We start from the raw sequence: 113,939 nt of genomic DNA, 5'->3' as shown, positions 1-113,939 counted from the left end.
GCGCAGCACTCACGGCGTGAACTGCACCGGCAGCTGCGGGTGGAACATCTATGTGAAGGAGGGGATCGTCACCTGGGAGATGCAGGTCGTCGACTATCCGCTTCTGGATGAGAAGGTGCCGCCTTACGAGCCGCGCGGCTGCCAGCGCGGTATCAGCTTCAGCTGGTACCTCTACAGCCCCCTGCGGGTGAAGTTCCCCTACATGAGGGGCGCGCTCATGGACCTCTGGGAGGAGGCCAAGGGCAAGCACCAGGATCCCGTGGCCGCCTGGGCCAGCATCCAGAACGATCCCGACAAGCGCTCGCGCTACCAGCGCGCCCGAGGCAAGGGCGGCTTCCGCCGCGCCTCCTGGGACCAGGTGGGCGAGCTCATCGCCGCCGCCAACATCCACACCATCAAGACCCATGGGCCCGACCGCATCGCGGGCTTCAGCCCCATCCCGGCCATGTCCATGCTGAGCTACGCCGCAGGCTCGCGGTTCATCCAGCTCATGGGCGGCACCAACCTCAGCTTCTACGACTGGTACTGCGACCTGCCGCCCAGCAGCCCCGAGATGTGGGGCGAGCAGACGGACGTGCAGGAGAGCGCGGACTGGTACAACGCCAAGTTCCTGGCGGTCATGGGTTCCAACCTGAACATGACCCGCACGCCCGACTGCCACTTCGCCGCCGAGAGCCGCCACAACGGCACGAAGATGGTGGTCTTCAGCCCCGACTTCAACCAGGTGGCCAAGTACGCGGACGAATGGATGCCCGTCCACCAGGGCCAGGACGGTGCCTTCTGGATGGCTGTGAACCACGTGATCCTCACGGAGTTCCACCACCAGAAACAGGTGCCCTTCTTCCTGGACTACCAGAAGACCTACACGGATGGGCCGTTCCTGGTCGAACTGACGGAAATCGATGGCGGCTATCGCCCCGGCCAGCTGCTGCGCGCTGGGCGCCTCGCCAAGTACGCCGACGAGGAACACGGCGAATGGAAGTTCCTCATGTGGGACGAGGGCAGCGGCGCGCCCAAGATGCCCAAGGGCTCCGTGGGCCACCGCTGGGGCACCAAGCAGGGCCAGTGGAACCTGCTGCTCCAGGACGGCAAGGATGACAGCCCCATCGCCCCGGCGTTGACGTTCCTCGGCGAAGGTGCGGAGCAGGTGCAGTTCGACGACTTCGCCGATGGCAGCACCAGCTTCCGCGGCGTGCCCGTGCGGCGCATTCCCCTGGCGGGCGGCGGCACGGCCCTCGTCACCACGGTCTATGACCTGCTCATGGCCCAGTTCGGCGTGGAGCGTGGCCTGGGCGGCGCCTATCCCAAGGGCTACGACGACGCCGCCGCGGTCTACACGCCCGCCTGGCAGGAGCGCATCACTGGGCTGTCACGGGAGAACGTGCTGCGCTTCGCCCGCGAATGGGCTCGCACGGCGGAGCTCACCAGGGGCAAGTGCACGGTCATCATCGGCGCGGGCATCAACCACTGGTACCACAACAACCTCATCTACCGCGCCGCGCAGCATGCTCTGGTCTTCTGCGGCTGCATCGGAACCAATGGCGGGGGCCTCGCCCACTATGTCGGTCAGGAAAAGCTGGCCCCGGTGGCCTCCTGGTCCGCCATCGCCATGGCGCGGGATTGGATCCCTGTAAATCGCCTGCAGAATGGCCCCAGTTGGCACTACGTCAACTCGGACCAGTGGCGCTACGAGCGCGAGTTCAAGGCCTACAACACCGTGCCCGATGGCAGTGCGCTGGTGGAAGGCCACTGCATGAACATGCAGACCCGGGCCGTGCGTAGCGGCTGGCTGCCCTTTTACCCGCAGTACAACGAGAACCCCATGACCGTGGTGGCAGACGCGCGCAAGGCCGGCGCCAAGGACGAGGCCGCCATCATCGCCAGCACCGTGGAGCGGCTCAAGAAGAAGGATCTCCGGTTCTCCGTGGAGGATCCGGATGCCCAGGAGAACTGGCCCCGCGTCTGGTTCATCTGGCGCGGCAACGCCATCGGCACCAGCGCCAAGGGTCACGAGTTCTTCCTCAAGCACTACCTCGGCACCCACAGCAATGCCATCGCCGAAGAGGTGGCCGAAGGCACCCTCAAGGATGTGACCTGGCGCCCCACGGTCACCGGGAAGATGGATCTGGTCGTCGACATCAATTTCCGCATGGACACCTCGGCCCTCTACAGCGACATCGTGCTCCCCACGGCCACCTGGTACGAGAAGACCGACCTCAACTCCACGGACATGCACAGCTTCATCAACCCGCTGTCCGCGGCCGTGCCGCCCTGCTGGGAATCGAAGAGCGACTGGGACATCTTCCGGGACATGGCCAAGCGGGTGAGCGAGCTGGCGGCCAAGCACCTGCCCGAGCCCATCGAGGACATCGTCTCCTCGCCCCTGGCCCATGACACCCCCGCCGAGATCGCCCAGCCTCACATTCGCGACTGGATGGCTGGCGAGTGCGAGGCCATCCCCGGCAAGACCATGCCCGGGCTGAAGGTGGTCACGCGGGACTACAAGACGGTCTACGAGAAGTTCATTTCCCTCGGCCCCATGGTGCGGGAGCAGGGCTTGGGCGCCCACGGCGTCAAATACCCCATCTCGGATGTCTACGACGACATGCTGAACACGCATCCCACGGTGATGGTGGAAGGCCAGAAGCGGCCCAGCCTGGAGGAGGACACCCACGCCGCCAACGCGCTGCTGCACCTGGCGCCGGAGACCAATGGCGAGCTGGCCTATCGGGCCTACCAATACATGGAAGGGCGCACGGGGCTGCCTTTGAAAGATCTGGCTGAGCCCTACCGGGGCGTGCGGCGCACGTTCAAGGATCTGCTGTCCCAGCCCCGCCGTGTCATCAACAGCCCCTGCTGGTCTGGCCTGGTGGATGACAAGCGCCCCTACTCGGCCTTCACCTACAACGTGGAGCGGATGGTGCCCTGGCGCACACTCACGGGTCGCCAGCACTGCTACCTGGATCATGAGGGCTACCTGGCCTTCGGCGAGCACCTGCCCACCTACAAGCCCACGCCACCCGCCCAAATCCTAGGCGATCTGAGTTGCTCCAAGCGCGAGGGGAAGACGCTCCTCCTCAACTTCCTCACGCCCCACGGGAAGTGGCACATCCACTCCACCTACGGCGACACCGAGCGCATGACCACCCTGTCGCGGGGCCAGGATCCCCTCTGGCTCAGCGAAGAGGACGCCGCCTCCATCGGCCTCAAGGACAACGACTGGGTGGAGATCCACAACGACAACGGCGTGGTGGTGGTCCGCTGCTGTGTCAGCGCCCGCATTCCGAAGGGCGCCTGCATCCAGTACCACGCCACGGAACGCACCTACAGCGTGCCCAAGTCCCCCCTGCGGGGCATGAAGCGGGCCGGCATGAACAACAGCCTCACCCGGGCGCGGCTCAAGCCGAACCTCATGGTGGGTGGCTACGGGCAGTTCAGCTACCACTTCAACTACTGGGGCCCCACCGGCGGGAACCGCGAAACGGTGGTCTACGTCCGCAAGCTCGGCCAGCTGGTCTGGTGAGGGGCGGCCATGACGCATTCACTGGAACAAAAAAGCAACCGCGAAAGGACGCGAAAGCAAATCGCCGTTTTCCCTTTTCGCATTTTTTCGCGTGATTTGGCGGTTTCAGATTTTTCGCTGAGAGGTCTCTGATGGATATCCGCTCTCAAGTAGCGATGGTGTTCCACCTGGACAAGTGCATCGGGTGCCACACCTGCTCCATCGCCTGCAAGAACGTATGGACCGACCGCAAGGGCGCCGACTACATGTGGTGGAACAACGTGGAGACCAAGCCCGGCACCGGCTATCCCACCCAGTGGGAGAACCAGGAGGAGTACAAGGGCGGCTGGGTGGTGAAGGACGGCAAGCTCCAGCTGCGCCTCACCTCCAAGGGGAAGTTCCTCCAGAAGATCTTCCACCAGCCGTCCCTGCCCACCATGGACGAGTACTACGAGCCCTGGACCTACCGCTACGAGGACCTCTTCAACGGCCCCGAGCAGGACGACCAGCCCACGGCCATCCCCGTCAGCAAGGTCACGGGCCAGTACATCGACATCGAGGCCGGGCCCAACTGGGACGATGACCTGGGCGGCTCGCCCCTCTACGCCCGCAACGACGTGAACCTCTCGGCCCTCAGCGAGGAGCAGCGGCTCCAGCTGCTCTCCATCGAGACGCTGGTGATGTTCTACCTGCCGCGCATCTGCAACCACTGCGCGAATCCCGCCTGCGTGGCGGCCTGCCCCAGCGGGGCCATCTACAAGCGCGGCGAGGATGGCATCGTCCTGATCAACCAGAATGTCTGCCGCGGCTGGCGCTACTGCGTCTCGGCCTGCCCCTACAAGAAGGTCTTCTACAACTGGAGCACGGGCAAGTCCGAGAAGTGCCTGCTCTGCTACCCCCGCGTGGAGACGGGCCAGGCCCCCGCCTGCTTCCACTCCTGCGTGGGCCGCATCCGCTACATGGGCGTGCTGCTCTATGACGCCGACAAGATCGAGGCCGCGGGCCTGAAGCCGGATTCCGAGCTGGTGACCGCCCACCGGGACCTGCTGGCGGATCCCAACGATCCCGCCGTCATCGAGTCCGCTCGGAAGAACGGCGTCACCGAACAGGTGCTCCAATCCGCGCGGAAGAGCCCCGTCTACCGCTTCGTGAAGGACTGGGGCCTGGCCCTGGCGCCCCATCCCGAGTACCGCACCTTTCCCAGCCTCTTCTACGTGCCGGCCCTGGGCCCCGTCACCTACTCCATGGAAAACGGCGTGGCCCTCAATCCCACCTCGACCGAGGAGATCTTCGCGCCCCTGGACCAGGCCCGGCTGCCCATGTCGTACCTGGCCAGCCTCTTCGGGGCGGGGCAGGAGGCCCCCGTGCGCTACGCCATGAAGAAGATGCTGGCCATCCGCACCTGGAAGCGCGCCACGGAGGTGGGCGACGTGGACCTCAAGGTGGCCCTGGCGGGCCTCCGCGAGGCGGATTGTGATCCCGAGCAGGCGGAGGCCATCTACCGCCTCACCAGCCTGTGCAGCTTCGAGGACCGCTTCGTCATTCCGGCCTCCCACCGCGAGCAGGCGGTGGAGGTGCTCACCAATCCGCTGGAACGGAAGGGGGCCGCAGGCTTCGGCTTCCGCGAGGCGCCCCAGAGGGGGTTCTGATCATGCGCATTCCGACTCACCTCATCCCCGGCATCAGTGCGCTGCTGCGCTATCCCGACGAGCGCACCCAGGCCCTGGCGGCCTCCTTGGCGGACGCGGCCATGGCTACGGGACATCCCTGCCAGGAGCATCTGGAGGCCTTCGCCCTGGTGGCGCGGGGCCTGGATCTGCGCGAGGTCCAGGAGCTCTACACTCGGGCCTTCGACCTCACCCCCGAGTGCACGCTGGACATCGGCTGGCACCTCTTTGGCGAGACCTACCAGCGCGGGCAGTTCATGGCCATGATGCGCCATCACTTGCAGGAGCATGGCATCGCGGAGGGCAAGAACCTGCCGGACCACCTGCCGAACGTGCTGGACCTGGGCATGCGGCTGGAACGCCAGGATGCCATGGACCTGGTGGACGACTGCCTCCTGCCGGCCCTGGAGAAGGTGATCCCGGCCCTCAAGGAGAGCCCCTACCACCACGTGCTCCAGGCCCTCTTCCTCATCTTCACGGTCAATCGCAAACCGGCGGAGGCGGCCTGTGCTGACTAACTTCCTCTTCGTGGGCTTCCCCTACGTGGCCCTGGTGCTGGCCATCGTGGTGAGCATCCTGCGCTTCACCTGGCGGCCCTTCAGCTATTCCAGCCTCTCCAGCCAGTTCCTGGAGACCGAGTCCCTCTTCTGGGGCTCCAGCCTCTGGCACTGGGGCATCCTCTGGGTGCTGTCGGGGCACCTGTTCGCCTTCTTCCTGCCCGAGGCCATCCTGGCCTGGAACGCCCGCCCCCTGCGACTCTACCTGCTGGAGATCACCGGGCTCTCCATGGCGCTGCTGGCCCTGGTGGGCGTGGTGGCCCTCATCGTCCGCCGCTTCACGGACCGGCGCGTGAAGGTGGTGACCAGCCCCCTGGATGTCGTGCTGCTGGCCGTGCTGCTCTACCAGGTGGCCAGCGGCATCGATGTGGCCATCCGCTACCGCTGGGGCAGCGCCTGGTTCTCCACCAACGCCGCGCCCTACCTCTGGAGCCTTCTCAAGCTGGCGCCCCGGCCCGAGCTCATCGCGCCCCTGCCCTGGATGGTGAAGCTCCACTTCCTGAGCGGCTTCCTGGTCATCCTCCTGCTGCCCTTCACGCGGCTCGTCCACTTCCTGGTGGTGCCCATCTTCTATTACTGGCGCAGGCCCCAGGTGGTGATCTGGAATCGACGGGGGCTGCGGTGAGGCCGAAGCAGGAGCGGAGGCCCACCTTGCCGAAGGCGAGGCCCGAAGGGGCTGGCACCGGAGGTGCCAGGTGAAGATGCGGACCGTCGCCATCACGGGCGCGGTGGCCTTCGGCGCCTCGCTCATGATCTTCGCCCTGAGCCTGGACACGCGCCTGCTCGGGGACCAGAGCGGCTACAAGCCCGCCCAGCCCATCCCCTATTCACATGCCCTCCACGCCGGTGAGCTGAAGATGGACTGCCTCTTCTGCCACACCTCGGCGGAGAACAGCCGCCACGCGGGCATCCCGCCCCTCAGCACCTGCATGAAGTGCCACGAGACCGTGCTGAACCGGGCCGGCACGCCCATGGGCAAGTCGGACCCCAGCCCCGAAATCCAGAAGCTGCGGGATGCCTACGCGAGCGGCCGGGGCTTCGAATGGGTCCGAATCCACCGCCTGCCCGCCCACGTCACTTTCCCCCATAGCCGCCATGTCCGCGTTGGCGTGGCCTGCCAGTCCTGCCACGGCGAGGTGCAGGGCATGGAGCGCGTGGAGCAGGCCATGGCCCTGACCATGGGTGAGTGCCTCGCCTGCCACCGCACCGAGAACCAGAAGCAGCTTTTGGCCGGTCGCCCACCCCAGGCTCCGACCGACTGCTCGGCCTGCCATCACTGAGGAGAAGCCATGAAGACCTGGAGGAGCCTCGGGGAACGGCGCGGGATGGTGCGGGCGCGGAAGGCGGAGTTCGAGGACGAACTGCCCGCGGGCGAAAGCGTCCGGCAGATCAGCCGCCGGGACTTCTTCCGCTTCTCGGGGGTCGGCTTCGCGGCGGGCCTGGCCCTGGGCTGCAAGAGCAAGGTGGTCGAGAAGGCCATGCCCTACCTCAACGCCCGGGAGGGCCTGACGCCCGGCGTGGCCCAGTGGTACGCCACCACCTGCGGCGGCTGCACCGCGGGCTGCGGCGTGCTGGCCCGCAGCCGGGACGGGCGCCCCGTCAAGCTGGAGGGGAATCCCGAGCATCCCGTGAGCCGCGGCGGTCTCTGCGCCATCGGCCAGGCCCAGACCCGTGGCCTCTACGACGAGGACCGCCTGCGCGGGCCGAAGCTGGCCGGGAAGGCCGTGGACTGGGCCGCGCTGGACGCGGATCTCCAGCGCCGCTTTTCCGAACTGAGGGCCTCCGGTGGCGCCGTCCGCGTGCTGGCGGGGACGATCCTCAGCCCCACGCTCCGTGCGGCCGTGCACAGCTTCCTCGACACCTTCAAGGACGGTCGCTTGGTGGAGGCCGACGCCCTCAGCGCCGCGGCCCTGGCCGCCGCCTACCAGCGCACCCACGGCCAATGGCTGGTGCCGCACTACCGCCTGGAGGAGGCGGACCTCATCGTGGGCATCGAAGCGGACTTCCTCGGCACCTGGATCGATCCCGTGGGCTTCACCCGCGCCTACGCCGAGCGCCGCGGGCCCGACAAGCCGCGGCCCATGTCGAAGCACATCCAGGTGGAGGGCGGCCTCTCGCTCACGGGCAGCAACGCCGACGAGCGTGTGCGCCTTGCGCCGTCCGAGGCCGTGCCCTTCCTGGAGGCCCTGGCTCGCCAGTTGGGTCTCACCGTGGAGGGAGGAGCCCTCCCGACGGCCCTGGCGGCCAAGGCGCAGGCCATCGCCCACGAGCTGGAGACGCACCGGGGCCATGGCCTCCTGCTCTGCGGCCTCAACGATCCGCGGGCCCAGGAGCTCGTCGCCCGGATCAACCATGCCCTCGGCCACGAAGGCACCACCGTGGATCTGGCCCGCCCCAGCCTCCAGAAGCGGGGCGACGACCGGGCCCTGGAGGCCCTGGTCCGCGAGATGGCCGAAGGCAAGGTCGCCGCTCTGCTGCTGCTGGGCTGCAACCCCATCTACGAGCAGCCGGCGGCCTTCGCCGGCGCCTTCGCCAAGGTGCCCATTCGCCTATCCCTGGCCCTGACCGAGGACGAGAGCGCCGCCGCCTGCACCCACCTGGCTCCGGACCACCACTGGCTGGAGGCCTGGCGGGACGCAGAGCCCGTGGCGGGCACCGTCTCTCTCGCCCAGCCCCTCCTCCAGCCCCTCTTCGCCACGCGTGATGCCGTGGAAAGCTTCGGTGCCTGGGCCGGACGGCCGGTGTCGGCGCTCCAGGCCCTGCGCGAGCACTGGAAGGCGGCCGTGTTTCCAGGGCAGAAGGCCGTGGGTGACTTCGAGACGTTCTGGAACGCGGCGCTGCAGAAGGGCGCCGCACAGGTGGACACCGGGCCCGCGCCCCGGTACCGCGAGGGCCGCGTGGAAGGCGCGCCGCGCATCGGGCGCAAGGATGGCTACGAGTTGCTGCTCTACGCCAAGGTGGGCCTGGGGGACGGGCGCCACGCCCACCTCCCCTTCCTCCAGGAGTTGCCGGATCCCATTACCAAGGCCACCTGGGACAACTACGCCCAGGTGTCGCCCGCTGCGGCGGTAAAGCTTGGCCTGGAGCAGGGCGACCTGCTGCGCCTGCGGCCCGAGGGTCACGCCCTGGAGCTGGAGCTGCCCGTCGTCGTGCAGCCGGGCCAGGACGATCGCACCGTGGCCGTGGCCCTGGGCTATGGCCGCACGGCGGGTGGCAAGGCGGGGCTCGGCGTTGGGAAGAACGCCTATCCCTGGCGGGCCTTCACCTCGGGCTTCCTGGCCGCTGAGGTCGCGCCCCTCCAGGTGCGGCGTGGCCAGGGTCGCGTGGACCTGGCCTGCACCCAGGACCATCACAGCCTGGAGGGCCGCGAGCTGGTGCGGGAGATGGCCCTGGCGCCCTACCTGCGGGATCCCGCATCGGCCCGCCCCCACGAGCAGCCGGGGCCTTCCGTCTACGGCGAGCATCCCCACGGCGCCCACCGCTGGGCCATGGTCATCGACCTCAGCGCCTGCACGGGCTGCTCCGGCTGCGTGATCGGCTGCCAGGTGGAGAACAACATCCCCGTGGTGGGGCGCGACGAAGTGCGGCGCAAGCGCGAGATGCATTGGCTGCGCATCGATCGGTACTACACGGGCTCCGAGGCCGAGCCCGGCGTCGTGCACCAGCCCATGCTGTGCCAGCAGTGCGACCAGGCCCCCTGCGAGAATGTGTGCCCCGTACTGGCCACAGTGCACAGCGAGGAGGGCCTCAACCAGCAGGTCTACAACCGCTGCGTGGGCACCCGCTACTGCGCCAACAACTGCCCCTACAAGGTGCGCCGCTTCAACTGGTGGGAATATCCCCACGCCAGCGAGTTGGAGCGCCTGGGTTTCAATCCGGATGTCACCGTGCGCAGCCGCGGCGTGATGGAGAAGTGCTCCTTCTGTGTGCAGCGCCTCATGGAAGCCAAGCTCACGGCGAAGAACGAAGGCCGCGAGCTGAAGGACGGCGAGGCCCTGCCCGCCTGCATGCAGAGCTGCCCCGCCCAGGCCATCGTCTTCGGTGATATGCAGGATCCGGACAGCCGCATCAGCCAAGTGCTGCGCGATCCCAAGCGCTTCCTGGTGCTGGGCGAGCTGGGCATCGGGCCCGCCGTAAGCTACCTGACAAAAATCCGCAATGTCGCGCCTAGGCCGACGGAAGGGGGCCACCATGGCGCATGATGCCGACGTGCTGACCGCCAGCGGGATCTCCGCCGCCGAGGCCGAGCGCTACGGCCACAACCTGCCCCTCATCGACGGGAACAAGACCTACCGCCAAGTCACAGAGGAGGTCTTCGCGCCCACGGAGCGGCGCCCGCCCCTGCGCTGGTGGCTGGCCCTGGCCGTCACCCTCTCCATGCTCTCCCTGGGCGCCTGGGCCGTGGTGCAGACCCTCACCCGGGGCATCGGTACCTGGGGCCTCAACCGCACGGTGGGGTGGGCCTTCGACATCACGAACTTCGTGTTCTGGGTGGGCATCGGCCACGCGGGGACGCTGATCTCGGCCATCCTCTTCCTCTTCCGCCAGCGTTGGCGCACCTCCATCAACCGTGCCGCCGAGGCCATGACGCTCTTCGCTGTCATGTGCGCGGGCACCTTCCCCATCATCCACATGGGCCGGCCCTGGCTGGCCTTCTGGGCCACGCCCTATCCCAATTCCCGCGGCTCCCTCTGGGTCAACTTCAAGAGCCCGCTGCTCTGGGATGTCGTCGCCATCTCCACCTACTTCATCATCTCACTCGCCTTCTGGTACATCGGCCTCATCCCCGACCTGGCCACCCAGCGGGACCGCGCGAAGACGAAATTGAAACGCACGATCCTCAGCATCTTCTCGCTGGGGTGGAACGGCTCGAACCGCACCTGGAGCCGCTACGAGACGGTCTACATGCTGCTGGCGGGCCTCAGCACGCCCCTGGTGGTCTCCGTGCACACCATCGTGTCCATGGACTTCGCCACCTCGGTGATCCCCGGATGGCACGCGACGATCTTCCCGCCCTACTTCGTGGTGGGCGCCGTGTTCAGCGGCTTCGCCATGGTGCTCACCCTCATGATCATCGCCCGGTCGGTGATGGGCCTGGAGGAGTACATCACCACCCGTCATCTGGAGGCCATGACCAAGGTGGTGCTGGCCACGGGGATGATCGTGGGCATGGCCTACGCCACGGAGTTCTTCACGGCCTGGTACAGCGGGAACCCCTACGAGCGCTACGTCTTCCTCAACCGCGCCCTGGGGCCCTACCAGTGGGCCTACTGGACCATGGTGGGCTGCAACGTGCTCAGCCCCCAGTTCTTCTGGTTCAGGAAGGTGCGAACCACCCCCTGGATGATCTTCATCCTCACCATCTTCGTGAACATCGGCATGTGGTTCGAGCGTTTCGTCATCATCGTGACCAGCCTCCACCGAGACTACCTGCCATCCAGCTGGGCCATGTACCGGCCCACCTTCATCGAGGTGGCCATCCTCATCGGCAGCTTCGGCCTCTTCTTCACGCTGTTCCTGGTGTTCACCCGGGTGCTGCCCATGATCGCGGCGAGCGAAGTGAAAGGAGTGCTGAAGAATGTCGAGCACTGAGCACCTCCATCGCAGCCGCTTCCGGGCCTCCTTCGCGGACCCCGAGCAGCTCCTCCACGCGGTGAAGCATCTGCGAACCGCAGGCCACCGGGTACTGGACACCTACACACCCTTCCCGGTGCATGGCATGGACGAGGCCATGGGCCTGCGCCCCTCGCGGCTGCCCCGGGCCTGCCTAGCCTTCGCCGTCCTGGGCCTCGCCCTCGCCGCAGGGCTTCAGATCTGGACCTCGGCGGTGGACTATCCACTGATTACGGGCGGCAAGCCCCTCCTGGCCATCCCCGCCTTCATCCCCGTGGCCTTCGAGCTGACGGTACTGCTGGCGGGTCTGGGAGTCGTGGCCAGCTTCTTTCTCGTCGCGCGCATGCGCCCCCGCCTCCGCATCCCCGACCTCCATGCGGGCGCCAACGATGACCGCTTCATCCTGGCGGCGGAGCTGGCCGCCGATATCCAGTTCCCCGCTGTGGCCCAAGAGCTGGCGGGCCTGGGCGCCCTTGATTCCGGCCTGCTGGTGGAGGACCGCTTCCAGCGCCGCAGCGCCTTCTGGGACCGCCCCGCGGGCGTGGGGGCTCTTCTGCTGGCCTGCCTGCCCGCCTTCCTGCTTCTCGCCCTGGTGCCAGTGCTCAACCGCGACTTCCAGCGCCGGAACCTGGCCTGGGACGGCGGCATGGGCGCGCCCCTCTCGGCTCAGGCCTACGATGCCAGCGGCGTCCTGCCCAGTGGGAAGGTGCTGCAGGCGCCGCCTCCGGATACCCTGTCGCGCCACGGCGAGCCGCCCCTGGCCTTCGGGCCGGGCAAGGCCGAGGCGGAGCGGGCCGGCCGCGAGCTGCAGAACCCCTACCAGCCCACCCAGGCCCGCTTCAACCGCGGCAAGCTCGTCTTCGAGCGGGTCTGCGCCACCTGCCACGGGCGGGAGGGCGACAACAACGGCAGCGTGATCGTCGCGCGGGGCGCCTTCGCGCCCACGGTGCTCGTCTCTCCCTTGGTGCGGGACATGCCGGACGGACGCCTCTTCCACGTCGCCACCTTCGGCGGCCCCACGAAGATGAAGGGCTACGGCGATCTCCTCAGCCGCGAGGACCGCTGGCAGGTGGTGCTCTACATCCGGGAGCTGCAGAAGGCTGCGAAGCCTGCCGCTGCGCCCGCCCAAGCCACGGGAGCCCAGCCATGAGCGAGACCTTCACCGTTCCCGCCCGGGACCTCACCAAGTCCGGGATCCCCACCCTGGCCGACATCGGCGAGCGCCTGCGGGGTGGCGCCTGGGCCTTCGTGGTGCTCGGCGCCGGATTGCTGGGCCTGGGTCTCGTGCTTCAGGCGGAGCGGGGCTGGGGCAACCTGCTGCTCACGGCCTTCAACCTGGCCTGCGTGGGGCTGGGCGGGCTGTTCCTGCTGGCCATCCAGTCCATCACCGGGGCCCGCTGGAGCGATCCCATCCTCAAGGCCCACCGGGCCATGCCGGCGCTCCTGCCCGTGGCGGGCGCCCTCATGCTGCTGCTGGCCTTCGGGGCCACCACCCTCTACCCCTGGGCCCGACCGGATGCGGCCTCCCACGAGGCGCTGCACGGCCGCCTGGGCTGGCTGAACCCGCCCTTCTTCTTCGGCCGGGTGGCGCTCATCTTCATGGCCTGGATCTGGGTGGGGCGGCGACTCACGCAGCAGGGGAAGGGCGCGGCCCCCTTCATCCTGGTTTTCGGCCTCACCTTCTCCCTGGCCAACTTCGACTGGCTGATGTCCCTCGAGCCCGTGTGGTCCAGCACCATCCTGGCCATCTACGGGTTCTCGGGCATGTTCCTCCAGGGCATCGCCATCGTCACCATCAGCGCCATCGTGCTGCGCCGGGTGGGCCTGCTCCCGGCGGTGTCGAAGGCGCAGAACCATGACTTGGGCAAGCTGCTCTTCGCCTTCAGCTGCTTCTGGGCCTACATCTTCCTCAGCCAGTTCTTGCTCATCTGGTACGCCAACCTGCCCGAGGAGACGGGCCCCATGCGGCTGCTGCTCCAGGGCCGCTGGATGCCCCTCTTCTATCTGAACCTGGTCCTGAACTTCGGCCTGCCCTTCGTGCTGCTGCTCGGCCGGAAGGCCAAGACCAGCGAGACAGTACTGCTGGCCACCTGCGCGATCCTCCTGGCGGGCCGCTGGCTTGATCTCTACCTCCAGATCATGCCGCCCGTGCTCCATGGCCTGGTCCCGGTCTTCGGTGTCGCCGAGCTGGGTGGCATCCTCCTGCAACTGGGTCTCGGCCATCTGGCCTGCTGGCCCGTTTTCATGAAGGACGCCAACCCCGCCCAGGAGCTGCCCCAGGGAGGGTGAAGTTCCATTGGAAAGATATAAGCCTCCACGAAGGACACGAAGACGCCCTTCGGGCGCGGGAAGAACACGAAGGAGCAGGACCTTCCGGAAGACCCGAGGGTACCGACCGCACCGGGCTTCGTGCCCTTGCCTTTATTTCTTCGTGTCCTTCGTGGAGATCCTTTTTTCCCGAGCTGCCGACCCCTACTCCTTCGGCCCGTACTCCACGGTGCTCCTGAAGGCCAGGAAGAGCGCGATGGCGCTGAGGGCCAGGGAGACGAAGAAGGCGCCGGGGAGGACGCTGCGCTGGCCGTCGAGGACAGCGCCCAGCACGGTCTCAAAGAGGTAGAGCTGGATCACCAGCAGCACGAGGATGACGCCCAGGGCGGCGGGGGAGATGCGAACGCGGGGCGTGTTCATGCGGTCACCTCCGTCTTCTCGCGCGGGCAGGCGGCGCGGTGGTCGAGGGATTCCAGGGTGGGCTTGGGCAGCTCGCCCACGGCCCAGAGGGTTCCGTCGGGGCGGGTCTCCAGGGCGATGGCGGCGAGCGGCCGGCTGGGCGGGCCCTGCACGGGGAAGCCGCGGTCCGGCTCGAAGAAGCCCAGGTGGCAAGGGCACTCCAGGCGCTCACCGGCGTAGCGCACGGCGCAACCCAGGTGGGTGCAGGTCTGCCGGTAGGCCCTCAGCTCGCCCTTGGGGGTGCGGAGCAGGATGCAGGCATCATGCGCGTCCCGGAACTTGAAGAGGCGGCTCTGGCCGGGCTGTAGGTCCGTGGCCAGACCCAGGGCCACAGGCAGTTCCGCGTGCCTGGCCTCGGGATCGGAGGCGCCCTCCAGGGGCTTCTTCCGCAGCCACAGGTAGCCGATGCCGGCGGTGAACCCGGCGCTCACCACGGCCAGGAAGCGGGCGAACTCGCGGCGGGAGAAGTGGCCTTCTTCGGCCAGCTCAAGGGGGAAGGCGCGGCGCCACCAGATCATCAGAGGCCTCCATCTATGAGCAAAGCCGCATCCAGGTGCAGGGGCGTATCCGGATCGGGCACCATGATGGCGTTCTTCGTCTTCACCCGCACGCTGCCGATGAGGAAGTCGCGCAGCGGCTTGTTGTGGCGTAGGTTCGCCACCTCGTCCTTGCGGACGAAGAGCAGGGCCTGGCTGGGGCAGACCGTGGCGCACATGGGCTTGTGGCCCTCGGAGGTGCGGTCATAGCAGAGGTCGCACTTGAGCATCTGCTCCAGGCCCGAGAACACGATGGGCACGCCGAAGGGGCAGCTCAGCTCGCAGTTCTGGCAGCCGATGCAGCGCGGCTTCTGCGCCGCGTGCACCACGCCGTCCTCGCTGCGCTTGATGGCGTCCGAGGGGCAGACCTGGGCGCAGATGGGATCCTCGCAGTGCATGCAGACCGTGGGCACCGTCTGCGGGCTGTCGAAGCGGTCCATCTCGTCCAGGTGGATCATGGAGCGTCCGCGGTGGGTGCCGCACTCGGCGCAGGCGCCCACGCAGGAGCGGCAGCCGATGCAGCGCTGCGGATCGATAAAGAAGCCGTAGTCCTGGGGCACCATCAGAACACCTGCTCGGGCATCTGGGACTGGCCGCTGCGGGCCTCGTAGGCCATGCGCTGCAGCTCCGCCAGTTCCGGGGAGAACTGGTCCCTGGTGGTCTTCTTGAGCCGCACGGCACTCACCTTGAACTCGGGGATCTTCGAGACGGGATCCAGGTGCCGGGCCGTGAGGCGGTTGGCGGAGAGGGCTCCGGCCCAGTGGTAGGGGATGAACACGGTGTCGGGGCGGATGGTCTTCACCACCTTGGCGGGCAGCACCATGATGCCGCGCCGGGAGGTGATCTCCACGGCATCGCCCTCCTGAAGGCCGTACTTCTCTGCCAGGCGTGGGTGGATCTCCAGGTAGGGATGCGGGCACTGCTCCACCAGGAAGCCGATGCGGCGCGTCTGCGTGCCGCTCAGGTAGTGGAAGACCACGCGGCCCGAGGTGAGCCAGATGGGGTAATCGTCATCGACCACCTCCATGGGCGGCCGCCAGGGCGTGGGGATGAACTTCGCCTTGCCGTCGGGGTGGAAGAACTGGCCGCCTTCGAAGAGGCGCGGCGTGCCGGGGTGATCCTCCGTGGGGCAGGGCCAGAACACGCCCATGTTCTTGACGATCTTCTCGTAGGTGATGCCCGCATAGTCGGCGGTGCCGCCCTTGGAGGCCACCCGCAGCTCATTGAAGATGGCCTCGGGGCTGGTGAAGTGGTCGAAGTACTTCCCGCGGCCCAAGCGCTTGGCCAACTCCACCATGATCTGCCAGTCGGGGCGGGCATCGCCGGGGCAGTCCACGGCCTTGTTGATCTTGATGACGCGGCCCTCGGCGCTGGTGGTGGTGCCCTCGTCCTCCTCGTGCAGGGCCGAGGGCAGCACGAGGTCGGCGTGTTGGGCACTCTCGCTGAGGAAGAAATCCAGGCAGACGAAGAACTCCAGCTTGTTGAGGGCCTCCCGGGTGAACTGCGAGTCCGGCAGGGACACCAGCGGGTTGAAGCAGAGCAGCAGCAGGCCCTTGATCTCGCCAGAGTGGATGGCGTTCATGATCTCCTGGGCACTCTGGCCCACGCCCGGCAGCTCCTCGTCGGTGCAGCCCCAGACGGAACAGATGTACTTCCGGTGCTCGGGATTGCTGATGTCACGGTTGCCCGGCAGCTGGTCGCACTTGTGGCCGTGCTCGCGGCCGCCCTGGCCGTTGCCCTGGCCCGTGATGGTGGCGTAGCCGCAGCCGGGCCGACCGATGCGCCCCGTGGCGAGCACCATGTTGATACAGCCCAGGACGTTGTCCACGCCCTTGCTCTGATGTTCGATGCCGCGGGCGTGGAGGAGGAAGCTGGTCTCGGCCTCGCCCCAGATGCGGGCGGCCTTCTCGATGGCCTCCACGGGCAGGCCGGTCATCTGGCTGGTCCACTGAGGCGTGCAGTCCTTCACCGCTTCCAGGGCTTCCTCGAAGCCATGGGTGTGGGCCTTCACGAACTCCCAGTCGATGAGGTTCCACTTGTTCAGCAGGTGGAGGATGCCATTGGTCAGGGCCGAGTCCGTGCCGGGTTTCAGCGGCAGCACCAGATCGGCGGTGCGCGCCAGGGGTGTGATGCGGGGGTCCACCACGATGAGCAGGGCGCCCTTGTCGCGGGCCCGCCAGATGTAGTCGGTGGTGATGGGGGAGCACTCGGCCACGTTGGAGCCGGCCACCCAGATCACCTTGGCGTGCTCGATATCAGCCCAGGAGTTCGCGGCGCGGTCGACGCCAAACGCTTTTTTGTTCCCTGCGCCGGCGCTCACCATGCAGAGGCGGCCGTTGTAGTCGAGGTTCTTGGTCTGGAGGCCCAGCCGTGCGAACTTGCCCGCCAGGTAGCTCTTCTCGTTGGTCAGCGACACGCCGGACAGTACCGCGAAGGCATCCTTGCCGTGCTGCCCCTGGATGCGCTGGATCTCGGCCACGGTTCGGTCCATGGCCTCGTTCCAGTCCATGGGTTCGAAGCCGTTCTCCGTGCGCTTCATGGCCTTGGTGAGGCGATCCGGGTGGTTGCCCTGGAGGTAGCGCTTCACGCCCTTGGGGCAGAGCTTCCCCTGGTTGAAGGGGAACTCCTCCCAGGGATCGAAGCCGATGACCTTGTTGTCCTTCACCTTGAGCTTGATGCCGCACTGCTGGCCGCAGAAGCAGCAGTGGGTCTCCACCACCTTGTCCGGGGTGGGGTCCGCCAGCCAGCCCCCCGGCGGGGCCAGGTTGAGGTGGGGGCCGAACTGGGCACGAAGCTGGTCCTGGGAGAGGGGAAGCGTGCTCATGGGGACCTCTCAGGACTTCATGCTGATGGGATCGGAAATAGGCTCGGCATACACGGGGACGGTGGCGAAGGGGTCGAAGGCCCCGTGGAGCCGCTCGCCCTGGGCCTTGGCCACGAGCCGGCGCTTGCAGCGGGGACAGAGATCCAGGTGATGAACGGAGGCACTGTGCCGCGCGCCGTCCAGCTCGAGCACCGCCCAGAGGGCTTCCAGGTCGCGACGCTGGTTGGCCCGGATGAAGGGGGCGCCACAGCCCTTGCAGGGCAGGCGGCCTTCGCGCTCGCCCTCGGCCTTGTAGATCGTGACGCCCACCTGGGCGGGTCGCTGCACCACGTGGAAGAGCTTGCCGAAGGGCAGCCCCAGCAGCAGCAGGATCACCGTCAGCTCATGCAGGAAGGACAGGGTGGCGAAGTTGCGGCCCTGGAGCCACTTCTCCGAGGCGGTGAGCAGCAGGCCCGTCATGCTCACGGCGATGAGGAGCACCAGGGGCAGCAGGTCCAGGTCGAAGCGCTGAGTGGCCGAGTCCCCCTCATCCTGCTTGCGGCGGATGAGGCTCAGGACGCAGCCCGCGATCACCATGACGGCCGCCAGATCCAGCACGTGGAAGCTGCAGAAGGCGATGAAGCTGTCGAGGGGGAAGGACCCCGCCGGGAAGCCCAGCACCCAGGCTTGGTAGCGGGTGGCGTCCAGGCCTTCGCTGGTGAACCGAACCCAGCCGAAGACCAGGGGGATGGTCACCGCGAAGCCCAGAAGGCAGCCCCAGGCCAGAAGGGCGTGGGCGCCCCATCGCTTGATGGAGCGCTTCTCGATGAAGCGTTGGAGCACGATCTGGTCCAGGGTCAGCAGAGCCATCCGCGGCAGGGCTTTGATCGCCCTCGGGGAGAACAGGGTGCGGAGAGTGTGCCGGAAGTACATCCGCGTGGCGGGCCGTTCGATCCAGGAGAAGTAGCGGTAGGTGACGCCGAAGCAGGCGAAGAGGGTGGCCAGCAGGTAGCCAAGGAGCGCAGGATCCAGCCAACGTCCGCCCCGGCTGCCCAGGGCGACGGCGCCGCAGAGGGCCAGGGTGGCGAGGGCGGCCCCTAGGAGGGGACGGGCTTCGAGATCGAGTTCATCGAAGACGCGCATGACTGGGCTCCGGGAGGACCTGAGGTCCAGAATAAAAGGATCTGCAAGTCCTAATTTAAGACAAAAAAGGATGAATTCAAGCTTCTAGGCTGAGCCATCCATGTTCAGCGCGCTGCGGTCAGGGCTTTTCGCAGGGTGGACGGTCCTTCGCATCCTTCTGGTGCCGCAGGTCCATGAGCTGCAGATCCCGGATGGTGGCCTCGGTCATGGAGGTGGCCACCTGGGCCTTCACGGCCCCCCAGGCCTCGTGCAGCGGGCAGGGGTGGTCGCCGCCGCAGGTGGGGAAGCCCATGATGCAGCCATCCATGGAGTTCGGGCCCTCCAGGGCGATGACGACTTCGCCCACGGTGATCCGGTGGGAAGGCCGCAGCAGGCGGAACCCGCCCTTGGGGCCCCGCACGGATTCGAGGATCTCGGCCTGCACCAGCCCCTGGAGGATCTTCGCCAGGTAGGGCCCGGGCAGTTCCAGGCTGGCGGACAGATCCTTGGCCAGGCAGAAGCTCCCATCCTCGGGGAGGGCGGCGAGGGCTCGCAGGGCATAGCCGGTGGCGGTCGAGAAGAGCATTCCGGAATAATACTTCTGATTTGAGGAGCAGGCCCTAGGATTCTGGAGTCCAGCCCATTTGTGATCGAGGTCAGAGCAGGGCCCGCCACAGGAGCAGCAGTCCCAGCACGCTCAGGCCCCCCTCGCGCCAGCCGAGGGTGCGGGCCGGGATGGGCCGGTAGGCCGCCAGGGCCCGGAGGTAGAGCAGGCCCGTCCAGCCGGTCCAGAGGCACCCGGCCAGCCCCCGGGGCGCCAGCAAGAGTGCGGACATCCCGATCAGCAGCAGGTGGAGGACATGGACGGGGATCCGCCGATGCTGGAGTTCCTCCTCGGCAAGCTTGTGGGCATGGCCCAGGAGGCGCCGCACGTGGGCGAGGTTGGCGCCCCCCACCAGGGTGGTGAAGAGCCAGGCCCGACCGGCCTCGATCAGGGGCGCCCCACCGGCCGCAGGGATGGCGGCAGCCAGGCCTGCAAAGGCCCCCTGAGCCGCCAGCTCCACGGCCAGCGAGCGCACGGACCGCTGGAGGTCAGCCCGCAGGGCCAGAAGCACCAGGGGGGCCACACAGGCCAATGGAATCAGGAATCGTGGGCCTGAAAAGACAAGGGCCGTGGCTCCGAATCCGGCTGCGAGGGTTCCAAACAGAAGCAGAGCCCGGAGTTGGAGGGAGTCCCGTTGGCCTGTGAGCACGCGCCGAAGGGAGGGCCGTGCGAGGAAGAAGGTCAGGGCGGCCAAGCCGAGGCAGAACCCGCCCGGGCTGGGGCGGAGCAATAGGCCCAGCACCAGCGGGAATCCGAGCATGAACCAGCTGCCGTGCTCGGCGGGCAGGAGGGTGCGCCAGGGGGGGAGGATTCGGGACATTTCAGCCCTTTCAGGTCCGAAATAGAGTCTGACCGCAAGTCCCGAGTCTTGCCATGCGGGGGATCACACTTCGGAGGCGATGAGCCGCAGGCCCTCCAGGGCCTCCTCCATGGTGAGGAAGACGGGCAGGCCGGCCTCCCGGAGGCCCTGGCGGTAGGCATCGTAGAGGACGCCGCCCTCCACGGCCACGCCCAGCCACTTGCCGCTCCCGGAGGCGAGGGCGGCCAGGGCCCGCGCGAAGGGCCCGAAGGCCGCCGGATCCGCCGTGCCGAGGCGGCGGGTGAGGGGCACCAGGCCTACCACTACCACATCGGCCTCCGAGGCCAGCAGCAGGCGGGCGCCGGCCAGGTAGGCGGCCTCGTCGGCCATGGGGGTAAGGTCCAGGGGCAGGCGCGGACTCACGAGGCCCGTGAGACCGTGGGCTTCGATGGTGGCCGTCAGATCGGCGGTTTCGGCTTCCGTGAGCTTCGAACCCCGGAAGGGGCCCTCCAGCAGATCGGCCGAGGCCACGGACTCGAAGCCCGCGTTGGTCATGATGGCCACGCGGCGGGGCGTGCCCTTGGCGTAGGCCCCAAGCCAGGAGAGAGCCGAGTCGAAGGCCTCGATGCGCTCGGCGAGCAGCACGCCCGCCCGGCGCAGCACGCTGGCCTGGAGGGCGTGATCGCCGGCCAGGGCGCCCGTGTGGCTGCTGGCGGCGGCCATGCCCTCCTGGCTGCGCCCACCCTTGTAGAACAACACGCGGCGGCCGGTGGCGCGGAGCTTCGCCGCGGCCGCGGCGGTGGCCTTGAGGTCGCCGGGGGCAAAGCCCTCCAGGTAGGCGCCAACCACCTGCACGGCGGGGTCCGAGCCGAAGCCGGCCAGGAAGTCCGAGCAGCGCAGATCCATCTGGTTGCCGATGGCCACGGCGGCGCGGAGGCCCAGTTCGGGCCGACGGCTCAAGCGCGTGATGAGGAAGGCGCCACTCTGGCTCACCAGCGCCGCGTGGCCCGACTTGGGCCGCAGGGGCAGTTTTTCGTCGGGGATGAAGAGGGTGTTCAGGTCCTGGTCGGGGCTGTAGAGGCCCAGGCCGTTGGGACCCACCAGGGCCGGGGTCCACTTGCCGGCGCGGCGATGGTCCTCGAGGCAGGCCACAAGCCGCTGGCCGAGGCCTTCGGCATCGGCGCCGTCGCCGAGGCCGCCCGCCACCACATAGACGACCGTCGCGCCGCCTCCCTGGCGGCAGAGCTGTTCCACCACCTCCAGGGTCGAAGGCGCGGGCAGGGAGACGATGAGCTGGTCCGTGGGGGCGGTGGCGAGGTCGGCCACCGAGCTGAGGCAGGGCAGGCCCAGGAACTCGGCGGCGCCGGGCTTGATGAGGCGGATGGCGCCCGGGGGCAGAGTGGACCGCTGGACGTTCTCGAGGATGATGCGGCCCACGGTGCCGGCGCGGCTGGACACGCCGGCGATGACGAGGTCCCGCGGGGCCACCAGGGCGTGGTACCAGGCTGGATCCGGCACCGCTGGCGGTGCGGTCACGGCGGCGTCGAGGGTGCCCACACCATCCAGGGCGGTGGGCAGACCGTCGCCATCCAACACCACGGGATTGAGCTCCAGCAGGGTGACGCCTTCCCGCTCCAGGCCTTCCGCGGCGCGCCACAGGCCCTGGAGGAAGGCCAGCAGCTTCGCCTCGTCCGTGAGGGCCTCGGTGCCCCGCTGGCGGCCCAGCCAGGTGCGGCCCAGCCAGTGTTCCCGCAGGTCCGCGAGGGCCTGCTCCGGCGTGGCCAGGGCCAGGGGCCAGATCAAGGGCGGGGCGAGAGCGGCCCAGGCGTCGGCCTGGAGGCCACCGATGCCGCAGACGGCCAACCAACCCGCGTCGGGATCGCGCTTGAGCGAGACCAGGGCTTCCGTGGGGAGGCCCGCCAGGCGCTTGAAAGCCACCTTTTCGCAGACCAGACCGCCGATCCACGGATGTTCGGGCACCCGCATCTTCATGGCGGCGGCTTCGGCCTTCAGGGCCGTTTCATCGAAGGGTCCGAAGTGGACGGCGCCCTTGTCGGACTTGTGCCAGAGCTGGTCCGCGATGCCCTTGAGCACGATGGGTTCACCGGGGGCGAAGGGCAGGGGGCCTGTCTCCAGGAAACCGTGGCGGGGCACCCGCAGACCCGCGGCGGCGAGCAGGCCGTAGGCGCGCCCCTCGTGGAGGAATCCCGTGGTCGTGTGCATGTCAGGCTCCCACTGGGTCGTGGATCAGGCCGCGGCCGGCCTCGAAGGCCTCGAGGTTCTTCTCGGTGACGCGCGCACCCTTGGCTTCGAAGCGCTGGGCGATGACCTCGCGCCAGACACCGTCCTCGATGGGCAGGAAACGGGAGGCCATGCCCAGCAGGGCCATGCCACCGGCCTGGCGGTGGTTGAGGCGCCGGGCCAGGTCCTCGGTGTCGACCAGGTGGGCCCCGCGCACCGCTTTGAGGGCGGCGTAGACGTCATCCAGGGGCGGGTAGCCGGCCATGTCCATCTGAGGTTCCTCGGAGACGACCAGGTGGCCGTCCATGCGGAGCATGGACACGTAACGGAGGGCCTCCAGGGGTTCGAGCGCGATGAGCAGATCGGCTCCACCCTCATCAAGGATGGGCGACGTGAGGGCGGCCTCGGAGAAGCAGACCTGGGCGTGGACGCTGCCGCCCCGCTGGCTCATGCCGTGAATCTCGGACTGGAGGGCGTGAAGGCCGCTACGGCGCAGGGCCTCCAGCAGGATCTGGGCGAGGGAGAGCACCCCCTGGCCGCCGACGCCGGACAGGACGATGCCGTGGATGCGGGAAGCGTTCATGAGCAGACCTCGGTGGTGCAGCGCTCGCGTTCCTGGCGGTCGTGATCCTTCAGGACACCGCGGCGGATGGACTGGATGCACTCCCGGCGGAACACCACCACCGAGGGGCCGGCATGCCGGAGGGCGGCCGTGACGGCGGCCACGTTGGCATCGTGCTGCTTGGGCACCGGCAGGAGCACCTGGAGCTGATCGTCCGGGATGCCCATGCCCCGCACCATGCGCTCGACCTGATCGAGGGCCTGGCTGGGCTGCTGGCCCGTCATGCCCACCACGCGGTTGTCGAGGATGATCACGGTGACGTTCACGCCGGAATCGACAGCGGTCAGCAGGGCCGGCAGGCCGCTATGGCCGAAGGTGGAATCACCGATCACGGCCACGGAGGGGTTCTGGCCCGCCAGGGCCGCGCCCACGGCCATGCTGATGCTGGCGCCCATCTCCACGACCGCGTGGATGGCGGCCATGGGCTCCTGGGCGGCCAGGGTGTAGCAGCCGATGTCGCCGAACACGCGGGTCTCCGGGGCCCCGACCTGGACGAGAGCCTCCTTCAACGCCTCGTAGGCGTCCACATGGCCACAGCCGTCACAGAAGCGGGGCGCGCGAATCGGCAGCTCGAGGCTGGAGGCGGCCTTTCCAACCGGGGCTTCCACGCCGAGGGCGTCCTTCAGAAGACGCGGCGACAGCTCGCCCGTACGGGGCAGGGCGCCATCGAGGCGACCGCGGATCTGAGCGGTGCCGCGCAGACCCAGGCGCTCCTCCAGCACCGGGTAGTCCTCCTCGAAGACCACCACCTCGTCCACCTGGGCCAGAAAGGCCTGTTCCAGGGCCGGATCCACGGGGTAGGCGGCGATCTCAAGACGGGAGAGGGCGGACAGGGCGGGATTCTCGTGAAGCAGTTGTCCGAAGTAGGCGCGGCCCATGCCAGCCAGCGCGACGCCGCGACGAATCGTGCCGGGGATCAGGCGGTTGAGGGGCGTGGCCTCGGCCATCAGGCGGGGCTGCTTGTCCAGCAGATCCACGTACCGGCGGCGGGCATTGGCGGGGATCAGCACCCAGTCTTGGACGGCGGCTTCCGGCACGGGGCCCAGGCCGGTGGGGGCCTGCGTCTTCCGGCGGGCGAGGGCGGCGCGGCAGTGGGCCAGGCGGGTCACGATGCGCAGCATCACGGGCACCTGGAGCGCCTCGGATAGCTCGAAGGCCCGGAAGGTGAGGTCATAGCACTCCTGGACGGTGCTGGGCTCCAGGCAGGGCAGCCAGGCAAATTCCGCCAGGCGGCGGCTGTCCTGCTCATTCTGGCTGCTGTGCATGCCCGGATCGTCGGCCACCAGCAGCACCAGCCCGCCCCGGACCCCCGTGAGGGCGGAGTTCGCGTAGGCGTCCATGGCCACGTTCAGGCCCACATGCTTCATGGTCACCAGAGTCCGGTGGCCGCTGTAGCTCATGCCCAGGGCCAGGTCGTAGGCCACCTTCTCATTGGCGGCCCACTGGGCCACTCGGCCGTCCTGGGCCCCGTGGATGAGCAGCTCGACCGCCTCGAACCCCTCCGTGGATGGCGTGCCCGGATAACCGAACGCGCCTTTGATGCCGGCATCGAAGGCGGCACATCCCACCGCTTCGACCCCCAGCGCGAGGGTGCTCTGAACCATGAAAACCTCCAACCTTTTCCAAGCGGGAAGTATGCGGAGCCGCGTCAGTGCCCAGGGTCACAGGGGGGCTGGTCCGACCAGAGGACCGCCCCGCCCCGGGGGCAGGGAAGCCGTGATGACTAGGCCCCTGAAGGAGGCCCGGACACCTTCCGGCTGGCTCTGCGAATGGGAACCTTTACCCAGTGGCAAAGGTCACAACTTTGTCGACGAAGAGAAAATCTGTCACGACCACGAAATTTTAAGTGCCTGTTTTTTGCCATATATATTTTTTTAAACATTTTAATTTCAATATTTTACTATTAATTGATCAATTTTTTTCATCAAACCAAACAACCATACATTCATGTTCGAATCGAGCATTTACACCCTTGAGGTAGCCAGAGTGAGAGCTATAGTTTGGTTTCTGACGCCAGGATCAACTTTCATCCTCGTCCAGCCCGCACTGGCAAGCCTTTTCAAAGATCACAGCTCTGCTCCTTCCGCTATTCCACCCCGGTCCATTCACGCCACCCGCATGAGGCGAATCATGAAGCCACGAACCCAAGTGGTCCTGCTTGCCACTCTGATGTCCGCCACGGCCTGGGGCCAGGAGGTGAGCCTCTACGGCACCACCATGGCCCAGATGTGGAAGCAGGAGACGCCGGGCTTTGACAAGAGCACCTTCACTCCGGCCACCCAGTACCTGGGCATCGACGCCACCAAGCTGGGCACCGACAACCTGTCGCTGCACCTCTTCGGCTGGGGCCGGACGGACCTGGGCGACGCCAGCAACTTCGACGGCTCGAAGTCCGGCGGCTACCTGAACTACGGGTACCTGCAGTACCGCTTCGACCAGGCCAATGCCGAGATCAAGGCGGGTCGCTTCACGACCAACCAGGCCACCGGCTTCGAGCAGGTGGATGGTGTCAGCGTCCGAACGGACCTGCGTGGCGGGTTCTCCGTGTCGGCCTTCGGTGGGAAGCCGGTCTACTACAAGACGGTGGATCCCCGGAATCAGGCTGACTACGAGTTCCAGCGGGATTTCATCTTCGGCACCCGCTTCGCCTGGCGCATGCCCAAGGTCGGCGAGATCGGCGTCTCCTACCTCCAGGACGGCACCAAGGCCGCCAAGGACCTCGACATCCCCTCCCCCATCGACTACACGCGGAAGCAGCTGGGTGTGGACATCCGGATCACGCCCGCCACCGTCTTCGATCTCCGCGGTCGGACCGTCTTCGACGTAGCCAGCCACCCGGACCAGGCTCCCGGCACCCGGGATCGCTCCAATATCGCCGAGCATGACTACACCGCCACCGTGAAGTTCGGCGAGCAGGTCACCATGACCGGCAACTATGCGGAACGGAATTTCTACGCCTTCTTCGCCGGCACGAACCTCCCGTCCCTCTTCCACCAGGATGAGAACGACATGTTCCGCGGCTTCGGGGGCAGCATCACCTGGAACGCCCCCACCGGCGTCCAGCTGGTGGGTGATTACCGCCACATGCACCGCGAGTCCTTCGGCGACGTGAACCGGGCCGGTGGTGAGATCCGCTGGGCCTCCAGCGAAAAGACCTTCCTCACCGGCCTCGGCGCCCATTGGGTGAACGCCGGGAATACCAAGTTCGTGGATCCCGCGACTCCCTACCGCAGCCTGAGCCACAAGGAAGCCCGCATGTGGGCCATGGTCACCAGGGGCAAGCTGACCGCGAGCCTGGACGGCATTCTCCAGCGCTATGACAGCGAGAATCCCTACCTCGTCGGGATCAGGAACGTCTATGAAGTGGTGGGCTCACTCGGATACCAGGCCACCTCGAACGTGAAGGTGTCCGGAGACGTCAGCTACGGAAGCACCCCGGTCGCGAAGCACGAGACCCGGGGGCTCCTGCGGGCCGAGTATCGGTTCGGCTTTGCTAAGAAGGGAGGTCGCTAATGGCCCGGAAGTCCATTTTCCAGATCATCGGCATCGCGCTGGGTCTCGGCGTCCTGATGGCGTGCAGCCTCATTTCGCCTGAGGCGAGCTTCGCGGCGACCCACCCCCAGGAGCTGGGTGCGGGCCGTCCCATCTGCTCCGAGTGCCACAGCAACGACGTGGCCAAGGGCGCGCAGAAGCCCTTCGCCGCCTTCGACCACACGCCCACCTTCGTGAAGGACCACCGGTTCCAGGCCAACCAGGACTCCAATACCTGCGCCGCCTGCCACGCCCAGTCCTTCTGCGCGGACTGCCACGGGGGGAAGGTCCCCATGAAGCCCGCCACCCGCTTCAGCGACCGGCCCGATCGGGAGACGCCGCATCGGGGCGACTTCATGACCCAGCATCGCATCGAAGGGAAGATGGATCCGTCCAGCTGCTACGCCTGCCACGGCCGGGCCAACAACGAGAAGTGCGCAGCCTGCCACCGGTAGGGATCTGAATTCGTGTCCAAGGGGAACACAATGAGCCGAACTAAGCTGATGGTAGGAAGCTGTTTCGCGATGGTCCTCGCGCTTCTTGCCTGGGGATGCGCCGGAACCGCCGGGAAGGCGGCCCCGTTCAATGCCACCACCGGGCAGCACCCGACGAACTGGATCGAAGTCCACTACGTCGATTACGCCAAGGCGCCCGACCAGTGCCGGACCTGCCACGGCTCCACCTCGGATCCGGCCCAGGCGGGCGGCATCTCCAAGGTGAGCTGCTTCACCTGCCACACGAATGGCGTGAACCACCCCACGGGCTGGGCGGATCCCAGCCAGCACGGTCGCCTCGGCGCCCAGGCCGTACCGGCCACCACCCAGCTGATCGGCGGCACGGTGGTCGATGGCGCCGGCTTCGCCTACTGCACCAAGTGCCACGGGGCGAACTACACCGATGGCATCGCCGTCTCCTGCAAATCCTGCCACACCAAGGCGCCGCACCCCGACGCTCCCTGGCGCGGGGCCACGTTCACGTCGCCCAGCCATGTCAACACGAACGGTGGGAACGCTCCCGCTTGCGCCCAGTGCCATCTCAATGGGGCCAACTCCTCCCTCAAGCCCGTGACTCCGGCGCCCGCCGGCACCGCGCCCGGCTGCTTCAACAACACCCTGTGCCACGGCACGAGCTTCTGATAAGGAGGCGCCTATCTCGTCGATCAGCCTGAAGTCTTCCCACCCCGTCCACCCAACCGCAGTTTGACTCCCACTAAGGAGAATGAAGCATGCAACACCGACCTCTGAAACAGCTCTGCGGCCTCATCGCCACCGCAGCCGTCGCCCTGGTGCTGATCGGCTGTAACGGCAAGACAGGCCCCGCCGGCGCCAACGGCACCAACGGCACCAACGGCACCAATGGCACCAACGGTACCAATGGCACCAACGCGACCATCACGGTGAACGCCGCCCAACTCACCCCCGATCAGTGGGGCCAGCTCGCCCTCAACGGCACTGTCACCAGCGTGACCATGGGCAGCAAGCCCGTCGTCAACTTCACGGTCACCGATAGCAAGGGTACCCCCGTCAGCGGTCTCGGCTTCACCACCAAGACCTCTACTGCCCTGGTCCCCAGCTACGCCAACTTCGGCTTCAGCATCGCGAAGCTGGTGCCCGGCACCAACGGCAGCCCCAGCATGTGGGTGAACTACATCGTCACCACGATGCCCACCACCAGCACCGCCGCGGCTCCCTCCAAGCCCAGCACCGACAACACGGGCACCTTGGTCGACAACGGCGACGGTTCCTACAAGTACACCTTCTACCGCGACATCACCGCTGCCCAGGCCTTCCTGGATGGCTATGCCTACGATGCCACGAAGAACCAGTTCCGCGCTGATCTTGGCGACGTGACCTACCAGCCCACCCTGACCCATCGGGTCAGCATCCAGATCGGCGGCAATGCCCGCGGCACCAGCACCAACACCCCCGATGGTTCCAATACCGGCATCACCGGCGTGCCCATCCTGACCCCCGCGAACATCACCTACGATTTCGTGCCCGCCACCGGCGCCGCTCCTGCCGCCGATGCGCAGCGCAACATCGTGGACATGGCCTCCTGCAACTCCTGCCACACCCGTTTCGAAGTCCACGGCGGCAACCGTATCGACCCCCGCTACTGCGTGGTCTGCCACAACGACCAGCGCAAGTATGGCAACCCCGAAGCCACCACGACGGCCACGGGCTACACCGGCAACACCTACAAGATCAATGGTCTGGCCGCGGGCGATTTCCCGGCCTTCATCCACCGCCTCCATGCGGGTGAGTTCCTGCAGAAGACCGGCTACCTCTACGCCGGAATCCCCTTCAACGAGACCACCTACCCGCAGGATCTGCGCAACTGCTCCAAGTGCCACACGGCTTCCATCGCTGCCACCCCTCAGGGTGATGCCTGGAAGACCAACCCCAGCCGCATGGCCTGTGGCGCCTGCCACGATGGCATCGACTGGGTGGCCGGCACCAACCACGCTGGTGGCCCCCAGACCAGCGACCTGAACTGCACGGGCTGCCACGGCGCCTCGCAGATGCAGGTCATCCACACCCCGATGGTCGCGCCCAACCCGGGCTACGTCGCCGGCAGCCACACCAACGGCTCCTACATCGCCGACTACAAGAGCATCCTGCCCGCCGGCGCCCACCAGATCACCTACGATCTGAAGAGCATCACCCTCAACAGCAGCAATCAGCCCGTGGTCACCTTCCGCTTCATGAAGGACGGCACCGCAGTGGCCTTCAACGCGGCCCCCGCCGCCGCCGACGCCACGGTCGAGTTGATGCCCGGCTACATCGGCAGCCCCAACGCCTATATCGCCTTTGGCGTCGCCCAAGACGGCATCACCGCCCCGGCTGACTGGAACGCCACGCTCAGCGCCACCATCCGGAACGTCTGGAACAAGACCGTCACGACCGCGACCATGGCCGGCCCTGACGCAAACGGCTACTACGCTCTGACGTTCGTCGCGGCGGTCCCCGCCAGCGCTACCCAGATCACGGGCGGCATTGGCTACAACTACAGCTACGGCAACCCGCCGCTCACTCAGATTGACCTCCCGGCCTTCCCCTACTCCGGTGGCATCACCGGTACCGGCGGCCTGAGCGTGCCCGCTCCCAACGTCGCCAAGCTCGTGAGCGGAACCCTGCCCGCCGGCTTCGCGGCTCAGACGGCCCGTCGTTCCATCGTCGCCAACCAGAAGTGCAACGACTGCCACGCCGTCCTGGGTGTCTTCACCGACAAGACGTATCATGCCGGTGAGCGCAACGACGCCCCCACTTGCACCTTCTGCCACAACGTCAACCGTGTGAACAGCGGCTGGGGCGTGAACATCAAGGATGCGATCCACTCCATCCACGCCGCAGACAAGCGGGTGAACAAGTTCTCGTGGGAAGTCTCCGCGGGCGACACCTACTGGAATGTCACTTACCCGGCCATCCTGAACAACTGCGAAGCCTGCCACGTGCCCGGCTCGTACGACTTCAGCAACAGCACCAACGCGGCCGCCATTCCCAACCTGCTCTGGACCACCGTCGCCACTGGCACGACCCCGACTCCCGTCAATGCCATCGTGACCGGCAATGAGACGGTTCCCGGCGTCTACTGGTCGCCCTTCGCGGCTGCCTACGGTTCCGCCTATGTCTTCGGCAGTGGCTTCGGCTACAACGCCACGACCCAGGTGATCACCAACGCGGCGCCCACCACCCTGGTGAACAGCCCGATCACCTCCGCCTGCTCTAACTGCCACGACACCCCGGCTGCCATCGCCCACTTCAAGGGCAACGGCGGGGCGTTCTACGAGGCTCGCGCCACCGCGCTCCTCAAGGTCGAGCAGTGCATGGTCTGCCACGGCTCCGGCCGCACGGCTGACATCAAGGCCGTCCACATGAACTTCAAGTAATGTCCCCCGCCAGGGCGCGGTTCGCCGCGCCCTGGCGACCAGTCACCGCAACGAACGAGGACCCGGACGCCTGACCGCTCCGGGTCCTCTTTCTGATCGCCCCCTGCCGACCAGGCCGATTGACAATGCCGATGCGCAGGCCGGACAATCGGCCTCCGGCTCACGAGGTCCCCATGAAGAACCCCCTGCTGAAGTTCACCCTGGCCACCCTGGCCCTGCTTGCACCCGCCCCCATGGCCCGGGCCCAGGAGGAGACGGAACCGCCCCGGAAGACCCAGCCCAAGAGCACCAAGGCCGCGAAGGACGCGAAAGCGAAGGCCGTGGCCGCCAAGACCAAGGCCCGGGCCAAGGTGAAGGCAGAGACCGAAGCCAAGGCCATCGACATCAACAGCGCCACCAAGGATCAGCTGAAGACCCTGCCGGGCATCACGGATGCTTACGCCGACAAGATCATCGCGGGCCGTCCCTACCTCTCCAAGGCCTTTCTGGTGACGAAGAACGTCCTGCCGAACGATCTCTTCCAGACACTCCGGAAGCAGATCGTGGCCAGACAACCAAGCGTGAAGGCTAAGTCCAAATAAGAACCGCGGAAATTTAATAGAAGAGCCCCCGATATCCGGGGGCCTTTTCGCGTACCGGCCTCCCAACCTGTCGCTGTCGGGTGGAACTTGATTGTCACGCGTGCCGTGACACAAGTCACAAGGGCGATTGACTTCATAAATTACCGAAGGATCATCATTGCCGAAACTCTTCGCTCAGGTCCGCCTGTGGGTGCCAGTCCAATTGAATCAAGCGTGATTGCCCCATACCGCCTGAACCGCCTGCAAATCCCTACCCCAAGGAGGATGAACCATGCAGCATCGACCTCTGAAACAGATCTGCGGTCTCATCGCCGGGACCGCCGTCGTTCTCATGCTGGTGGCCTGTGACGGGAAGACGGGTGCGGCCGGGGCCAACGGCACCAATGGCACCAACGGGACGAACGGAACCAACGGCACGAATGGAACCAATGCCGTCCTCACCGTGAATGCCGCCCAGCTGACCAGCGACCAGTGGGCCAAGCTGGCGCTCAAGGGAACGGTCAACAGCGTCACCATGGGCGGTGCCCCCGTCGTGACCTTCACGGTCACGGACGGCGTGGGCACGCCGGTAAGTGGCCTGGCCAGCCAGGCGGCCAATGGGACCTACCCCAATTTCGCGTTCGCGATCGCCAAGCTCATCCCAGCCGATGCAGCTTCGGGGAGCCCCAGCCGCTGGGTGAACTACGTCGTCACAGAGACTCCCGCCGCCGGGCAGAGCGCCGTGCCCCATTTCGCCGAGCATGAGAACGACGGAATCCTGAAGGACAACCTTGACGGAACCTACACCTATACCTTCGCCCTGGACATCACCAAGGTCAAAGGCTACGTGGATGCGGCCACCGTCTATGACGCCACCCACCTCAAGGCCGACCTGGACGATCTGACCTACGATCCGACCCTCACCCATCGCCTGATCATCACGGTGGGCGGGAATCAACCCGGCACCACGATCCAGACGCTGGATTCCGCCAACCTGTCCTACGACTTCATCCCTTCCACGGGCAAGGCGGTCACCGCCTCGGATGCCCAGCGAGTGATCGCCGATCAGGCAGGCTGCAACAGCTGCCACACCAAGCTGGCCTTCCACGCCAACTACTTCCCGCCCATCCATGACGTCCTGCTGTGCGTGGTCTGCCATACCGAGCAGCACAAGTACGGCGCCACCGAATCCCTGCCGGCCACAGGCAATGCCCTCGTCCCCGGGGCCTACGGCATCTTCACCGCCAGGCTCCAGGATCGGGCGCTACCCAACTTCCCGAACATGATCCACAAGATCCACACAGGCGAGCTCCTCACCTACCAGGGCTACAACCAGTTCGGCACCCAGTACAACGAAGTGACCTATCCGCAGGATCTGCGGAACTGCACGAAGTGCCACACCCAGTCGGCCGCCGCCCCCCAGGGCGACAACTGGACCAGCGTTCCCAGCCGCTTGGCCTGTGGCGCCTGCCACGACAGCATCATCTGGATCAGCGGTGCCAATCATGCCGGTGGCGCCCAGACCAGCGACCAGAACTGCATCGGGTGCCATGGCGCCTCGCAGATGCAGGTCATCCACACTCCGGTGGTCGCGCCCAACCCGAACAATGCCTGGCTGGTCGCCTCCGGCGGCAACAACAACACCAACGCCTCCTATGTGGCTGGCTACACCGGCATCCTGCCCGCCGGCGCCCACCGCCTGACCTGGGACTTCCAGTCGGTCAGCCTGAATGCGAGCCGCCAGCCCGTGTTCGTCTTCCGCTTCCTGGAAGACGGGCTGCGGAAGGACTTCAAGACCTTCGTGAGCACCGCCAGCACGCCTGAGTTCTGGGACAACTATGCCGGCGGCCCCAGCGTCTACCTGACCTTCTCCGTGCCTCAGGACGGCATCGCCACCCCAGCCGATTGGAACGCGTCCGTCAGCACCTACGTCAAGAACATCTGGCGCGGGGACGGTCTGGATCAGTACGGCAACACCCTGGCAGCCACGGCGGCCGGAACCCTATCGGGCCCCGACGCCAACGGCTACTACACCCTGACCATGACGGGCGTGGTGATCCCCGCCACCGCCACAAACCTGACCGGCGGCATCGGCTACACCTACGGCCTGAGCTCCACCCAGCCCCTGACCCAGACCGACGTGGCAGGCTACGCCTACACGCCTCTGCAGGTGACCTTCAACACCACCACGAGCAAGTATGTCCAGGTGACCGGCACCGGTCAGGGCGGCGTAAGCGTACCGGCCCCCAATGTCACCAAGCTGGTCAGCGGCAGCACCGCCCGCCGCGCCATCGTCAGCAACCAGAAGTGCAATGACTGCCACGCCACGCTGGGCATCTTCACCGAGAAGGTCTACCACGCCGGCCAGCGCAACGATGCGCCGACCTGCACCTTCTGCCACAACGTGAACCGCGTGAACAACGGCTGGGGCGTGAACATCAAGGACGCGGTCCACGCGCTCCATTCCGCGGACAAGCGTGCGAACAAGTACTCCTGGGAAGCCGCTGCTGGCGACAAGTACTGGGAGATCACCTACCCGGCGATCCTGAACAACTGTGAAGCCTGCCACGTGCCCGGTTCCTACGATTTCCGGAACAGCGCCAGCGCGGCCGCGCTTCCCAACCTGCTCTGGACCACCGTCGCCACCGGTACGGTGCCGAACCCCGTGAATGTCGTCGTCACGGGCACGGAGACCATCCCGGGCACCTACTGGTCCCCCTTCGTGACCGCCGGCGCCGTCTATGGTTCGGGCTTCACGACGAACTTCTCTCCCTCCGCCACCACGGCCTACACCGACGCCGCCGCCACCACCCTGGTGAGCTCGCCGATCACGGCGGCCTGCTCCAACTGCCATGACTCCGCGGCTGAGATCGCCCATTTCCAGGGCAATGGCGGTGCCTTCTATGAACCCCGCGCCACGGCGCTCCTCAAGGTCGAGCAGTGCATGGTCTGCCATGGCGCCGGCCGCACGGCTGACATCAAGGCCGTCCACATGACCTTCAAGTGATGTCCCCCACCAGGGCGCGGTTCGCCGCGCCCTGGTGGCCAGCAACAGTGAAACAGCAAGGGCCCGGACACCTTCCAGTGCCGGGTCCTTGTTTTGTCATGCCCGCTCCGATCGCCAGGTGGACTGGCTGGGAAGCATCCCGGGGGAAGGGGGAATTTCGCGGCAATCCAGGTATGGGAAATGATTCGCAACATCAATAAGAGGTATTTTGTTTTTACAATTTATGACCAGCAGGTGACAAACGTCACAAGGGTGGTTGACTGGTTAAATTACCGGTAGATCATCATTGACGAATCCCCGATGGAACTCTCCTCCCGGGAGGTGCGTGTGTTGTTTGTGTCACAGGCTGCCAGCGCGAGCAGCCGAATTGCATCCACGCTCCTCCCCGGCCTGCGGGAGTGTCCCCTACCCCCCACAACAGCAGCTCGACTCCTCAAAGGAGAATGCAGCATGCAACACCGACCCTTGAAACAACTCTGCGGCGCCCTCGCCGCGGCCGCCGTGCTCCTCGCGCTGGTCGCCTGTGACGGCAAGACAGGCCCGGCCGGCGCCAACGGCACGAACGGCACGAACGGCACGAACGGCACGAACGGAACCAACGGCACCAATGCCGTTCCCCTGGTCGACGTCACCAAGGTGACTCCCGAGCAGTGGGCCGCCCTCAAGCCCGTGGGCCAGGTCACCGGTGTCACCATGGGCGCCGCCCCGGTGGTGTCCTTCAAGCTAACTGACGCGGCCGGGACGCCCATCGTGGGCCTCGGCGCTGCCACATCGAAGAGCTCCACCGCGCTCCTGCCGAGCTATCCCAACCTGGCCTTCGCCATCGCGAAGCTGGTTCCCGAGGATGCGACCACGAAGGCCCCCAGCAAGTGGGTCAGCTACATCGTGACCAGCACGCCCACCACCACCGCCGCTGCGGCCCCCACCCGGCCCACGACCGACAACACGGGCACCCTGGTGGACAACGGCGACGGCACTTACAAATACACCTTCTACCGCGACATCACCAAGGTCCAGGCGGCTCTGGATGCGGCGACCTACACCGCGCCCAGCGCCAAGGCCGACCTGGGTGACGTGACCTACGCGCCCAGCCTGGTCCACCGCATCACCCTGCAGTTCTCCGGCGCCGCGCGCGGAACCGGCAGCAACACCGCCAATGGCGTGACCGTGACACCCTCCGTCAACATGGAGAACCCCATCAACGTGATCTATGACTTCGTGCCAGCCACCGGTGCCCCTCTGGCCGCCGGGGCGGACAACCGCGACGTCGTAGCCATCGGCAACTGCAATCAGTGCCACGACAAGCTCGCCTTCCACGGTGGTGGCCGGGTCGAAGTGCGCTACTGCGCCGTCTGCCACACCGATCAGCGCAAGTTCGGTTATGCCGAAGCTGCCACCACGGCCACGGGCTATGACGCCGTCGCCGGTCAGCGCAAGATCAATGGCGGCGCCGTGGGCGATCTGACCGCCATGGCCCACCGGATCCACATGGGTGCCGAACTGACCAAGGACGGCTACAACTACGCCAACGTCAAGTTCGAGAAGCTCGGCTACTCGATGCTGGATGGTGGTCAGCGCATGTGCTCCAAGTGCCACGATGGCGTGGCCCAGGCCCAGAACTGGAACCTCAAGCCCAGCCGTCTGGCTTGCGGCACCTGCCACGACCAGGTGGACTTCGCCACGGGCGTGAACCACATGCCGGGCAGCACCGTGCCTCAGACCGATGACGCGGCTTGCAGCATCTGCCACGGTTCGGCTGACATCAAGACCTATCACATGACCCTCAATGTGACGCCCCACAATCCGACGGTCGCCGCCGGCCTGGTGAACTTCACCTATGAGATCAAGTCCGCCGCCGTCGCCGGTACCACTGCGACGGTCGTGTTCCGGATCAAGGCTGATGGCACCCCTGTCACCTTCAACGCCGCCGCCGCCGCGATGGCGAATCCCCTCACGGGCTTCACCGGCGCCCCCGGCTTCCTGTTCGCCTATGCCCAGGACCAGGACGGTATCACCGCGCCCGCCGACTACAACAACCTTGGCCTCAAGAACGGCCAGCCCCTGTCGGTTTCCATCGCCGCCCTGCTGGATACCAACAAGGCCCTGACTTCTGGCACGATGTCCGCCGCGGCGGATGCCGACGGCTACTACACAGCGACGGTCCTCAACGCGTTCCCCGCCACCGCCACATTGCGTTCCGTCGCGCTGCAGGGCTACTTCACCCAGGTCAGCCCGGCCGCCGCCCGTCACACTATTTCCGTGGTCAAGACCGTCACGGGTGACACGGCTCGCCGCACCGTCATCGATTCCGCCAAGTGCGCGAACTGCCACGAGTGGTTCGAAGGTCATGGCGGCAACCGCGTCTACGAAGTCCAGGTTTGCGTCACCTGCCACGTTCCCGGCCTCACCACCAGCGGCCGCGGCACCTCCGACGCCCAGATCACCGCCTACTTCACTGCCGGCAGCGGCAAAGTCCTCTCCCTCAAGGATCAGGTTTCCCTGAAGGCCTGGACGGGCATCGACTTCACCACCAACCCCGTTCCGACCAACCCGAATGTGGCCCTGAAGTTCCCCCAGACCACCAACAACTTCAAGGACATGATCCACGGCATCCACGCCGGCGCGGATCGCACCAATCCCATCGCCATCGCGCGTAATCGCGGCGGCTCGCTCACCATCGTGGACGGCGCCCGGATCGGCTTCCCCGGCATCCTGAGCAACTGCCAGAGCTGCCACACGCCCTCGGGCTACAACCTGCCCACCACGGGCAAGCTGTTCGCCAGCCGCGAATTGGCTGACAACGGCGCCATCTTGACCACCACGGACGCCCAGGCCTCTCTGGATACTGTCAGCGCCACGGACAAGATGATCACCCCGTTCACAGCTGCCTGCGTCACCTGCCACGACAGCGCTCCCGCCAAGGCCCACATGGTCACCAACGGTGGCCAGATCCTGGTGAACCGCAGCGCCTTGAACATCGCCGGTGAAGCTTGCGCCACCTGCCACGGCAAGGGTTCTCAGTTCGACCCCGTCGTCCTCCACAAGTAGGTACATGGCCCGGGAAGGGCGGTGCATGCCGCCCTTCTCACAATCAAGCTCGACCCGGGTACGTGACCGTATCCGGGTCGTGTTTGTGTTTTTCTTTTCCGGGGATTCAGGCACCCCTTCACGGAGACACCCATGACGATCCGCCTCATCCGGACCTCCCTGGCCGCCGGCATGCTCCTGTTGACCGCTGGGCTCCCGGTGACGGCCCAAGGCTCGCCGGCCATGAAGGGCAAGGCGCCGGCCACCAACGCCAGGGCGAAAGGGAAGCTGAAGCCCGTGGACATCAACAGCGCCACCAGGAACGAGCTGGGCTTCATGCTGGGCATCCCGGAGGAGCTGGCCGCCAAGATCGTGGCGGGGCGGCCCTACCGCTCCAAGGCGCACCTCCTCACGCGCAACATCGTCTCCGCCGAGGTCTACGCGAAGATCAAGGACCGGGTCGTCGCCAAGCAATCGGGCCCGGTTCGCTAGCAACCCCGCCGAACGCGGCTCGGCCGATCCTGGCCGGATCGGAGAAGCCGCGGTTCGCGGGTTCTGTCTCCTTAGATTCAGGCTGCCGGGCTTCCCACCCTGAGGCGGATCGGCCCAGGGATGGAAGCCATTGTCATGGCCTCGGCCCGCCGGGAATGTGAGACAGCCGGGCCTCCTTACCCGGGGTCCATTTGCAGATCTTTTCCAATCAGCACGCAGATGGTGACGCAAGTCACAAGGGTGGTTGACTCGTTAGATTACCGGATGATCCTCATTGAAGAGACTCCGAAAGCCCCCTTGCCTGGAGGTGTGTGTGCTACCCCTTTCCCAGACCACCGGTTACGCGTTGCGCGCCATGCGCTGCCTCCAGGAACCAGGGGGCCAACCCGTCCTGGTGGAGTCCGTGGCGGACTACACCGGCATTCCGAGATCCTATCTGTCGAAACTCGTCCACAAACTGGCCAAGAAGGGCCTGGTCAATGCGCGGCGAGGGCATCACGGCGGCGTGGTCCTGGCCAAGCCCGCCGCAGAGATCACGCTCGAGGATCTCTCCGAGGCCATCGACGGTGTGTCCTGGCGGAAGCGCTGCCTGGTGGGCCTGGCGGGCTGCTCGGAAGAGACGCCTTGCGTCCTCCATGAATACTGGAAGGAAACCTTGGCCGAGATCCTGGTGCGCTTGCGTTCAGTCACCTTGGCGGACATGTCCCGCCACCATGATCCCGGGGTGGAGCGCTTCCGCGCCGACCACGGCCTCGCCTGAACGTCGACAGGCACCACAAGCAAAGGGCGCCCGCCTGGGCGCCCTTTGCTTGTGGGGAAGGTGGTTTGCCGGTCAGGCCTTCTTGGCGGCCGTCTTCGCGGCGGCGGGCTTGCGGGCGGGAGCCTTGGTCGCGGCGGGCTTAGCCGCCTTCTTGGGCCGGGGCTTCAGCTTCTTTTCGGGCAGTGCATCCGCCAGGCGCCAGGTGCGGCTGTGCTGTTCGAACGTGCGGATCTCTTCCAGGGAGATGTCCTTCAGGCACCGGTGGATGTGGTCGCGCTCGGCTTTCCAGAAGGTGTGGGCGGGGCAGGCCCGCTCGTCACTGCACTCCTTGAAGCCGAGGAGGCACTGGTTGCGCCACTCGGCGCCGTCCACGGCCTCGGCGATGAGGTCGAGAGTGATCTCCTTTGCGGCCAGGGCCAGCACCACACCGCCCTTGTTGCCACGCTTGGCCATCACCAGGCCCACCTTCGCCAGCTTGTGGATCATCTTGGAGAGGTAGGGACGGGGGAAGCCGGTGCGCGCGGCCACGTCCACCACCAGCGTGGGCTTGCCGCCGGGATCCTCGAGGCAGCTCATGGCCAGGACTGCGTAACCGGAGGATTGGGACAGTGGGAGCATGGTCACCTACACAGGAATGGAAGATGATTCGATCCTGAATGATAGACGATCTTCAGGTCAATCACATCCAAAGAGTGTGATTTCTTTCACAATGCGCGAGACCCCCGGCGGACCGGGGGTCTCGTGAGAAAAAACCAGATCTATGCCTTCCACCCATTGAGGATGCGCATGTAGTTGGCGCGGGTGAAGGCCTGGATGTTCGGGCATTTCTGGAGGCTCATGCTACCCCGGGCCTGGGCCAGGGAATCGTATTCGTGCTCCTCCAGCCACTCGGCCAGGTCGGCGCGGGTCTGGGCCAGGCGTTCCGGCCCATGGATCAGGAGGGCGGAGACCATCTGCACCGCGTCGGCACCAGCCATGACGGCCTTGAGGGCCCCGATGCCGTCGTGGACGCCGCCGGTGACGGCAAGGCTGCCTTTCACGTGGTTGCGCAGCACGGCCAGCCAGCGCAGGCGGAGCAGCAGATCCTCGGGGCCTGAGAGCTGCAGGCTGGGTTCGGCAGTCAGCTCCTCCACGTTGATGTCGGGCTGGAAGAACCGGTTGAAGAGCACCAGGCCATCGGCGCCCGCCGCCTCCAGCTCCACGGCGAAGTGCGCCAGGGAGGAGAAGAAGGGCGAAAGCTTCACGGCGACGGGGATCTTCACCTGGGATTTCACGGTGCGCACGATGTCGAGGGTGCGCTTCTCGACTGCGGCGGAGGATTCCTTCGGGTCCGTCGCCAGGTAGTAGACGTTGAGCTCCAGGGCATCGGCCCCGGCCTCCTCCATGAGCTTGCCGTAGTGCAGCCAGCCCGCGGGCGTGGTGCCGTTCAGGGAGGCGATGACCGGAATGGCCACCGCCGCCTTGATGCGGCGGAGCTGTTCGAGGTACTTCTCGGGCCCCAGGCGGAACTCGTCGGCCTTCGGGAAGAAGGAAAGGGCCTCGGCGCTGGTATTCGCGCTGAGCTCCATGTCCATGATCGTGCCCTGCTCTTCACGGGTGATCTGCTCCTCGAAGAGCGAGTGCATGACGATGGCGGAGGCGCCGGCATCTTCGAGACGCTTGACCATGCCCATGTCGTCGACCATGGGCGAGGCGCCCGCCATCAACGGATGGGCCAGCTTGAGGCCGAGGTAGGTAGTGGAGAGGTTCATGGCGTCTCCCTTCAGCTTTCCTTGGCCGTGACGGACAGCTTGGCGAGCTGTTCGTAGACGGAGTAGCGGTTGGTGGTGTCGAGCTGGGCCTGAGCCATGAGCTTCTGGAAGTGCTCGGGGTTCTGCTGCTCGATCATGCGGTAGCGGGTCTCATTGCGGACGTACTGGAGCATGGGGACCTTGGGCGCGCCGGAATCCATCTGCAGGGGCACTTCGCCCTTCTCCAGGCGGCGGGGATCGAAGCGGAACAGCGGCCAGTGGCCGGAGTCCACGGCGAGCTTCTGCTGGTCGGCGCCGTGGGCCAGGTCGTAGCCGTGGGCGATGCAGTGGCTGTAGGCCAGGATGAGGCTGGGTCCGTTGTAGGACTCGGCTTCCTGGAAGGCCTTCACGGTCTGCGCGTCGCGGAAGCCGAAGGCGACCTTGGCCACGTAGATGCCGCCGTAGGTCATGGCGATCATGCTCAGGTCCTTCTTGGGCATGCTCTTGCCGGCCATGGCGAACTTGGCGCCGGCGCCCATGGGCGTGGACTTGGAAGCCTGGCCGCCGGTGTTCGAGTAGACCTCGGTGTCGAGCACCAGGACGTTCACGTTGCGGCCGGAGGCGAGGACGTGATCGAGGCCGCCGTAGCCGATGTCGTAGGCCCAGCCGTCGCCGCCCACGATCCAGACGCTCTTGTTGACCAGGTAGTCGGCCAGGTCGTTCAGCATGCGGGCTTCGGGCTCCTTGAGAGCCGCCAGCTTCTGCTTGAGGATCGCCACCCGCTCGCGCTGGGCCTTGATGCCGGCCTCGGAGGTCTGGTCCGCGGTGGCGATGCCGGTGATGAGCTCATCGCCGAGCTGGGCGGCCAGGCGGTGCATCAGCTCCAGGGCGAATTCCTGGTGCTTGTCCACGGAGAGGCGCATGCCCAGGCCGAATTCCGCGTTGTCTTCGAACAGGCTGTTGGCCCAGGCGGGGCCGCGGCCGTCCTTGTTCACGGTGTAGGGCGTGGTGGGCAGGTTGCCGCCGTAGATGCTGGAGCAGCCCGTGGCATTGGCGATCAGGGTGCGGTCGCCGAAGAGCTGGGTGAGCAGCTTGATGTAGGGTGTCTCGCCGCAGCCGGAGCAGGCGCCGGAGAACTCGAAGAGCGGCTCGAGGAACTGGCTGCCCTTCACGTCCAGCTTGACCTTGGTGCGATCGGCCTCGGGCAGGTCCAGGAAGAACTTGAAGTTGGCGGCTTCGGGCTCGCGCAGCGGAGCCTGGGCCACCATGTCGATGGCCTTGTGCTTCGGATTGCTCTTGTCCTTGGCGGGGCAGACTTCCACGCAGAGGGTGCAGCCGGTGCAGTCCTCGGGGGCCACCTGGATGGTGTATTTCTGGCCCTTGTACTCGGCGCCCTTGTAATCCACGGCCTTGAAGGTGGCGGGAGCGCCTTCGAGCTCGGACGGATCGTAGACCTTGGCGCGGATGGCGGCGTGGGGACAGGCCATCGCGCACTTGTTGCACTGGATGCAGATGGAGGCGTCCCACTCGGGGATCTCCAGGGCGATGTTGCGCTTCTCCCACTTGGTGGTGGCCAGGGGCCAGGTGCCATCCACGGGGAAGGCGCTGACGGGCAGAAGGTCGCCTTTGCCCTCCATCATCACGGCGGTGACGCGCTTGACGAAGTCTGGGGCCTCGTCGGGCACCACGGGGGGCCGCATGCGGGACGAGGTGACGGCCGCGGGCACCTTCACCTGATGGAGGTGGGCCAGGGTCTCATCCACTGCCAGGAAGTTCTGCTGGACGATCGCATCGCCCTTCTTGCCGTAGGTCTTCTTGATGGCCTTCTTGATCTGCTCGATGGCCTCCTCGCGGGGCAGCACACCGGAGATGGCGAAGAAGCAGGTCTGCATGATCGTGTTGATGCGGACGCCCATGCCCGTGTTCTTGGCCACTTCGTAGGCATCGATCACGTAGAACTTGAGCTGCTTCTCGACGATGGCCTCCTGCACTTCCCGGGGCAGCGTGTCCCAGACCGTCTCGGCGCTGTGGGGCGTGTTCAGCAGGAAGGTGGCGCCGGGGGCGGCGGGCTCGAGCATTTCGTACTTCTCGAGGAAGCTGGTCTGGTGGCAGGCGATGAAGTTGGCCTTGGTCACCAGGTAGGCGCTCTTGATGGGGCGGGGGCCGAAGCGCAGGTGGCTGATGGTGATGGCACCGGACTTCTTGGAGTCGTAGACGAAGTAGCCCTGGCCGTAGTTGGGGGTCTCTTCCGCGATGATCTTGATGGAGTTCTTGTTCGCACCCACCGTGCCATCGGCGCCGAGGCCGTAGAACAGGGCGCGGGTCACGTCGCTGGGCTCCACGTCGAAGCTCGCGTCGTAGGGCAGGGAGCTGTGGCTCACATCGTCCATGATGCCGATGGTGAAGTGGTTCTTCGGCTTGTCCTGGGCCAGGTTGTCGTAGATGGCCTTGACCATGGCCGGGGTGAATTCCTTGGAGGACAGGCCGTAGCGGCCGCCCACGACGATGGGATCGAGCTTGGTGTGGCCTTCCTCGCGACCCTCGCGCAGGGCGGCGATCACGTCCAGGTGCATGGGGTCGGCGGGCGCGCCGGGTTCCTTGCAGCGGTCCAGCACGGCCAGCTTCTTCACAGAGGCGGGCAGGGCGCGGACGAACTCGGAGATGGCGAAGGGCCTGAAGAGGCGGACCTTCAGGACGCCCACCTTCTCACCCTGCTTCACGGCCCAATCGACGTATTCGTGGGTGACGTCGCAGCTCGAGCCCATGGTCACGACCACGCGCTCGGCCTCAGGGTGGCCATAGTAGTCGTAGAGACGGTAGTTGCGGCCCGTCAGGGCGCCGAAGCGGTCCATCTCCTGCTGCACGATCGCGGGGAAGGCGGCGTAGAACGGGGTGCAGGCCTCGCGGGCCTGGAAGAAGGTGTCGGGATTCTGGGCGGTGCCGCGCAGGACGGGGGCATCCGGCGTCAGGGCCATCTTGCGGAACTTGGCCACCAGCTCGTCGGGCACCATGTGGCGCAGGTCCTCGTCGTTGAGGATCTCGATCTTGGCGATCTCGTGGCTGGTACGGAAGCCGTCGAAGAAGTGGAGGATGGGCACCCGGCTGCGCAGAGTGGCGGCGTGTGGCTGATGGCCGCGAAGTCGTGGGCCTGCTGCACGCTCTCGGAGCTGAGCATGGCGAAGCCGGTCTGGCGGCAGGCCATCACGTCCGAGTGGTCGCCGAAGATGCTGAGCGCGTGGGCGGCCAGGGTGCGGGCGGTGACGTGCATGCAGAAGGGCGTCAGCTCGCCGGCGATCTTGTACATGTTCGGGATCATCAGGAGCAGGCCCTGGGACGCCGTGAAGGTCGTCGTGAGGCTGCCGGCCTGGAGCGAGCCGTGGACCGCGCCCGCGGCGCCGCCCTCCGACTGCATCTCGATCACCGAGGGAATGGTCTTCCAGACGTTGGTCTTGCCCTGGGAGCTCCACTCATCCGCCCACTCGCCCATGTTCGAGGAGGGCGTGATGGGGTAGATGGCGATGACTTCGCTGAGGCGATGGGCGACCGAGGCGGTGGCCTCGTTCCCATCCAGGGTCTTCATCACTCGCTGGGTCATGGTTCGCTCCTTCCGGGGGTGGCACGCGGGGCGCATCCGAAGATAGATTTCAGGACAGGCAATGGCATTTCAGGACAGGCAATACAGCACGGCCATCATATCTGATGGATGGGTCAATATTCATCACAACCCGGTCGAGTGGTCAGACCGCAACCTGGGGCTCCCCCATGAGGCGGCGGTGGATGGCGGCGGCGGCCCGGCGACCCTGGCCCATGGCCAGGATGACCGTGGCACCGCCGGTGATGACGTCGCCCCCGGCGAAGACGCCGGGAAGAGAGGTCTCGCCGGTTTCATTGTCAACCACAACAACCCCGCCCTTGAGGGTCTTGAGGCCCTTGTCGGTCTGGGCGATGAGCGGGTTCACGTCGAACCCGAGGGCCACCACCAGGGTGTCGCAGGGGATCATGATGCGTTCGTCCGTCATCTTGGGGCTGCGGCGGCCGTCGGGGCCGGGCTCGCCCAGTTCCATGACGGCGCACTCGGCGTGGGTCATCCAACCCTTGTCGTTGCCGTGAAGCTGCACGGGCGTGGTGAGGAACTTGAACTCCACGCCCTCTTCCTGGGCGTGTTCGAGCTCCTCCTTGCGGGCCGTGGATTCCTTCACGGTGCGGCGGTAGACCACCGTCACATGCTCGGCGCCCATGCGGCGGGCGGCGCGGGAGGCGTCCATGGCGGTGTTGCCCGCGCCCACGATGATGACGTGCTTGCCGACAGTGACCGGGGTGGAGTACTCCGGGAAGAGGTCGGCGCGCATGAGGTTGATGCGGGTGAGGAACTCGTTCGCGGTGTAGACGCCCTTGTACTCCTCGCCCGGGATGCCCATCATCTTGGGCAGGCCGGCGCCGGTGCCCATGAAGATGGCGTCGTTCTCCTGGCGGAGGTCATCCAGGGTCATGCTGCGGCCCACGAGGGTGTTCATGACGAACTTCACGCCCAGGCGGCGGAGGGTCTCCACCTCCTGGTCCACGACCTTGTTGGGGAGGCGGAACTCGGGGATGCCGTAGAGCATCACGCCGCCGGGCTTGTGGAGGGCGTCGTAGACCGTGACGCGATGGCCCTTCTTGATGAGCTCGCCGGCCACCGTGAGGCCCGCGGGGCCCGCGCCGATGACGGCCACCTGCTTGCCCGTGGGGGCTTCGACGGGGGGCAGCTCCGTGGAGCCCAGCATGGAATCACAGGCGAAGCGCTCCAGGCGGCCGATGGAGACGGGCAGGCCCTTGATGCCCACCACGCACTTGATCTCGCACTGCTTCTCCTGGGGGCAGACGCGGCCACACACGGAGCCCAGCGAGGAGCTTTCCTTGATGACCCGGGCGGCGGCCTGCGGATCCTCGTTGACGATCTGCTGCAGGAAGGCCGGGATGTTGATGCTCACCGGGCAGCCCTCGATGCAGGCGGGGTGTTTGCACATGATGCAGCGGGCGGCTTCCAGCTTGGCCTGCTCGGGCGACAGGCCCAGGCTCACCTCGTCGAAGTTGCACACGCGCAGCTCGGGCGGCTGACAGGCCATCTCCTGGCGGGGGATCTTCATCTTCTGGCTGGGCTTGATGGCGCGCAGGTCGAGGTTCTGCCAGTCGAGCTCGGTGACGGGGTCGTTCAGGTACTTGGAGTAGTCCACGGGGCCGGTGGCGGCCACGCGGCCGATCTTGCACTGGTCGGGCTCACAGATGTCCTTCTCTTCCTGCTTGTACCAGTCGGACCGCATGCGGAGCATGTTGAAGTCCACCTGGTGGCCATCGAAGTCGGGGCCGTCGAAGCAGGCGAACTTGGTCTGGCCGCCCACGCTGACGCGGCAGCCGCCGCACATGCCTGTGCCGTCCACCATGAGGGCGTTGAGACTCACCAGGGTGAAGATGCCGTGGGGCTTCGTCAGGTCGGACACGGCCCGCATCATGGGCAGGGGCCCCACGGCCACCACCTGGGCGACCTTCTCCCGGGCGATGACATCCTTGAGGGCGTCGGTCACCAGGCCCTGGCGACCCAGGGTGCCGTCATCGGTGGTGACGATCAGTTCAGCGGAAGCCGCGCCCAGCTCGTCGGCCAGCAGCACGCGCTCCTTGCTGCGGCCGCCCAGGATGGTGATGACCCGGCGGCCCTGGGCGTGGAGTGCCTCGGCAGCGGGCAGGATAGCGGCGGAACCGTAGCCGCCCGCCATCAGCACGATGGTGCCCTCCTCCACCAGCTCGGTGGGGGTGCCCATGGGGCCGGCCACGGCGTAGAACCGGTCGCCGGCGCTGAGGCGGCCCATGGCCTTCGTGGTGGCGCCGACCTCCTGCATGATGAAGTGGATGTAGCCCTTCTTCGCGTCACCGCCCGCCAGGGTGAGGGGGATGCGCTCACTCTCGGGGAAGGGGGCCACCATGAAGAACTGACCGGGCTTGCGGCCCCGGGCCACCTGGGGCGCCTGCACGATGAAGGACCAGGTCTCGGGCGCGATGAGCTTCTTCTCGAGGATCAGGTAGCCGTCCTGGGTCTCGTCCTCAGACCAGTACAGGGACTTGCCCTTGAGGAGGGGCAGCATGAGCTTCTCCTCCGTCTCGATGTGGTCGCGGATCAGGTCCACGAGGCGCTGGCCCAGCAAGGTGAGGGACCGGGGAGCCCGGACCTGGCCCTCGTTGATTTCGGCCAGCAGCTGCAGGTCCAGGTCCCACATCTGGCGGTGGTCCTCCTGGAGGCGCTGGAGCAGGGCTTCCGCCCCGATTTCCTCCAGCAAGGGGAAGAGCTCCCGCTCCTCGGCCTCGTTGTGGGGCTTCAGCACTTCGAAGATCCACTTGGCACCGAGGTCCACGGCCTTCCAATCCCCGGCCCCCAGGGCCTCCGCCATGCGGGTGAGCCGTTCCTGGGCCTCCTGATGGGTGGCATGCCAGTGCGGCGCGGGCAGATTCTCGGCGGTGATCAGCTGATTGGCCGTGTCGGACATGGACGCCTCCAGATCCGTTCAGCATGCGACGACCTGGGAGGGATTTCTGTGTCTAAAAACCTAATCGGGACCACTTGTGACTCATGCCACAGGAGGCTTGAATCACAAGGACTTAGCTAAGGCATTTACCATTCTGTATGGATTATTTGGTTGTATATCTTCCGGCTTGGCCGCCCAGGACTTCCCGGGCCCTGGTGACCAGCTGCCGCACTCGGAAGGGCTTTTGGAGGAAACCGTCCGGGGGCAGGTCGGCCAGGCCCTCCAGGGATTCCACCTGGGTGTAGCCACTGGTGAGGAGGATGGGGACACCCGGGGCCAGGTGACGGATCAAGCGGAAGGCTTCGGCACCGCCCATGCGGGGCATGATCATGTCGAGCAGCACCAGATCCACCGCCTCGCGGCCGGTCCTAAACAGCTCCACGGCCTCCAGGCCATCGCGGGCCTCCAGGACGCGGAAACCGCCCTGCTCGAGGGCGATGCGAGCCAGATCCCGGATGATGGGCTCATCGTCCACCACCAGGATTGTCCCGGATACCAGGGGCGTTGGGGACGCCGCCGAGGCGGCCGACCTCCGGTCCACGCGGGATCGGAGCGTCGCCACCACGGAGAGGACCAGGGCCACTCCGCCCATGAACAGGAGCCGGGGCGGGGGATGTCCGCCCACGCTGCGGCCTGCCGTCCCCCAGACCAGCAGGGTCCCTCCCACCACCAATAACAAAACTGCGGCCAGCCGCTCCGGCCCGCGGGCAGGGGGCCGTTTGGAGGCAGTCGGAGGCGATGGCAGGGGCGGAAGCATGGGGGCCGGGGATGTCCCATGGTAACGGTCTTTGAGTGGGGGCCGGCCACCATGGATTCCCGGCCTGCGGTAGGGTGGAAGCCCCGGAGGCCTCACCTGTGGACCTGCTCGATGAATTCCTGCCCTATGCCCAGAGTTGCCTGAAGCACCCCTCCGAACGGGCCCGCCTCGCGGCCCTGCTGACGCTGTGGGTGGCCAAGTGGCGCGGGAAGCACCGGGTGCTGGACCACTCCCGCAGCCACCACGGCGCCTTCCTCCACTTCAACCAGTTCATGGATGGCAAGTGGGTGCAGGCCTTCACCTTCGTGGCCACTCGGCGCGAGGGCGTCTGCCTGCGGGGCCCGGATCCAGACCGCACCCGCAAATCCCACAAGTTCCGGCACAACCCCCTGGACGCCGCACCCCTGGATGCCTTGTTCGAAGCCTGGACCCTGCACCCGGAAGCCCGGCCCGCGGGCCATGCCGTGGAGTTCTTCCTGGAAGAGACGCCCGACGAAACCTGGGCGGCCTGCCTGGCCGAGGTGCTGGCGAATCTGGGCGCCTGAATCCCTTGCAGATCAAGGCCTTTTCCGTCAAAGTGTCTAGACCGCGATGACTACCTCCCGCCGCTTCTTCCCCTTTAGCTTTCGCACCTCGGGTGCGAGGGTAGGCGGCGTCTAGAATCCGGAACCGCTTCCGCCATCGCCCCCGAGACCCACAAGGCTCGGGGGTTTTTGCATTCCAGGAGTGCCCATGACTGAGCTCCCATCCCTTCCCGGCCTCCGTCAGGCCATCGACGCCGTGGACGACCAGATGCTGGATCTGCTGAACCGCCGGGCGGCCCTGGCCGCGGAGGTGGGTCGTCTGAAAGGGGCCGCCGCGCCCGAGGCGCTCTTCCACGCCCCGGCCCGGGAGCGGGAGGTGCTGGCCCGCCTGGAGGCCGAAAACACCGGGCCCTTCCCCCCGGCGGCCGTGCGCACGGTCTTCCAGGAGATCATGAGCGCCTGCCTCAGCCTGGAGAAGCCGCTGCGGGTGGCCTTCCTGGGCCCCGAGGGTACCTTCACCCACCTGGCGGCCCGGCACCAGTTCGGCGGTTCGGGCCAGGCCCTGCCCCAGGGCACCATCCAGGCGGTGTTCCAGGCCGTGGAACGTCAGCGCGCCGACTACGGCGTGGTGCCCGTGGAGAACGCCACTGAGGGTGCGGTGGACACCACCCTGGACGCCTTCCTCGACAGCCCGTTGCGCATCTGCGCCGAGATCCTCCTGCCCGTGGATCAGGCCCTGCTGCTGCGGCCTGGCCTGGATCTGGGCGGCGTGCGTCGGGTCTACTCCCATCCCCAGGCCCTGGGTCAGTGCCGTCGCTGGCTGGAGACGCACCTGCCCCAGGCCGATCGCGTCGAGGCGCCCTCCACCTCCGAAGCCGCCCGCCTGGCCCGGGAGGACGCTGAGGGCGCCGCCGTGGCGTCGGAGCTGGCCGCGGACCTCTTCGGCCTGCAGGTGGCCGAAACGAAGATCCAGGATCTGGCGGCCAACGCCACCCGGTTCCTGGTGCTGGGGCCCAAGTCCGCCGAGCCCACGGGCCGCGATCGCACCACCTTGCTGGCCATGGCCCAGGACGGCCCCGGCGCCCTGCTGCGCCTGCTGGAACCCCTGGCCCGCCGGGGCCTGAACCTCAGCCGCATCCAGAGCCGGCCCACCCGGCGCAAGCTCTGGGAGTACGCGTTCTTCCTCGATGTGGAGGGCCATGCGGAAGAGCCCGCCATGGCCGAGGCCCTGGTCGAACTGCGGGACGCCTGCGCCTCGCTCAAGGTGCTGGGCAGCTATCCCAGGGCCGCGGAGGTGGCGCGATGACCACAGCGGCGATGGCGAAGGACTGGACTCCCGATTCCTGGCGCGGCCGACCCGCGGCTCAGCAGCCGCGCTACCGCGATGCCGCCGCCGTGGAGACCGCTCTGGTGGAGCTGCGGGAGCTGCCGCCCCTGGTGGTGGCCGAGGAGGTGGACCACCTGCGCAGCCTGATCGCCGAGGCCGCCGCGGGGAAACGCTTCCTCCTCCAGGGCGGCGACTGTGCCGAGGCCTTCGCCGACTGCCGCGGCGCCATCATCCAGGACAAGCTCCGGGTGCTGCTCCAGATGTCCGTGCTCATCACCCATGGCGGGCGCACGGGCGTCGTCCACCTGGGCCGCATCGCGGGCCAGTACGCCAAGCCCCGGAGCGGCGACACGGAGGTGGTGGATGGCCGCCGAGTGCCGGTCTACCGCGGGGACCTCATTAATGGACTCGATCCGGATCAGCGCGAGGCCGACCCCCGGCGCCTGCTGGAGGCCTACCACCGCGCCGCGGCCACCCTCAACCACCTGCGGGCCCTGGTGGACGGCGGCTTCGCGGATCTGCACAACCCCGAGCACTGGGACCTGCCCTGGAGTCGGGAGGACGCGGGCCACTACCTGGAGACGCTGGAGCAGGTGCGGGCCTCCCTCGACTTCGTGAAGTGTCTGGGCGGCCTGCCCGAACACCTCCGCACTGGCGAGCTGTTCACCAGCCATGAGGCCCTGCACCTGCCCTTCGAGACGGCTCTCACGCGCTGGGTGCCGGAGAAGCAGGCCCACTACAACCTGGGCGCCCACTTCCTCTGGATCGGCGAGCGCACCCGCCAGCTGGACGGTGCCCACCTGGAGTACATCCGCGGCCTGGCTAACCCCATCGGCCTCAAGGTGGGTCCGGCCATGACGCCCGATGACCTGCGCGCCACCCTGGCGAAGCTGGACCCCCAGCGCCAGTCGGGCCGCCTCACCCTCATCACTCGCTTCGGTGCCGGCAAGGCCGGGCGTGTCCTCCCGGCCCTCATCGAAGCTGCCCGGGCCGAAGGCCACCCAGTCCTGTGGAGCTGCGATCCCATGCACGGCAATGGGCGGACGACCAAGGGGGGGCTCAAGACCCGGGCCTTCGGCGACATCCTCCAGGAGCTGCAGGAGGTGGCCGACGTGCACCGCGCCCATGGCTCGAGGTTGCGCGCCGTCCACTTCGAGCTCACCGGCGAACCCGTCACCGAGTGCACCGGCGGCGTCGAAGGCCTCGACGAAGCGGGCCTCCACGCCGCCTACCGCAGCGGCTGCGACCCCCGCCTCAACCGCAGCCAGAGCCTCGAAATGGCCTTCCTCATCGCGCAGATGATGCGGCGACCCTGAAGAGCGCGGCTATTCCCTGACGCTCCACGCCATCTGGTGGCGGTAGTCCGTCACGAAGGCCTTCTTTTCGGCGGAGTAGTTGCAGCCGCCGCCGGTGGTGGCGGGGCCCACGGCGATAAGGCCCAGGTCGATGTCGGGGGGAAAGGCCTTGAGGGCTCGGTCCACGGCCTCCTGGGCGGTGAGGCCCTGGGCCAGCAGATCGTAGGTCGTCTTGGCCACCAGGTGCTTGATGATGTCCTCGCCGTTGCCGGTGCAGGCCACGGCGCCCTTGGGCCCGGCGTAGATGCCCGCGCCGAACATGGGCACGTCCCCCACGCGGCCGTAGAAGGTGATGGTGGTGCCGCCGGTGCTGATGGCGGCGGCGAAATGGCCCTTCGCGTCGCGGGTGACGCAGCCCACGGTGTCTGAGGGGCCGAGAGCCTCTTTCAGGGGCGTGGGGAAGTTCCAGGCCTTCTTCCAGTCGTAGCGCTTCCAGGCCTCGAGCTGGCGGGGATCCGAGCCCTTGAGGATGGCCTGCACGCGCTCGAAGCGGGCCTTGTTCTCGGCGCAGGTGGGGTCGTAGTCGGGGAAGCCCATGGCCCGGGCGAACCGCGTGGCGCCTTCGCCCACGATGAGAATGTGGGGTGTGTCCATGACCTTGCGGGCCACCAACACGGGGTTCTTCACCCGCTCGATAGCGGCCACCGCTCCGAAGCCGCCGGTGGCGCCGTCCATGCAGGCGGCGTCCATCTGGATGGTCTTGCCGTCGAGACGGATGTTGGCGCCGGTGCCGGCGTTGAAGCGGGGATCATTCTCCAGCACCACCACGCCGGCCAGGGCGGCATCCAAGGCGGAGGCGCCGGATTTCAGCGCCGCCAGCGCCTTCGCTGCCGCGGGGTCCGTGCCATCCATGCGGGAACGGGGGCTGCCGGCCCCGCCGTGGACGACGGCCGCGGGTGGGAGGGCCGGTGGCGCGGCCTCGAGGAACGAGCCCAGGAGGAGGGCAGTGAGGGTGATCCGGAAGGGGGAGGACATGCCGTGATCCTACCCTCCGATGCGCGACATCTCCACCTTGGGCAGGTTGGGCGTGGCGCCGTGCCGGATCTCGGAGTAGTGGTCCTCCCGCCGTTTCCAATGGAAGGCCAGCAGGGAGGCGAGGCTCGCGTCCGTGTGCCCCCCGCGGAGGAAGCTCCGGAGGTCCAGGCTCTGGCCCGCGAAGAGGCAGGTGTAGAGCCGCCCCTCGGCGGACAGGCGCGCCCGGTCGCAGCCTCGGCAGAAGGGGGCCGTGACGGAGGCGACGAGGCCGACCTCGCCCTTGCCATCCCGGTAGCGCCAGGTCCGGGCCACCGCACCGTCCCCGTTCACCATGGGTTCGAGGGGCCACCGGGATTCGAGAATCTGGCGCACCTGGGTGGCGGGAACCACGGCCTCCATCTGCCAGCCATTGGTGGTGCCCACATCCATGAATTCGATGAAGCGCAGGGTATGTCCGCCCTCCCGGGCGAAGGCGGCGAGGTCGAGGATCTCGTCGTCGTTCACGCCACGTTTGAGGACGCAATTGAGTTTGAGGGGGCCGAATCCCGCGGCTCGCGCGGCCTCCAGCCCCGCCAGCACGCGCTCCAGAGGCAGATCCGTGTCGCTGATGGCCCGGAAGCGCTCGGGGCGGAGGGTGTCGAGGCTCATGGTGAGCCGCCGGAGCCCCGCGGCCTTCAGCGCCGGGGCCTGCTCGGCCAGGAGGGCCCCGTTGGTGGTGAGGGCCAGGTCATCGAGGCCGGGCACCTCCGCGAGCATCCGGACCAGGGCGGGCAGCTCGCGGCGCATGAGGGGCTCGCCTCCGGTGAGGCGGACCTTGGTGACCCCGAGGGCGGTGAAAACCCGCACCAGCCGTGTGATCTCCTCGAAGCTGAGCAGGGCCTCCCGGGGCAGGAAGGTGTAGTCCGGCCCGAAGACATCCTTGGGCATGCAGTAGGTGCAGCGGAAGTTGCAGCGGTCGGTGACCGAAATGCGCAGCGCCTTGAGGGGGCGGTCCAGAGTGTCGCGAGGCTCCATTCCACAAGCATAAATTCCTTTCCTGCGGCAGAATGGATTGTTTGATTGGACCTTCAAAAATGGGCTTTTTCGATCGATTCCGTTCTCGTGCCGAAGAGGCGCCGCTGCCGGGACTCGCCGTCCTGCTGGAGGCCCGCGGTCTGTCCACCGATCTGCCGGGGCTTACCGCCCTGTTTCCAGCCTTCGATGCCCACCGGAAGCCCGAGGAGCGCGAGGCCTGGGCGGATGCCCTGGCTGAGGTGCATCGCCAGGGCCTGCCCCTGCCGGAGCCCTGGATCGACGCCCAGGACCACCTGCTGCCGGAACTCGTGCCCACCTGGCAGGCCGAGCGCGAGGGCCGCTGGAGCCGGGGCTTCATTGATGGCTTGAGCCAGCGCATCCGCGTGGGCGAGGTGGTGATGCCCACCGCCTGGCTGCGGATTTGGGACCAGCCCGCCGACGACGTCCTGGATCTGGCCCTGGAGCACCTGCGCCTGCGCAGCGAGGCCGGGTTCGTGCGGCTGCCTTCGGGCATCTACCGCGGCCCCTGGCGCGACGGGGCCGATGCGGCCCGCTTGCTGCTGCCGGAGATCTGGCACGGCCTCTTCAAGGATCAGCACCCCTTCCTCGCCATCCCCTCGGCGGGCACCCTGCTGGCGGCACCCCAGATCCTGCTGCCCAAGCTCATCGAGGAGGTGGGCCGGTCCATCCAGGCCGGGGACCCCGTCCTCCAGCTGGCCGTGCTGGAGCGCATCGGCGACAAGCTGGTGACGGCCCGGCTGCAGGATCCCCATCCCATGTCCGCTCCCCAGAAGGAACTCAAGCACCTGGATCTGCTGGAGGCCCTGCGGCAGCAGGAGAAGGACCTGGATCCCGCCCTGGGTCGCCCAGCCCCGGTCCTCATGCTGAAAACCTCCCAGGGTAAGCCGCTCACCATGGCCACCTGGGCTGCCGGAGCGCCGGTCCTGCTTCCCGAGACGGACCTCATCGCCTTCGCCGACGAAGAGGGCGCGCCGCTGGGCATCTGCTGGCGCCAGTCCCTGCCCCGCATCAACGAGTTGCGCGGGGAGGGCGTGGCCATCTGGGGCCCCCGCCGGGTGCGCTATGACGGCTTCCCCACACCCGAGCAACTGGCCCGTTTGGAACAGTTCGCCACCGCCGAGCAGATGAAGGCCCTCCAGGCGCAGCCCGGTGCCCAGCCCGGCGCCCGGCCCGCTGCCCCGAAGGCCGCGGCTCCCGCCGGCGCCCCATTCAGCGCCCAGGGAGCGGCACCGCTGCCCAGGCATCTGCGGGGCGCTGGGTTGGGTGTGCAGGATAAGGAATAGCCCGGCTCGTCCCATGGGAGAACCTGGACGGATGTAAAAACGGCGGCGGCCTTTAGGGGACCGCCGCCGTCTGCCGACCCCTTCCAAGGGCGCGCAGGTCGAGATTGTCTACACTTCCACGGCGGTCTTCATGCCGAGGCGCTCACGGATGAGGCCTTCCACCTCGTCCGCCAGCTCGGGGTTGTCGGTGAAGAGCTTCTTCACGTTCTCGGCGCCCTGGCCCAGGCGGCTGTCCTTGTAGCTGTACCAGGAGCCGCTCTTCTGGATGATCTCTAGCTGGGTGCCCAGCTCCACCAACTCGCTGGTGCGGCTGATGCCCTCGCCATACATGATGTCGAAGGTGGCGACCTTGAGGGGCGGGGCGACCTTGTTCTTGACGACCTTCACCTTGGTCTTCTTGCCGACCACGGAGGAGTCCTCGTCCTTGGCGGCCACCAGGGGATCGCCCGTGTTGCCCTTGATGCTCTGGATGCTGCGGACATCGAGGCGCACGGAGGCGTAGAACTTGAGCGCGTTGCCGCCGGTGGTGGTCTCGGGGTTGCCGAACATGACGCCGATCTTCATGCGGATCTGGTTGATGAAGACGACGCAGGTGTGGGTCTTGCTGATGGTGCCGGTCATCTTGCGGAGGGCCTGGCTCATGAGGCGGGCCTGGAGGCCCACATGGCTGTCGCCCATCTCGCCGTCGATCTCGGCCTTGGGCACCAGGGCGGCCACGGAGTCCACCACGATGATGTCCAGGGCGCCGCTACGCACCAGCTGGTCGCAGATCTCCAGGGCCTGCTCGCCGCTGTCGGGCTGGCTGATGAAGAGGTTGGCCACGTCCACGCCGAGCTTCTGGGCATATTCGGGGTCGAGGGCGTGCTCGGCGTCGATGTAGGCGGCCAGCCCGCCCTTCTTCTGGGCCTGGGCCACCATGTGCAGGGCCAGGGTGGTCTTGCCGCTGGCTTCCGGCCCGTAGACCTCCACGACGCGGCCCTTGGGCACTCCGCCCACGCCCAGCGCCGCATCCAGGGCGATGGAGCCGGTGCTGATGACCTCGATGCCCTCGGAGGGGCTCATGCGATCGCCCAGCTTCATGATGGAGCCCTTGCCGAAGGCCCGCTCGATGTCGGCGACGGTGCGGGACAGGGCTTTCAGGCGGTCATCTTGTTCGGCTGCGGCCATGGGGTCCTCCGGAAGGGGTGCTTTCCAGGATGGAGTCAAAAAGCGAAAAAAACAAGAAAACTTTTGTCCCCCTGCCAGGGGCCGATGGAACAGCCTAGCGCAGCTTGACGTCCCGTCCCCGCCAGTGATTCACCCCCCGCAGGCGGTCGGCGAAGGCCCAGGCCGTGCCCGCCCCGAAGACCAGGGCGTCCAGGGGCCAGAGGGCCCAGAGCAGGTCCATGGGCCGGCCGGTCATGCGCTGCTGCACGTCCCCCGCCAGGGCCGGCACCAGCAACCAGAGCAGCAGGGCCAAGCCCGGGTGGCCGGTGCAGGGCAGCCACAGGGGGGCGAGCATCACCAGGACCACGGGCGGGAGGAGCAGGGGGAGGAGCCACCAGGCGGGCAGGGCGGCGGCGTTCTTCCGCATGGCCCGCACCAGCTCGCCCAGGCCGTGGTACATCCGCAGGTGCAGATCCGGCCCGCCCCGGGCCACCCGGTTCACGAAGCCGGCCCGCTTCAGACGGTGGGCCAGCATCATGTCATCGATGGCCTCCAGGGGGGCGGCGGCATGGCCGCCCGCGGCCTCGTAGGCCTCCCGCCGCACCAGGGTGAAGCCGCCCACGCCGCAGAAGGCCAGGTGGTGCGGGTTCGGCACCTGGTGGGGTGGCACCAGCAGCTGGAAGGCCGAGGCCGCCAGGGGGAGCACCACCCGCTCCGCCGGGGCCACGGCGTCCACCCCGGGGATCAGGGCCAGGATGTCCGTGGGCTGGGCCAGGGCGAAGGCCACGGCCCGCCGCAGCAGTTCTTGCGTGGCCTGCACATCGCCGTCCGCGAAGAGCAGCCACTCGGCGTCCCGGGCCTCGGGCTGGCGGGCGGCCAGATCCAGGGCGTGGTTCTTCCCCAGCCAGCCGGGAGGCAGGGCATCGTTGCGGAGGACCCGGAGGCGATCCGGCCGGGCGGCCTCCCGGGCCCGCAGGAGCTCCGTGCTGCCATCGGTGGAGCCGTCATCCACTGCGACGATGCGCAGGGCCGGGTAGTCCTGGACCAGCCAGGAATCCATGGCCGCGGCCAGCTCCGCGGCCTCGTTCCGCACGGGGATGCAGAGGCAGACGGTGGGTGGATCCGGGGGCAGGGCTGGATCCGGGTCCAGCGAGGGCAGGCGCGCCCAGTGGCGGCGAAGGACCCCCAGGGCTGCCAGGATGAGGGCAGTGACGGTCCAGGCGGCGGCGTCGGTCCAGGGCATGCCCCAGGCTAGCCGGGGAATCGCCTATTCGGCTGGAGTGGCCTGGTAGGCGGCCACGGTGGCCACCAGGGCGGGCACCACCAGGGCCGCCTGGCCGGTGGTTTCCGCCAGGAAGACCACGGGGGTGAGCAGGCTGCGGTGGACGGCTCCCGTGAAGGCGCTGGTGCCGACCAGGACGAAGAGGCCCGGCTGGCCGAGGCCCGCCCAGGCTTCGAAGGCGGCGCCGAGGGCGGCGCCCATGGTGACGGAGGGCAGCCAGGTGCCGCCCACGCCGCCCCCGGCGAAGGTGAGGGAGGTGGCCACCAGCTTCAAGGCCAGGAAGGCCATGGCCTGGGACGACGGCATGCCGCCATGGAGCAGATGGGACACCAGCTCGATGCCGCCGCCTTGCGTGACGGGCAGGCCCGGCCAGAGCCAGGCGCCGGGCAGGGCCAGGAGCAGCAGGCCCAGGCCCGCCACGCCGCCGCGGACCGCCAGGGGCAGGCGCCCGAGGTGGTGCCGCCCGAACCGCAGCAGGCGCCGGTAGAACGAGGCGACCACGGCGCAGGTCAGACCCAGGGGCAGGGCCCAGAACACCTCACGGGCCATCAGGTGGTACGAATGGGCGGCGCCGAGGAGCGGCGTGGTCCCGCGGAGGGCGATGAAGACCAGAAAACCCGAAGCCGAGGCCGCCAGCGACGGGGCGAGGCGATCCGCGCTGAGATCACCCTCCTGCTCCGTGGCCAGCAGGGCGCCGGCGATCGGCGCCCGGAACACGGCGGCCAGGGCGGCCGCGGAGCCCGCCATCACGATGACGCCGGGCTGGGCCAGCAGGCGCCGGGCCCAGCGGAAGCGCCGGGCCAGGCGCCGGAAGAGCTGATGGAACTGGGCGCCCACGGCGGCGCCCAGCCACCGGGCGGGGCCTTCCACGCCGGCGCTGCCGCCGAAGCCGATGGTGAGCGCGCAGGCCGCGGCCTTGCCCAGGCTGGGGAGGAACCGGAACGTGGCCAGGGGTTGATGCCTGGCCTGGGCCAGATCCTTCGGCAGCGACACCTCTCCCAGGCCCGAGAGGTGGAGCCAGAGGCCCGTGAGCAGCAGCCCGATCAGGGGCGTGACCACCATGGCCCAGGTGCGGACCCCGTGGCCTTGAAGCAGGGCTTCGAGCCATTCGATGCCGGACAGCGCCAGGGCCGCGACGAGGCCGATGCTCGCGCCCAGGGGCAGGACCGCCAGCGCCAGCCTCCGTGTCTGGGCCAGCACCCGGAGGCTGCGCAGTCGCGAGGGGAGGGCGAGCGGACCTTCCAGGAGATCTCTGCGGCGTTGGGGTCCATCGGCCATGGGCCCAGTGTGGTCCTGCTCCACCGTGCCTGTCTAGACAGGGTGGGTTATCCTCGGACCGGACATTCCAGGGGAGTCGCATGACCGCGCTGGATTACCCGCCCCCCATGCTGCGTCTCCGGGTTCCCGAGGATGTGGGGGAGATCCGCAACCTGATGGTGCGGGTCTATCCTCCGCCCCATGGGCCCGAGGCCGTCTGGTCGGCCGAGAACCTGCGCCGCCACCTGGCGGTGTTCCCCGAGGGGCAGATGGTGGTGGAGGCCGGGGACCACCTGGTGGGCACCGCCACCGCCCAGCGGGTCCCCCTGGCGGCGGCCCTGGCCCCCCACACCTGGTCGGGGATCACGGGACACGGCTCCCTGTCCACGCACGATCCGGCCGGAGAGGCCCTCTACGGCGTGAACATCGCCGTGGATCCCGCCTGGCAGGGCCGGGGCGTCGGGAGGCTGCTCTATCAAGCGCGCATCGACCTGGGCCGCCGGCTGGGCTGCCGGGCCTTCGTGGCCGGCGCCCGCATCCCCGGCTACCACCACCACGCCGCGGCGATGAGTCCCGAGGCCTACGTCGAGGCCGTGGTGGCGGGCCGGATCTTCGATCCCACCCTGTCCAAGCAGCTCCAGGTCGGCTTCCAGGTGGGGGGCGTGCTCCGCGGCTATGCCCACGACGTCGAAACGATGGGGCACGCGGCCCTCATCGTCATGGAACTCTGACGGGTTCCGTCTGCACAGGAGATCCCCCATGCGGTTCAAGGCTCCCACCCCGTTCCTCTCCCGCCCGGTCCGCGTCTGCGGGATCCAGTACGGCCTCCGTCCCGTGAAGGATTTCGCCGCCTTCGCGGAGCAGGTGGAGAACTACGTGGACGTCGGCGACGACTACGATGCCGATGTCATCGTGTTTCCCGAGCTGCTGGCGGTCCAGCTGCTGAGCTGCCTGGCCCGGGGCTTCGCGCCCGCGGATGCCATGCGGCGCCTGGCCGAGCAGTTCAACGACGAGTTCGAGGGCCTGTTCCTCGGGCTCTCCCGGAAGTACGACCGCATCATCGTGGCGGGCACCCACCCCCGCTTCGTGGACGGAAAGCTGCAGAACGTGGCCTCGATCTTCGTTCCGGGTCACGGGCCCATCCATCAGCCCAAGCTGCATCTCACGCCCACCGAGCGGAACGTCTGGCAGTTCGAACCTGGCCAGGAGATCCACATCCTCGAAACGGATTTCGGGCGGATGGGGGTGTCCATCTGCTACGACGTGCAGTTTCCGGAGGTGGCCCGCATCCAGGCGGAGCAGGGCATCCAGCTGCTCGTCGTGCCCTACCTCACCGACGACCGACGGGGCTACACCCGCGTCACCACCTGTGCCAGGGCGCGGGCCGTGGAGAACCAGATCTATGTGATCACCGCCGGCATGGTGGGCAGCCTGCCCCTCATCACGGACCTCACGGCGCAATACGCCCAGAGCGGCGTCTACACCCCCTCGGATTTCCCCTTTCCCATGGACGGCATCGCCACCGAGGCGGCCCCGAATTCCGAGATGGTGCTGGTGGGGGACATCGATCTGGCCATCCTCGATCAGACCCGGGCCCGGGGTTCGGTGCTGAACCATCAGGATGCGGCGGAAGACGGTCTGCACGTGAGCTTTGATGGCCGGATCTGCGTGCATCACCTGCCCTGGCTGAACCGGGAGCCCGTGCCCACTCCCTTCGTGGGCTGATTGATCCGCCCTGGGAACGGGCGGGGTGGTTGAATGGGTGATCCAGTACCGCTCCGCCTGTTGAGGTGTCCATGCCCCTGGCCTTCGTGGCCCACGATCCCCTGGCCGGCACCCTGATGCTGCTGGCCTTGCTGTGGCTGTCCGCCAAGGTCGGGGGCGAACTGGCGGTGCGCCTGAAGCTGCCGGCCGTCACCGGGGAGCTGGCCGTGGGCCTGGCGCTCACGGCCCTGCATCAGCTGTGGCCCGTGTTCCCCGATGTGGCGGCCTCGCCCGCGGCAGAGCTGCTGGGGGGCCTCGGCGTGGTGGTCCTGATGTTCGCGGTGGGGCTGGAATCCACGGTGCCGCAGATGCTGAAGGTGGGGGCGGCGTCGCTGCGGGTGGCCTTCATCGGCGTGATGGTGCCCATGGCCGCGGGCCTGGCGGGGGCGTGGCTCCTGCTGCCCAAGGACGCTCCCTTCGTGCTGGATCTCTTCATCGGCGCCTGCCTCTGCGCCACCAGCATCGGCATCTCCGCCCAGGTGCTGCGGGAGAAAGGCGCCGCCGATTCCCTGGAGGGCCGCATCATCGTGGGGGCGGCGGTGGTGGACGACGTGCTGGGCCTGCTGGTGCTGGTGGCCGTGTCGGGGCTGGTCGGGGCGACCGCGGGAGGAGGCCTGGGGTCCGACCTGGCCCGGACCCTGGTCCTGGCCCTGGGCTTCCTGGCCGCCGCGCTCACGCTGGGCCGCCTGGCCACCCCACGTCTGTTTCGCCTCGCCAGCCGCTTCCGGGGCGAGCAGGTGCTGCTCCCGTTGGGGCTCGGCTTCGCGTTCCTGCTGGCCTGGCTGGGCAGCCTCGCGGGGCTGGCCTCCATCGTGGGAGCCTATGCCGCGGGGCTCATACTGGAGCCCGCCCACATTGAGGATCTCGAACGCCGTGAGCGGCACACGCTGGAGGAGTTGGTGCATCCCCTGGTGACGGTGCTGTCGCCCCTCTTCTTCGTGCTGATGGGGGCGAAGGTGGATTCCACGGCCCTCTTCAAGCCCGCCACGCTGGGCTTCGCCATCCTGCTGGCCGCACTGGGCGTGATCGGGAAGTTCGTGGCGGGCTACGCTGGCGGCCGGGGCACCCGGGCCACCGTGGTGGGTTGGGGCATGGTCCCCCGGGGCGAGGTGGGCCTGATCTTCGTGGCCACGGGCGCCCAGCTCCAATGGAACGGCACCCCCCTGCTGGGCCCGGACGTCCAGGCTGGCATCATTGGTGCCCTCCTTCTCACCACCGTGGCAGGGCCCGTGGGGCTGAGCTGGGTATTGCGGAAGCCCCAGGCGCCTTAATCGCCCGGCAGTTCCGGCACCAGGCTCTCCACGAAGGTGGCTTCCACGCGGAAGACCTGGCGGATGAGCCCGGCGGTGAGGACCTCATGGGGCGGGCCGTTGCCCACGAGACGACCGCGGTCCAGCACCAGCACGCGATCGAAGCGGTAGGCCGCCCGCAGATCGTGGAGGCTCACCACCACGATGCCGCCCTGGTCCGCCAGGCGCCGGGCCAGGCGCATCACCTCGAGCGCATGGCGCACGTCCAGCTGGGCCACGGGTTCATCCCACAGCTGGATGGGAGCTTGGGTGGCCAGGGCCCGGGCCAGCCCCACGCGATGGCGCTCGCCGCCGGACAGCCGCGTGGCGGGGCGATCCGCGAGAAAGGTGAGATCCAGCTCCGTCATGGCCTCGGCCACGCCCGAGCAATCGTCGCCCCAGGCGTACCGGCCCTGGGCCACCACCTCCCGCACCGGGAAGGCGAACTCGAAGTGGGCCTCCTGGCCCACCCAGGCCAGGAGCCGCCCGCGTTCAGCCATGGGTATGTGCGACAGCGCTTGTCCATTCCACTGGACCGTCCCGTGGGCGGGCAGCAGCCCCGCCAGCGCCTGGATCAGCGTGGATTTGCCGGCCCCGTTGGGGCCCACCATCGCCACCAGCTCGCCCGGACCCAGATCCAGCGACACGGCCTCGAGGCGGCCGGGCACGGACAAGCCAGACGCGTGGAGGGCGATGGTCATCGCGGCCTCCGCAGGAGCCAGAGGAAGAAGGGGCCGCCGATGAGGGAGGTGACAACGCCCAGCCGCAAGCCGAGGGGGAAGGTGCGGGTGACAAGGTCGCAGGCCAGGAGGAAGGCCGCACCGCCCAGCATGGAGTAGGGCAGCAGGCGCCGGTGGTCCGGGCCGAAGGCGATCCGGAGGATGTGGGGTACCACCAGGCCCACGAAGCCGATGATGCCGCCCACGGCTGTGGCCAGGGCCGTGAGGATGGTGGAGAGGACGATGAGTTGGCGCCGGAGGCGCCGCACATCCACGCCCAGGCTCTGGGCGCTCTGTTCGCCCAGGCTCAGCAGGTCCATGGCCCGGCCCAGGGGCAACAGCAACAGGCAGGTCACGAGGATGGTGGGCACGCCCATCCACACGTGCTCCCAGCTGCGGCTCTCCAGGCCGCCCATGAGCCAGAAGAGGATCTGGGCGTTCACTTCGAAGTGGCCCGCCGTCGTGGTGAGCAGGAAGCTGGTACCCGCGCCCAGCAGCGCGTTGAGGGCGACGCCGGAGAGCAGCAGCCGCTCCGTGCCGGCCCCGCGCTGGGCCAGCATCAGCACCGCGCCGGTGGCACCGAAGGCCCCCAGGATGGAGGCCACGGGCAGGGCCCAGAGGGTGGCGGCGGCGAAGCCCGTGGCGGGGGCCAGGGCCAGCACGGCCACGGCCCCCAGGGCGCCGCCGCTGCTCACGCCCAGCAGGCCGGGACTGGCGAGTGGATTGCGGAAGAAGGCCTGCATGACCACGCCGCTGGCGCCCAGGGCCGCACCGGCGGCCATGCCCACCAGGGCCCGGGGCAGGCGGAAGTCCCGCACCACCGTGCGGGCGATGTCGTCCCCGCGACCCGCCAGGGCCCCGATCACCTGGCCGAAGCTCAGCCTCAGTTCGCCGAAGGCCAGCGAGGCCAGGAAGGCCAGCACGAGCAGGCCGAGCAGGATGGGGACGGCGGTGCGCGGCTTCACCGGAACCGCTCGGGATGCAGGGCCCGGGCCAGCAGTTCGTAGGCGTCGATGCGGTGGTGGGAGACGCTAGACATGAGGGCGCCGGGAATGACCGCGAAGCGCCCGGCCTTGAAGGCGGGCAGGACGCGGTAGTGGGGGATCTCGGCCAGGCGGGCGCGGGTGTCCGACGCGTCGGGCCGGTCTCCGGAGATCACCAGCACCTCGGCGTTCCAGGTGAGCAATTTCTCCGAAGGCGTGGGCGCGTGGCCCTTGAGGCCAGCCTCGGCCGCCACGTTCACCGCCCCGGAGTGATCACAGAGATCCTGGAAGGTGGTGCCGGAGCCGGCGGTGAAGGGGTAGGCCCCGGCCGTGAGCACCCGGACGGGGCGGGCGCCCCTGAGGCGCTCCGCGAGGGCCTGCACCCGGGCGTGGCACTGGGCGATGAGGGCCTCGGCCCGGGCCTCTTGGCCCAGCTCGCGGCCCAGGATGCGGAGGCTGGCGTAGACATCCTCCAGCGAGTCGAAGCGGTCGAGCACCACCAGCCGGACCCCGGCCCGCCGGAGCAGGGCCAGGGTCTCGGGGCGGGTGAAGCTGGCGGCCAGCACCAGATCGGGCCGGAAGCGCAGCACGCTTTCCGCGTCGCTGTCCTTGAGGGCGGGGAACCGCTTCGCCTCGGCGGCCACGACGCTGAACCGCGCGTCCTGGCCGATGTGGCTCAGGGCGGCGATCTGGCCGGGATCCGCGAGGGCCAGCAGCAGCTCGTCCGTGCCCACGGCCTGGCTCACCACCCGCTGCGGCCGCGCGGCGAGCAGGGGCAGCGCGGCCAGCAGCAGCAGGAAGGCAAGCCAACGTCGCATCACCATCTCCAGGTCGCGGCCAGGGTCCAGCGCGGGCCGGGGGCGGGGAAGCCGTAGACCAGGCTGGCATCGCCCTCCTGATCGTAGCGGCCGCTGAGCCAATCCTGGACCGTCTGTTTCCGCTGGAGCAGGTGCTCGCCGCGGAGAGCCAGGACGAGGTGCTGCACGGGCTCGCAGGAGAGGCCTGCACTGAGGTCGTGGTAGGGCTTGCGGGTGCTGATGACCTCGTAGGTGGTGTCGTTCAGGTCATAGCGCGACCCGATCCGGGCGAGGCGCACGTCGGCGCGCCAGATCTTCGTCTGGACGAAGCCCGCCACCGCGGCGGTGAAGAAGGGGTGTCGCAGGATGGCGGAGTTCTGCTGGCCGAAGCGGTCGGCATCCGTGTTGTGGTCCAGGTCGCGTGTCTCCTGGCTGCGCAGGATCAGGTCCCAGCCGAAGGCGACATCCTCGCCGCCGCGCCAGCCGAGGGCACCTTCGAGGCTCTGGGCCTGGATGGAGCCCTGGTTCGCGTAGTGGGAGGTGAACAGGGGCGGAAAGGCAAAGCTGGTGTCGTAGACGTAAGCCAGCAGGTCGGAGACGCGGGTGCGCTGGGCCTCCAGTCGGTACTCCCAGTGACCCGCGAACTGGCCCGTGGCGCCGATCTGGAGGGTGCGGCTGCGCTCGGGGAGGATCGGGTAGGCCCGGCCATCCTGGCTTCCCGCCTGGGCGTTGAGGCTGAACTCGGTGGTGTTGGGCATGCGGAAGCCCTGGCCCGCGCTGGCGTAGAGGCGCAGCTCGGGTGCGAGCCGCCAGTTGAGGCCCGTGCGCCAGGTGCCCGCTTCCGCGCTCCCGGCGCGGCTGCGCAGCCCGGTGTCGGTGCGGGTGAGGTCCCGGTGGCCGGCGTCGCGGCGCAGGCCCGCCACCCAGTCCAGGCCCTCGACGAGGGTCCAGCGCAACTCCAGGGCCCCGGCCAGGTCGTGCCCCTCGCCCCGGTAGGGAATGGCGGCGTAGGTGTTCGGGTCGTAGTAGTTCCGGGCGTGGGCCGTGTCCACGCGGCCCTCCAGGCGGCCCGAGAGGCGGAGGGCGGGCGCCGGCGTCCAGTGCAGGGTGAGCTGGTCCTCCACTCGGCGGAAGTCCCGGTCCGTCTGCTCCCGGTGGGGCCCGCTGGGATCGCCCGTGTTCCCCTCCAGGGCCTGGAGGGTGTTCTCCAGCGACAGGGTGGGCGCCAGGGTCCAGCGCAGGCCGGCCCCCCAGCTCTCCTGGCGGGCGCGCATCTCGCGCTGGGGCCCGTAGGCTCGCACCGCTGGAAAGCCCAAGGTGGTGAAGGGGGTGGTCGCCGTCTGGCCGCTGTTGCGGTAGAAGGCCGTCACCTCAGCCCCGCCCAGTTTCGTACCCATCCGAAGGAAGCCCCCGGCCTGGCGGAAGGCGTCATCGGGGAAGCCACTTTCCTGCTTCTGCGCCTCGCCACCGGCGGCTATCCAGCCACGGGGCCCCGTGATCTGGACCTGTGCGGTGCCGCCGAGCAGGCCGTCTGTGCCCACCTTCATGCCCACTTGGCCATGGGAACCCTTGGCGCCCCGGCCTACGCTGGTGAGCGCGATGACGCCGCCGATGGCGTCGCTGCCGTAGAGGACCGAGGAGGGGCCGAGGATCAACTCCACGCGCTCGATGCCCACGAGGCTGAGGGCCCCCAGGTCGGGGCTGAGGGCGGTGGGATCGTTCAGGCGCAGGCCGTCCAGCAGGATCACCACGTTGCGGCTGAGGGTGCCGTTGAGGAAGGCCGAGGCCTGCTTGCCCGTGCCGCCGGTGCCCATGACCGCGCCGGGCTGGAGGACCTCCAGCAGATCCGCCAGGGTGCGGCTGCCCAGGCGGGCCAGTTCCTCGGCCTCGATGATGCGCACGGGGGCCGGTGTGCGGACGACCTCCACGGGCTGGGCTTCGGCGCTGACGGTGACAGTGGCCTCGGCGGGCTTGCGGTCGGCTTCGGCCGCGGCCAGGGCGTTTGGCGCCACCTGGGAGAGAACGGCGGACATGGCCGCCAGGGAGAAGAGATTACGGGCAGAACCCATCATGCCTCCACGCATGACGTCGCGGCGGCTGGGCGGATCCCCGGAGGTGGGAAACCATGGCCCAGCCCGTTCCCACGACGGGGGGTGAGGTGCGGGACCGGTCTCCGGGCTCACACGCGACAGGGGCCTTTCAGCTCCCTCCGAGCCTTCCCGGGACGATCCCAGTGACTCGGACTTGAGGTCTCACGCCGGGTGGGGTGTTGGCGTGGTGCATACCGTTGCGGGGCAGCGCAGGAGTCTCACCTGCTTCCCGTGCATCCAGCACGAAATTGTCAGAACCCCAGGGAAACACGGCACCGGGAGCGGGTGCAAGTACAATGGCCGCATGCGAGCACCCATCGGCATCATCGGCGGCAGTGGACTCTACCGGATGGAGGGCCTGTCCCTGGAACGGACGGAGCTGGTGCAGACGCCCTTCGGCGCACCCTCGGGCCCCGTGCACCTGGGCACCCTGGATGGCACCCCTGTGGCCTTCCTGGCCCGCCACGGCGAGGGCCACCGCTTCACGCCCAGCGAAGTGAACTACCGCGCGAACCTCTGGGCCCTGAAGTCCCTGGGCGTCGAGCGGCTCATCTCCGTATCCGCCGTGGGCAGCCTCCAGGCCCGCCACAAGCCCGGCGAGCTGCGCCTCGTGAGCCAGTTCATCGACAAGACCCGCCACCGCAAGGACACTTTCTTCGGCGAAGGCCTGGTGGCCCATGTGAGCTTTGCGGAACCCGTCTGCACCCACACCACCACGATTCTGCTCAAGGCTGGACAAGCTCTGTCCATTCCCATCGAGGGCGGCGCCACCTACGTCTGCATGGAGGGGCCGGCCTTCTCCACTCGGGCCGAGAGCCGCCTACACCAGAGCTGGGGCGCGGACCTCATCGGCATGACCCAGGTGACCGAGGCCCGCCTGGCCCGCGAAGCCGAGCTCTGTTACGCCTGCATCGCCCTGGTGACGGACTACGATGCCTGGCGCGAGGAGGAGGAGGGCGTGGACGCCGCCTCGGTGCTGGAGGTCATGCACGCCAACGTGGACAAGGCCCAGCGCCTGCTCCGGAAAGCCGTACCCCAGCTCTCGGGCTCTCCTCGCACCTGCGCCTGCGGCGAGGCCCTCAAGGCCGCCCTCTTCACAGACTCCGAGGCCGTGACCGAGGACGCCCGGAAGCGGCTCGACCTGCTGGTGGCCAAGTACGGATACGGAGGCCGCTGATGCCCGTCACCGCCCCCAGCGCCAAACTCCAGGCCCTGCTCAAGGAGTTCCAGCAGGTGGCGGCCATGGCCGGCTTCCTCAACCACGGTTTCGATCCCCCGCAGCTGCGGCTCCAGTTCACCCTCTACGGCCGCATCCGGACGGGAACCGAGGTCGAGGCAGTGGAAGCCATCCCGCGCCTCCAGGCCTGGTCCGAAGCGGTGCTGCAGAAGCTGCGCGAAGACAGCGCCGGCGCCATCCTTCCTGGCCAGGTCCTCGTGGCGCCCATCCAGCCTTTCCAGGGCGGCGGGTTTACGGTGGTGGTGAACGCCACCTTCGCCACCAAGGTCACCGACAGCGGCTACTTCAAGGTGAAGACCGCCGTGCTTGCGGCCTACCAGGAGGCCGTTCGGTTGCGGGAGGCGGGGTTTGATCCTGAGACCCCAACCCTTGGGGTTGCGGAATGACCTTGGCCCGATGCCGCGTGGCGGCCCTGCTGATGGTGGCGGTGGTGGGGAAGGGGCTCATCGGCGCCGAGCCCACCTCACTTCCCTTCAAGCCCTCGCCGGTTCCCGGAGGTGTGGTGGTCATCGCCATTCCGGGCAAGGGCGCGGCGCCCGCGGTCACCTACCGTGGAGAGCCGGTGCTGGTGCGGCGGGGCGTCCGAGGCTGGCAGGCGGTGGTGGGCATCCCGCTGAGTGCGAAGCTCGGCCAGGACGCCATCGAAGTGGACGGCCATGCGGTCTCCTTCACCATCAAGCCCAAGCGGTATCCCGAGCAGCGCATCACCCTGAAGGACCAGCGGAAGGTGACGCCCAACGCGGAGGACGAGGCGCGCATCGCCCGGGAGCAGGCGTTGATGGCACCGGCCTGGAAGGCCTGGCCAGAGGGCCTGATCCCCACCCTGGGATTCCAGCGCCCCGTGCCCGGCGCGCTGACGGCCTCCTTCGGCATGCGCCGGATCTTCAACGGAGAACCCCGATCACCCCACTCGGGCCTCGACATCCGGGCACCTCAGGGCGAGCCTGTGCGGGCCCCCGCCGCGGGGACCATCGTTCTGACGGGCGACTTCTTCTATAGCGGCAACGCGGTGTTCATCGCTCACGGCGAAGGCGTGGTCAGCCTGCTTTGCCACCTGTCCAAGATCACGGTGAAACAGGGACAACTGGTGAAGGCCGGGGACCTGGTGGGTGAGGTCGGCATGACCGGTCGGGCCTCTGGCCCCCACTTGCACTGGTCCCTCAGCCTCAACAACGCCCGGGTGGATCCGCGGCTCTTCCTGGGACCGCGATGATCCGCCGGGCGCTGACGGCCGTTCTCCTGGCCCCGGCACTCGCAGGCGCGCCCCTGGCGGGTGAATCCACTGCGGCTTCCGCGACGGTGGCCTTCGAAGCGTTCTGGTCCCGGGCCGAGGGGCAGCCCTTCGACGCTCAAGTGGCGCTCTGGAACCGGATCGTCGAAGTGCCGCGCCAGGCCCTCTACGAGGCGGCCGTCTGGGAGACGCGGGATCATCCAGACGGGGGAGCCCGAAAGGCCCGGCTGCTCCGGCAGCGGTTCGCCGCCTACCGGCGTCTCGCGACCCGGATCCCGGCGGAGGAGCGGGCGCTTGAGGAGGCGATCCCCGGCACGCTGGCCCGGTTCAAGGCCCTCTTCCCCGAGGCACCCGTCCACCCGGCGATCCACCTGGTGCTGGCTCCCGGCTTCGACGCCAAGAGCGCCGTGGGACCGGACGGCGCCCCGGTGCTGCTGCTGGCGGTGGATTCGCTGGCCCTCGAAGACGCCGACCTTGGCGTCCTCCTGCCCCACGAGCTGTTCCACCTCTACCATGCCCGCCGCGCCGGGGTGCTCAACGACGGGGTGATGCCCGGGGCCACGCTGCTGCTGCCCCTCTTCGCCGAGGGGATGGCCACCTTCGTCAGCGCGACCCTGGTCCCCAACCGCACGGAGGGCCAATGGCTGCTCCAGGAGGACCTGGGGACGCTGCCCCTGGACCGCCTGCCCGAGCTCAGCCGACGCTTTCTCGCGGATGCCGACCGGTTGGCGGCCGACCCGGGACATCCGGAGGCCTTCCGCCGGTGGTTCAATGCCTCGCCGGCCGGGATCCACGGCGATCTGCTGGACCGGACGGGGTATTGGCTGGGACTACAGGTGGTCCGCCACCTTTCGCGGACCCGCTCCCTGCAGGAGATGGCCGCCTGGCCGCCCGCGCGGGCCGAGGCGGAGGCGCGGGCGGCACTGAAGGCCCTGGCCGGGCTGCCGCAGACCGCGCCCTGAGCCTCGCCTGACCGGGCCGGATCACCCCGCGGCGGGGCGGTACCCCTTCGTCTGCACGAGGATGACGCCCAGGATGGCGATGGCGCCGCCCAGGATGGTGAGCAGGGAGGGCACCTCGCTGAGCCACACCCAGGCGATGAGGCTGGCCAGCACCGGCGAGAGGTAGAGGAAGCTGGAGAGCAGGGAGGCGGGCATGCGGGAGAGGGCGAGGTTCCACAGCACGTAGGCGATGGCCCCGGGGAAGACGCCCAGGTAGACCACGGCGGCGGTCGCCGAGGGCGCGGCCGCGGGCAACCGGTGGACCAGGCCCGGCAGGAAGACGAGCATGGGCAGGGTGCCCGCCCAGATGGAGTAGCAGGTGAAGGCGAGCGCGGAATGGCGGCGGAAGCTCCGCTTGGACAGGATGGAATAGACCGCGGCCACGGCGGCGGACAGCAGGATGAGCAGGGCGCCGGGCGTGAAGCGCAGGCCCCGGCCGCTGCTGAGTGCGATGAGGGCTACGCCGGTGAAGGCCACCAGGATCCCGCCCCAGCCGAGGCGGGTGAGGCGCTCGCCCAGGAAGAGGGCCGAGAGCAGGGCGGTGAACACGGGGCCGGCAGCGATGAGCAGGGAGGCGGCGCCCGCCTGGACCGTCAGCTCCCCGAAATTGAGAGCCACATGGTAGACGCTGATGCCCAGGAAGCCCGCCAGGGCGATCATGGGCAGGTCACGCCGCTCCGGCAGCCGCATCCGCGTGGCCAGGGCATACAGGGCCAGGACGACGGAGGCTGTGCCGAAGCGCAGCAGGGCCAGCTCGCCGGGACCGTACCCGTCCACGGCCGGCAGGCCCGCCGGCGTGATCCGCAGGCCGGCCCGGATACCCGCGAAGGCCGAGGACCACAGCAGCAGTACGCCGGCGATTGCCAGCCAGGTCCGGGGGTCGCGTTTCCAGGTCATGCTTTCACGCTAGCGCGGAAGCCGGGTCAGCCGCGCCCGCAGCGCCGCGCAGGCCATGGCCCGGTGGCTGAGGGTGTGCTTGGTTTCCGGGGGCAGCTCGCCGAAGGTGTGGTCGTAGCCATCGGGGATGAAGACGGGATCGTAGCCGAAGCCCCCATCGCCGCGATGGTCAAAGGCGAGGCTCCCCTCCACGGCGCCGCTGACCGTGAAAGCCTCTCCTTCGCGAGGCGCGTAGGCCAGCACGCACACGAACCGGGCAGCCCGGTCGGCGCCGTCGGGGACCATGGCCAGCAGGCGCCGGTTCTTGTCGCGGTAGGTGGACAGGTCCGGCGCGAAGCTGGCGGAGAGCACGCCCGGTCCGCCCCACAGCGCATCCACGCAAAGGCCCGAATCATCCGCCAGCACGCCGTCCACGGGCTCACGGCCATGCGCAAGCCACCAGGCCCGGGCGCCCTCCGCCTTCTGCAGCGCGTTGTCCTGAAAGAACGCGCCGGTCTCCGGCAGTTCCGGCGCGTCCGCCGGCCAGGGAATGAAACGGACTTCAGGGAGCAGCTCGGAGAACTCCCGCAGCTTGCCGGCGTTCCGTGAGGCGAGAAGAATTTTCATCAGGGGAATCACCCAGGGAGAACTTGGAACTGCGAAAGGCGCGAAGGAACGCGAAAGAAGCCAATAGGGGGTCGGATCAAATAAAGTCGATTCTTTTTCGCGCACCCGCAGGGCGATTCGTGAATTTCGCGGTTCCCGTTTTAGTGGTTCAGCACCCCACGACCTCGGTGTACCAGCTCCGGGCGCGCTCGGGGGTCATGGGGCCGTGGACGAGGGCGCGGCCATCGGCGAAGAGGGTGATCTCGTCGGGGCCGTCCTGACCCTTGAGCATCATCCCGGCCTGTTTCCAGGGGCTGCGGGTGCGGGTCTCCAGCCGGGCTTTCAGGGTGGCCAGGTCCAGCTTCCCGGGCGGGTTCACGCGGATCTGCACGCCTTCCAGCCCGCAGAGGGCGCTGGCCTTGAGAGTCCAGCGGGCGTCCAGGAACTCGGTGACCTTCTCCATGCAGAAGCGGCAGCGGGTTTTCGGCGGCTTCAGGAACTGGCGCTCGTCGTGCCAGAAGTCGAAGCGGGCCAGGTCGGCATGGGGCGTCTTCCCCGTGAGGACCTTGATGGCCTCCAGGGCCGCCCAGCTGGCAATGACGCCCACGGCGGGGCCCAGCACGCCGACGCTGTCGCAGGTGTCCACGTCGCCGCCCGCTGGAGGTTCCTCGATGAGGCAGCGCAGGCAGGGCGTGTGCGGTGGATTCAGGGGCCAGATGACGCCTTCGCCGCCGATGGCACCGGCGTAGATCCAGGGTGTGCCCGTGAGGATGGCCACATCGTTGATGAGGAAGCGGGCCTCGAAGTTGTCGGTGCCGTCGCAGATGAGGTCGAAGCCCGACAGCAGCTCCCGGGCGTTGCCGCTGGTGAGGTCCGCCACGACGGGAGCCAGGTCGATGCTCGAATTGGCTTCACGCAGCCGCTCCGCGGCTACTTCAGCCTTGGGGCGCCCCAGGTCCGATTCGCCGTACAGCAGTTGGCGCTGGAGGTTGCTCTGCTCCACCAGGTCGCGGTCGATGAGCGTCAGGTGGCCCACACCCGCCCGGGCCAGCCAGGGCGCGATGACCGAGCCGAGGGCGCCCAGACCCAGCACCGCCACCCGCTTGGAGCGCAGGGCTCCATCGGCTTCACGGCCTAAGAAAATGCGCTGCTTGGCGTACCGGTCGGACATGGCCTCTCCGACCTTCAGTCTAAAAGCAACGGCGCCCGTCCGGGCGCCGTTGAAGACTGAAGACTTGAGGACTGTCGAGCTAGTTCCCGGCCTGGCCGGCCTCGGCCATGGCCTTCTCGTACTCGGCCTGGAGGCGGCTGGCGTCGGAGATGGCGAACTTGTAGACGTACTCGAAGCGGTCGGCGCCCTTGGTGAGGGCGATGATCACTTCATAGACGCCCTCGCCGCTCACCTCGAAGGGGGCCGCGATGACGTTGAAGGTGCCTTCCTTGGCGCCGTCGGGGATCTGCACGTCGCTGTCGCGGATCACGTCCTTGCGGTCGCCGGTGGGGCTCACGATGGAGAAGCCGAACTTGAACTGGCCGTCCATGCGGGAGAAGCGGGTGTAGAAGCACACCTTGGGCAGGGTGAAGGGCACCTGGGGTACCACGATGTGATGGTCGTACAGGCCCATCAGCGAGGTCTTGCCGCCCATCTCCTGGCGGATGTCATCGCAAAGCAACGTGAATTCGTGCTTGGGGGCCTTGATTTGGACTTCTTGCATGGGGGGGCTCCGAAAGAGGGGGCATCCTGGGGTGAAGGGAAAGTTTACCCTTGAAGACGGTACCATCCAACCACGGGTTGATGGCCGGCCCCGGAGGCTGCATGCGGCATTGGTTCTGGATCCTGTTGCTCGCCCTGGGCCTCCAGGCCCAAGAGGCCCGGATTCAGATTCTTGGAACAACGGACATGCACGGCCACGTGATGGCCGAGGAGACCTTCAGCCTCCAGCCGGCGAACCTGGGCTGGGCGAAGGTCGCCACCTTGATCCGCCGGCAGAAGGCCTTGAACCCCGACACGATCCTGGTGGATTGCGGCGACACCATCCAGGGCGAGCCCCTGAATTACGTGAGGAACGTTCTGCGCCGCGAGCTGCCAGAACCCAGCCTGGCGATCATGAACGCCCTGGGTTTTTCCGCCATGGCCGTGGGCAACCACGAGTACGATTTCGGCCTGGAGCTGTTGCGCGAGGTGGAGAAGCAGGCCAAGTTCCCTTTCCTGTCCGCCAACACCCTGACCCCCAAGGGGGCTCCCGCCTTCCCCACCCACATCCTGGTGACCGTCAGCGGCGTGCGCGTGGCCCTGGTGGGTTTCACCACCCCGCGGACCGCGGCCCTGGCCGGGCCCCGGAACGTGGCGGACCTGGCCTTCCAGGACATCGTGACCGCTGCCCGGGAGCTGGTGCCCCGGTTGCGGGAGAAGGAGAAGGCCGACGTGGTGGTGGCCCTGGTCCACTCGGGCCTTGGAAAGGTGGATGGGCGCTCCGGTGACGAGAACGCGGCCCTGCGTCTGGCGGATCAGGTGCCGGGCCTCGATGCCATCTTCACGGGCCACACCCACCAGGCCATCCAGACCGAGCACAAGGGCATCCCCATCCTCCAGGCCCAAGCCTACGGGCGGGCCCTGGCCGTGGTGGACCTGAACCTCCGGAAGGAGAAGGGCCGCTGGCGCGTGACGGGGGCCCAGGGTCGCCTGGTCCGTCCCGAGGCCGATACGCCCGCAGACCCGGAAGTGCTGAGCCTGACCGCGGAACTGCGCTCTGCCACGGACCGCTACCTGGACACGGCGGCCACCAACCTGCTGGTGGACCTGGACAGCCGCTGGTCCCGCATGGAGGACACGCCGCTGATGCAATTGCTCCACCAGGTGCAGCGTCAGGCCACGGGGGCCCAGCTCTCCGCCGCCGCCAGTCCCGGTGCGCGACTCTTCATCCCCAAGGGGCCCACCAGCGTCCGGCAGTTCTACGCCCTGGCGCCCTACGAAAACCAGGTGGCCCGCATCCGCATCAACGGCGCTCAGCTGAAGGCCTACCTGGAGCACGCGGCGCGCCACTACACCTACAGCTGGGAACCGGAGCTCTACAACCGGGAGGTGCCCATCCACGACTTCGACACGGTGGACGGGGTGACCTACGCCTTGAATCTGGGACGGCCCGTGGGCAGTCGGGTGGTCAACCTCAGCTTCCAGGGGCAGCCCGTGAAGCCGGAACAGACCTTCACCCTGGCCCTCACCACGTACCGGTTGTGGGGAGGCGGAGGCTACATGGAGGCCATCGGGTTCAAGGGAACTCCGGAGCTGGTGACCGAGGTCTCCCAGCGCAATCTGCTGCTGGCCTATGTTCTCGCCCGCCCCGCCTTGAATCCGGCCGTCACCAACGCCTGGCGGACCATCCCCTATCTGGATCGGGAGCGGGTGCTGAACCAGGCCAAGTGAACCCCCGGCTGAAGGGGGTCCAGCCTACTTGATCTTCACCAGCATCAGGCCGCCCCTGGGATTCACGAACACCGCATCGGAGTCGAGCACGCCCACGAGGACGTGGCTTTCATCCAGGCCCGTGGGCAGGAAGTCGAGACTGGTGCGCGGCAGGTCGAGCCGGGCCAGGGCGAGGCCCTGGAGGGTTCCCCGCTGGGCAGCCGGTACCTGGGAGGCCTTCAGGGAGGCGAAGATCACCCCCTTGCCCACCCAGACGGCCAGTGGGCCACGGTTGGCGGCGTCGCCCTCGAGGGTCGGGGCGGGAACTCCGCGGAAGAGCAGCGCGGTCTCCCCGACCTTCTTTCCGGTATTGGCGTCCAGGATGCTGAGATTCAGGGCGTTGCCGTCGGCCATCAGGATGTTGCCGCTGTCATCCAGGGTGAGGGGACGCAGGTTCTGGGGGGCGGGTCCATCCTTCTTCGTCGGCTTGGAACCGAAAGACCAGATCACTTCGGCGGTGCGGTAATCGCGCTTCTCGACATAGGGTTCGGCCGTGCGGTAGGAGAGGACCATGCCCATCGCATCCCAGCAGATATCGCCGACCACTGCGGGGAGTCGCTCACTACCCAGAATGCGTCCAGTCCGATCGATGTGGGTCAGGGAGGTGCCATGGGCGATCCAGGCGGCGTTGCGCGGGTCGATCACCCAGCGATCAGGTTCTCCACTGAGCTTTCCGAGCGGCAGGGTTCCCATGAGGCCACCGTCGCGGGCCCAGGTGTGCAAGGCGCGCCCGGCTGGGTCATAGAACGTGAAGGAATCATCCTTGTCCTGCTTGGCCCAGCTGGTGGCCTTGGTGGCGGCATCCCAAGCCTGGGCGGACCCCAGCGCAGGGGTCAGACATAGAAGGGCGCCCAGGAGGGACGCGCAGATAGAAAATGACCTCACGAGAGCCTCGGGAAAGTGATCGCTGCCAGGGCGGGTTGGCACCAACCATAGGAATTCCCGGAGTCTTTCGCAAGGTTTTACTTAGATGTCACGGAAGAAATTTCGGATCCTGCTCTCGAGGACCTGGGGGCTGAGGCCCTCTTCTTCCAGCAGGCGCTTGGGGTCGCCATGGTGGACCAGATGGTCGGCAACGGCGCAGCGAAGCAGGGGGCGGGTCAGGCCAGCGTCCGCCAGGGACTCGGCCACGGCCCCGCCGAAACCAGCGGGAGCGCAACCCTCTTCCAGCGTGACGATGGCCCGGCAGCGGCCGGCCCAGGCATGGATGAGCGCCTCGTCCATGGGCTTCACAAAGCGGGCGTTGAGGACGGCGCAGGAAATGCCTTCTTCCGCCAGGGCTCCGGCGATCCGGAGGGCCGGCTCCACCATGGCGCCCAGGGCGCAGAGCAGCAGATCGTGACCTTCGCGCAGCAGCTCGCCCTTGCCGACGGGCAGGGCCGTGATGGGCTCTTCCAGGACCACGCCCAGGCCATTGCCCCGGGGATAGCGCAGGGCGGCGGGATGCCCGCAGTAGAGTGCGGTCATGAGCATGCGCCGCAGCTCGTTCTCATCCTTGGGGGCCATGAGGATGATGTTGGGCAGGCAGCGCAGGTAGGCCAGATCATAGAGGCCGTGGTGGGTGGGTCCGTCGGCGCCCACGATGCCGGCCCGGTCCAGGGCGAAGGTCACGGGCAGATCCTGGATGCAGACGTCGTGGGCCACCTGGTCGAAGCCCCGCTGGAGGAAGGTGCTGTAGATGGCGCACACGGGTCGCATGCCCTGGGCGGCCAGACCGGCGGCGAAGGTGACGGCATGCTGTTCGGCGATGCCCACGTCGAAGCAGCGATCCGGGAAGGCCTTCTGGAACAGGTTCAGGCCTGTGCCATCCAGCATGGCGGCGGTGATGCCCACGATTTTGGCGTCGTTCTTCCCCAGTTCCACCAGAGCCTTGCCGAAGACGCTGGTATAGCTCGGCGGCGCCGGTTTCGACGGGTCCACCTGGACCTTGATGATCTCACCGGCCTCGGCGTCGAAGGCGGTGACGCCATGCCACTTCAGGGGATCCTGCACGGCGGGCTCATAGCCATAGCCCTTCTTGGTCTGCACGTGGAGGAGGACCGGGCCTTCCTTCATCTTCTCCTTGGCCTCGGCCAGGGCCTTGGAGGTGGCGTTCACGTCATGGCCATTCACGGGCCCGATGTAGCGGAAGCCCAGGTCCTCGAAGAGCAGCCCAGGCACCATGAGGCGCTTGAAGCTCTCCTCGCTCCACTTCGCGGCCTTGGCCACGCCCTTGCTCAGGCCCTCCAGGGGAATGGCCTTGATGGCGTGTTCGATGCGGTCGCGCCAGCGCTGATAGTACTGCCCCGACATGATCTGGTTCAGGTAACCCTGCAGCGAACCCACGTTGGGGTTGATGCTCATGTCGTTGTCGTTGAGGATCACCAGGAAGTTCTTCGCCTCCAGGTAGCCGGCCTGGTTGAGGCCCTCGAAGGCCATGCCGGCGGTCATGGAGCCGTCACCGATGACGGCGATGCAGGCGTGATCCTGCTTCTGGATGTCCCGCGCCTTGGCCATGCCCAGGGCCGCGGAGATGCTGGTGCTGGCGTGGCCCGCGCCGAAGTGGTCGTAGGGGCTCTCGTCCCGCTTCAGGAAACCCGACAGGCCGTGGTGCTGGCGCAGGGTGGGGAAGCGGTCCTTGCGGCCCGTGAGGATCTTGTGCGGGTAGGCCTGGTGGCCCACGTCCCACACGATGCGGTCCTGGAGGAAGTCGAAGTGGTGGAAGAGGGCCACGGTCAGCTCGACCGTGCCGAGGTTGGAGCTGAAGTGCCCGCCGGTCTCGGAGACGGACGTGATGATGAACGCCCGGACCTCGGCCGCGAGCCGCTCGAGCTGGTCCGGGGTGAAGTGGCGGATCTGCTGGGGGGCCGCCAGGGAATCCAGCAGCGGATAGGGGCTGGAGGGGTTCTCCACCTGGGTACCTATTTCGCGCGCTGGGCCAGATAGTGCGCCCAGGCTGCCAAGGAATTGCGGTTGGGGAGGGTTGCTAGGTGACATAGGGCGGTCTCGGTGGCTTCACTCAGGGCTTTGCGGGCGCCGTCCAGGCCCAGGAGCGACGGGTAGGTGATCTTACCCCTGCCCGCATCCTTCCCAGCCCGTTTGCCCAGATCCGCGTCCGTGGCGGTGGCATCCAGGATGTCGTCCTGGATCTGGAAGGCCAGGCCGATGGCTTCGCCGTAGGCCCGCAGGGCGGCTCGTTCCGCGGGCGCCGCGCCGCCGAGCACCGCGCCGATCTCCAGGGAGGCCCGCAGAAGGGCGCCGGTCTTGAGGCGATGGATGAGGCGCAGGTGGTCCAGGTCATAGGTGGCGAGCGTTTCACCCTCGAGATCCAACGCCTGGCCGCCTGCCATGCCGCGCCAGCCGGCGCCTTCGGCCAGCAGACGCAGGGCTTCGGCCCGCCGCACGGGATCGAGCTCTGCCGAGGCCAGTACGCCGAAGGCCTCGGTGAGCAGGGCGTCGCCGGCCAGGATCGCGTGTCCCTCGCCGAAGACCTTGTGGTTGGTGGGCCGGCCCCGGCGCAGGTCGTCGTCGTCCATGGCGGGCAGGTCATCGTGGATGAGCGAGTAGGTGTGGACGTACTCCAAGGCCAGGGCTCCGGGGAGGGCCTGTTCCACCGTGCCGCCCACGGCTTCGGCGGCCAGTAGGCAGAGGATGGGCCGCACGCGCTTGCCGCCGGCCTCCAGGCTGTAGCGCATGGCCTCGCCCAGGCGGGCGGCCTCGCCCGCTCGGAAGGGGGTGGTGAGGGAGGTGTCCAGCAACGGGAGCAGGCGGTCCAGGTCGGCCTGGACCTGCGAGGCGGCGCCGCTCATCGGCCGTCCTTCCCCTCGTCCAGGGGATCGGCGCGGTACTCGCCGCCCAGGCCCGCCTTCAGGACCTCGACCCGGCGCTGGGCTTCGGCCAGCTGCTTCTGGAGGGCTTGGCTCAGCTGGACGCCCTCTTCGAAGCGGGCCAGGGCCTCCTCCAGGCTGAGGCTGCCGGACTCCAGCTGCTGCACCAGGGCCTCCAGCCGGTCCAGGCCATCATCGAAGGAGGTTTGGGCGCTCATGGGGATTCCGAAGGAAGGGGCCCCGGAAGGGGCCCCGCCCAGTCTACCGCTTCCCCCGCATGCTTTCCTTCATCTCCTTGCCCCCGTCCTTCATGGTGTAGCCAGAAGGCAGGGTCCAGGCGCTTTCCGGAATGGTGGCGGTGGACACCGCCGTGGCCTCCGTGGTCACATCCGTGCCCATGAGCCCGGTGATGTGGGTCTTCAGTGGCACTCCCTTGAGCTTGGCGGTCTCCTGGTAGACCCGCTTGAAGAGGGTGCCCATGGGGCCGGGGACCCGATTGAGCATGGCCATGGACTTGGCGTAGTCCTTGATTGGGAACTGGAGGGAGGGGTCGATGCTCAACTCCTCCACCATCTTGCCGAGAGTGATCCGCACCTTTTTGCATGGGCGTCCCAGCACCGTATCCGCGCCCAGCTGCTCGACCTTCACCTCGGAGACGTCGCCGAACATCATCTTGGTCACCATCTCGGGCATACCGGCCATCTGGTCCTCAAGGGCCTGCATGGTCTCCTGCATGTCCTTGAAGGTGAACTTGGTGATGACCTTCTTCGCGTGGTCGATGCTGTAGAGCACCTCGTGGCCGTAGTCGACCAGACTGTCGCTCTTCGCGCCGGCGTGGTTGACCCGCATCCGCGTGGCGCTGAGGTACTGCACCTGGGCGCCATCCTTGGCCAGGGCGCCCTTGCCCGTGACCTGCGAGGTGATGGTGAGGTCGCCCGCGAAAAGGTTGGCCGAATAAAGGACCATCCCGAAGGCAAGAGCCAGAAGGGTGCGCATGGGAATTCTCCGTTGAATGGGTGTCGTGAGCATACCCTGGGAACTTGCCGGGGGCCAGGTGGGGTACCTTCATGGTGGGGGTGGGCATGGCCCGAGTGCTCGTGGTGGACGACAGCAAGGAGACCTGCGAGTTCCTGGAGGAGCTGCTGGGGACCATGGGCCTCGAAGTCGCCAAGGCCACCCATCCCGACCGGGCCATTGAGCTGTTGCGGAAGGGGGGCTTCGACCTGCTGCTCTCCGACATCAACCTGGAGGCCAAGAAGGATGGGCTGGATCTCCTCCGGGAGGCCAAGCCGCTGGGCGTGGATACCATTCTGCTCTCGGGTTTCGGCACCCTGGAAACCGCCATCGAGGCCGTGCGGGAAGGGGCTTTCGACTTCCTCAGCAAGCCCTGGAACAACGAGGAGCTGAAGGCCCTGGTGAGCCGCGCCCTCGCCCGGCGGCAATCCGCCGGCCAGGGCACTGCGCAGGGGGCCTCCCCCAAAGGCAGGCGGAGTTTGATGATCGGCTCCAGCCCTAAGATGATGGCGGTCTACAAGACCATCGCCAGCCTCCAGAACAGCCGGGCCACCGTGCTCATCACGGGGGAGAGCGGCACGGGCAAGGAGCTGGTGGCCCGGAGCATTCACCTGTCCAGCGATCGCCGGGACCGCGCTTTCGTGGCTGTGAACTGCGGCGCTCTCACCGAGACCCTGCTGGAATCCGAACTCTTCGGCCACGTGAAGGGCTCCTTCACGGGCGCCGTGAACGAGAAACCGGGCCTCTTCGAGGAGGCCTCCGGCGGCACCATCTTCCTGGATGAGATCGGCGAGACCAGCCCCAGCTTCCAGGTCCGACTGCTGCGGGTGCTCCAGGAGCAGGAGATCCGCAGGGTGGGGGGCAACAAGACCATCAAGGTGGATTCCAGGGTCATCGCCGCCACCAACCGCGACCTCCAGCAGATGGTGAAGGCCGGGACCTTCCGCGAGGATCTCTACTACCGGCTCAGCGTCGTGGAGCTGGCTGTGCCGCCCCTCCGGGAGCGGGGGGAGGACGTGGACGCGCTGCTGGACCACTTCCTGGCGGAATTCGGGCAGAAGGACCAGCAGACCTATCAGTTGCACCCGGAGGCGCGCCGGGTGCTCGTGGCCTACTCCTGGCCGGGCAACGTGCGCGAATTGAGCAACGCCGTGGAGAACCTGACCCAGCTGAGCCGGGGCCGGGAGATCACGGTGGACGACCTGCCGGCCAAGATCCAGGCCGACGTGCTCAAGCGGGCCCTGCTGAGGCCGGAGCCCTCCGAAGGTGCCCCCTCGCTGATCGAGGATTGGCCTTCCCTGGATGAGCTGGAACGCCGGTACATCCAGATCCTGGTGGGGCGGCACAAAGAGAAGCAGCGCATTGCCGAGATCCTGGGGGTGGACCGGACCACCCTTTACCGGAAGCTCAAACGCTACGGACTCCATGAAGGCGAGTAGCAGGCTGCCACGAGTGGCAGAATGCAACAAAATTTGACCCGCTCTCATTTGTTCAAGTGCTTATTTAAGGCAGGTTAAATATTGGCCCGAATACTGCTTCCTGGAGCTCACTTCCGGCCGTGCCGGATCCACCCAGGGAGAACCCCCATGAAGAAGCTTGCTGCGCTGCTCGTCGCCGCCGCTCTGATCAGCCCCGTGTTCGCGGAAGAGGCGAAGAAGCCTGAAGCGAAGAAGGTCGAGACCAAGAAGGTCGAGAAGAAGGCTGAGAAGAAGGCCGAGCCCAAGAAGGAAGAGGCCAAGAAGGCCCTGACCGTCGCCGAGGAGAAGAAGGCCGAGGCCGCTCCCAAGGCCGAGAAGAAGGCTGAAGCCGCCCCCAAGGCCGAGAAGAAGGCCAAGAAGCACCACAAGAAGGCCGAGAAGAAGGCCGAGGCTGCTCCCGCCGCCGAGAAGAAGGCTCTGACCACCGAAGAGAAGAAGGCCGAGCCCAAGAAGGCTGAGGCCAAGAAGGCTGAGAAGAAGGCCGAGCCCAAGAAGGAAGAGAAGAAGGCCGAGGCCAAGAAGGCCATGACCGCCGAAGAGAAGAAGGCTGAAGCTGCCCCCAAGGCCGAGAAGAAGGCCAAGAAGCACCACAAGAAGGCCGAGAAGAAGGCTGAGCCCGCCGCTCCTGCCGCCGAGAAGAAGGCCATGACCGCCGAGGAGAAGAAGGCTGAGGCCGCTCCCAAGGCTGAGAAGAAGGCCGCCAAGAAGGCCGAAGCCAAGAAGGAAGAGAAGAAGGCCGAGGCCAAGAAGGCCATGACCGCCGAAGAGAAGAAGGCTGAAGCTGCCCCCAAGGCCGAGAAGAAGGCTGCCAAGAAGGCCGAAGCCAAGAAGGACGAGAAGAAGGCCGAGGCCAAGAAGGCCATGACCGCCGAAGAGAAGAAGGCTGAAGCCGCCCCCAAGGCCGAGAAGAAGGCCAAGAAGGCTGCCAAGAAGGCCGAGAAGAAGGAAGAGGCCAAGAAGTAATCTGGCTTCACGGATCACGGGAAAGCGGGCTTCGGCCCGCTTTTTCGCGTACGGCTTTCCGGCGGGGCGCCCGGAGGCCATGATGAGAACCATGATCGACCCACTCCTCGACCTCACTGCCGAGATCCGCGCCCGCCTCCAGGGGTTCCCGAACGGGGGGAGGCCCCAGTTACTGGGGTGCGTGGAGGGCTCGTGCCTCCTTCGGGATGGCTCGGGCCAGCACCATCGGCTGGCCTCCCAGGTGGTTTCCCCAGCCGGGCCCTGGGACCTATCCCCTCTCATCGACCACACCCTGCTGAAACCCGACGCCACTGGGGCCCAGGTGGAGGTCCTCTGTGCCGAGGCCCTGAAGCACGGGTTCGCCTCGGTCTGCGTCAATCCCCTCTGGGTGCCGTTGGCGGCCTCCCTCCTCAGCGGCAGCGCGATCCGGACCTGCACGGTGGTCGGCTTCCCCCTCGGGGCCTCCTCGCTCCGCGCGAAGGCGCATGAGGCCGAACTTGCCGTGAAGGACGGGGCCCAGGAAGTGGACATGGTGTTGGCCATCGGCGCCGCCAAGGCCGGCGACTGGGATACGGTCCGCCGGGACCTGGCAGGCCTCCGAACGGCCGTTCCTGCGCCCACGGTGCTGAAGGTGATTCTGGAGACCTGCCTGCTCACGGACGGCGAGAAGGCGCAGGCTTCGGCCCTGGCCCTGGAGGCGGGCCTCGATTTCGTGAAGACTTCGACGGGATTCTCCACCGGGGGCGCGACGGAAGCCGATGTTGCGCTGATGCGCCGGGTCGTGGGCACCGGGATGGGGGTGAAGGCCTCCGGCGGTATCCGGACCTATGAGGGGGCCTTGGCCATGGTCCTGGCCGGGGCGACGCGTCTGGGGCTTTCCGCCTCCGTGGCGGTGGTTCAGGGGGGAGCCGGGGCGGGGACCTACTGAAAAGTGCTATCCTCACAGATAGCAGTCCCGGCGGAGGTTCTTGTGGCAAAGCTTGATCTCATCATGTTCGAGGAGGAGTACAAGCTCCTCCACGAGATCATCAGCCGCCTCCAGAAGGATGCCTCCGCCAAGGTGGTCTTCCTGGTGGACAAGAACGGCCAGCAGATCGCCTCGGCCGGGGACGTAAAGAGCATCGACGCCACCAGCCTCGCCTCCCTCACCGCCGGCAACGTGGCCGCCACGGACGGCCTGGCCAAGCTCATCGGCGAAAAGGAATTCAGCCTCCTCTTCCACGAAGGGGAGCGGGACAACCTGCACATCTCGATCGTGGGGAAACGCGGGATCCTGGTGGTGATCTTCGACCAGAACTCGAGCCTCGCCCTGGTGCGCCTGCGGGTGAAGAAGGCCAGCAAGGAACTCCAGGAGATCTTCGATCAGGTGGAACAGCGCGCCCAGAAGGAATCCGACGGCGGCAGCCGCTTCGAAAGCCCCTTCTCGGAGATCACGGACGAAGACATCGACCGCCTCTTCGGCGACTAGGGCCGGGGACGTCATGACCTTCATCAACTACGCATCTCGCGAAATCAACTGCAAGATCGTCTACTACGGTCCCGGCCTCTGCGGGAAGACGACGAACATCCAGTGGATCTTCGAGCAGGCCAACCCCGACAAGCGGGGCAAGCTCGTCAGCCTCGCCACCGAGACGGACCGCACGCTCTTCTTCGACTTCCTGCCCCTCGACATGGGCATGGTCAAGGGCTTCAAGGTCCGCTTCCACCTCTACACCGTGCCCGGCCAGGTCTTCTACGACGCCAGCCGCAAGCTCATCCTCCGCGGGTGTGACGGCATCATCTTCGTGGCCGACAGCCAGAAGGCGCGCATGGAGGCCAACATCGAATCCATCGCCAACCTGGCGACCAACCTCAAAGAGAATGGCTTCGACGTCCGAGCGATCCCCTACGTCCTCCAGCTGAACAAGCGGGACATGCCTTCGGCCGTGCCCGCCGCCGAGATGGAGCGGCTGCTCCGGTTCCGGGGCGAACCCATGATCGAGGCCGTGGCGAACCAGGGCACCGGCGTCATCGAGACCCTCAAAGCCGCCGCCCGCCAGATCCTGATGGAACTTCAGAAGAACTAGGGCGGACGACGAGGATCACAGGTCCCGCCCCTCCCCGCTTGAATCTGCGCCCACCTCCGGTAGAATAGACCCTTGCCCTTTCCGGAGTAGCTCAGGGGTCAGAGCGGGTGACTGTTAATCACTAGGTCGGGGGTTCAAATCCCTCCTCCGGAGCCAGAACAAAGCAGGGGTCCCACCGGGACCCTTGCTTTGTTCTGGTTAAGGCTTGGTGGAGTTGGACCCCCGAGTGGCAGCCGGCCCGCGAGCGCGCCGTGGAGGCAGCGGGGCGCTGCCGGAGCGGATGAAGCGCGAGTGGCTGCCGGCAACGGGTTCAAATCCTCACGCCCAACAGACCGCCTGCGCCTCGCAAGGGACCCCGGAGGTTCCGACTCCGCGATCGAGCATCGCGAGTGCGCTCCAGCGGCGGAATTCAACTCTCCAGGCCAATAAGGTACGGCCACGGTCTCACCATGGGGAACCCGGGCGGGCCGGGCCTGAAGCCGATTGAACGGGGCTTGGCAGCCCTCCCCGGCGCATCCTGGTCGGGAAAAAACGCGAGCTCCTGAAAAAAAGGTCGTCACACCTTTGCGAGTGACTGCACCCCACAGGCTGACAACCTGGCCAGCTCTGTGATCCCGCCCGACCGCCGGGCAGGACTGGCCATGGGAGGCATTTCGGGGCCGCGGGCGGCCCCTGCCGCGGCGCAGCCGCAGGAGGATTTCATGATCACCAGACTCGTTGGTGCCGCCACTCTTTTCGCCGCGGGTTCGCTCGTGGCCGGAACTTCCACCGCCGTCGCCGCCACCCCTGTGAGTGCCTTCGGCTCGGAGACCGCGCTGACCCAGGCAGGGGACTGCGGATCCAAGGACGCCAAGCCGGATGCGAAGGCTCCTGCAAAAACCAAGGACGCCAAGGAGGCCAAGGGCAAGGCCAAGGAGGGCGGCTGTGGCGGTGGCGGGGGCTGCGGCAGCGCCGACATGAAGAAGGACCAGAAGGACAAGAAAGAAGGCAGCTGCGGCAAGGACAAGAAGGAAGGGTCCTGCGGCAAGGAGAAGAAGTAGGTTCCGGGAGGTTTCGATGACACCGGACCGGTTCTCCGGCCAGGGTCGCTTCGCTGGCGTGGGCCTGGGCCTCCGCCGCCCCCATCTGGAGGCGGTGGCGGCCCGGCCGGACCACGGCGTGCCCTTCTGGGAGACCTGCCCCGAGAACGTGATCGGGGATGGCGGGCGGCCCCACCGGGACGCCTGCGCCATCCTCGATCGTGACCCCGTCCTCACCCACGGTCTGGCCATCTCCCTGGGCGGGTTCGATCCCTGGGACGGGGACTACCTGAGGGACCTGGGACGCTTCCTCGTCCGCACGGAGACGCCCTGGCACTCCGAGCACCTCTGCTTCACCAGCGTGGATGGCAGCTCCCTCCATGAGCTGCTGCCACTTCCCTTCACGCGAGAGGCCGTCCGCCACACGGTGGCGCGGGCCCGGGACCTCCAGGCCCACCTGCCGGTGCCGCTCCTCCTCGAGAACATCACCTACTACGCCGAGCTGGGCCGGGCTGAGATGGATGAGGGCACCTTCATCACCGAGGTGCTGGAAGGGGCCGGCGTGGGCTGGCTGCTGGACGTGAACAACGTCTACGTCAACGCCCTCAACTTCGGCTTCGACCCCAAGGCCTGGCTGGCGCGCATGCCCCTGGAGCGCGTGGCCCAGCTGCACATCGCCGGACACAAGCGCTTCGGGACGCTCACCGTGGACACCCACGGCGCCGACGTCATCGACCCCGTCATCGAGCTGATGCAGTGGACCCTCGCCCGCCTGGGCCGTCCCGTGCCCGTGCTGCTGGAGCGCGACAACCACATCCCGGACCTGGAGGACCTGCTGGCGGAGCGGGCCCGCCTCCAGGCGGCCTACGACGAGGTCCTGGCGGTACCCATGCGGGGAGGCGGCCATGGCTGAAGGCCTCACCCCGACTCCCACCCTCGCGCTTCAGCGGGCCCTGGCGGCCCTGGTGCTCGATCCGGAAGGGGCGACCTTCGAGGAGGATCCCGCCGGATTCGCCCGGAGCCACGGGCTGCTCGAGGCGGACGCACAGAGCTTCCAGCAGTTCAGCGCCGGGCTGGCGGCCTACCGGGAGCTGGCCCGCCTGAGCCTGCTGGACCCCATCGAGACCATGTTCCCCGTCACCAGGGCCCTGCTCGTGCGGGAGGGCGCCTGGGAGGCCTGCATCGAGGCCTTCCTCCAGGCGCGCTGCGTGGCCAGCCGGCACTACCGGGACATCGCGCCCGCCTTCCTGGGCTGGCTGGCGGAGACGGGCTGGGGTCAGGCCACTTGGCCGTTCCTCCTGGAATTGGCCCATGCGGAAATCCTGGAAGTGCTGGTGGCCCGCTTCCCGGAGACCGGCTTTCCATCGCGACTCCATCCGGTGCCGGAGCCACGGGATCACATCGTCCTGGACTCGGCGACGCAGGTGGTGTCATATCGCCACGCAGTCCACCAGGTAAGCGAGGAGGCGCCCGTACCCGAGGCCCGCCCCACCCACCTGCTGGCCTACCGGGACGGTGAGGGGCGGCCGCAACTCATGGATCTGACTCCCGCCGCCGCGGCCCTGCTGACGCGGGCCCGGACGGAGCGTCTGGCCGAGGCTGCCGCGGCCCTGGGGCTGACGGATCTGGCCGCCACCTTGAGCTTGCTCAAGGAACTGTGCGACCGGGGTGCCATCGCTGGGTTCCAGGCCGCCCCATGATCGGGATGTGTTCAGGCCACGCCTTCACGTAGACTCGGAGGCTGGAGGCGCCATGACCCGCCTGTTCACCGTTCTGGCCGTGTTCCTGCTCACGCTGCCCCTGGCCACCCAGACCCTGACCGCCCAGACCCCCGCACCCGCCAAGAAACGGGCCCGGACCCCCAGGAAGAAGGCTCCCGCCATGACTACGACCGCCAGCGGCCTCCAGTACCTCGACACCCAGGTCGGCACCGGGGTCTCCCCCCAGCCCGGCCAGCGCTGTGCCGTCCACTACACGGGCTGGCTCTCGGACCACGGGAAGAAGGGCAAGAAGTTCGACAGCTCCGTGGACCGCGGCGAGCCGCTGGTCTTCCCCGTCGGCGTGGGCCGCGTCATCAAGGGCTGGGACGAGGGGTTGCTGACCATGAAGGTGGGCGGCAAGCGCACGCTCCACATCCCAGCGGCCCTCGGCTACGGCGCGCGCGGCGCCGGAGCCGACATTCCGCCCAATGCCGACTTGATCTTCGACGTAGAGCTGCTGGGGATCCAGTAAGGGTCAGTCGAAGGCCAGGGCCTGGGCCAGGTCCGCCCGCAGGTCCCGCACATCCTCCAGGCCCACGGACAGCCGGATGAGGTCATCGGTGATGCCGGCTCGCCGCCGGGCTTCGGGCGTCATGGAGGCGTGGGTCATGGAGGCGGGATGCGCCACCAGCGATTCCACGCCGCCCAGGCTCTCGGCCAGCGTGAACCAGCGCAGCTTGCGGAGCACATGGTTCAGCCGCTCGGCGCCGCCCTCCTTCAGCTCGAAGCTGAGCATGGCGCCGAAGCCCCGCTGCTGCCGCTTCGCGAGCTCGTGCTGCGGATGGCCGGGCAGACCCGGGAAGTGGACCTTGCCCACGGCGGGGTGGGCCGCCAGGAATTCCGCCAGCACCTGGGCTGTGGCCTCGTGCTGGCGCATGCGCAGGGGCAGGGTCTTCAGGCCGCGCAGCACGAGGAAGCAGTCGTGGGGCGCCTGCGAAGTGCCCAGCAGGTTGTTCACGCTCTGGATCTGCTGAGTGAGGGCCAGGCGGCCGGGCCCTGCCACCACGGCGCCGCCCACCACGTCGCTGTGGCCGTTGAGATACTTCGTCGTGGAATGGATCACGAGGTCGGCGCCGAGATCGAAGGGGCGCTGGAGGTAGGGCGACAAGAAGGTGTTGTCCACGGCCACGAGGCAGTCCGGCTGGCGGTGGCCCAGCTCCGCCACGGCGGCGATATCCGTGAGGCGCAGCAGGGGGTTCGAAGGGGTCTCGATCCAGATCATGCGGGTGTTGGGTCGGATGGCCGCTTGCACGGCCACGAGGTCTGCCAGGTCCAGGTAGGTGACCTCGAGGCCATAGAAGCGCCGGGCGTGTTCCAGCAGCCGGAAGGTGCCGCCGTAGCAGTCCACGGTGGAGATGAGGTGGCTGCCATGGGGCAGCAGGTTGAGAGCCACCAGGATGGCGCTCATGCCCGTGCTGGTGCAGGTGGCGCCCTGGCCGCCCTCCAGCAGGGCGAGGGCCTCCTCCAGGGCGGCCCGGGTGGGGTTGCCGCTCCGGGTGTAGTCGTAGCCCGCGTTGGTGCAGATGTCCTTGAAGGCGAAGGTGGACGAGAGGTACAGCGGCGGCATGACCGATCCGTAGGCCGGGTCGGGCTGCACGCCCGCATGCACGTACTGGGTGGCCAGGGCGGCGCCGGGCACCAGTTCGGGCCGGTGGATCCAGCCGGCCCGGCTTTCCCGCACCGGCGGCTGGATGCTGAAGTGGTAGGCCGGGTTGCCCGGCACGTTGGTATCGAGGTACTGGTCGCTCACAAGAGCCTCCGGAAAGGGAGGATCTCCGTCGTTCCACTGCGATCCAAAAAAACAAAGGGGGCCCGATCGCTCGGGCCCCCTTTGCATGTCAGCTTCTGACACGTCAGCATCTCTCCGCAATCGCTTGCGGCAGGAATTGGCACCTTGCTTTCGCAGGTTGCCAAGGTTTCACAGGGCCCGTCCCTCCACCTTTCTGGATATCGCGTGATGAAACTGACAAAGATCCTGTGGACGATCAGTATGAAGACGGGGGAAAGGTATGCCAACAGGTAATTGGCGCCCGACCGCGGATCAGAGGGTGATGCGGGTTCCCAGCACCTGCAGGAACTGGGCGAGCCAGGCGGGATGGGCCGGCCAGGCGGGGGCGGTGACCAGGTTCCCGTCCGTGACGGCGCCATCGATGGCGATGTCCGCGTACTTCCCCTTGGCGATCTCCACCTCGGCACGGCAGGCGGGGTAGGCCGAGCAGGTGCGGCCCTCCAGCACGCCCGCGGCGGAGAGGATCTGGGCGCCGTGGCAGATGGCCGCCACGGGCTTCTTCGCGGTGAAGAAGTGGCGAACGACCTCCAGCACCTTGGGGTTGAGGCGCAGGTACTCGGGGGCGCGGCCGCCGGGGATCACCAGGGCGTCGTACTGGTCCGGCTTGACGTCCGCGAAGGTGGCGTTGAGGGCGAAGCGGTGGCCGGGCTTCTCGGAGTAGGTCTGGTGGCCTTCGAAGTCATGGATGGCCGTGGCGACGGACTCGCCGGCCTTCTTGTCGGGGCACACGGCGTGGACCGTGTGGCCCACGGCCAGCAGGGCCTGGAAGGGCACCATGATTTCGTAGTCCTCCCCGAAATCGCCTACGAGCATGAGGATCTTCTTCGCGGCCATGGCTGCCTCCCTGGGCTGATGGAACCGCTCCGATGATACGCGTCCGCCTGCGAAAAAGCCCCGCCATCTGCGGAGCTTTTTCGTAACGCCTGGCGGCGCGGATCAGGCCTTCTGATAGACCTCGCGACCATGTGGGACAGGAGCGGACAGCGCGGGGCGCTGTCCCGACTGGGGCCCCACAGGGAGCGAATCAAGCTTTCTGATAGACCTCGGAACCCTTCTGCACGAAGGTCTCCGCCATCTCCTCCATGCCCTTCTTCAGGGCCTCTTCCTCGTTGTAGCCGTGGCTCTCGGCGTATTGCCGCACATCATCCGAGATCTTCATCGAGCAGAAGTGCGGGCCGCACATGGAGCAGAAGTGGGCGGTCTTGGCGCCTTCGGCGGGCAGGGTCTCGTCGTGGAACTCGCGAGCCGTGTCGGGATCCAGGGCCAGGTTGAACTGGTCCTCCCAGCGGAACTCGAAGCGGGCCTTGCTCATGGCGTCGTCCCAGATCCGGGCGCCGGGGTGGCCCTTGGCCAGGTCGGCGGCGTGGGCGGCGATCTTGTAGGCGATGACGCCGTCCTTCACGTCCTTCTTGTTGGGCAGGCCCAGGTGTTCCTTGGGCGTCACGTAGCACAGCATGGCGCAGCCGAACCAGCCGATCATGGCCGCGCCGATGGCCGAGGTGATGTGGTCGTAGCCCGGCGCGATGTCCGTGGTGAGGGGGCCCAGCGTGTAGAAGGGGGCCTCGTCGCAGACTTCCAGCTGCTTGGTCATGTTCTCCTGGATGAGGTGCATGGGCACATGGCCGGGGCCCTCGATCATCACCTGCACATCGTGCTTCCAGGCGACCTTGGTGAGCTCGCCGAGCGTCTCCAGCTCGCCGAACTGGGCCTCGTCGTTGGCGTCGGCGGTGCTGCCGGGGCGCAGGCCGTCACCCAGCGAGAAGGCCACGTCGTAGGCTTTCATGATCTCGCAGATGTCCTCGAAGTGCGTGTAGAGGAAGTTCTCCCGGTGATGAGCCAGGCACCACTTGGCCATGATGCTGCCGCCGCGGGAGACGATGCCCGTGACGCGCTTGGCGGTGAGGGGCACGTAGCGCAGCAGCACGCCGGCGTGGATGGTGAAGTAGTCCACGCCTTGTTCGGCCTGCTCGATGAGGGTGTCGCGGAAGATCTCCCAGGTGAGATCCTCGGCCTTGCCGTTGACCTTCTCCAGCGCCTGATAGATGGGCACGGTGCCGATGGGCACGGGGCTGTTGCGCAGGATCCACTCGCGGGTCTCGTGGATGTTGTTGCCGGTGCTGAGATCCATGACCGTGTCGGCGCCCCAGCGGATGGACCAGGCCATCTTCTCGACCTCCTCCTCGATGCTGGAGGCCACGGCGGAGTTGCCGATGTTGGCGTTGATCTTCACGAGGAAGTTCCGGCCGATGATCATGGGCTCGGTTTCCGGGTGGTTGATGTTGGCGGGGATGATGGCGCGGCCCCGGGCCACCTCGTCACGCACGAACTCGGGCGTGATGCGGCTCTTGATGCCCGCGGTCTCGCGGCCCAGGTTCTCGCGGATGGCGATGAACTCCATCTCGGGCGTGACCATGCCCTGCCGGGCGTAGTGCATCTGCGTCACGTTGCGCCCGGCTTTGGCGCGCATGGGCTGGCGCTCCGCGTGGAAGCGGATGGCGTCGAGTTCCTTGTCCCGCTCCCGGAGCTTGCGGTAGAGGCTGGTGGCGCCGGGCAGTTCCTCCACATCGCCCCGGCCCAGGATCCAGTCCTGGCGGAGGGGTTTCAGGCCCTTGGCCACATCGATGGTGACGGTGGGGTCGGTGTAGGGGCCGGAGGTGTCATAGAGCACCACGGGCTCGTTCTCGGTGAGCTGGTCCTTGAAATCGCGGGTGGGGTGGAGCTGGATCTGCCGGAGGGGAACGCGGACGCCGGGCTGGCGACCCGCCACGTGGATCTTGGTCGAGGCGGGGAAGGGCTGGAGGCAGGCCGCCAGGGCCGTGCCATCGACAGGGGCGGAACCGGATTGCATGGTCATGAAAACTCCGGACTTGGGAAAATCGGGTGGGAATTGATCCCCGAATCAGCAAGTTTATCGCGGGGGGGCTGGGGCGACGAATTCAAAGATTGTCACAGGGGAGCCGAAAGCCCCGTAACTGGCTGGATGCGCGATAATCGATTCCCCGGGGGGACCATGCCGCGACGCGTCCTGTTCATCAGCAGTCTGGCTCTGGGCCTGGTGGCTGCACCCAGGCCCCAGGAGGATCCCGTGATGAAGGCCCGCGCCCAGCGGGCCTCGGCCCAGGGGATTTCAGAGGGTGACCTCCCCCCGGTTCCCCGGGGCATCATCGAGCCGCCGCCCCTGCCGCCTCCGGAAGCCCATGTGAAGGACACGCGGAAGGGCAAGCGGGCCAAGGGCAAGGTGAAACACCGACGCGGCAAGGCCACCTTGAAGAAGGGCAGGGGTGCCGTCACCCGGTCCGGCCTGCCCGCCCAGAGGAAGGCGAAGTGAGAATCGGCGTCCTCACCTCTGGCGGGGACGCCCCAGGCATGAACGCCGCGATCCGAGCGGCAGTGCGTCAGGCAGATGCCCTGGGGCATGAGGCCTGGGGCATCCGGCAGGGCTACCAGGGGTTGCTGGAGCGCGACTGGGCGCCCATGCCCACGCGTGCCTGCGCCAACATCCTCCAGCGGGGCGGCACCGTGCTGCACACGGCCCGCTGCCCTGAATTCATGGAGGAGGCTCGGCGTGCCCAGGCGGCCGCGAACCTCCGGGAAGCGGGCATCCATGCCCTGGTGATCATCGGGGGGGATGGCAGCTTCCGGGGGGCCGAGGCCCTCCAGCGGGAGCATGGCATCCCCTGCGCGGGCATCCCCGGCACCATCGACAACGACCTGCCGGGCACGGACCGCACCCTGGGCTTCGACACGGCCCTCAACACCGCGGTGGAGGCCATCGACCGCATCCGCGACACAGCTTCGAGCCACGGCCGCCTGTTCCTGGTGGAGGTCATGGGGCGCAGCTCCGGCATGCTGGCCGTCCATACGGCTCTGGCCTGCGGGGCCGAGGCGGTCCTTTATCCCGAGGCCATGGATGATTCCTACGAGACCCTCGTGGCGCGGCTCCACGCCAATTGGCTTCGTGGCAAACGCAGTTCCATCGTGGTGGTGGCCGAGGGTGACGGCTTGGGCAACGCCGTGGCCGTGGGCGAGCGGCTCCGCCGGGACTATGGGCTGGACCTGCGCGTGGTGGTGCTGGGGCACATCCAGCGCGGCGGCAGTCCTTCGGCACTGGACCGCATCTGGGGCAGCCGCTGGGGAGCCGAGGCCGTGCGCCGCCTGGGCGCGGGCGAGGGCGGTTTCTATCTGGGCGAATTGTCCGGGGCCCTGGTAGTCCAGCCCCTGGCCCGCATCCTCGATCCCCGCCCCTCGCCTCCGGGCGACATGGAGGATCTGGTGGACATCCTTTCACGCTAGGCAAGTTGCGATGAACGAGGTCGCCGTGGTTCCCTGAAGGAGCCGCAATCTGGCAGGAGGCCGATGATGTCGGATACCCACAAGGACTCCCTGATCATCGTCATCGTCTCGGTATCGCCTGCGGCGATGCGCGAGGCCGCCCGCGTTGGGGCGGAACGGAAGGAGGCATGATGCCGGGCACGGGCAGTCATCAGTCCCTCATCATTGTCATCATGGCCGGGGGTCGCGGTACGCGGTTCTGGCCCCGCAGCCGCAATGCCCGCCCCAAGCAGTTCCTGGCCATCGTGGGCACCGAGACCCTGCTCCATCAGACGGTCCGCCGTCTCGACGGGCACGTGGCTCCTGAACGGATCTTCGTGGTGACCACGGCGGACCTCGCCGCCGAGACCCGGCGCATGCTGCCGGAGCTGCCGCAGGAGAACGTGATCGTGGAACCCGAGGGGCGCAACACCGCGCCCTGCCTGGCCCTCGCCCTAGTCCAGATCGAGCGCAAGTTCCCCCATGGCGTCATGGCGGTACTTTCCGCGGACCACTGGATCGGCGACCGGGAGATCTTCCTGGAGGATCTGGATACTGCCGTGAAGCATGCCGCCTGGGAGCGGGAACTGGTCACGTTCGGCATCAAGCCCACCTATCCCGAGACGGGCTACGGCTACCTCGAATCCGAGGGGCACGGCCCCGTGCAGAAGGTGAAGGCCTTCCGGGAGAAGCCTCCCGTGGAAGTGGCCATGCAGTACCTCGAATCAGACCGTCACTACTGGAACGCCGGCATGTTCGTGTGGACCCTGGAGGACTTCCGGGAAGGTCTGCACCAGCACGCCCCGGAGATTCTGGGGCCCCTGGACACCTGGGTGAAGGCCGGGGCAGATCCGGCGGCCCTGTCCGCGGCTTATCGTCAGCTTCCCAAGGTGGCCATTGATGTGGCCCTCCTGGAGAAGGCAGAGACGGTGGCCGTGGTGCCCGCCCGCTTCCGCTGGTCGGACGTGGGCTCCTGGCCCGCCGCCATCGAGTTCCAGGAGACGGATCCCGAAGGCAACGTGACCCAGGGCGAGACCCTGCTGCTGGACACCCGCAACTGCGCCTTTTTCGGAGGCAAGCGGTTCATCGCCGCCAGCGGACTGGACGATCTCATCGTGGTGGATGACGACGACGCCCTGCTCATCTGCCACCGCGACCGCGCCCAGACCGTCAAGCAGATCGTCGAGCGGCTGAAAGCGGAAGGGCGTGAGGATCTGCTGTAAGGCTGGAGTCCAGACTCCGGTCTCCAGACTTGATAAGCTGTCCCCATGGACCGACCGACCACCCTCCACGTGGACAAGCCCTGGGGCTCCTTCGACCAGTACGCCCTGAACGCACCCTGCACGGTGAAGATCCTCACCTGCAACCCCGGCCAGAAGCTGAGCCTCCAGCGCCACCAGCATCGGGGTGAGCTGTGGGTGGTCCTGGATCCGGGCGTGGTGGTGGATCGCGATGGTGTGGAACTCCGTCCGGCCGTGGGCGAGGAGATCTGGCTGCCCCAGGGCAGCACCCACCGCCTGCGCTGCGATGCCAGCACGTCCCATCCGGTCCGGGTGCTTGAAGTGAGCCTCGGCACCTTCGACGAGGCGGACATCGAGCGGCTCCAGGACGACTACGGGCGCCGTTGATGCGCGCCCTCTTCCTGTTGTTCCTGGCAGCCTTGCCGCTGCTGGCCCAGAGTGGCGAGGAGATCCTCGCCCGGGTGGACCGGCTGCGCCATCCCTGGCCCATCTTCACCGTGGAGTTGACGGTGAAGATCCCGCGGGCCGCCCAGCGCTGGAAGGTTTCGGCGCGGGCGAATGGTGATGCGCGATTGGATGGCCTTTCCGACAAGGAGAAGGGCCGGTCCGTGCTGCTGCTGGGCGATGAGATGTGGCTGCTGCTGCCGGGCACGAAGCGGCCCGTGAAGGTCACGCCCCAGCAGCGCCTGATGGGTTCGGCTGCAGGTGGGGACGTGGCCCGCACGCGGTTCCGCGAGGACTACAGCGTGCAGGCGGTGGCTGAAGAGCCGCTGGACGATCGGGCCTGCTGGCGGCTGGAGCTGGCGGCCAAGCGGCCGGCCCTCAGTGCCCGCCAGGTGATCCTGTGGGTGGCGAAGGAGGGCTCGCTGCCCCTGAAGGCCGAATTCCGGCTCGCTTCCGGGCGGCTGGCCCGCACGGCCCGGTTCGGTCCCCCGGTCCAGACGCATGGCCAGCCTGTGCTGTCGCGGATGGAGATCGAGGAAGCGGGCGGGGCAGCGGTCGAACTGGCCTTCGGGAACTGGATCCGGGGCGGGGTGGCGCCGGGGGCCTTCGAACTCCCCGGCATCGACCGGTGATAGACTGGAAGGCGAGGTGCCCGCAAGGGCTTCCCGCCACCAACCATCCCACCAATCGATCCCAGTCCCGTTCGCGGGACTCCCGCTAAAAAACCCCACCACTCGAAATCCCGCCAAACTCACCCTCACGAAGCGCCCGCACCTCCGGGCGCTTCCTTTTTGGGGGGCCGGATCCCCAGGGCCGCAATCCGCCCTCGGACCCGGGGGGAGCCGCTGGCACAATGAAAGGATTCGGAGGATTTATGTCCACGCCCAAGCTCGGCCCTGTCGGCAGCTATGTGAAGCATCATTTCCGGCACTTCAACGCCGCGGCCCTGATTGATGCCGCCGAGGGCTACCGGGTGTTCCTGGAGCAGGGCGGCAAGATGATGGTGACGATGGGCGGGGCCATGAGCACCGCGGAGCTTGGCCTCTCCTTTGCTGAGATGATCCGCCAGGACAAGGTGCACCTCATCGTCTGTACCGGGGCCAACCTGGAGGAGGACATCTTCAACCTGGTGGCCCACGACTTCTACGAGCGCGTGCCCCACTATCGGGACCTGACGCCCCAGGACGAGAAGGCCCTCCTGGACCGCCACATGAACCGCGTGACGGACACCTGCATTCCCGAGATGGAGGCCATGCGCCGCATGGAGAAGGCCATGCTCGAGGTGTGGATGGAGGCCGACGCCAAGGGCGAGCGCTACTTCCCCCACGAGTTCTTCCAGAAGGTGCTGAAGAGCGGGAAATACGAGCAGTACTACCAGATCGACCCCAAGCACAGCTGGATGCTGGCGGCCCTCGAGAAGAACGTGCCGATCGTGGTGCCGGGCTGGGAGGACAGCACCCTGGGCAACATGTTCGCCGCCGCCGTCATTCGCGGGGACGTGAAGAACGTCCACACGGTCCGCACCGGCATCGAGTACATGACCTGGCTGGCCAAACACTACCAGGACGTCACGAAGACGTCGACGCTGGGCATGTTCCAGATCGCCGGCGGCATCTCCGGCGACTTCCCCATCTGCGTGGTGCCCATGCTGCACCAGGATCTGGAGCTCACCGAGGTTCCGCTCTGGGGCTATTTCTGCCAGATCAGCGACAGCACCACCAGCTATGGTTCCTACTCCGGCGCCGTGCCCAACGAGAAGATCACCTGGGGCAAGCTGGGCGTGACCACGCCGAAGTTCATCGTGGAATCCGACGCCACCATCGTGGCCCCACTGATCTTCGCCTACCTGTTGGGTTGGTAGCTCTCGACCGTCGGCCCCCGGTCGAAAGCCGACAGCCCGACAGCCGCCCTATCCCATGACCATCGGCCGCTTCGCTCCTTCGCCCACGGGGGTCCTGCACCTGGGGAACCTGCGCACGGCGCTGGCTTCGTGGCTGTCGGCGCGGGCCTCCCGCGGCCGCTGGCTCATCCGCATGGAAGATGTGGACGGGCCCCGCTGCCGCCGCGATCTCGGCGAGGCGCAGCTGAAGGATCTGGGGCTTTTGGGCCTGGAATCCGACGCGCCCGTGCTGTGGCAGTCCGATCGCGGATCCGCCTACCATGCGGCCCTGGTCGCGCTGCACCAAGCGGGCTGCCTGTACCCCTGCGTCTGCACGCGGAGGGATCTCGAGAAGCTGGCCTCGGCGCCCCATGCCGAGGACGGCCTGCGCCCCTATCCGGGCCGCTGCCGGGGGCGGAGCTGGGAGGGATTCGATCGGGCTCTGCGCTTCCGGCTTCCGGCCGGCGCTCTCGATTGGCGGGACCAGCTTCTCGGCGCGCAGTCAAATGATCCCGCAGCCCTTACCGGCGATCCCTTGCTGTTCCGGCGGGACGGCTGCTTTGCCTACCACTTGGCGGTGGTGGTGGATGACGGCGCCCAGGGCGTGACGGAGGTGGTTCGGGGTGCTGACCTGCGGTCCGTGACCGCCACCCAGATCCGGCTCCAGGAGGCCCTGGGTCTGCCACGCCCCGCCTACGCCCATCTGGGCCTGGTGGCGGCGCCGGACGGCAGCCGCCTGGGCAAGCGGGCGGGGGCGTTGGGGGTTGCGGCGCTGGCGGCCCGGGGCCTTTCCCCGGCGGGCCTCGTGGGCTGGCTGGGCTGGAGCCTGGGTTGCCTGGGGCGGCCGGAACCCTGCCGTGCCGAGGAACTCATCCCGGCCTTCGACTGGGCGCGGGTGCCGAAGGGCGAGGTCCGGGTGCCCGAGACCTGGGTCTGATTCAGCGGGCGGGCTCTAGCCGCTTCAGCTCGGTCCAGAACCAGTCCCGGGCCAGGACCGTCTGGCCGTCCTTGAGCCTGATCTCGTAGGGCTTGCCGCTCAGGGTGCTGCCGCTCGCGCAGTAGTGGATGAAGTCCGCGGCGGTCTTCACCCGGCCGCCGGCGTTCTTCCACTTCAGGCGCAGGTGGTCGGCGGCCTGTTTCGGTGTGTGCTCCGAACCATTCCGGAGGAAGACGGCGCCCTGGAGATCAGCCACGGCCTGAATCAGGGCCTCGATCTTCTGGGTCTCAGTGAGCGCGGTGGCCGTGATGAGGGCGGGGAGGGGGGCTGGAAGGATGAACATGCCTCCAGCATTTCAGGAGCCCCAAAAAAGGAGAAGAACTCGCCGGGTGGTCCCTGGTCAGGTTGTTCACTCTCTCGGTATCCCCTTGGGATACGCGAGATTACAAAACAATGGACCCGGCTCTCCGGGTCCATTTGTAAAGCCTGAAGACTGGTTAAGCCAGGTTGTTCACTTTGGCGGCCAGGCGGGACTTGGTCCGGTTGGCGGCGTTCTTGTGCATCACGCCCTTGCGGCAGGCCTTGTCGACCAGGCCCTGGGTCAGGGGCAGCACCTTGGCGGCCTCGTCCTTCTTGCCGCCGGCGATCAGAGCCAGGAAGCTCTTGACGGCGGACTTCAGGGTCGAACGGTTGCTGCGGTTGCGGAGGCGGGCCTCGGCATCGCGGCGGGCCTTCTTGGCGGCGGACTTGTGATTGGCCATGAGTCGGATCTCCAGCTTCCGGGACAGTCCCCCTCGCAGGGGCTTGGGGAAGCGCGAAAGACCATCCTATCGCAAACACCGCGTGGGTCAAGGGCAAAAGGCGGGTCCCAGGGGTCATTCGCCCCCTTCCGGAGCGGCCCTCCCCAGGGCATCCTAATCGGAGGCGAATGGCCTCCCGGGAAGGATGGGGTCATGCCTCAGCAGAAATTGGAGTCCGTCGAGGATCTGGCGGCGAGGGCGAAAGCCTTGCGGCGGGATGTGCTGCTGCAGGTCTACAAGGCCCAGAGCGGCCACCCGGGCGGGAGCCTCAGCTGGATCGACATCGGCGTGGCGCTCTACTACCACGAAATGACCGTGTTCCCTGAGAACCCGGCGGACCCGGCCCGCGACCGGTTCGTGCTCTCCAAGGGCCATGCCTGTCCCGCCCAGTACGCCATCCTCGCGGACCAGGGGTTCTTCCCGAAGGCCTGGCTTGAGACCTTCCGGCAGTACCCCACGAAGCTCCAGGGCCACGCGGAAAACCACTACACCCCCGGTGTGGAGGTCACCACCGGCAGCCTGGGCCAGGGCCTGCCCCAGGCCGTGGGCATCGCGCTGGGCCTCAAGGTCCAGCAGGCCGCCCAGCGCGTCTACTGCGTGGTGGGCGATGGCGAAAGCCAGGAGGGCGTGATCTGGGAGGCGGCCATGGCCGCGCCCCACCACAAGCTCGACAACCTGTGCGTGTTCCATGACCTGAACGGCCTGCAGATCGACGGCGAGGTGAGGAAGGTCATGAACATCAACCCCGTGCCCGACAAGTGGCGGGCCTTCGGGTGGGCCGTGATGGAGATCGACGGCCACGACTTCACTCAGATCCTGGCGGCCCTGGCCTGGGCCCGGACCGTGAAGGGCCAGCCCGCGATGATCTGCGCCCGCACGGTGAAGGGGAAGGGCGTGAGCTTCATGGAGAACCAGGCCGGCTGGCACGGCGTGGCTCCCAAGACCGAAGACTACGAGAAGGCCCTGGCCGAACTGGCGGATTGACCCTACGACATCGGGTGGCCTCCGCGCCGTCCGATGGGGACTGAGGACATACCTGATGGATGCTTTGCGACACACCTTCGAACAGCAGCTGACGGCGGCGCTGCCCGGCGTGGAGATCACGCTGGAGCGGCCCAAGTCTGGCGAGCTGGGCGATCTGGCCTTCCCCTGCTTCCGCGCCGCCAAGCAGCTGGGGAAGAACCCGGTGCAGCTGTCGCAGGAACTGGCCGGAGCCATCGCGGTCGAGGGCGCGACTCTGGTGGCCACGGGCCCCTACCTGAACCTGAAGCTGGCGCCGGCGACCCGCGCCCAGGCCGTGTTGGGGGCGATCCTCGAGGCGCCCGCGGATCGGCCCTATGGTTCCCGCGCGGCCAACGGCAAGAAGGTCATCGTCGAGTACAGTTCGCCAAACATCGCCAAGCTCTTCACCATCGGCCATCTGCGCTCCACCATGATCGGCCACACCCTGGCCCAGACCCACCAGTTCCTGGGCTACGAGGTGATCCGCCTCAACCACCTGGGCGACTGGGGCACCCAGTTCGGGACGCTGCTGGCGGCCTACACCCGCTGGGCCCAGGCGGAGAATGCGGATCTGGAACAGGATTTCGACTGGGCCGAGCCCGCGCCCGAGAAGCGCCGCACGCCGCTGTTCCGCCTCTTCCAGCTCTACGTGCGCTTCCACGCCGAAGAGGAGAATGATCCTGCCATGCGCGACGAAGCCCGCGACTGGTTCAAGCGCCTTGAGGCCGGCGACGCCGAGGCCCGGCGCCTCTGGAACTGGTTCCGCAAGATCTCGCTCCGGGAATTCCAGCGCATCTACGACCGCCTGGGCGTGAGCTTCGATACTCTGGACCAGGGCGAGGCCTTCTACGAGGATCAGCTCGTTCCGACCATGCAGCGGTTGGAGGATGCGGGTCTCCTGGTGGAGGGGAACAACGGCGCCCGCATCGTCAACCTGGAGGACGTGGGCATCGCCACGCCCTGCCTGGTGCAGAAGGCGGACGGCACCAGCATCTACGCCACTCGCGATCTGGCGGCGGCGCTGTACCGCAAAGAGACCTACGGCTTCGACCGCTGCCTCTACGTGGTGGGCACGGATCAGGTGCTCCACTTCCAGCAGATCTTTGCCGTCCTCGACAAGCTGGACCCGTGGTTCAAGGGCCGCATGCTGCACACGCCCTTCGGCATGGTGAAGCTGCCGGAAGGGAAGATGAGCACCCGCAAGGGCAACGTCATCTTCCTGGAGGACGTGCTGGACGAGGCTCGGGAGCGCGTGGCCGCCATCATCGAGGAGAAGAACCCCGACCTGAAGGACAAGGCCGAGGTGGCCGAAATCCTGGGCATGGGCGCCGTGGTGTTCTTCGATGCCATGAACGACCGCGTGAAGCCCATCACCTTCACGTGGGATCGCGTCATCGCCCTCGACGGCGACACGGGCCCCTACGTGCAGTACGCCCACGCCCGCATCATGAGCGTGCTGCGCAAGGCCGGCGGCGACTGGGCGGCCAAAGCCCATACCCAGTCGACGAGTGGTCCTTTCCTCTCCTTCCCGGAAGCGCAGCTTCCGGGAAGCCACGAGGGCCTCGCAGCCCCCGAAGCCCAGGCCCTGCTCTTCGAGCTGGCGGGTCTGCCCGGCGCCGTGTCCGCCGTGGCCGATGGCTGCATGGCCACGCCCCTCGCTCGGCAGCTGGTGAGCCTAGCCCGGTCTTTCAGCGGCTACTACACCAACTGCCCCATCCTGGCCCCGGAGAACGCGCCGGAAGTCCGCGACGCCCGCCTCACGCTGTGCGTCGCCACCGCCCGCGCGCTGCGCCAGGGGCTGTACCTCATGGGCATCCAGGCCCCGGAGGAGATGTGAGCCTCACCGATATTCGATCCCAGGAGCTTCCATGACCAAGTATGTGTTCGTGACCGGTGGTGTGCTGAGCTCGCTGGGCAAGGGGATCGCGGCGGCCAGCCTGGGGGCGCTGCTGGAGGCCCGGGGGCTGAAGGTCACGCTCATGAAGATGGACCCCTACCTCAACGTGGATCCGGGCACCATGTCGCCCTTCCAGCATGGCGAGGTGTTCGTCACGGACGATGGCGCCGAGACGGATCTGGACCTGGGCCACTACGAGCGGTTCACCTCGGTCCCCACCACGCAGAACCACACCATCACCACGGGTCGCATCTACAACACGGTGATCCAGAAGGAGCGGCGTGGCGATTACCTGGGCAAGACCGTGCAGGTGATCCCCCACATCACGGACGAGATCAAGGGCGTGATGAAGAAGGTCGCCAAGGACATGGACGTGGTGATCATCGAGATCGGCGGCACGGTGGGCGACATCGAGAGCCAGCCGTTCCTGGAGGCCATCCGCCAGTTCAAGCTGGAGGTGGGCCTGGATTCCCAGATGAAGGCCAACGCCCTCAACATGCACCTGACCTACGTGCCCTTCATCAAGGCCGCGGGCGAGCTGAAGTCGAAGCCGACCCAGCACAGCGTGAAGGAGCTGCGGGCCCTGGGCATCCAGCCGGATGTGCTGCTCTGCCGTGCGGAGCAGGACATCCCCCGCGACCTGAAGGACAAGATCGCCCTGTTCTGTTCGGTGACGCCGGATGCCGTGTTCAGCTGCCGGGACGCCCACTCCATCTATGAAGTGCCCCTGAACCTGCACCTGGAGGGCCTGGACACCAAAGTGGCGGCTCTGCTGGGGCTGGGCGAGAAGGAACCGGACCTCAGCGCCTGGCAGAACCTCCTGCATCGCATCCGCAACCCCAAGGGCAACGTGCGCATCGGCATCGTGGGCAAGTACGTGGAGTTCAAGGAGAGCTACAAGAGCCTCATCGAGGCCCTCCACCACGCGGGCTACGGATTGGAGACCCACGTGGACCTCAAGTGGATCGAGGCCGAAGATCTGGAGAATCAGGACCCGGCCACGTTCCTCCAGGACTGTCACGGCATCCTGGTGCCTGGCGGCTTCGGCGTGCGTGGCACCCGCGGCATGATCAAGTCCATCCAGTACGCCCGTGAACACAAGATCCCGTTCTTCGGCATCTGCCTCGGCATGCAGATGGCCTCCGTGGAGTTCGCCCGCAACGTGGCGGGCCTCGAAGGCGCCGATTCCACCGAATTTGATGACGCGCCCAAGCACCGTGTCATCTTCAAACTGCGCGAGCTGGTGGACGTGGAGGAGCTGGGTGGCACCATGCGGCTAGGTGCCTACCCCTGCCGCCTTGCGCCGGACAGCCAGGCCGCGAAGGCGTATGGCGGTACCGAGATCAGCGAGCGCCACCGCCACCGCTACGAGTTCAACCACGAGTACCGGAAGGCCCTGGAGGACAAGGGCCTGCAGTTCACCGGCATGAGCCCCGACGGCGTCTTCGTGGAGATCGTGGAGCTGAGGGACCATCCCTACTTCCTGGCCTGCCAGTTCCATCCCGAGTTCAAGAGCCGCCCCCTGAACCCGCACCCCCTGTTCACCGCCTTCGTGAAGGCGAGTGCCGCGAACCGCGGTTGATGATTCCCGTGGAGAAGAAAAGGGCGGGCCAACCGGCCCGCCCTTTTCTCTGATGGCAGATAGCCGAGTGCCGCTGCCTACTTCCGCCCGCCCTTGGCCGCCCACTCTTCGAGCATGGCGGTGGTGACGGACTTGGGGCGCTCCAGGGGGTAGCCCAGGGCGCGGTCCCAGGTGATGTTGGCCAGCACGCCCAGGGCGCGGCCCACGCCGAAGAGCACGGTGTAGAAATCGTATTCCTTCAGCCCGTAGTACCACTGGATCACGCCGCTCTGAGCATCCACATTGGGCCAGGGGTTCTTGGTCTTGCCCTGCTCCGTGAGCACGCCGGGCGCCACCTTGTAGATGGTGTTGACGAGCTTGAAGAGGGGATCGTTGGGCAGGTGCTTGAGGCAGAACTCCATCTGCGCGGTGTAGCGGGGATCGGTCTTGCGCAGCACAGCGTGGCCGTAGCCGGGGATGACGTGGCCCGAGTTCAGGGTGTCCCACAGGGCCTTCTTGACGTTCTCCTCGGTGGGTTCGGCGCCGCCCATCTGCTTCTGGAAGCTCATGATCCAGTCGAGCACTTCCTGGTTGGCCAGGCCGTGGAGCGGACCCGCCAGGCCGTTGATGCCGGCGCTCAGGCTGTAGTAGGCGTCGGACAGGGCCGAAGCCACCAGGTGGGTGGTGTGGGCGCTGACATTGCCGCTCTCATGGTCGCTGTGGAGGATGAAATACATGCGGGCCACATCGTCGTAGGGCTTGGCGATCCCCATCATGTGGGCGAAGTTGGCGCCCATGTCGAGGCCGGCCTTGGGGGCGATGATGTCGCCGTTCTTGTACTTCCAGCGGTAGATGAAGGCCGCGATCTCGGGCAGGCGGGCCACCAGGGTGGTGGCGTCCTCGTACATCGTGTCCCAGTAGTCGTTCTTCTTCGTCTCGTGGTACTTCGCCGCGAACTGGCTCTCCTTCTGCATGGAGAGGATGGCGGTGGACAGCATGGCCATGGGGTGGCTGTCCTTGGGCATGGCCTTCAGCACATCGAACACGTAACCGGGAACTTTCGAACGGCCCTGGAAGTCCGCCAGAACCTCGTCCACTTCCGCCTGGGTGGGGATCTCGCCCGTCAGCAGGAAGTACCAGAAGGATTCCACCGTGGGGTATTCGCCGCCCTGGGCCTTCGGCAGCGCCGCGAAGGTCTCGGGGATGTTCTTGCCACGGAAGCGGATGCCCTCCTGGGGGTCCAGGTAGGAGATGTCCGTCACCAGCGCGTGGATGTCACGGGCACCGCCGATGACCTGGCCGATGTTCACCTGGTCGATGACGACATCCGCGAACTCTTTCGTGAGCTTCTGGGTGCGAGGGCGGTGTTCCTGGATTTTCTCCAGAAGACGGGTTTTCAGGCGTGACATGGCTGGCTCCATAAGAAGGGCGGTGGAAGGGTGGCGTTTGGAATGAACCGGGCTCGATCATCATACGGGCATCATCTATCCATACGATGCCATTCTTTCATGACCATTGGGGAATTAATCAAAATCATTCCCACCTTGAAAATCGAGTATGTATGGAGTTCAGGAGAGATGCCGTGACCTGCGTCAATCTCAGAGTATTGGTGATTGCAATGGTGGCCGTGGGGCTGGCGGCCCAGGAGACGCCGCGGCCCAACCGATTGGCCTGGTTCGAGGGCTTCCCCGAGCCCTTGCCTGAAGGAGCCAGTGAGCTGGCGCTGGAAGTCACCAGCCAGATGCTGCGTCCCGACCTAGAGCACAGCGCCGACGGCCGCAGTTTCGCGCGCCTGGATGGCGAGGAGTGGCAGCTGACCTGGGACTGGGCCGTGAAGGCTGGCTCCACGCGGATCAACGTCCGTACCCGCGTGGCCTCCAGGTCCGGTGGCATCGCCGATCAGGCCATCTGGAACTGGCATCAGCTGTTCAATCTGCCCCAGGGTGGACGGGAGGACGCGCCGAAGAACCGGCTGGTCTATCACCTGGAGCGGGATGGCCATGTCATCGGGGACCTGTCCCGGCCCGGGGCGGCCCTCATGGATCTGGACGTGGCCTGGGTCCGGCCCTTCGGTACCGCGGACGCCGGCGGCCGCCTCGGGGTCTCGGTGCAACTGCCGACCGGGAAGCAGTCTGATTTCTCCGGCAGCGGCGGCACCGACGGCCTGGTGGGCGCCGCGGCCTGGAAGCGGTACGGCCGTTTCAAGGTCTTCGGCCAGGCGGAGCGGGTGATGCTCGGTCTTCCGAGGCATAGTCCGCTGCGGGAAGTCATGGACAGGACCTCCTTCAACCGGGCCTGGGGCTCTGTGGCCTGGCTGGGCCAGAGCCGCGGACTCATTGATGGCCTCGGCCTGGAAGTCAGCGTCGGCTACACCGGCAGCCCCTACCAGACGGGCCTCGCGCGCCTGGACCGGGCCGGCTGGCAGCAGCACTGGACCCTCCGCCACACGCGCCTGCCGCGTTGGCGCTTCGGCGTCAGCGAGGAGGCCGGCACCTTCACCGCCCCGGATATCACGGCCTACCTGGCCTATCGCTTCGGTGAGCCGTGATCCTCCGTTAAACTAGATGGTTCGTGCCGGAGCCCCCATGCAGCCCAACCAGTACCGCGACATCCGCCTTGAGAAGCTCGAAAAACTCAAGGCCCTCGGACTGGATGCCTGGCCACGAAAGGCGAAGCGCACCCATGGCATCGCCGAACTCGCGGCGACCTATGCGGACGCCGAAGCCTGGCCCAACGAGAAGCTGGAGGGTCTCGGTCTCACGGTGTCGGCCATGGGTCGCGTGCTCACCATCCGCGAGATGGGCAAGAGCGTCTTCGCGCACCTGACCGAAAACGGGGAGAAGCTCCAGGCCTTCTTCCGCAAGGATGACGTGGCGGAGCCGGGCTGGGACATTCTCAAGCTCCTCGACATGGGGGATTTCGTCAGCGTCACGGGGCCGCTCATGCGCACCAAGACGGGCGAATTGAGCGTGCGGGTGAAAGAGGTGCAGTTCCTCAGCAAGGCCCTGCTGCCACTCCCGGAAAAGTGGCACGGCCTCCAGGACAAGGAGCAGCGCTACCGCCAGCGGTACCTGGATCTCATCTCCAACGGCGACGTGCTGAAGACCTTCCAGACCCGGTCGCGCATCGTGAGCGGCGTGCGGCGGTTCATGGAGGACCAGGGCTATCTGGAAGTGGAGACGCCCATGATGCAGCCCATCCCGGGCGGCGCCACGGCCCGGCCCTTCACCACGCACCATAACGCCCTGGACATGCCCCTCTACCTCCGCATCGCGCCGGAGCTCTACCTCAAGCGCCTCATCGTGGGAGGCTTCGAGAAGGTCTTCGAGATCAACCGGAATTTCCGGAACGAGGGCCTCAGCGTCCGCCACAATCCCGAGTTCACCATGATGGAGTTTTACGCCGCCGGCCAGGACCTGCGGGACATGATGGCGCTCACCGAAGGACTGATCTCCACCCTGGCGAAGGACGTGGTCGGCTCCGAGTCGCTGCCCTGGGGCGAACAGGAGATCTCGTATGCCGCGCCCTTCCGCCGGCTCACCATGAAGGATGCCATCGCGCAGTACGGCGGCATCGACCGCCACCAGCTGGAGGATGGGGACAGCGTCCGCACCCTGGCCAAGGCCGTGCACATCGAGGATGCGGGCACCAAGACCGTGGGCACCCTCCTGGGGGACCTCTTCGAGCACTACGCCGAGAAGCAGCTCATTCAGCCGACTTTCATCACGGACTACCCCATCGAGCTGTCGCCCCTCACGAAGACGCTGGAGGGCGACGACCGCTTCGTAGACCGCTTCGAGCTGTTCATCGGCGGCATGGAGCTGGCCAACGCCTACTCCGAGCTGAACGATCCCATCGATCAGATGGGCCGCTTCCAGGCCCAGATGAATGAGCGCGAAGCCGGGAACGACGAGGCCATGCTGCTGGACCTGGACTTCGTCACCAGCCTGGAACACGGCCTCCCCCCCACCGGTGGCGAAGGCATCGGCATTGACCGTCTCGTCATGCTCCTCACCAACAGCGCCAGCATCCGCGACGTCATCCTGTTCCCCCTCATGCGGCCGATGAAGCCGAGCGAGACGCTCGACGAGTCGATGTGACGGAATCTGGCTTGACCCACTGCCATACTTGAAAACCCTGATTGGAGGCTCCCATGGCCGTCCCGATGCTTGAGCTCGCCCCGCAGAATGCCGCCGTGAAGGCCAAGGTGCTGGAAGGGCTCTCCGGCCTCATCGACCGCTCCTCGTTCATCCTGGGCGAGAACGTGAAGGGCCTGGAAGCCGAGATCTCCGCCTACGCGGGCGCCGCCCACGCCGTCGCCATGTCGAGTGGAACAGACGCCCTGCTGGCGGCCCTGATGGGACTGGACATCGGCCAAGGTGACGAAGTGATCGTGCCCAGCTTCACGTTCTTCGCCTCGGCGGGCGTGGTGTCGCGCCTGGGCGCGAAGCCCGTCTTCATCGACCTCGACCCGGCCACCTTCAACGCCACGGGAGCCCTGGTGGAGGCCGCCATCACGCCGCGCACCAAGGCCATCATGCCCGTGCACCTCTTCGGGCAGCTGGCGGACATGCCGGGCATCATGGCCGTGGCCGCGAAACACGGCATCCCGGTGCTGGAGGATGCCTGCCAGAGCCTGGGCGCCAAGGGCTGGGGCAAGTCCGCCGGCCAGTTCGGCGACATGACCGCCTACAGCTTCTATCCCACCAAGAACCTCGGGGCCTTCGGCGACGCCGGCATGACCGCCATCCGCGGCGACGCGGCCCTGGCGGCCCGGGTACGCCGCATCCGTGTCCATGGCATGGAGCCCGTCTACATGCACCATGAGGTGGGCATGAACGGGCGCATGGACGAGTTCCAGGCCCTGGTGCTGCGCGCCAAGCTGCCCATGCTCGACGGCTGGCACGAGGGCCGCCGGAAGCACGCCGCCTGGTATCTGGAGCGCATGAAGGGCCTGACCGCGGACGAGGCCGTGCTGCCCCGCGAGGTGGTGCCCGACGGCCGCCACATCTACAACCAGTTCACCATTCGCGTGAAGGGCGGCAGGCGCGATGCGCTGCAGACCCACTTGAAGGAGCGGGGCATCGGCAGCGCCATCTACTACCCCATCTGCCTCCATGGTCAGCCCTGCTTCGCCTCCCTCGGCTACAAGACCGGCCAGCTGCCCGAGTCCGAACTGGCCGCCAAGGAAGTGCTGAGCCTGCCCGTCTATCCCGAGATGACCGGGGCCATGCTTGAGGAAGTGGCCGACGCGATCCTGGGGTTCTTCGGGAAGAAGTAGGCCCTCTTAATCCAGCGCGCGTCCGGCGGCCGCAGCCGCCCCCACCCAGGATTCCAGCGCCTGGTGAGTGGGCGCATCCATGGCCTCGAAGCGCAGCCCCATGCCCACCTGATCCGCGGCCTCACCCGAGGCGTACCCCAGCACGTAGGCCACGGTGGCGGTGATGGGACCCTTGGGCAGCTCCGGGTGGAGGAGCAGCAGGCCATCGAGGGTCGCCCCCGGCATGAAGAACCGGGCGGTCCGCCCGCCCAGCAGGACGAAGCACCCGCCCACACTCAGATTCATGATGCGGATGTCCCGGAAATCGTGCCCTTTAAGGGTGAAGGAGATCTCGAACTCGGGGCCGGTGACGATGCGGGCGTCCCGTCGGTTGGCATGGTTGTTCATGGGCGGCGTCCCCCAGCTTGGAAATCCCTGCTTGGGTATCGGACCATCCGTGGATAAACTGGATTTTCTGATCGGCCTGAACCCACCGGGGGACAGGGCGGATTCCTGGGAATCCGGCCCTGACGGCGCAGGACGCCGTCTCACCCAAGCGGGGACAACGCGAGCACCACAGCGCTGGCCGGACCTTCAACACATCCATTACGCTTCCAGGAGTTCTCATGGAAATCCTCCTCATCGAAAACGTGACCAGCCTCGGCGCCCGCGGCGACGTCGTGAACGTCAAGGACGGCTACGCACGCAACTTCCTCCTGCCGCGCAAGATGGCCCTGCCGGTGACCGCCGGCAACAAGCGCCAGATCGAGCTCGAGAAGATCCGCGCCGAGAAGCTCCGTGCCAAGGAACTGGCCGACGCCAAGAGCCTGGCCGAGAAGCTCGAGGCCATCAGCCTCGCCGTGGCCAAGAAGGCCGGCGAGAACGGCCACCTCTTCGGCTCCGTGACCAACGCCGACGTGGCTGAGCTCTTCAAGGGCAAGGGCTTCACCCTGGACCGCCGCGACATCACCGTGCCCCACATCAAGGACGCCGGCGCCTACACCGTCGATGTGCGCCTCTACAGCGGCGTGCACGCCAAGGTCAGCCTCGAAGTCACCGCCACCGCGGCCGAGTAGATCCACCCGGAATCTCCCCCCCACCCGGCCGGCGCCTCGCGGAGGTGCTGGTCCCGCCGGGATTCCGCGCAGTCGGATCCCGTCCACCCCATCCCAAGGAGTCCATCCATGGCGAAGACCACTGCCAAGCCTGAAACCCTCGGCATCGCCGAGCTCGCAGCCACCCTGGCGGAGGCCCAGGACCTGTCCAAGGCCCGTGCCAAGTCCATTCTCGACGGCGTCCGCGACCACATCGTGGAGACCCTCCTCTCCGGTCAGCGCGTCAACCTCTTCGGTCTCGGCACCTTCGAAGTGCGCGCCACCAAGGAGAAGATGGGCCGCAACCCCAAGACCGGCGAAAGCATCCAGATCCCCGCCGGCCGGAAAGTCGTCTTCAAGACGGCCAAGGGCCTCAAGGATCAGATGTAATCCTTGTCAGAGCGCGACACAGAAGGCCGCCGAAAGGCGGCCTTCGTCGTTGATGGAAAGACGGCTTTCCGGCCTACGAGAAGTTGTCTTCACCATCCGACCGCAGCCACAGGCGGAGGGAGGGTGGGGCCGCATCGGCACAGCCGATGGCAGGGGCGCAGCCCCGAGGGCCGGAGGCCCGAGCCAGGACGGCCAAGGGCCTCAAGGATCAGATGTAATCCCTGTCAGAGCGCGACACAGAAGGCCGCCGAAAGGCGGCCTTCGTCGTTGATGGAAAGACGGCTTTCCGGCCTACGAGAAGTCGTCTTCACCATCCGACCGCAGACACAGGCGGAGGGAGGGTGGGGCCGCATCGGCACAGCCGATGGCGGGGGCGCAGCCCCGAGGGCCGGAGGCCCGAGCCAAGACGGCCAAGGGGCTGAAGGATCAGATGCAAGTCTGGACTGGCTGCAAAGCGTAGCTTTGCAGCACGAGGAAGGCCACCGGACGGCGGCCTTCCTCATGAAAGGGAATCTTTAGCTGCCAGCTAGGCTGGCTGCCCTTCACCAAACCGCATCGCGGTTTGGCGCAGACACCCGACCTTGGTACATGATCAATCCATGGACCTGATCTACCTTCACGGCTTCTCCTCGTCTCCCGGTGGGAACAAGGGGCGCTTCACCCGGCAGTGGGCGGAGACCCGGGGCATCGCCTTCCACGCGCCAGATCTGAATCTGCCAACCTTCAAGACGCTCACCGTCACGGCCCAGGTGGAGGCTGTGGAGGCGCTGGTGCGGAGCCTCCCCGAGCCTCCGGTGCTGGTCGGAAGTTCCCTGGGAGGATTCATCGCCACGGCGGTGGCCCACCGGGGGAACCCATTGAAAGCCATGATTCTGCTGGCCCCGGCCATCCATTTCGCCTCCCGCCGCCTGTCGAACCCAGCCTGGGCCGCCTACCGGGAGCGGGGGGACATGGAGGTCTTCCATCATGGCGAGGGCAAGCCGATGCGGCTGGGGCCAGACCTGCTCCGCGACCTGCCGAATTGGCGGGGGGATGATGCCTGGCGCATTCCCGTGCCCACGGTGATCCTCCATGGCCGTGCGGATGATGCGGTCCCTCTTGCCGAGAGCGAAGCCTACGCGGCCCGCAACCCGGAGGCGACGCTCCATGCCCTCGAAGATGATCATGGCCTGCTGGCACTGCCTTCCCTGGCGCTGCTGAGGGCCAAGCTGGAAGCGGCCTGCACGCTTTGAATCACGACCCGAATTCCGTCGGACTCAGCGACTGCAGGTAGCGCGTGAGGAGCTTCTGCTTCTCCTGGCTGGCCTTCACCTTCTTCTGGTAGATGGAGAAGCGGTCCTCCGCGGGGCGGATGGCGGGGAAGAGGGCCACGAGGTCACCCCGCTCCAGCTCCTCCAGCACGCTGTAGCGGGGTACTAGGAGGGCGCCCATGCCCTCCGCGGCGGCGTGGATCATGGCCCGGATGTGGTTCACGGCGATGAAGCGGTCCAGGTGGGGTTGCTGCCGGTCCGGCACGGCCACGAGGAAGCGGTTCCACCAGGCGCCGGCCTTGTCCAGGGAGAGTACAGGGCAGCCGGACAGGTCGGCGGGCACGCGGAGACGGTGGATCTTGCGGAAGGCGGGGGTACAGGCCACCACATAGGTCTCGCGGAACAGGGGCGCCTTCTTCAGGGCCGGGAGGGCATGCTCCACGCAATCGATGGCGAGGTCGAGGTCGTCCCGCAACAAGGGGCCGAGCAGGTCGTGGCTGAGGGTGAAGTCGATCTCCAGGTCCGGGTTCGCGGCCAGGAAGGGCTGCATGTGCCGCATGAGGATGCTGCTGCCGAATTCCACCGTGGCCCCCACCCGGAGCCGGCCCCGGGCCTGGGTCTGGTGCCGCTTCAGGTCCTCCGCCGCCGCATCCAGGGTGGCGAAGGCCTGCTCGCAGGCCTGGTAGAGGCGCCGCCCCTCCTCGGTCAGGCGCAGGCCACGGTGCTTTCGGTCCAGGAGGGCGACGCCGAGCAGATCCTCCAGCTTGGCCATGGCGTGGCTGACAGCGGACTGGGTGCGGCCCAGGCGGCGGGCGCAGGCCGTGAAGCTGCCCACCTGGGCCAAGGTGTAGAAGGTCCGCAATTGGGGAAGGTCGAGCAGGGCGTCCATGACTATGAATCATATTCATGTCTCATGTGAATCGAATGAGTTTCATCATTGACACAAAAAAAGATACAAATGAATCCTGGAGGTGGGCCATGCAGGAGGTCCTGAAGTCGCTGGGCATTTCGGACGTGAACCCGGGCGGATTTGCCGGTGCGTGGACGGGCAGCGGGAAGGCCCAGCGGGTTGTCTCCCCCATCCATGGCGAGGCCCTGGCCACGGTCACCAATGTCACTCCGCAGGAATTCGAAGCCATCCTCACGAAGAGCCACGCCGCCTTCGCGTCCTGGAAGCTGGTGCCCGCCCCCAAGCGCGGCGAGGTGGTGAAGGCGCTGGGTGACGAGCTGCGCCGGAACAAGGCGGCGCTGGCCGAGCTGGTCACGCTGGAGATGGGCAAGACCCTGCGCGAGGGGCTGGGCGAGGTCCAGGAGATGATCGACATCTGCGACTTCGCCGTGGGCCTCTCCCGCCAGCTCTACGGCCTCACCATGCCCAGCGAGCGGCGCCAGCACCGCCTCCAGGAGCAGTGGCACCCCCTCGGCGTGGTGGGCGTCATCACCGCCTTCAACTTCCCCGTGGCCGTGTGGAGCTGGAATACCGCCCTGGCCCTGGTCTGCGGCGACACGGTGCTGTGGAAGCCCTCTTCCAAGACCCCGCTGACGGCCCTCGCCTGCACGAAGATCGCAGAGAAGGTGCTGCGCAGCTTCGGCTACGACCCCGCCATCTGCAGCCTGGCCATCGGTAAGGGCAGCGAGATCGGCGATCTCATCAACACTGATCCACGTGTGGCGCTGGTCTCCTATACGGGCTCGGTGCCTGGCGGCCGCCACGTGGGCAAGCTGGTGCAGGAGCGCTTCGGTCGCCACATTCTCGAACTGGGCGGCAACGGCGCGGTGATCGTGAGCGACAAGGGCGACCTCGACATCGCGTTGCGCTCCATCTACTTCGGCGCCATCGGCACTTCGGGCCAGCGCTGCACCTCCACGCGTCGGGTCATCGTGCATGAGTCCATCTACGGGACCTTCCGCGATCGGCTGCTGGAGCTCTACAAAAAAACGCCCACCGGCGACCCCCGCCAGGACGAGATCCTCATGGGACCTCTGGTGGATACCGGGGCCGTCGCCACCATGTTGGCGGCCATCGAAACCGTGAAGGCCCAGGGCGGGAAGATCCTCATCGGCGGCGAGAAGCTGTCCAACCCTGGCGGCTGCTACATCTCCCCCTGCATCGCCGAAGTGCCCGGCAACCTGCCCATCGTGCAGGAGGAGACCTTCGCGCCGGTGCTCTACCTCATGCCCTACCGGACTATCGAGGAGGCCATCGCCCTCCAGAACGGCGTGCCACAGGGCCTCTCCAGCGCCATCATCACCAATGACCTGGGGGAGAGCGAGCTCTTCCTCTCGGCGGCCGGAAGCGACTGCGGTCTGGCCAACGTGAACACGGGCACCAGTGGCGCGGAGATCGGCGGTGCCTTCGGGGGCGAGAAGGAGACTGGCGGCGGGCGTGAAAGCGGGTCCGACGCCTGGAAGGCCTATATGCGCCGCCAGACCAGCGCCCTCAACTTCAGCGGGAAAGTGGAACTGGCCCAGGGCATCACGCTGGAGCTCTGAACAGGGCAGCACCCTTTCCCTCGGGTGGGCTTCCGCTAAGCTCTTGGAAACCTTCCATGAGGCACTCTCTTGCCAGGGCAGTTAACTACCTCCAGGCGGCCCAGTCGTCCGACCCCCTCCATCTCTAGCATGGCTCGTTGGGTGCTGGTCGTGGCCTGGGTCGCCGCAGCCCTGATCCATCTCCTCCTTCCCACCGATCGGCAGCACGTCGCCTGGCCCTTGAGCTACGCGACGCTGGAGATCCTCGCCACGGCGAGCCTGGGCTACCGGGCCTGGCGAACTCATGGCCAGAGCCGCCTGGCCTGGTGGTTGTTGACGGCCTCAACGGCCCTGGAGATTCCGAACCTGATCATCAGCCTGCTCTTGAGCCGGGGCTGGGGTGCGCACTGGGCGATCGGCCTGCCGAGCCTGCTCGGGCTGGGAACCGGCATTCTCGTGCTGGCGGGGGTTCTGAGCTTCCCCCGGGGACAGGAGTCGGGCGGGGTGCTCTGGCGGCGGATCCAGGATGGCCTCATCTTCGCTGTGGCCGTGCTCTTCCTGCTTTGGGTGCTGGGGATCCAGGGCAACCTCAGCGCGGTGGCCCACGGCATGGGCTTCCGAGTCTTCGTGGCCTACCTCAATGCGGCGCTGTTGGGTGGGGGCCTGGTCTTCATGACCTCGTACGATCCGGGTCGGATCAGGGGGCCGCTTGGATGGCTCGGGGCCTCCGCTCTGGCTTGGCTGGCCGCATTGTCCGCCTGGGCCCTGGCGGGCCTGCCACCCGTGGTGGCCACGCAGGGGTGGATCGTGCTGGCCGGGGCCATTCCCCTCTTCCAGGGGCTGGCGGCGTGGTCTCCCCGGCCGGTGGAGGAGGCTCTGGCCGGACCGGGATCCGAGCGGAGATCCACGAGGCTGCTCCCCTACCTCCCCGTGGCCACGGCCGTCGGTGCCCTGGCCGTGCTGCTCGCCGTGGCCCCTGGAACCGTGACGCGGAGCGCCTTCGCGATCTTCCTCGCCATGGTGGCGCTCCTCCTGCTGCGGCAGTTCCAGTCCATCCAGGATCTCCAGGCGGCGCGGCGAACCCTCGAGGATCGCGTCCGGCAGCGGACCCAGGCGCTGGAGCAGGTCCGGGACACGCTGCTGAGGACCGAGCGCATGAACACCGTGGCCTTGATGGGTGCGGGGCTCGCCCATGACCTCAACAACCTGCTTTGCGCCGTGAGGAGTTCCGCCGAACTAGCAGCTCTGAAATTGGATGGGGGCGACGCGCCGAGAGTGGAGGACCTCAACCGCATCGCCGCCACCGCGGATCGAGCCGCGCATTTGACCGGCCGCCTGATGGGTTTCGCCCGGCGGGAGGAGGAGGATCTGTGCCTCCTGGATCTGGGCTCGGCGTTGAAGGGGATGGAAGCGACCCTGCGGATCCTCCTCCCAAGGTCCGTGCACCTTCACCTCGAGGTCGCCCCAGGCAGCGGCCTGATCATCCAAAGCTCCAGGCTCCGGGTGGAGCAGATGGTGGTGAACCTCGTGGCCAACGCCCGCGATGCCATGCCGGATGGGGGCACCCTCACGGTGCGGACCGGCGTGGGAGAGTCCGAGAATCCGATGGCCCTGCTGGAGGTGGCGGATACCGGCATCGGCATCGCCGCGGACATTCTGGCGAGGATCTTCGATCCCTTCTTCACCACCAAGGCCCCCGGCCAGGGCACGGGCCTGGGCCTGCCCTCCCTGAAGGCCCTCGTGGAGGAGGGTGGCGGTCGGATGGAGGTCGCGAGCGAACCCGGGCACGGGGCTCGGTTCAGGATCTTCCTGCCCCTGATGCCCGTCGCGGGGATCAGCCCCCGCTGATGAGGTGGATGACCTTCACCACCGCCCCGTCGGGGATGGTGGCGGTGTCATAGTCCTTCTTCTGCACCAGCGTGTCGTTCACGTGGATGACCAGCATGGGGAAGCGGTAGTTCCGTGCCCTCAGTACATCGCGGACCGTCATGCCCTCATGCCAATTGAGCGGTTCTTCATTGACCAGGATCATGGGCGCCTTCCGCTTTGGCTTTTCACCAAGAGAATCGGCCGCGAACGCGGCCGATTCTCTCAGAGGTGCTGCTTGACCACGTCCACGACCACCCGGGAGGCCTCCAGGCCCACGTCCACCCCGCGCGCCCGGGG

Annotated in this window: 98 protein-coding genes, 1 tRNA gene, 1 pseudogene and 2 riboswitches (1 of these 102 running past the window's edge); of the genes and pseudogenes, 58 read left to right on the top strand and 42 right to left on the bottom strand. The window is 67.4% G+C overall.

What is annotated here, in order from left to right; all coding sequences use genetic code 11:
* The 9 genes from NOV65_RS12835 to NOV65_RS12795 form a co-directional block, all read left to right on the top strand.
* Positions 1-3,523: the 3' portion of a nitrate reductase subunit alpha gene (locus NOV65_RS12835; protein ID WP_257306862.1), read on the top strand. Its footprint begins 104 nt before the window's first position; only the last 3,523 of its 3,627 coding nucleotides appear in the window; its start codon lies off the left edge, out of view; it ends in the stop codon at positions 3,521-3,523.
* A 131-nt stretch (positions 3,524-3,654) separates the two neighbouring features.
* Positions 3,655-5,151: a nitrate reductase subunit beta gene (gene narH / locus NOV65_RS12830; protein WP_306672133.1), complete on the top strand. Its 1,497-nt coding sequence runs from the start codon at positions 3,655-3,657 to the stop codon at positions 5,149-5,151.
* 2 nt (positions 5,152-5,153) lie between these two features.
* Positions 5,154-5,687: a nitrate reductase molybdenum cofactor assembly chaperone gene (locus NOV65_RS12825; RefSeq protein WP_257306861.1), complete on the top strand. Its 534-nt coding sequence runs from the start codon at positions 5,154-5,156 to the stop codon at positions 5,685-5,687.
* The gene (gene narI, locus NOV65_RS12820) at positions 5,677-6,351 is read left to right on the top strand and encodes a respiratory nitrate reductase subunit gamma (RefSeq protein ID WP_257306860.1); all 675 of its coding nucleotides are present in this window, start codon (positions 5,677-5,679) and stop codon (positions 6,349-6,351) included. Before NOV65_RS12825 ends, narI begins: the two co-directional genes overlap by 11 nt.
* A 76-nt stretch (positions 6,352-6,427) precedes the next feature.
* Positions 6,428-7,006: a cytochrome c3 family protein gene (locus NOV65_RS12815; protein ID WP_257307286.1), complete on the top strand. Its 579-nt coding sequence runs from the start codon at positions 6,428-6,430 to the stop codon at positions 7,004-7,006.
* Between the two features lie 9 nt (positions 7,007-7,015).
* Positions 7,016-9,928 carry a 4Fe-4S dicluster domain-containing protein gene (locus tag NOV65_RS12810; RefSeq protein ID WP_257306859.1) on the top strand — a complete coding sequence of 971 codons (2,913 nt, stop codon included), beginning with the start codon at positions 7,016-7,018 and terminating at the stop codon, positions 9,926-9,928.
* Entirely contained in the window at positions 9,918-11,318 is a 1,401-nt protein-coding gene (nrfD, locus tag NOV65_RS12805) for an NrfD/PsrC family molybdoenzyme membrane anchor subunit (RefSeq protein ID WP_257306858.1), read from the top strand. The genes NOV65_RS12810 and nrfD overlap by 11 nt, the downstream gene beginning before the upstream one ends.
* A complete protein-coding gene (locus tag NOV65_RS12800) occupies positions 11,305-12,489 on the top strand; it encodes a quinol:electron acceptor oxidoreductase subunit ActD (RefSeq protein WP_257306857.1) in 1,185 nt (394 codons plus the stop codon). The genes nrfD and NOV65_RS12800 overlap by 14 nt, the downstream gene beginning before the upstream one ends.
* Positions 12,486-13,628, top strand: a complete 1,143-nt coding sequence (locus tag NOV65_RS12795) for a hypothetical protein (protein ID WP_257306856.1) — start codon at positions 12,486-12,488, stop codon at positions 13,626-13,628. The genes NOV65_RS12800 and NOV65_RS12795 overlap by 4 nt, the downstream gene beginning before the upstream one ends.
* Before the next feature lie 183 nt (positions 13,629-13,811).
* On the opposite strand, the gene NOV65_RS12790 is transcribed toward NOV65_RS12795, so the two are convergent.
* The 10 genes from NOV65_RS12790 to NOV65_RS12745 all read right to left on the bottom strand — a co-directional run bounded on the left by NOV65_RS12790 (position 13,812) and on the right by NOV65_RS12745 (position 24,397).
* Positions 13,812-14,027, bottom strand: a complete 216-nt coding sequence (locus tag NOV65_RS12790; protein ID WP_257306855.1) for a DUF6755 family protein — start codon at positions 14,025-14,027, stop codon at positions 13,812-13,814.
* The gene (locus NOV65_RS12785) at positions 14,024-14,584 is read right to left on the bottom strand and encodes a QcrA and Rieske domain-containing protein (RefSeq protein WP_257306854.1); all 561 of its coding nucleotides are present in this window, start codon (positions 14,582-14,584) and stop codon (positions 14,024-14,026) included. Before NOV65_RS12785 ends, NOV65_RS12790 begins: the two co-directional genes overlap by 4 nt.
* Positions 14,584-15,165, bottom strand: a complete 582-nt coding sequence (locus tag NOV65_RS12780; RefSeq protein WP_257306853.1) for a 4Fe-4S dicluster domain-containing protein — start codon at positions 15,163-15,165, stop codon at positions 14,584-14,586. Before NOV65_RS12780 ends, NOV65_RS12785 begins: the two co-directional genes overlap by 1 nt.
* Positions 15,165-17,426, bottom strand: coding sequence for a molybdopterin oxidoreductase family protein (locus NOV65_RS12775; protein ID WP_257306852.1), 2,262 nt, complete (start codon positions 17,424-17,426; stop codon positions 15,165-15,167). The genes NOV65_RS12780 and NOV65_RS12775 overlap by 1 nt, the downstream gene beginning before the upstream one ends.
* A gap of 9 nt (positions 17,427-17,435) precedes the next feature.
* A complete protein-coding gene (locus NOV65_RS12770; protein ID WP_257306851.1) occupies positions 17,436-18,548 on the bottom strand; it encodes a hypothetical protein in 1,113 nt (370 codons plus the stop codon).
* A 118-nt stretch (positions 18,549-18,666) separates the two neighbouring features.
* Positions 18,667-19,113 (bottom strand): RrF2 family transcriptional regulator, encoded by a 447-nt coding sequence (locus NOV65_RS12765; RefSeq protein ID WP_257306850.1) that lies wholly within the window; start codon positions 19,111-19,113, stop codon positions 18,667-18,669.
* Positions 19,114-19,183: 70 nt separating this feature from the next.
* A complete protein-coding gene (locus tag NOV65_RS12760) occupies positions 19,184-19,951 on the bottom strand; it encodes a YwiC-like family protein (RefSeq protein ID WP_257306849.1) in 768 nt (255 codons plus the stop codon).
* A 63-nt stretch (positions 19,952-20,014) separates the two neighbouring features.
* Positions 20,015-22,153, bottom strand: a complete 2,139-nt coding sequence (locus NOV65_RS12755; protein ID WP_257306848.1) for an acetate--CoA ligase family protein — start codon at positions 22,151-22,153, stop codon at positions 20,015-20,017.
* A gap of 1 nt (position 22,154) precedes the next feature.
* Entirely contained in the window at positions 22,155-22,754 is a 600-nt protein-coding gene (locus tag NOV65_RS12750; RefSeq protein ID WP_257306847.1) for an indolepyruvate oxidoreductase subunit beta, read from the bottom strand.
* A complete protein-coding gene (locus NOV65_RS12745; RefSeq protein WP_257306846.1) occupies positions 22,751-24,397 on the bottom strand; it encodes a thiamine pyrophosphate-dependent enzyme in 1,647 nt (548 codons plus the stop codon). Before NOV65_RS12745 ends, NOV65_RS12750 begins: the two co-directional genes overlap by 4 nt.
* Before the next feature lie 526 nt (positions 24,398-24,923).
* On the opposite strand from NOV65_RS12745, the gene NOV65_RS12740 reads away from it, so the two are divergent.
* The 9 genes from NOV65_RS12740 to NOV65_RS12700 all read left to right on the top strand — a co-directional run bounded on the left by NOV65_RS12740 (position 24,924) and on the right by NOV65_RS12700 (position 38,059).
* On the top strand, positions 24,924-26,306 hold the full coding sequence (locus tag NOV65_RS12740) for a hypothetical protein (RefSeq protein ID WP_257306845.1): 1,383 nt from the start codon (positions 24,924-24,926) through the stop codon (positions 26,304-26,306).
* A complete protein-coding gene (locus NOV65_RS12735; RefSeq protein ID WP_257306844.1) occupies positions 26,306-26,779 on the top strand; it encodes a hypothetical protein in 474 nt (157 codons plus the stop codon). Before NOV65_RS12740 ends, NOV65_RS12735 begins: the two co-directional genes overlap by 1 nt.
* A gap of 69 nt (positions 26,780-26,848) precedes the next feature.
* Positions 26,849-27,460, top strand: coding sequence for a hypothetical protein (locus tag NOV65_RS12730; protein WP_257306843.1), 612 nt, complete (start codon positions 26,849-26,851; stop codon positions 27,458-27,460).
* 89 nt (positions 27,461-27,549) lie between these two features.
* Positions 27,550-30,213, top strand: coding sequence for an OmcA/MtrC family decaheme c-type cytochrome (locus tag NOV65_RS12725; protein ID WP_257306842.1), 2,664 nt, complete (start codon positions 27,550-27,552; stop codon positions 30,211-30,213).
* A gap of 173 nt (positions 30,214-30,386) precedes the next feature.
* A complete protein-coding gene (locus tag NOV65_RS12720; protein ID WP_257306841.1) occupies positions 30,387-30,794 on the top strand; it encodes a ComEA family DNA-binding protein in 408 nt (135 codons plus the stop codon).
* A gap of 271 nt (positions 30,795-31,065) precedes the next feature.
* Entirely contained in the window at positions 31,066-33,780 is a 2,715-nt protein-coding gene (locus tag NOV65_RS12715) for an OmcA/MtrC family decaheme c-type cytochrome (RefSeq protein WP_257306840.1), read from the top strand.
* A 450-nt stretch (positions 33,781-34,230) separates the two neighbouring features.
* Entirely contained in the window at positions 34,231-36,828 is a 2,598-nt protein-coding gene (locus NOV65_RS12710; protein ID WP_257306839.1) for an OmcA/MtrC family decaheme c-type cytochrome, read from the top strand.
* A gap of 132 nt (positions 36,829-36,960) precedes the next feature.
* On the top strand, positions 36,961-37,299 hold the full coding sequence (locus tag NOV65_RS12705) for a ComEA family DNA-binding protein (RefSeq protein WP_257306838.1): 339 nt from the start codon (positions 36,961-36,963) through the stop codon (positions 37,297-37,299).
* Between the two features lie 313 nt (positions 37,300-37,612).
* A complete protein-coding gene (locus NOV65_RS12700; protein WP_257306837.1) occupies positions 37,613-38,059 on the top strand; it encodes an RrF2 family transcriptional regulator in 447 nt (148 codons plus the stop codon).
* 72 nt (positions 38,060-38,131) lie between these two features.
* Here NOV65_RS12700 and NOV65_RS12695 read toward each other — a convergent pair whose 3' ends face one another.
* From NOV65_RS12695 to NOV65_RS12670, 5 genes and pseudogenes are all read right to left on the bottom strand, one after another.
* On the bottom strand, positions 38,132-38,677 hold the full coding sequence (locus NOV65_RS12695; RefSeq protein WP_257306836.1) for an RrF2 family transcriptional regulator: 546 nt from the start codon (positions 38,675-38,677) through the stop codon (positions 38,132-38,134).
* A 140-nt stretch (positions 38,678-38,817) separates the two neighbouring features.
* Positions 38,818-39,810 carry a dihydroorotate dehydrogenase-like protein gene (locus tag NOV65_RS12690; RefSeq protein WP_257306835.1) on the bottom strand — a complete coding sequence of 331 codons (993 nt, stop codon included), beginning with the start codon at positions 39,808-39,810 and terminating at the stop codon, positions 38,818-38,820.
* Between the two features lie 11 nt (positions 39,811-39,821).
* A pseudogene (gene nifJ / locus NOV65_RS12685) lies at positions 39,822-43,384 on the bottom strand (pyruvate:ferredoxin (flavodoxin) oxidoreductase).
* Between the two features lie 142 nt (positions 43,385-43,526).
* Positions 43,527-46,304 (bottom strand): NADPH-dependent glutamate synthase, encoded by a 2,778-nt coding sequence (gene gltA / locus NOV65_RS12675; RefSeq protein WP_257306833.1) that lies wholly within the window; start codon positions 46,302-46,304, stop codon positions 43,527-43,529.
* Positions 46,305-46,446: 142 nt separating this feature from the next.
* Positions 46,447-47,013: a response regulator gene (locus NOV65_RS12670; RefSeq protein WP_257307284.1), complete on the bottom strand. Its 567-nt coding sequence runs from the start codon at positions 47,011-47,013 to the stop codon at positions 46,447-46,449.
* Positions 47,014-47,198: 185 nt separating this feature from the next.
* Between NOV65_RS12670 and NOV65_RS12665 the strand changes: the two genes are divergently transcribed.
* The 3 genes from NOV65_RS12665 to NOV65_RS12655 all read left to right on the top strand — a co-directional run bounded on the left by NOV65_RS12665 (position 47,199) and on the right by NOV65_RS12655 (position 50,267).
* Positions 47,199-47,645, top strand: a complete 447-nt coding sequence (locus tag NOV65_RS12665; RefSeq protein ID WP_257306832.1) for a hypothetical protein — start codon at positions 47,199-47,201, stop codon at positions 47,643-47,645.
* A gap of 187 nt (positions 47,646-47,832) precedes the next feature.
* Complete coding sequence (gene pheA, locus NOV65_RS12660) at positions 47,833-48,930, top strand: prephenate dehydratase (RefSeq protein ID WP_257306831.1); 1,098 nt, start codon at positions 47,833-47,835, stop codon at positions 48,928-48,930.
* Complete coding sequence (locus tag NOV65_RS12655; RefSeq protein WP_257306830.1) at positions 48,927-50,267, top strand: 3-deoxy-7-phosphoheptulonate synthase class II; 1,341 nt, start codon at positions 48,927-48,929, stop codon at positions 50,265-50,267. Before pheA ends, NOV65_RS12655 begins: the two co-directional genes overlap by 4 nt.
* A gap of 9 nt (positions 50,268-50,276) precedes the next feature.
* Here NOV65_RS12655 and NOV65_RS12650 read toward each other — a convergent pair whose 3' ends face one another.
* Both NOV65_RS12650 and moaA read right to left on the bottom strand, forming a co-directional pair.
* The gene (locus tag NOV65_RS12650; RefSeq protein ID WP_257306829.1) at positions 50,277-51,281 is read right to left on the bottom strand and encodes an isoaspartyl peptidase/L-asparaginase; all 1,005 of its coding nucleotides are present in this window, start codon (positions 51,279-51,281) and stop codon (positions 50,277-50,279) included.
* 9 nt (positions 51,282-51,290) lie between these two features.
* Positions 51,291-52,295 (bottom strand): GTP 3',8-cyclase MoaA, encoded by a 1,005-nt coding sequence (moaA, locus tag NOV65_RS12645; protein WP_257306828.1) that lies wholly within the window; start codon positions 52,293-52,295, stop codon positions 51,291-51,293.
* A gap of 59 nt (positions 52,296-52,354) precedes the next feature.
* Between moaA and NOV65_RS12640 the strand changes: the two genes are divergently transcribed.
* Positions 52,355-53,599, top strand: coding sequence for a hypothetical protein (locus NOV65_RS12640; RefSeq protein WP_257306827.1), 1,245 nt, complete (start codon positions 52,355-52,357; stop codon positions 53,597-53,599).
* A 108-nt stretch (positions 53,600-53,707) separates the two neighbouring features.
* On the opposite strand, the gene recA is transcribed toward NOV65_RS12640, so the two are convergent.
* The 3 genes from recA to NOV65_RS12625 all read right to left on the bottom strand — a co-directional run bounded on the left by recA (position 53,708) and on the right by NOV65_RS12625 (position 57,305).
* Entirely contained in the window at positions 53,708-54,766 is a 1,059-nt protein-coding gene (gene recA / locus NOV65_RS12635; protein WP_257306826.1) for a recombinase RecA, read from the bottom strand.
* 94 nt (positions 54,767-54,860) lie between these two features.
* Positions 54,861-55,988, bottom strand: a complete 1,128-nt coding sequence (locus NOV65_RS12630) for a glycosyltransferase family A protein (protein ID WP_257306825.1) — start codon at positions 55,986-55,988, stop codon at positions 54,861-54,863.
* Positions 55,989-56,012: 24 nt separating this feature from the next.
* Positions 56,013-57,305 carry a chloride channel protein gene (locus NOV65_RS12625; protein WP_257306824.1) on the bottom strand — a complete coding sequence of 431 codons (1,293 nt, stop codon included), beginning with the start codon at positions 57,303-57,305 and terminating at the stop codon, positions 56,013-56,015.
* An 80-nt stretch (positions 57,306-57,385) separates the two neighbouring features.
* Here NOV65_RS12625 and NOV65_RS12620 point away from each other — a divergent pair, with 80 nt between their 5' ends.
* The 3 genes from NOV65_RS12620 to NOV65_RS12610 all read left to right on the top strand — a co-directional run bounded on the left by NOV65_RS12620 (position 57,386) and on the right by NOV65_RS12610 (position 60,319).
* Positions 57,386-58,015 carry a GNAT family N-acetyltransferase gene (locus NOV65_RS12620; RefSeq protein WP_257306823.1) on the top strand — a complete coding sequence of 210 codons (630 nt, stop codon included), beginning with the start codon at positions 57,386-57,388 and terminating at the stop codon, positions 58,013-58,015.
* 28 nt (positions 58,016-58,043) lie between these two features.
* A complete protein-coding gene (locus NOV65_RS12615) occupies positions 58,044-59,009 on the top strand; it encodes a carbon-nitrogen hydrolase family protein (protein ID WP_257306822.1) in 966 nt (321 codons plus the stop codon).
* 71 nt (positions 59,010-59,080) lie between these two features.
* Positions 59,081-60,319 carry a cation:proton antiporter gene (locus tag NOV65_RS12610; protein WP_257306821.1) on the top strand — a complete coding sequence of 413 codons (1,239 nt, stop codon included), beginning with the start codon at positions 59,081-59,083 and terminating at the stop codon, positions 60,317-60,319.
* Here the strand turns inward: NOV65_RS12610 and NOV65_RS12605 are convergent.
* Genes NOV65_RS12605 through NOV65_RS12590 form a run of 4 tightly spaced genes read right to left on the bottom strand, consistent with a single transcriptional unit; the run spans position 60,316 to position 64,905 of the window.
* A complete protein-coding gene (locus tag NOV65_RS12605) occupies positions 60,316-61,038 on the bottom strand; it encodes an ABC transporter ATP-binding protein (protein WP_257306820.1) in 723 nt (240 codons plus the stop codon). The two genes, NOV65_RS12610 and NOV65_RS12605, sit on opposite strands and share 4 nt — an antisense overlap.
* On the bottom strand, positions 61,035-62,021 hold the full coding sequence (locus NOV65_RS12600; protein ID WP_257306819.1) for a FecCD family ABC transporter permease: 987 nt from the start codon (positions 62,019-62,021) through the stop codon (positions 61,035-61,037). The genes NOV65_RS12605 and NOV65_RS12600 overlap by 4 nt, the downstream gene beginning before the upstream one ends.
* Entirely contained in the window at positions 62,018-62,857 is an 840-nt protein-coding gene (locus NOV65_RS12595) for an ABC transporter substrate-binding protein (RefSeq protein WP_257306818.1), read from the bottom strand. The genes NOV65_RS12600 and NOV65_RS12595 overlap by 4 nt, the downstream gene beginning before the upstream one ends.
* The gene (locus NOV65_RS12590; protein WP_257306817.1) at positions 62,857-64,905 is read right to left on the bottom strand and encodes a TonB-dependent receptor plug domain-containing protein; all 2,049 of its coding nucleotides are present in this window, start codon (positions 64,903-64,905) and stop codon (positions 62,857-62,859) included. Before NOV65_RS12590 ends, NOV65_RS12595 begins: the two co-directional genes overlap by 1 nt.
* Before the next feature lie 78 nt (positions 64,906-64,983).
* Positions 64,984-65,182, bottom strand: a riboswitch (cobalamin riboswitch).
* A 48-nt stretch (positions 65,183-65,230) separates the two neighbouring features.
* Between NOV65_RS12590 and mtnP the strand changes: the two genes are divergently transcribed.
* From mtnP to NOV65_RS12570, 4 genes are read left to right on the top strand one after another with little or no spacing between them, the layout of a single operon-like run.
* The gene (mtnP, locus tag NOV65_RS12585; RefSeq protein WP_257306816.1) at positions 65,231-66,103 is read left to right on the top strand and encodes an S-methyl-5'-thioadenosine phosphorylase; all 873 of its coding nucleotides are present in this window, start codon (positions 65,231-65,233) and stop codon (positions 66,101-66,103) included.
* The gene (locus tag NOV65_RS12580) at positions 66,103-66,549 is read left to right on the top strand and encodes a hypothetical protein (protein ID WP_257306815.1); all 447 of its coding nucleotides are present in this window, start codon (positions 66,103-66,105) and stop codon (positions 66,547-66,549) included. Before mtnP ends, NOV65_RS12580 begins: the two co-directional genes overlap by 1 nt.
* On the top strand, positions 66,546-67,376 hold the full coding sequence (locus NOV65_RS12575) for a peptidoglycan DD-metalloendopeptidase family protein (RefSeq protein WP_257306814.1): 831 nt from the start codon (positions 66,546-66,548) through the stop codon (positions 67,374-67,376). Before NOV65_RS12580 ends, NOV65_RS12575 begins: the two co-directional genes overlap by 4 nt.
* Positions 67,373-68,356 carry a hypothetical protein gene (locus NOV65_RS12570; protein WP_257306813.1) on the top strand — a complete coding sequence of 328 codons (984 nt, stop codon included), beginning with the start codon at positions 67,373-67,375 and terminating at the stop codon, positions 68,354-68,356. The genes NOV65_RS12575 and NOV65_RS12570 overlap by 4 nt, the downstream gene beginning before the upstream one ends.
* Positions 68,357-68,377: 21 nt before the next feature.
* Here the strand turns inward: NOV65_RS12570 and NOV65_RS12565 are convergent, their stop codons facing one another.
* The 4 genes from NOV65_RS12565 to NOV65_RS12550 form a co-directional block, all read right to left on the bottom strand.
* Entirely contained in the window at positions 68,378-69,292 is a 915-nt protein-coding gene (locus NOV65_RS12565) for a DMT family transporter (RefSeq protein ID WP_257306812.1), read from the bottom strand.
* A gap of 9 nt (positions 69,293-69,301) precedes the next feature.
* Positions 69,302-69,898, bottom strand: coding sequence for a non-canonical purine NTP pyrophosphatase (locus tag NOV65_RS12560; protein ID WP_257306811.1), 597 nt, complete (start codon positions 69,896-69,898; stop codon positions 69,302-69,304).
* Positions 69,899-70,046: 148 nt separating this feature from the next.
* Positions 70,047-71,048: a ThiF family adenylyltransferase gene (locus tag NOV65_RS12555; RefSeq protein WP_257306810.1), complete on the bottom strand. Its 1,002-nt coding sequence runs from the start codon at positions 71,046-71,048 to the stop codon at positions 70,047-70,049.
* A gap of 79 nt (positions 71,049-71,127) precedes the next feature.
* Positions 71,128-71,592 carry a DUF6941 family protein gene (locus NOV65_RS12550; protein ID WP_257306809.1) on the bottom strand — a complete coding sequence of 155 codons (465 nt, stop codon included), beginning with the start codon at positions 71,590-71,592 and terminating at the stop codon, positions 71,128-71,130.
* 101 nt (positions 71,593-71,693) lie between these two features.
* On the opposite strand from NOV65_RS12550, the gene NOV65_RS12545 reads away from it, so the two are divergent.
* Positions 71,694-73,301 (top strand): bifunctional metallophosphatase/5'-nucleotidase, encoded by a 1,608-nt coding sequence (locus NOV65_RS12545; RefSeq protein ID WP_257306808.1) that lies wholly within the window; start codon positions 71,694-71,696, stop codon positions 73,299-73,301.
* Between the two features lie 24 nt (positions 73,302-73,325).
* Here the strand turns inward: NOV65_RS12545 and NOV65_RS12540 are convergent, their stop codons facing one another.
* From NOV65_RS12540 to NOV65_RS12520, 5 genes are all read right to left on the bottom strand, one after another.
* Positions 73,326-74,225, bottom strand: coding sequence for a hypothetical protein (locus NOV65_RS12540; protein WP_257306807.1), 900 nt, complete (start codon positions 74,223-74,225; stop codon positions 73,326-73,328).
* 81 nt (positions 74,226-74,306) lie between these two features.
* Positions 74,307-76,232 (bottom strand): 1-deoxy-D-xylulose-5-phosphate synthase, encoded by a 1,926-nt coding sequence (gene dxs, locus NOV65_RS12535; protein WP_257306806.1) that lies wholly within the window; start codon positions 76,230-76,232, stop codon positions 74,307-74,309.
* 8 nt (positions 76,233-76,240) lie between these two features.
* Positions 76,241-77,128 (bottom strand): polyprenyl synthetase family protein, encoded by an 888-nt coding sequence (locus NOV65_RS12530; RefSeq protein ID WP_257306805.1) that lies wholly within the window; start codon positions 77,126-77,128, stop codon positions 76,241-76,243.
* Positions 77,125-77,364: an exodeoxyribonuclease VII small subunit gene (gene xseB / locus NOV65_RS12525; RefSeq protein ID WP_257306804.1), complete on the bottom strand. Its 240-nt coding sequence runs from the start codon at positions 77,362-77,364 to the stop codon at positions 77,125-77,127. Before xseB ends, NOV65_RS12530 begins: the two co-directional genes overlap by 4 nt.
* Positions 77,365-77,407: 43 nt before the next feature.
* Positions 77,408-78,142: a DUF4412 domain-containing protein gene (locus NOV65_RS12520; RefSeq protein ID WP_257306803.1), complete on the bottom strand. Its 735-nt coding sequence runs from the start codon at positions 78,140-78,142 to the stop codon at positions 77,408-77,410.
* Positions 78,143-78,228: 86 nt separating this feature from the next.
* Between NOV65_RS12520 and NOV65_RS12515 the strand changes: the two genes are divergently transcribed.
* The 10 genes from NOV65_RS12515 (at position 78,229) to NOV65_RS12470 (ending at position 85,918) form a co-directional block, all read left to right on the top strand.
* Positions 78,229-79,599, top strand: a complete 1,371-nt coding sequence (locus NOV65_RS12515) for a sigma-54-dependent transcriptional regulator (protein ID WP_257306802.1) — start codon at positions 78,229-78,231, stop codon at positions 79,597-79,599.
* 147 nt (positions 79,600-79,746) lie between these two features.
* Positions 79,747-80,601, top strand: coding sequence for a hypothetical protein (locus tag NOV65_RS12510; RefSeq protein WP_257306801.1), 855 nt, complete (start codon positions 79,747-79,749; stop codon positions 80,599-80,601).
* Positions 80,602-80,692: 91 nt separating this feature from the next.
* A complete protein-coding gene (deoC, locus tag NOV65_RS12505) occupies positions 80,693-81,529 on the top strand; it encodes a deoxyribose-phosphate aldolase (RefSeq protein WP_257306800.1) in 837 nt (278 codons plus the stop codon).
* Positions 81,530-81,571: 42 nt separating this feature from the next.
* Positions 81,572-82,069, top strand: coding sequence for a roadblock/LC7 domain-containing protein (locus NOV65_RS12500; RefSeq protein WP_341849968.1), 498 nt, complete (start codon positions 81,572-81,574; stop codon positions 82,067-82,069).
* Between the two features lie 13 nt (positions 82,070-82,082).
* Positions 82,083-82,667 (top strand): GTP-binding protein, encoded by a 585-nt coding sequence (locus tag NOV65_RS12495; protein ID WP_257306799.1) that lies wholly within the window; start codon positions 82,083-82,085, stop codon positions 82,665-82,667.
* 80 nt (positions 82,668-82,747) lie between these two features.
* Positions 82,748-82,823 (top strand) — tRNA-Asn (locus tag NOV65_RS12490).
* A gap of 545 nt (positions 82,824-83,368) precedes the next feature.
* Positions 83,369-83,707 carry a hypothetical protein gene (locus tag NOV65_RS12485; protein ID WP_257306798.1) on the top strand — a complete coding sequence of 113 codons (339 nt, stop codon included), beginning with the start codon at positions 83,369-83,371 and terminating at the stop codon, positions 83,705-83,707.
* Between the two features lie 16 nt (positions 83,708-83,723).
* Positions 83,724-84,599, top strand: a complete 876-nt coding sequence (locus NOV65_RS12480; protein ID WP_257306797.1) for an MbnB/TglH/ChrH family RiPP precursor modification enzyme — start codon at positions 83,724-83,726, stop codon at positions 84,597-84,599.
* Entirely contained in the window at positions 84,592-85,386 is a 795-nt protein-coding gene (locus NOV65_RS12475; protein WP_257306796.1) for an HvfC/BufC family peptide modification chaperone, read from the top strand. The genes NOV65_RS12480 and NOV65_RS12475 overlap by 8 nt, the downstream gene beginning before the upstream one ends.
* A gap of 181 nt (positions 85,387-85,567) precedes the next feature.
* Positions 85,568-85,918 (top strand): FKBP-type peptidyl-prolyl cis-trans isomerase, encoded by a 351-nt coding sequence (locus NOV65_RS12470; protein WP_257307281.1) that lies wholly within the window; start codon positions 85,568-85,570, stop codon positions 85,916-85,918.
* A 3-nt stretch (positions 85,919-85,921) separates the two neighbouring features.
* Here the strand turns inward: NOV65_RS12470 and NOV65_RS12465 are convergent, their stop codons facing one another.
* The 3 genes from NOV65_RS12465 to thiC all read right to left on the bottom strand — a co-directional run bounded on the left by NOV65_RS12465 (position 85,922) and on the right by thiC (position 90,089).
* Positions 85,922-87,196 carry a trans-sulfuration enzyme family protein gene (locus NOV65_RS12465; RefSeq protein WP_257306795.1) on the bottom strand — a complete coding sequence of 425 codons (1,275 nt, stop codon included), beginning with the start codon at positions 87,194-87,196 and terminating at the stop codon, positions 85,922-85,924.
* A 103-nt stretch (positions 87,197-87,299) separates the two neighbouring features.
* Positions 87,300-87,400: riboswitch (SAM riboswitch) on the bottom strand.
* 87 nt (positions 87,401-87,487) lie between these two features.
* Positions 87,488-88,069, bottom strand: coding sequence for a DJ-1/PfpI family protein (locus NOV65_RS12460; RefSeq protein WP_257306794.1), 582 nt, complete (start codon positions 88,067-88,069; stop codon positions 87,488-87,490).
* Positions 88,070-88,259: 190 nt separating this feature from the next.
* Positions 88,260-90,089, bottom strand: coding sequence for a phosphomethylpyrimidine synthase ThiC (gene thiC, locus NOV65_RS12455; RefSeq protein WP_306672128.1), 1,830 nt, complete (start codon positions 90,087-90,089; stop codon positions 88,260-88,262).
* Between the two features lie 156 nt (positions 90,090-90,245).
* On the opposite strand from thiC, the gene NOV65_RS12450 reads away from it, so the two are divergent.
* The 7 genes from NOV65_RS12450 (at position 90,246) to gluQRS (ending at position 96,047) form a co-directional block, all read left to right on the top strand.
* Positions 90,246-90,563 (top strand): hypothetical protein, encoded by a 318-nt coding sequence (locus NOV65_RS12450; protein ID WP_257306793.1) that lies wholly within the window; start codon positions 90,246-90,248, stop codon positions 90,561-90,563.
* Positions 90,560-91,528, top strand: coding sequence for a 6-phosphofructokinase (gene pfkA / locus NOV65_RS12445; RefSeq protein WP_257306792.1), 969 nt, complete (start codon positions 90,560-90,562; stop codon positions 91,526-91,528). Before NOV65_RS12450 ends, pfkA begins: the two co-directional genes overlap by 4 nt.
* Before the next feature lie 167 nt (positions 91,529-91,695).
* Positions 91,696-92,769 carry a mannose-1-phosphate guanylyltransferase gene (locus NOV65_RS12440; RefSeq protein WP_425250859.1) on the top strand — a complete coding sequence of 358 codons (1,074 nt, stop codon included), beginning with the start codon at positions 91,696-91,698 and terminating at the stop codon, positions 92,767-92,769.
* A gap of 45 nt (positions 92,770-92,814) precedes the next feature.
* Entirely contained in the window at positions 92,815-93,174 is a 360-nt protein-coding gene (locus NOV65_RS15635; protein WP_425250858.1) for a phosphomannose isomerase type II C-terminal cupin domain, read from the top strand.
* Positions 93,174-93,863 carry an outer membrane lipoprotein-sorting protein gene (locus tag NOV65_RS12435; protein WP_257306791.1) on the top strand — a complete coding sequence of 230 codons (690 nt, stop codon included), beginning with the start codon at positions 93,174-93,176 and terminating at the stop codon, positions 93,861-93,863. Before NOV65_RS15635 ends, NOV65_RS12435 begins: the two co-directional genes overlap by 1 nt.
* Before the next feature lie 242 nt (positions 93,864-94,105).
* Positions 94,106-95,092 (top strand): deoxyhypusine synthase family protein, encoded by a 987-nt coding sequence (locus NOV65_RS12430; RefSeq protein WP_257306790.1) that lies wholly within the window; start codon positions 94,106-94,108, stop codon positions 95,090-95,092.
* 55 nt (positions 95,093-95,147) lie between these two features.
* The gene (gene gluQRS / locus NOV65_RS12425) at positions 95,148-96,047 is read left to right on the top strand and encodes a tRNA glutamyl-Q(34) synthetase GluQRS (RefSeq protein ID WP_257306789.1); all 900 of its coding nucleotides are present in this window, start codon (positions 95,148-95,150) and stop codon (positions 96,045-96,047) included.
* Position 96,048: 1 nt separating this feature from the next.
* On the opposite strand, the gene NOV65_RS12420 is transcribed toward gluQRS, so the two are convergent.
* Complete coding sequence (locus tag NOV65_RS12420) at positions 96,049-96,390, bottom strand: DUF5329 domain-containing protein (RefSeq protein WP_257306788.1); 342 nt, start codon at positions 96,388-96,390, stop codon at positions 96,049-96,051.
* A 154-nt stretch (positions 96,391-96,544) separates the two neighbouring features.
* Positions 96,545-96,808 carry a 30S ribosomal protein S20 gene (gene rpsT, locus NOV65_RS12415; RefSeq protein WP_257306787.1) on the bottom strand — a complete coding sequence of 88 codons (264 nt, stop codon included), beginning with the start codon at positions 96,806-96,808 and terminating at the stop codon, positions 96,545-96,547.
* Between the two features lie 192 nt (positions 96,809-97,000).
* On the opposite strand from rpsT, the gene NOV65_RS12410 reads away from it, so the two are divergent.
* From NOV65_RS12410 to NOV65_RS12400, 3 genes are read left to right on the top strand one after another with little or no spacing between them, the layout of a single operon-like run.
* Positions 97,001-97,831, top strand: a complete 831-nt coding sequence (locus NOV65_RS12410; protein WP_257306786.1) for a transketolase — start codon at positions 97,001-97,003, stop codon at positions 97,829-97,831.
* 55 nt (positions 97,832-97,886) lie between these two features.
* Positions 97,887-99,686, top strand: a complete 1,800-nt coding sequence (gene argS / locus NOV65_RS12405) for an arginine--tRNA ligase (RefSeq protein WP_257306785.1) — start codon at positions 97,887-97,889, stop codon at positions 99,684-99,686.
* A 31-nt stretch (positions 99,687-99,717) separates the two neighbouring features.
* On the top strand, positions 99,718-101,328 hold the full coding sequence (locus NOV65_RS12400) for a CTP synthase (protein ID WP_257306784.1): 1,611 nt from the start codon (positions 99,718-99,720) through the stop codon (positions 101,326-101,328).
* Positions 101,329-101,405: 77 nt separating this feature from the next.
* Here the strand turns inward: NOV65_RS12400 and NOV65_RS12395 are convergent, their stop codons facing one another.
* Positions 101,406-102,716, bottom strand: a complete 1,311-nt coding sequence (locus NOV65_RS12395; protein ID WP_257306783.1) for a citrate (Si)-synthase — start codon at positions 102,714-102,716, stop codon at positions 101,406-101,408.
* 173 nt (positions 102,717-102,889) lie between these two features.
* Between NOV65_RS12395 and NOV65_RS12390 the strand changes: the two genes are divergently transcribed.
* Genes NOV65_RS12390 through NOV65_RS12380 form a run of 3 tightly spaced genes read left to right on the top strand, consistent with a single transcriptional unit; the run spans position 102,890 to position 106,588 of the window.
* Entirely contained in the window at positions 102,890-103,855 is a 966-nt protein-coding gene (locus NOV65_RS12390) for a DUF3187 family protein (RefSeq protein ID WP_257306782.1), read from the top strand.
* Positions 103,856-103,892: 37 nt separating this feature from the next.
* Positions 103,893-105,407, top strand: coding sequence for a lysine--tRNA ligase (gene lysS, locus NOV65_RS12385; protein WP_257306781.1), 1,515 nt, complete (start codon positions 103,893-103,895; stop codon positions 105,405-105,407).
* A gap of 53 nt (positions 105,408-105,460) precedes the next feature.
* Positions 105,461-106,588 (top strand): DegT/DnrJ/EryC1/StrS family aminotransferase, encoded by a 1,128-nt coding sequence (locus NOV65_RS12380; RefSeq protein ID WP_257306780.1) that lies wholly within the window; start codon positions 105,461-105,463, stop codon positions 106,586-106,588.
* 6 nt (positions 106,589-106,594) lie between these two features.
* On the opposite strand, the gene NOV65_RS12375 is transcribed toward NOV65_RS12380, so the two are convergent.
* Positions 106,595-106,975 carry a PilZ domain-containing protein gene (locus NOV65_RS12375; protein ID WP_257306779.1) on the bottom strand — a complete coding sequence of 127 codons (381 nt, stop codon included), beginning with the start codon at positions 106,973-106,975 and terminating at the stop codon, positions 106,595-106,597.
* A gap of 218 nt (positions 106,976-107,193) precedes the next feature.
* Here NOV65_RS12375 and rplI point away from each other — a divergent pair, with 218 nt between their 5' ends.
* The 3 genes from rplI (at position 107,194) to NOV65_RS12360 (ending at position 109,283) form a co-directional block, all read left to right on the top strand.
* Complete coding sequence (rplI, locus tag NOV65_RS12370; RefSeq protein WP_257306778.1) at positions 107,194-107,643, top strand: 50S ribosomal protein L9; 450 nt, start codon at positions 107,194-107,196, stop codon at positions 107,641-107,643.
* Between the two features lie 108 nt (positions 107,644-107,751).
* Positions 107,752-108,051: an HU family DNA-binding protein gene (locus NOV65_RS12365; protein WP_243302928.1), complete on the top strand. Its 300-nt coding sequence runs from the start codon at positions 107,752-107,754 to the stop codon at positions 108,049-108,051.
* Between the two features lie 599 nt (positions 108,052-108,650).
* Positions 108,651-109,283, top strand: a complete 633-nt coding sequence (locus tag NOV65_RS12360) for a YqiA/YcfP family alpha/beta fold hydrolase (RefSeq protein ID WP_257306777.1) — start codon at positions 108,651-108,653, stop codon at positions 109,281-109,283.
* Between the two features lies 1 nt (position 109,284).
* On the opposite strand, the gene NOV65_RS12355 is transcribed toward NOV65_RS12360, so the two are convergent.
* Positions 109,285-110,190, bottom strand: coding sequence for a LysR family transcriptional regulator (locus NOV65_RS12355; protein WP_257306776.1), 906 nt, complete (start codon positions 110,188-110,190; stop codon positions 109,285-109,287).
* An 89-nt stretch (positions 110,191-110,279) separates the two neighbouring features.
* On the opposite strand from NOV65_RS12355, the gene amaB reads away from it, so the two are divergent.
* Both amaB and NOV65_RS12345 read left to right on the top strand, forming a co-directional pair.
* On the top strand, positions 110,280-111,794 hold the full coding sequence (gene amaB, locus NOV65_RS12350) for an L-piperidine-6-carboxylate dehydrogenase (RefSeq protein WP_257306775.1): 1,515 nt from the start codon (positions 110,280-110,282) through the stop codon (positions 111,792-111,794).
* Positions 111,795-111,923: 129 nt separating this feature from the next.
* A complete protein-coding gene (locus NOV65_RS12345) occupies positions 111,924-113,621 on the top strand; it encodes a sensor histidine kinase (protein ID WP_257306774.1) in 1,698 nt (565 codons plus the stop codon).
* On the opposite strand, the gene thiS is transcribed toward NOV65_RS12345, so the two are convergent.
* On the bottom strand, positions 113,608-113,805 hold the full coding sequence (gene thiS, locus NOV65_RS12340) for a sulfur carrier protein ThiS (protein WP_257306773.1): 198 nt from the start codon (positions 113,803-113,805) through the stop codon (positions 113,608-113,610). The two genes, NOV65_RS12345 and thiS, sit on opposite strands and share 14 nt — an antisense overlap.
* Positions 113,806-113,939 lie beyond the last annotated feature (134 nt).

The organism is Geothrix campi (genome assembly GCF_024609265.1).
GTDB classification, from domain to species: domain Bacteria; phylum Acidobacteriota; class Holophagae; order Holophagales; family Holophagaceae; genus Geothrix; species Geothrix campi.
Note: the sequence above shows the minus strand (reverse complement) of the source record. Positions and strands in the feature narration are given on the sequence as shown.

Coding starts and splice junctions, on each gene's coding strand:
- NOV65_RS12725 (WP_257306842.1), top strand. CDS start 27,550: ATGCAACACCGACCTCTGAAACAGCTCTGCGGCCTCATCGCCACCGCA.
- NOV65_RS12615 (WP_257306822.1), top strand. CDS start 58,044: ATGCGGTTCAAGGCTCCCACCCCGTTCCTCTCCCGCCCGGTCCGCGTC.
- NOV65_RS12650 (WP_257306829.1), bottom strand. CDS start 51,281: ATGTCCTCCCCCTTCCGGATCACCCTCACTGCCCTCCTCCTGGGCTCG.
- NOV65_RS12795 (WP_257306856.1), top strand. CDS start 12,486: ATGAGCGAGACCTTCACCGTTCCCGCCCGGGACCTCACCAAGTCCGGG.
- NOV65_RS12630 (WP_257306825.1), bottom strand. CDS start 55,988: ATGCCCTGGACCGACGCCGCCGCCTGGACCGTCACTGCCCTCATCCTG.
- NOV65_RS12780 (WP_257306853.1), bottom strand. CDS start 15,165: ATGGTGCCCCAGGACTACGGCTTCTTTATCGATCCGCAGCGCTGCATC.
- NOV65_RS12740 (WP_257306845.1), top strand. CDS start 24,924: ATGAAGCCACGAACCCAAGTGGTCCTGCTTGCCACTCTGATGTCCGCC.
- NOV65_RS12710 (WP_257306839.1), top strand. CDS start 34,231: ATGCAACACCGACCCTTGAAACAACTCTGCGGCGCCCTCGCCGCGGCC.
- lysS (WP_257306781.1), top strand. CDS start 103,893: ATGCAGCCCAACCAGTACCGCGACATCCGCCTTGAGAAGCTCGAAAAA.
- NOV65_RS12745 (WP_257306846.1), bottom strand. CDS start 24,397: ATGGTTCAGAGCACCCTCGCGCTGGGGGTCGAAGCGGTGGGATGTGCC.
- NOV65_RS12640 (WP_257306827.1), top strand. CDS start 52,355: ATGGGCTTTTTCGATCGATTCCGTTCTCGTGCCGAAGAGGCGCCGCTG.
- mtnP (WP_257306816.1), top strand. CDS start 65,231: ATGCGAGCACCCATCGGCATCATCGGCGGCAGTGGACTCTACCGGATG.
- NOV65_RS12375 (WP_257306779.1), bottom strand. CDS start 106,975: ATGAACAACCATGCCAACCGACGGGACGCCCGCATCGTCACCGGCCCC.
- NOV65_RS12595 (WP_257306818.1), bottom strand. CDS start 62,857: ATGCGACGTTGGCTTGCCTTCCTGCTGCTGCTGGCCGCGCTGCCCCTG.
- NOV65_RS12590 (WP_257306817.1), bottom strand. CDS start 64,905: ATGGGTTCTGCCCGTAATCTCTTCTCCCTGGCGGCCATGTCCGCCGTT.
- NOV65_RS12715 (WP_257306840.1), top strand. CDS start 31,066: ATGCAGCATCGACCTCTGAAACAGATCTGCGGTCTCATCGCCGGGACC.
- NOV65_RS12575 (WP_257306814.1), top strand. CDS start 66,546: ATGACCTTGGCCCGATGCCGCGTGGCGGCCCTGCTGATGGTGGCGGTG.
- NOV65_RS12555 (WP_257306810.1), bottom strand. CDS start 71,048: ATGTCCGACCGGTACGCCAAGCAGCGCATTTTCTTAGGCCGTGAAGCC.
- NOV65_RS12360 (WP_257306777.1), top strand. CDS start 108,651: ATGGACCTGATCTACCTTCACGGCTTCTCCTCGTCTCCCGGTGGGAAC.
- NOV65_RS12530 (WP_257306805.1), bottom strand. CDS start 77,128: ATGAGCGGCGCCGCCTCGCAGGTCCAGGCCGACCTGGACCGCCTGCTC.
- amaB (WP_257306775.1), top strand. CDS start 110,280: ATGCAGGAGGTCCTGAAGTCGCTGGGCATTTCGGACGTGAACCCGGGC.
- NOV65_RS12450 (WP_257306793.1), top strand. CDS start 90,246: ATGCCGCGACGCGTCCTGTTCATCAGCAGTCTGGCTCTGGGCCTGGTG.
- NOV65_RS12610 (WP_257306821.1), top strand. CDS start 59,081: ATGCCCCTGGCCTTCGTGGCCCACGATCCCCTGGCCGGCACCCTGATG.
- thiC (WP_306672128.1), bottom strand. CDS start 90,089: ATGACCATGCAATCCGGTTCCGCCCCTGTCGATGGCACGGCCCTGGCG.
- NOV65_RS12750 (WP_257306847.1), bottom strand. CDS start 22,754: ATGAACGCTTCCCGCATCCACGGCATCGTCCTGTCCGGCGTCGGCGGC.
- NOV65_RS12730 (WP_257306843.1), top strand. CDS start 26,849: ATGGTCCTCGCGCTTCTTGCCTGGGGATGCGCCGGAACCGCCGGGAAG.
- NOV65_RS12560 (WP_257306811.1), bottom strand. CDS start 69,898: ATGAAAATTCTTCTCGCCTCACGGAACGCCGGCAAGCTGCGGGAGTTC.
- rplI (WP_257306778.1), top strand. CDS start 107,194: ATGGAAATCCTCCTCATCGAAAACGTGACCAGCCTCGGCGCCCGCGGC.
- NOV65_RS12400 (WP_257306784.1), top strand. CDS start 99,718: ATGACCAAGTATGTGTTCGTGACCGGTGGTGTGCTGAGCTCGCTGGGC.
- NOV65_RS12690 (WP_257306835.1), bottom strand. CDS start 39,810: ATGAACCTCTCCACTACCTACCTCGGCCTCAAGCTGGCCCATCCGTTG.
- NOV65_RS12565 (WP_257306812.1), bottom strand. CDS start 69,292: ATGACCTGGAAACGCGACCCCCGGACCTGGCTGGCAATCGCCGGCGTA.
- NOV65_RS12520 (WP_257306803.1), bottom strand. CDS start 78,142: ATGCGCACCCTTCTGGCTCTTGCCTTCGGGATGGTCCTTTATTCGGCC.
- NOV65_RS12470 (WP_257307281.1), top strand. CDS start 85,568: ATGACTACGACCGCCAGCGGCCTCCAGTACCTCGACACCCAGGTCGGC.
- NOV65_RS12705 (WP_257306838.1), top strand. CDS start 36,961: ATGACGATCCGCCTCATCCGGACCTCCCTGGCCGCCGGCATGCTCCTG.
- NOV65_RS12365 (WP_243302928.1), top strand. CDS start 107,752: ATGGCGAAGACCACTGCCAAGCCTGAAACCCTCGGCATCGCCGAGCTC.
- NOV65_RS12480 (WP_257306797.1), top strand. CDS start 83,724: ATGACACCGGACCGGTTCTCCGGCCAGGGTCGCTTCGCTGGCGTGGGC.
- NOV65_RS12355 (WP_257306776.1), bottom strand. CDS start 110,190: ATGGACGCCCTGCTCGACCTTCCCCAATTGCGGACCTTCTACACCTTG.
- NOV65_RS12735 (WP_257306844.1), top strand. CDS start 26,306: ATGGCCCGGAAGTCCATTTTCCAGATCATCGGCATCGCGCTGGGTCTC.
- gltA (WP_257306833.1), bottom strand. CDS start 46,304: ATGTCCGACACGGCCAATCAGCTGATCACCGCCGAGAATCTGCCCGCG.
- xseB (WP_257306804.1), bottom strand. CDS start 77,364: ATGAGCGCCCAAACCTCCTTCGATGATGGCCTGGACCGGCTGGAGGCC.
- NOV65_RS12440 (WP_425250859.1), top strand. CDS start 91,696: ATGATGCCGGGCACGGGCAGTCATCAGTCCCTCATCATTGTCATCATG.
- NOV65_RS12785 (WP_257306854.1), bottom strand. CDS start 14,584: ATGATCTGGTGGCGCCGCGCCTTCCCCCTTGAGCTGGCCGAAGAAGGC.
- NOV65_RS12825 (WP_257306861.1), top strand. CDS start 5,154: ATGCGCATTCCGACTCACCTCATCCCCGGCATCAGTGCGCTGCTGCGC.
- narH (WP_306672133.1), top strand. CDS start 3,655: ATGGATATCCGCTCTCAAGTAGCGATGGTGTTCCACCTGGACAAGTGC.
- NOV65_RS12485 (WP_257306798.1), top strand. CDS start 83,369: ATGATCACCAGACTCGTTGGTGCCGCCACTCTTTTCGCCGCGGGTTCG.
- NOV65_RS12420 (WP_257306788.1), bottom strand. CDS start 96,390: ATGTTCATCCTTCCAGCCCCCCTCCCCGCCCTCATCACGGCCACCGCG.
- NOV65_RS12570 (WP_257306813.1), top strand. CDS start 67,373: ATGATCCGCCGGGCGCTGACGGCCGTTCTCCTGGCCCCGGCACTCGCA.
- NOV65_RS12765 (WP_257306850.1), bottom strand. CDS start 19,113: ATGCTCTTCTCGACCGCCACCGGCTATGCCCTGCGAGCCCTCGCCGCC.
- NOV65_RS12345 (WP_257306774.1), top strand. CDS start 111,924: ATGGCTCGTTGGGTGCTGGTCGTGGCCTGGGTCGCCGCAGCCCTGATC.
- NOV65_RS12510 (WP_257306801.1), top strand. CDS start 79,747: ATGAAGAAGCTTGCTGCGCTGCTCGTCGCCGCCGCTCTGATCAGCCCC.
- NOV65_RS12655 (WP_257306830.1), top strand. CDS start 48,927: ATGACCACAGCGGCGATGGCGAAGGACTGGACTCCCGATTCCTGGCGC.
- NOV65_RS12770 (WP_257306851.1), bottom strand. CDS start 18,548: ATGCGCGTCTTCGATGAACTCGATCTCGAAGCCCGTCCCCTCCTAGGG.
- NOV65_RS12760 (WP_257306849.1), bottom strand. CDS start 19,951: ATGTCCCGAATCCTCCCCCCCTGGCGCACCCTCCTGCCCGCCGAGCAC.
- NOV65_RS12580 (WP_257306815.1), top strand. CDS start 66,103: ATGCCCGTCACCGCCCCCAGCGCCAAACTCCAGGCCCTGCTCAAGGAG.
- NOV65_RS12695 (WP_257306836.1), bottom strand. CDS start 38,677: ATGCTCCCACTGTCCCAATCCTCCGGTTACGCAGTCCTGGCCATGAGC.
- NOV65_RS12720 (WP_257306841.1), top strand. CDS start 30,387: ATGAAGAACCCCCTGCTGAAGTTCACCCTGGCCACCCTGGCCCTGCTT.
- thiS (WP_257306773.1), bottom strand. CDS start 113,805: ATGATCCTGGTCAATGAAGAACCGCTCAATTGGCATGAGGGCATGACG.
- NOV65_RS12430 (WP_257306790.1), top strand. CDS start 94,106: ATGTCCACGCCCAAGCTCGGCCCTGTCGGCAGCTATGTGAAGCATCAT.
- NOV65_RS12755 (WP_257306848.1), bottom strand. CDS start 22,153: ATGCACACGACCACGGGATTCCTCCACGAGGGGCGCGCCTACGGCCTG.
- NOV65_RS12775 (WP_257306852.1), bottom strand. CDS start 17,426: ATGAGCACGCTTCCCCTCTCCCAGGACCAGCTTCGTGCCCAGTTCGGC.
- recA (WP_257306826.1), bottom strand. CDS start 54,766: ATGGCCGCAGCCGAACAAGATGACCGCCTGAAAGCCCTGTCCCGCACC.
- NOV65_RS12475 (WP_257306796.1), top strand. CDS start 84,592: ATGGCTGAAGGCCTCACCCCGACTCCCACCCTCGCGCTTCAGCGGGCC.
- NOV65_RS12460 (WP_257306794.1), bottom strand. CDS start 88,069: ATGGCCGCGAAGAAGATCCTCATGCTCGTAGGCGATTTCGGGGAGGAC.
- NOV65_RS12815 (WP_257307286.1), top strand. CDS start 6,428: ATGCGGACCGTCGCCATCACGGGCGCGGTGGCCTTCGGCGCCTCGCTC.
- nrfD (WP_257306858.1), top strand. CDS start 9,918: ATGGCGCATGATGCCGACGTGCTGACCGCCAGCGGGATCTCCGCCGCC.
- NOV65_RS12605 (WP_257306820.1), bottom strand. CDS start 61,038: ATGACCATCGCCCTCCACGCGTCTGGCTTGTCCGTGCCCGGCCGCCTC.
- rpsT (WP_257306787.1), bottom strand. CDS start 96,808: ATGGCCAATCACAAGTCCGCCGCCAAGAAGGCCCGCCGCGATGCCGAG.
- NOV65_RS12625 (WP_257306824.1), bottom strand. CDS start 57,305: ATGGCCGATGGACCCCAACGCCGCAGAGATCTCCTGGAAGGTCCGCTC.
- NOV65_RS12435 (WP_257306791.1), top strand. CDS start 93,174: ATGCGCGCCCTCTTCCTGTTGTTCCTGGCAGCCTTGCCGCTGCTGGCC.
- NOV65_RS12800 (WP_257306857.1), top strand. CDS start 11,305: ATGTCGAGCACTGAGCACCTCCATCGCAGCCGCTTCCGGGCCTCCTTC.
- moaA (WP_257306828.1), bottom strand. CDS start 52,295: ATGGAGCCTCGCGACACTCTGGACCGCCCCCTCAAGGCGCTGCGCATT.
- NOV65_RS12395 (WP_257306783.1), bottom strand. CDS start 102,716: ATGTCACGCCTGAAAACCCGTCTTCTGGAGAAAATCCAGGAACACCGC.
- argS (WP_257306785.1), top strand. CDS start 97,887: ATGGATGCTTTGCGACACACCTTCGAACAGCAGCTGACGGCGGCGCTG.
- NOV65_RS12495 (WP_257306799.1), top strand. CDS start 82,083: ATGACCTTCATCAACTACGCATCTCGCGAAATCAACTGCAAGATCGTC.
- NOV65_RS12790 (WP_257306855.1), bottom strand. CDS start 14,027: ATGAACACGCCCCGCGTTCGCATCTCCCCCGCCGCCCTGGGCGTCATC.
- NOV65_RS15635 (WP_425250858.1), top strand. CDS start 92,815: ATGGACCGACCGACCACCCTCCACGTGGACAAGCCCTGGGGCTCCTTC.
- deoC (WP_257306800.1), top strand. CDS start 80,693: ATGATCGACCCACTCCTCGACCTCACTGCCGAGATCCGCGCCCGCCTC.
- NOV65_RS12380 (WP_257306780.1), top strand. CDS start 105,461: ATGGCCGTCCCGATGCTTGAGCTCGCCCCGCAGAATGCCGCCGTGAAG.
- gluQRS (WP_257306789.1), top strand. CDS start 95,148: ATGACCATCGGCCGCTTCGCTCCTTCGCCCACGGGGGTCCTGCACCTG.
- NOV65_RS12515 (WP_257306802.1), top strand. CDS start 78,229: ATGGCCCGAGTGCTCGTGGTGGACGACAGCAAGGAGACCTGCGAGTTC.
- NOV65_RS12550 (WP_257306809.1), bottom strand. CDS start 71,592: ATGCAAGAAGTCCAAATCAAGGCCCCCAAGCACGAATTCACGTTGCTT.
- NOV65_RS12410 (WP_257306786.1), top strand. CDS start 97,001: ATGCCTCAGCAGAAATTGGAGTCCGTCGAGGATCTGGCGGCGAGGGCG.
- NOV65_RS12810 (WP_257306859.1), top strand. CDS start 7,016: ATGAAGACCTGGAGGAGCCTCGGGGAACGGCGCGGGATGGTGCGGGCG.
- NOV65_RS12545 (WP_257306808.1), top strand. CDS start 71,694: ATGCGGCATTGGTTCTGGATCCTGTTGCTCGCCCTGGGCCTCCAGGCC.
- pheA (WP_257306831.1), top strand. CDS start 47,833: ATGACTGAGCTCCCATCCCTTCCCGGCCTCCGTCAGGCCATCGACGCC.
- NOV65_RS12620 (WP_257306823.1), top strand. CDS start 57,386: ATGACCGCGCTGGATTACCCGCCCCCCATGCTGCGTCTCCGGGTTCCC.